This is a genomic window from Acinetobacter sp. ACZLY 512, assembly GCF_023614015.1.
GTDB classification, from domain to species: domain Bacteria; phylum Pseudomonadota; class Gammaproteobacteria; order Pseudomonadales; family Moraxellaceae; genus Acinetobacter; species Acinetobacter soli.
Genome location: NZ_JAKIVI010000011.1, coordinates 1 through 115,343, shown reverse-complemented (window position 1 = coordinate 115,343; position 115,343 = coordinate 1). Strand labels below are relative to the sequence as shown.

Genomic DNA, 115,343 nt, shown 5'->3' with positions numbered 1-115,343 from the left:
CACTCATTATGGATCGTGCTGCCAATATGCCAGCAAAAGCAACGTTCTTTAGTTTACAACTTAGCCTAGTGGTTTTTATGGGTTTTGTTTATTCAGCACTTGGTTTAACGCTGGCCCAACATATTGGGTATACCGCTGTAGTAATTTTAACCTTTGTGGCTGCTTTAGGTGTTGCAGTATTGGCATGGAAAATATTGCCATCTGATGCTGAATATCCAGCACATTAGTTCTCAAGATTCATCTCATTATATATTTTTATTTAGGAATTAGGCGGTATCATGACACATTTGACCACGATTAAAGATCAAGATCGTAAGCTTGATATTATGGATCATGTGAATCAAGACCATCGTAAAGAGCTGCTAATCATTGCTCAAAACTATGGTAAAAACAATGATATTCATGATGCTATAATTTCCGATATTTATGAAGAAGGTATTTTGTTACAGACTCAAGTTCCATCTGTATCCATGAAACAAGATTTGTTTATTCATTTTGAATTAAAAGGCGATTTAGAAGAGCAGATTTTATATTTGGCTTATAATTCATTTGCCAAACAAAAAATTGAGTTCAGTCATAATGCCAAACAGTTTTTTGAAGTAGTGGACAAGTCACAAGTCAGTCCAAATATCACACGTCTTACCATTAAAAGCCAAAGACCATTGCCAAATTATTATGCTGGTTATGCTTATGGTTTTATTTTAAAAATATTAGAAAAAGCTCCTTTAGTTCAACCGAATAACTCCAATAAAAGCGGAACATTAAAAAATTTACTCGATCGGGGTTTCTTATGGTTAATGAAGCATTTATCGACACAAAAGCGTCAAAAACTCATTGAAAGTATGAATAAAGATGTTCGTCTTTATACTTTAAGAAAAGCCTTTGCTGACAGTTCAAATCATGAGGATTTACATTTTGGCTATATCGACATCTTTACACATGGTTCGAGTCCAGGAAGTCAATGGGTACAACAACTGAGTGCAGGCGCTTTAATTTCGAGTCGCACCGAAACCGACGACAAGCACGAGCATTTACATGAGGGACAAGCCGTTCTAATTGCAGATGAAACTGCATTTCCAGCGCTTGCCGGGATTTTAGATTTTTGGAAAAACCCGATTGCACCGATTGTCATTTTACTCAGTGCTGATGCTGCAGATTTTACTTATTTTGATGATTTTTGCTTTCCCCAAAATAGTAATATTCAAAAAATTACTGGATCTGTACATGAGCAAGGTAGTCAAACCGTGGAGCTGTTAAAAAAATTTACCCAGTTAGATCAGGTTTGGGGTGCTTTAGAAAATAATGCCGCAAAACAGATTCGACATTATTTCCGTAATGAACGCAAACTGTCAGGAAAAAATAATCACATTAAAGGGTATTGGCGATTAGATCAAAAACACTAATCGGGTATGAAATCACGACAGATTTTTCTAAAATTTTAAGACTTAAATGCGATGAATATTTTAAAAGACATCTCCCTACCTGTATTAAAACTGGCTCTGCCCTTAATTTTGATCCAGATTTGTCAAGCTTCTTTGGGTGTGATCAATACCATGGTGGCAGGCCGTTATTATTATATTGATCTGGCTGGCATTGGTTTGGGCAGTAATATTTGGACGCCTGTATTTATATTATTTACAGGGATTTTATATGTGCTTGTTCCCAAAATTTCCGCCATGCAACAAGGAGCTAAACACGAGATTACCGTACTGATACAACAAGGTAAAAAAGTAGCATTATTACTGTCAATTTTTGGTTTTGTGTTGATTCAACTGTTGGCATTTTTATGTCCTTGGTTAATTGAAAATCCGCAAGTGGCAAGCATTGCTCAGCAATATTTACATTTTGTGGCTTTTGGTGTGCCTGGATTGGTATATATGACCTTATTTAGATTCATCAGTGAAGGTCATAGCTTGCTTAAACCCATTATGCTGACTTACCTCTTTCTACTGATCTGCGATGCTTCTCTTTGTTATGTCTTGGTCAATGGTATTGGTTTTATTCCCGAAATGGGCGGAGCAGGCACAGGGCTTGCTACTGCCATCAGTGCTTATATTGCTTGTTTTTGTATGTATAAATTAGTGGCAAGAGCAGTTCCTGAACTGAAAACAAAACATATCGAAGTCAATATTCAACAAAGTTTGGAATTGCTCAAGCAAGGTTTACCTATTGGTATCACCTTGGTCCTACAAATTCTAGCTTTGGCAACACTGGCATTTTTTGCATCACAGCTTGGGGCAAAGGCGATTGCAGCACACCAGATTGTAATTAATATTGCCATGCTGATTATCATGATTCCAATTGGGATTAGTAGCGCAACGACCATTCGTGTGGCATATTTTTCGACAACCCATAATGACCAGTCCAAGATTGCTACCAGTGGTGCTGTAGTGGTCATTACTCTGATTTATGGCGTATTGATTGCTGGACTTTTAATGACTTTTGCAATCCCATTAACAGGTTTATTTAGTAAAGATTCTGAAGTATTAAATATTGCCACTGGCTTAATGTCTTTTGTGGCAGTTTTCCTAGTTTTTGATGCGATCCAAACAGTTGCATCTGGTGTACTACGTGGTTTGCAACAGTTTATGCAACCACTTTTTGTAATTCTGTTTTGTTATTGGGTGGTGATTATTCCATTGAGTTATTTGATGGGCGTGCGTGGTTGGCTTCAGGAGAGTGCGAATGTAAATATAATCTGGCTGGTACTGACCTGTGGAATCAGTTTGGCAGCAATATTATTGGTGATTCAAAGTTATCGTTATTTAAAGAAAAATGAATTACCAGTTGGTGAGAGCATTTAACCTGATTGAGTCTAAAAAATAAAATGGATCGGGATCGGTTTTTACAGCTTTGTGGTGAAAGTGCTTAAAACACCAAGGCACTTTTTATTTTACTTTTTATTGATAATGAGTATTATTCTTAGTTTTATTATATTTATCTGTGGGGGTAACATGCGTACAAAACAATTTGCTTTGAGTTTGCTGGCCATGGCGATATCGGGTTGCCTGTATGCAAATGATCAGACCGACTCAAACAGCACGGCAACTGAAAACGCATCTAAAAAAGATGTGGTGGCGCTCAATAAAATTGTCATGACCGCCACCCGAACACCCAAAAGTATTGCCGAAATTGCAGGAACTGTGCAGACCATTCAGGGAAGTGAAATTACACAACAAGCTGGAGCGGGGCGTAAGGTGGCCGATGTTCTGGCTCAATTGGTACCATCGCTGGCACCGAGTAGCGGGACCTCCAGTAACTATGGTCAGACCATGCGTGGTCGAACCATTCTGGTGATGATTGATGGGGTACCTCAAACGGGTTCTCGTGATGCCGCGCGACAGCTCAACAGCATTAGTCCAGAATTAATCGATCATATCGAAGTGGTATCTGGAGCCACCAGTATTTATGGTTCAGGTGCGACAGGTGGCATCATTAATATTATTACCAAGCGTGCCAATCCAGATCAGCCACTTAGTTTGAGTACCAAGGTTGGCATCACATCGGCCGATAATTTCCGTGCAGATGGGCTCGCCTATGAAATCGGTCAAACTGCTGCATTTAGTCAGGACAACATAAACGGATTTTTAGGCGCCAACTTTACCAGCCGTGGCGCGCAGTTTGACGGTCGTGGCAACCGGATCTCTTTAAGTCCATGGCAAGGCAGCACCATGGATACCGATACCCTAGACATCAATGGACGTATTGGCTTTAACGTGTCAGATACTCAGACACTCAGCCTTGGTGCTCAGTATTACAAAGATCGACAAGACACCAAGTATGGCCCAGACTACACCAAAACCAGTGCCGACTATTATGTGCCTATTAAAGGCTGGAATGTACCCTATCAACCTTTTACAGAGCGTTATGGTGTAAACACCCAGTATCAAAATACAGATATATTCGGTCAAATCCTGAATATTGATGCGTATTACCGTAAAGAGAAATTACGCTTTGTGCCTTATGCCGGAGCTTTAGTCACCAATGGTGCAACGGTTAGACAAAGTGAATCTGACAACGATTTTTATGGCCTGCGTTCGACCTTACAATCGAAATTTAATCTTCTTGATCGCAATTTGGGTCTGACTTACGGCATCGATTACGATCATGAAAATGATCGCCAGTGGGCGGATCAATACATCGCGTCGGATAATGGTTTGACTTATACCGCGACAGGCGCTGTTCAAAGTCAGGGGCCAGATACAAAAATTGATAGTATTGGTTCATTTGTTCAAGCAGATTATGAACTGACCGATCGGTTGAATCTTCAGGGTGGTGTACGTTATCAATACATTCAGGCAAAAACAGATGCCTATGTACCAGTACGTGAAAGCAAAGAGATTGCAGCTGGCAGTACCGATGCCGATAAGTTTTTATTCAATTTGGGTGCGGTATATAAACTGAACGATGCACAGCAGCTTTATGCAAACTTTTCACAGGGCTTTAGCTACCCAGATGTACAGCGTATGCTCCGAGATGTTTCGACGTATAACATTACCACCGCGAATTTGCAGCCGATTACGGTAAATAACTACGAGCTCGGGTGGCGCCTAGAACAAAATCAAGGGTTAAATGTCAGTTTGACCGGTTTTTACAATACCTCGGATAAAACCGTGCAATTTAGTAACCGAGCCGCGCGTGTTGTCGATACCGATCAACGTGTTTATGGCGCTGAAACAACCTTAAGTTATCCATTTTTGCAGCAATTTAAAGTTGGTGGAACGCTCGCTTACACGCGCGGTCAGTATAAAGATGAATCTGGTGCATGGCATGAGTTAAACGCCTATCAGGTCGCACCTGTAAAAGGAACTGTATTTGGTGAATGGGATCAAGACGGTTATGGTGTGCGTGTGCAGGCTTTGGCCATTAAAGGCAGCAATAAAGCCTACAAAGACGATCTAGCTTTCGCTGCAAAAGGCTTTAAAGATGATAACAACGCGGCTGACATTTCGGGCTATACCACTATGGATGTTTTGGCACATTTTCCAGCACTCAAAGGTCGTGTAGATTTTGGGGTGTATAATGTCTGGAATCGCCAGTATAAAACCGTATTTGCCCAACAAGCAGCAATAACCAATACAAATGCCTATCTAGATATTCCAGCTCAAGGCAGAACCTATGCATTAAGCTATACCATTAATTATTAAGTTTGATCATTTTAAATTTTACTAGCCGATAAATACATATTTGTCGGCTGATTTAATAGCACTTTTTTTATTCATAATATTTATTCTTTATTAATCAAAATAACAGAAAATTAAAAAAATAATAGATAGGCTAATGAATAAATCCTGCAATGATTATCACATTTTGATTTTTATAAAAACAAATGCGTTGGCTAAGATAAAAATAAAATTGATGGATGCTCATATGACACATTTTTATCACCCAACGGTCAATACACAGCTGCAACATCGCCCCCAGATCACGACTTCGCAATTGTTTCGGGTATGGGGTGATGCGGTTTCCACACGCTACGATACGCTCGCAAGCCAGTTTCGTCCTCTATTTGAACAAATTAAACAACATGCATTGCAACGTGAACAGCGTCATGAACTTCCGATTGAACAAATCCAGTGGCTCAAAGACAGTGGATTTACACGCCTACGTTTACCAAAGGCGTATGGTGGATATGAGGCCACATTGCCTGAATTGTTTGCCTTATTGATTGAACTGGCCGAAGCAGACTCGAATTTACCTCAAATTTTGCGGATTCATTTTGGCTTTACTGAAAATGTTTTGGTGTCTCAAGATCCGGTATTCCAGCAACGCTGGCTTGAGCGTCTGGCGCGTGGCGACACAATAGGCAGTGCATGGTCGGAAGGCGGTACAGAATCAATTCACGCCTTTAAAACGCATTTATCGACCGATGAAAGTGGCAAGATTCGCCTGAATGGAGAAAAGTACTATACCACCGGCAGTTTATATGCCAATTGGGTTGAAGTGGGGGTGACCGATCTTCACGGAGAATCCTCAAACGTGATCGTGCCGCGGCATGCACAGGGCGTCGAGATTTTAGACGACTGGAATGGATTCGGTCAGCAACTCACCGCCAGTGGCACAGCACGCTTTACTGATGTACTGGTCGATCCAAGCGAATTTCTGCCAGAAGGAACTCGCTTTAAATATTCTGCTGCGTTTTACCAGTTGATTCAATTGGCGATTATTACAGGCTTAACCCGTGCAGCAACCTACGATGTATCTACGGCTGTTGCCAAGCGTACGCGGAATTACTCACATGCCAATACACCTTTGGTACAAAATGATCCTCAAATTTTGCAGGTGGTCGGTCAAATCCGCACCGCAGCATACACCGCCGGTGTGTTGGTTGAAAAAGTTGCACAAAGCCTCGAGCGTACCTATTCGGCTGCGCTCGACTCACATAGTGTATCTGAAGCGGATCTCAACGCGCTGGCAGAGCTGGAAAGTGCCCAAGCTCAGGGCGTCATTACCCAATTGGCACTAGATGCTTCGACCTTACTCTTTGACGCCTTAGGTGCATCTGCGGCAGATAAAAAATATGGCTTCGACCGCTATTGGCGCAATATTCGAACCTTGGCATCGCACAATCCGCGTGTATTTAAAGCACGAATTATTGGTGATTTTAGTGTGAATGGAACTTTACCGCCCTATCAGTGGCGTATAGGAGATACCTCAAAGATCGAGACTCAAGCAGAACAGAGTACCTTAAAAAATGCCTCATCTGCGTCACTCACTCCAACCTAAACTGTCTGCTATGTAAAAGCCCTTATGCTTTAAACCACCAGACACCCATAAAAATATAAAGATAACCGCTATGACAAAACAGATTAGTTTTAATGCATTCGAGATGAACTGCATCGCGCATCAGTCGCCAGGGCTGTGGCGACATCCCAAAGACCGCTCAACAGAATACAAAGCACTTGAGTACTGGACGGATCTGGCAAAAATTTTGGAAAAAGGCTGTTTCGACGGAATTTTTATTGCAGATGTGCTGGGGATTTATGATGTGTATCATCATAGTGCCGAACATGCACTCAAAGGTGCCGTACAAGTACCGGTCAATGATCCGTTACAGATTGTGCCAGCAATGGCGGCCGTGACTCAGCATCTGGGATTTGGCTTGACCACCTCTATTTCATTTGAGCATCCGTATCCATTTGCGCGGCGTATCAGTACGCTGGATCATCTGACCAGAGGCCGCCTTGGATGGAATATTGTCACGTCTTACCTAGACAGCGGATCTAAAAATCTGGGACAAAAAGGTCAGGTCAATCATGACAACCGTTACGATATTGCCGATGAATATCTGGAAGTGCTGTACAAGCTTTGGGAAGGATCTTGGCAAAATGATGCTGTACTCCGAGACAAAGTAAACGGTATTTTTGCCGATCCTGCAAAAGTTCATGCAATTGCGCATGAAGGCAAATACTTTAGTGTGCCCGGCATACACTTGTGTGAACCTTCACCGCAGCGAACGCCAGTTTTATATCAGGCTGGCGCTTCACCGCGAGGGCAAAAATTTGCCAGTCAAAATGCAGAATGTGTGTTTATTGCAGCACCGTCTAAAATTGCGGCTAAAAAAGTTGTCCAGTCGATTCGTCAGAAACTCAAAGAAGAAGGACGTGATCCTTACTCCGTTAAAATATACACGTTATTGTCGATTGTAACGGCAGAGACAGACCATGAAGCACAGCAAAAATTCAAGGAGTATCAATCTTATGGCAGTTATGACGGTGCCTTAACTTTACTGTCCGGATGGTCTGGCGTCGACTTTTCACAATACCGTCCTACCGATCAAGTCGAATATATCAAAACCAATGCCATTCAGTCCTTACTCGATGCCTATGTCAATGCAGATCCAGAGCGTGTCTGGACCATTGAAGAAATCGCGCACTGGAACAGTCTGGGCGGAAATGGCCCCGTTTTGGTCGGAGGGGCTGAAACGGTTGCAGATCACTTGCAAGCGTGGATCGAGGAAACTGATATTGACGGCTTTAACTTGGCTTATATATTGGCGCACCAGACCTTTATCGATGTTGTGGATTTTATTGTGCCCGAGCTACAAAAACGCGGTGTTTATAAAACAGAGTACACTACCGGAACCTTGCGTGAGAAGTTATTTGGTCAGGGGCCTTATTTAAGCGAGCAACATAAGGGCGCAAGCTATCGACAACTTAAACGTGTAACATATGCCCAGGCGATTTAAATAGAGATTCAAATTAAATAAAAAAAGAGGGTAACCTCTTTTTTTATTTTTTAAACTTTTATTTTAAGGCTCTTGCTATTCATTTCAAAAATAATGAAATATAAAAATCAGATGAGGTTTTCAATTTTAGTTGGTTCATTTTAATTCGATATCGCTCTTATATTAAGCCTTTCCAAATCAGGCACTTTTAAAAATGAGTAATTATAATCATCAAACTATTGCAGCGTATGAAATAAGAAGTGCGAAAGATGTCTCGCAACTGGTTTCTCAACATGCAGGTCAGGGTAAAAGTAATCATGTGATCTGGCTGGCGCTAATAGGGGTGTTTATAGATGCCTACGATCTCACCACATTATCGTTTGGTATCGATCAGGTGGTGAGTGAGTTTTCGCTAACGCCTATCATGACCGGTGTGGTTGCCTCTGCCATCATCTGTGGGACTATTGTGGGCAATATTATTGGTGGGTGGCTCACCGATAAAATTGGTCGTTACCGTGTGTTTATGGCCGATATGGTGTTGTTTGTGATTGCCGCGATAGTGGCGGGGCTGGCCCCCAATGTCTGGGTGCTGATTGCGGCACGTTTTGTCATGGGAATTAGTGTCGGTATCGATTTACCTGTGGCGATGTCATATTTGTCTGAATTTTCAAAATTTGAAGGCAAAAGCAACAAGGCGGCGCGTTTGGCAGCATGGTGCCCAATGTGGTACGCCGCTTCTTCGGTGTGTTTTGCTGTGGTGTTGGCACTTTATTTTTTACTTCCACCTGAGCACAGTAACTGGCTTTGGCGTGCATCTCTGATTTTTGGCGCAGTGCCTGCGCTGTTGATTATTTTTGTACGTGGAAAATATCTGACCGAATCACCGATCTGGCTGGCCAATCAGGGTGACCTCCAAGGTGCAGCAAAAATATTACGCCAATCCTATGCGCTCAATGCCAAGGTCGCAGATGACATTATTCCGCAACAAGTGGGTCAGCAGCATCAGGCAAAAAAACTGAGTTTCAAAGTTTTGTTTCACTCTGAATATCTTTCCCGTACGGTCGTTTCCTTAGTGATTCATGTTTCGGTTGCATTTCAATACACCACCATTGCGTTCTTTTTACCGTCAATTCTGACACGGTTTTTCCACACCGATACACTCACCACCATTACCACCACACTTGGGCTTAACTTGATTTTTGCCTTTACAGGCGGGCTGTTGGGTGTATATGTGGCCAGCCGGTTTTCATCACGGCATGTGCTGCTTGCTGGATTCGGGCTACAGTTTGTGGCGCTGGTTGCACTGGCATGGATTGGAGAACCACAGCATCCATTTTTAATTTATACCGCCGTTATTTTACTGGGTGCCTGGTTATTTGCCGAAGGCTTTGGGCCAGGGGCCCAAATGATGGTTTATCCAACCATGGCGTATCCTGCAGAAATTCGTGGCATTGGGGTCGGGTTTAACCGAGCAGTCACTGGTGTCGCACAAGCCATTGCCATGTTTGTATTGCCCATTTGGATGGCACGTTACCAGACGGATGTATTTTTCATTATTTCATTTTTTGCGGTGGTGCCTTTGGTGATGATTGGTTTGATGATTAAATATGAACCTACTCGGCATGATGTCGATGCATATCCGCACGCAGCAAAGCAAAAAACAGCACTCAGTACGGATGTCGTGGTCGATTAATATAGAATGGCGACACGCTCAATCATCAGCTTGCAGCCTGAAATACATACTGGTTAAGCTGGTATTGAGTACACGATAATGCTGAACCTCAACTAATTTTATACATTTTGTCTTTGAATGTTACGCCGTTATACGATTTGTAAGATCAGAATAAATTACTTTAGAAATCATCTGCGTGACCGTAATTTAAATGGACACGCATTTTTTTTAGAAATGCGCTCAAAATTGAAACTTCAAAAATAGAGGGTAGATTCATGGCATATGCAACGGTTAATCCCTACACGGGCGAAAAAGTAAAAGAATTCCCGACTGCAACTGAAAAAGAGGTACATGCAGCAATTGATGCAGCTTATACCGCGTATTTAGATTGGAAAGAAACTTCGTTTGAAACACGTGCTAACGTATTAAATCAGGCGGCCAGTATTTTACGCCGCGACAATGAGAAGTATGCAAAATTTTTAACGCTCGAAATGGGAAAACTATTTAAAGAAGCATTAGGCGAAGTCGAGATTTGTGCACAAATTTTTGAATATTACGCCAAACATGCCGAAAAGTTTTTATCGCCGACGCCACTCACCACTGAAAATACCGACATCGATGCCAAAATTTACTATGAGCCACAGGGTATTGTGATGGCGGTAGAACCTTGGAATTTTCCGTTTTACCAGATTGCCCGTATCTTGAGTGCGCAGCTTGCCGCTGGAAATACTGTACTGCTCAAGCATGCCTCGATTGTGCCGCAAAGTGCAAATGCATTTGAAGAACTGATGCTTGAAGCAGGTTTGCCTAAGGGTGCTTTTAAAAACCTATATTTGAGTCATGAACATATCCCTCTGATTTTAAATGATCATCGGGTGTGTGGCGTGGCACTGACAGGTTCTGAGGGTGCCGGCGCTGAGGTGGCTGCACATGCGGGCAAGGCATTGAAAAAATCGACGCTTGAACTAGGGGGGGCCGATGCATTGATCGTGCTTGAAGATGCAGACCTAGAAAAAGCGGCTGAACTTGCAGTCAGTGGCCGCCATAGCAATGCTGGTCAGGTATGTACCGCATCAAAACGTTTTATTGTGGTCGATCAAGTCTATGATCGATTTGTCGAGCTTTACAAACAAGGCGTGGCAAAGCTTAAAGCGGGTGACCCGATGGACCCGGAAACCACTTTGGCACCTTTATGTTCTCAAGAGGCCGCCGACAACTTGAAAAAACAAGTCGAAAAAGCCAAAGCAGCAGGTGCTAAAGTTGAAGCAATCGGTGCGCCGGTGCCAGAGCAAGGTGCATTCTTCCAACCCTTGCTTATGACGGATATCAGTGATGATAACGACGCACGATACTGGGAGTTTTTCGGGCCAGTCACACAGCTATATCGTGCCAAAGATGAGGACGATGCTATCCGTATCGCCAATGATTCACCGTTTGGTTTGGGCGGCTCAGTGTATACAGCCGATCATCAACGCGGTGTCGAAGTGGCCAAAAAAATCCATACCGGTATGGTTTACATCAATAGCCCAACCACGTCGCAGGCCGACTTGCCATTTGGTGGTGTAGGTCGTTCAGGCTATGGTCGCGAACTGATTGATTTGGGTCTAAAAGAATTTGTAAACCACAAATTAATTGCAGTGACCGATATCGATGCCAAGATTTAACCGAAGTGATGCGAACTTCTAAATAAATCGTCTCAATAAAAACACCAGATCAGCGATGATCTGGTGTTTTTTTATTGGATTGGTATCTTTAACGAGCTGCTTTATTGCAAGCGGCCAGTTCGGGTGATTGAGCATTCCACACTTTTCCAGCCGAGTTTTTATAGTAACTAATTTTTCCTACCCGCATCACTAAACTTTGGCACGAGTCGAGCGATAGCTCATCGCCCCAAGGGCCAGACATGCTGCATGATTTTCCGTTACATTTCCAGACCACATTAGGCCCGCTTTCAATGGGTACGGTCACTGTACCTTTATAGGTTGAGCCAGCAGACCAAGTGGTGTTGGCAGCCAATGCATGTTGGGTGCCGAACAACACTGCACAGCAGAGGAGGAATTTTTTCATTGCTATTCTTCTTTTGGTTGTTATATCGACCAATATAGGTTTTTGCGTCGAATCAAGTCAATGTCGTCCGTAACACAGATTGAATGACGCCAGATAAAGTGAACACACGATAAAAGCGTCCGTTGCGTCCAGATTTAAATGGGTTTTTTTGTCAGTTAAGAGGTAGATCGACTCAAAATCATTTGATCGTATTTAACACAAATTAAACACTTTTACTGAAAGATAGCATCTTTATTTACGCTTATGGATGACGCCATGTCCAGTTTCAAGTTGAATGCGCTTTGCCTCTCGATTTTGTCTTGTTCCGTGCTGTTTACAGGATGTAATGATCATGATACCGATACCACATCGGATGCTATCACGCAGCCGCCCAAAGGTTTGGGCTATGAAGATACTGCACCTGTTTCGTCGAATCTTAATGCAGTGGTCGACTCTTGGGCGACTAACCAGCGAGGCGATGCGCGTTATGCCACAGTTGAAACCAATGCGGGCGTTCGAGTTTTAAGTGGTTATCTTGATGTCTGGACACCTTCGAGTTTATTGGTCGATGCAGGCGTATCTGCTGAAGCACGAGACGGATTTCCAGCGGTGAAAGCCTCAAACTGGACCGGAATTCCGGGTGATAGTACAGATGGAACCAAAAAAAATGCAGAAGTACTTAATTACAATATCAATTATTCCGTACAAACCACACATAATCGTAGCGCAGAAGATGCTGTGCGTGCCTATCTCGATGATCGACGAGGTAAAAGCTATAGCGTGACCACTGGTCTTGGCGCGCTGACAGATCCATGGCGCAAACTGACTGGGCAAACCACCACCATCAATGCTGTACCCGCTGATGCACAGCAGGTGAAATATGACGACCAAGGCAATAACTCGGGCCTAACAACCGCCCAAGGCAATCTCGATTTTGGTCAGGTGGTCGAGTTTATTCAGGCCATGGGGACCAACGCATCGACAGAGCCAGCCAAGCGATTTTATAAATATGCACGTCCGTATCGTTGGAGCCGCGATGTCATCGTGGTGCCTAGTTTAGAATCGGCCAAGAGCACTACACCCAATACCGATGGCGGTTTTCCAAGTGGTCATACCGCCGAAGCGGGTCGAAATGCCATTGCAATGGCATATCTGGTGCCACAGCGCTATCAGGAGCTGATCGCACGCGGAATGGATTTGGGCGATTCGCGTATTATTGCGGGGATGCACTCGGCACTTGATGTAGTCGGTGGGCGTATTCAGTCTATTGCTGCTGATGTCGCAAATCTCAATGCCATGACGCCTGAAAAGCGCCAACAGGCCTATCAGCAGGCACAAACCCAGTTGATGAAAGCCACCAATACTACAAATTTTGAAGCCTTTTATGCTGTAGCAAAAACACCTTACGATCAAAACGATCGGTTCGCAGATCTAAACACATTAAAAGATAAAGTCAGCCTGTGGATGACGTATGGATTTAATCAAATTGCAGATAAAACTCGTGTTGCAAATGTACCTAAAGGTGCAGAAGTCTTACTCGAAACCCGCTTTCCTTACTTAACCGCCAACCAGCGCCGTGTGGTCTTAAAATCGACCGCAATTGCATCAGGTTATCCTGTGATGGATGATGCCGAAGGTTATGGGCGCTTAAATCTGTTTAAAGCAGGTGCAGGTTATGGCAATTTTAATGGTGATGTAACACTGACCATGGATGCCGCATTGGGTGGCTTTAACCAGTCTGATCAATGGAGCAATGATATTTCTGGAGCCGGAAAACTCACCAAACTGGGAACAGGCGCACTCGGCTTAAATGGCAACAATACATTTACGGGCGGTATAGATATTACTCAAGGTACGATTCGTTTATTGTCTGAACATGCAGCAGGGCAAGGCGATGTGTATGTACGCGCTAATAGCAATTTAAATATCAATACCACAACCACTTTACGCCTCAAGAGCAATTTTACACAGCTTGCTAGCTCAACGCTTCTGGTTGATTTTAAATCTGCAATGCAACCTACCGTACAAATTGACCAGACTGCCAGCTTAAATGGCCTGTTAAACATTCGTACCAGCAGCACTTTGCCGGCAGGAACCTACACCGTACTGACGGCCAAAAAGCTACAGGGAAGCTATCAAAAAGTGACTTTAAATGGGCAGGACATTACGCCGATTTATCAAGACAATTCGCTTCGCTTTAAAATATCGTAACTGATAGGTGCGTACACAGCTGGTCGGTCATACAGGCAAACCAGCTATGTATTACAGAATCAGATTCAGCGCAATTCCCCACATGATAAATCCAATAACAAGATCAAGTACTTTCCATGCATGTGGACGGTTAAACACAGGTGATACAAGCCGCGCACCATAACCGAGTAAAAAGAAAAAAGACCAAGATGCCAGTATGCATCCGGCAGCGAACAGATAATTTTGAGGTGAAAACTGAACAGAAATTGAGCCGACCAAAACTACTGTATCCAAGTACACATGTGGATTGAGCCAAGTGAGTGCCAGACAGATCCCGATTACAGGCAATAGCTGGTGATTTTCCAGATCACTCGGGCGTAATACCGATGACTGCAATGCTGCGTAAAAATGCTTTATGCCATATAAGAATAAAAAGAGCGCACCGAAATACTGGGCACAGATTAATAAAGCTGGAAACTGAATGATTATTTTTGAAAATCCAGTAACGCCCAGATAAATCAAAACAGAGTCAGACAACGCACACACCAGACACACCCAAAATACATGCTGACGTTTAAGCCCTTGTTTGAGCACGAAGGCATTTTGAGCACCAATGGCGACAATAAGCGACAGCCCTACGGCAAAGCCAGAAAAAAAAGCGTTCATAGTGACTCGATCATAAACAAAATAAAAGTAACCCCGAGCCACGTCAGCGTGTGCCTTTAACCGGAATCCAACGTCATCAATGGTAGATGGTTTTTCTAATCAAAGTCAGTAATACTAAGAAGATATCGAGATAACTAAAAAAAATTTAGGTGATTATGTTAGACAGTAAGCAATGCGATGCATTTATGGCTGTTGCGGAATACGGTAGTTTTGATTTGGCAGGCGATACGTTATGTATTACGCCTTCAGCGGTTACGCTGCGCGTACAAGCACTGGAAAAACAACTCGGACAATTGCTTTTGATTCGGGCACGCCCATGCACACTGACGCCAGCAGGTCAGCAACTGTTTGAGCATTTACAGCATACACGTCGTCTGGAGCAGAATTTAATGCATACGCTGGCTGGCCCGCAAAAGGCCAGTTTTTTTCAAGCCGTCATTGCTACCAACGCCGATTCGCTTTCGACATGGTTATTGCCTGCATTACATGCGGTGCTTATTCAAGAAAAAATACTGCTACAACTGCGGGTTGATGATCAGTCACACACCTATTCATGGCTACAAAAAGGCATTGTCAGTGGCTGTATTTCGGTGGAAAGTAACCCCATGAAAGGCTGTCAGGCCCAGTATCTTGGCAAAATGAAATATCAGTTAGTCGCGACTCAGGCCTTTACGCAGCAATGGTTTGCACACGGAATCAATCGCACACAACTACGCAGTGCACCGGCCATTATTTTTAATGAGAAAGATCATATTCATTTTAGTGTATTAGAAAGCCAGTTTGGGCTACCGCAAGGCAGTTATCCGTGTCATGTCATTCCTTCATCTGAGTCTTATTTTACCGCAGTGCAACTGGGCATGGGGTATGGCATTGTGCCCGAATTCCAGCTTAAAGCCGCCCAGCAACCGCTGATCAATCTGATGCCTAATTACAGCATCGAGATTCCGTTATATTGGCATCACTGGTCACAACAATCACAACCGTTACAGCGTTTAACTGAGCATATGCTGCATCATGCACGGCATTTTCTGGTGTAAATCTCGACAGGTTTAAATCCACACGCATTTATTTGTTGCAGTCATGGCTACGTTCAATCTCAAAAGCCATTATAATGAGCCGCTTATACGTTCCGTATTGGTTTATCTCATGTCCAAAGCACCATCTGAAAAAAAAATATCCAATAACATTTCGGATCTGATTTATGCTCAATTAAAACAAGATATTTTTAGCTTTGTACTCAAACCCGGTCAGCGTTTTACAGAAACCGATCTGGCCGAGCGTTATGCCGCAAGTCGTACCCCGATCCGACAGGCATTGTATCGTCTGGAGCAGGAAGGTTTTGTGCATGTGCATTTTCGAAGTGGATGGGAAATTCGTCCACTCGAATTTAGGTATTACCAAGAACTTTTTGATTTACGCATGATTTTAGAAAAAGAAGCAGTCAAACGTCTGTGTGCACTCGAACAGCCGCAAGAGTTACCCGCATTGCAAGCCTTACAGGCCATGTGGCTGATTCCTCCCGAACGCTATTTAAAAGACACTGCCGCGTTGATCTTACAAAGTGAAGACTTTCACTGTGCTTTAGTACGTGCTGCCGGTAATCAGCAAATTGCCAAGATTCATCAGGAGGCCAGTGAAAAAATTCGTATTGTACTGAGTCTGGGGGCCATGAAGGCATTAGATGTTGCGCATGCATACGAAGATCATGGTGCGATTTTACGGTGTATCTTAAATAAAGATGCCGAACAGGCCATTCACTTGGCCGAGCACCATGTGCTTGAGAGCATCAACGAAGTAAAAAATATTACTTTGCAAATGCTCAGTGTCATTCACTGATTTCCCGGCGTCTTGGCATGACGATTTTGTGGGTGCCCACATAGGCTTGCTGAAACGGTAAATCATAAACCTGAGCCAAAAAATCAGCCTCAGCGGCCTGTGCTTTGTCTTGTGCGCGAATAATCTGGCTGTCTTTAATAAAGAAAAACTCATCTGCATATAAAAATGCAAGATTCGGATCATGCATAATGGCCACAATGGTATAGCCTCGACGCGACAACTCGTGCAGTTTTTGCATGAGAAAAGCCTGATAGTACACATCCAGATGATTGGTGGGTTCATCGAGTAAAATGACTTTGGGGTTTTGCGTCAAGATGCGTGCAATCATGACCAGTTGGCGCTCACCGCCCGATAGCGTGGTGTAATCGCGATCTTGTAAATGCTCAATTTCCAGCATGCGAAGGGCTTCATAGGCTTGGTCGCGATCGATTTGTGAAGGTGCATAACCCGAAAAAGCAGCACGACCAGTCAGTACCACATCTAATACTTTAAAATTAAAAATACTACGATGGCTTTGTGCAAGAAAACCCAGTTGCATTGCCCGCTGTTTTCCTTTGAGCTTTGCCAAGGGCTGACCATCAAATAAAATTTGACCTGACTGAAGTGGATAAATACCGGCCATCAGATTAAATAGTGTCGATTTACCACTTCCGTTTCGACCAAGTAGTACAGAAAAACAGTTGGACTGGAATTCGAGCTGAATGTCGTGCAGCACCGTTTTTTTCTGGTAGGCAAAATTGACTTGTTGAATTGAAATTGTACTCATAACCATCAAGCCCAGTTCATGCGATAACGACGAATAAGATATAAAAACAAGGGAGCACCGAGCAGCATCGTAAAAATTCCGATTGGAATTTCAAAGGTTGAAAATGTCCGAGACAGATTATCGATAATCAACAAAAATGATCCACCCAAAAAAATGTTCGCTGGAACAGTTTTGGCATTATCTGGCCCAATCAGCATACGCACGACATGCGGTACAAAGAGTCCGTAAAGACTAATAATGCCGGCAACTGCCACAGAGGATGAGGTGGCTAGGGTCACAAATAACACCAACAAAAACTGATCTCGCCTTGGGTCGACGCCAACCGCTTGGGCTTCAAGTTGACCCAGTGCCAGCAAATTCAGCCGCCAGCGCATGCCATACATACCCAGTAAAGACAGGGCAATGGGTAAAACAGCCTGTTCGACTTTGTCCCATGTGGCTTGATGCAAATTGCCCATAGTCCATTGTACAATTGCCTGTAATTTATAAGGATCGCTCAAGTACTGCACAATACTGAGTCCTGCGATAAACAGCCCAGAAACAATCATGCCGGAAAGCAAAATCACCACCACCGAACTTTTTTCATAGCGTTGCTGGGCAAAACCATAGGTCATACATACGGCTAAAATACCAAATAAAAATGCAGATACCTGAACCGGGAGCCAGCCAGTGAGCAGTGCAAGCGCAGCACCTAAAGCCGCGCCAGACGAAATACCCAAAACATAAGAATCTACCAATGGATTTCGAAACAAGGCTTGCAGGGTATTACCCGACGATGCCAGTGCAGCGCCAACTAAAAAGGTAAGAAAGACCCGTGGCATTCGAACATTTACAATAATGTTTTGCATGAGTTCTAGTCGCGCGAGTTCAATATTGCTCAAATGGTTGGGCGTGCTAAAAAAGGCATAAAGTGCATAGCTAAAATCACGTAGACCAAATTGTTCAGATGGCCCAATCAACAAAGAAAATATAATCAGCGGAACAGGGAGCAGATAAATCAAAACAGAAACAGAAGACTTCACTGATTATTCCTTGGATTGAGCCATGTGGATGAGTTGGGTGGCATGCGTTGCCCCATAAAATTCACTTAAAATCCGCTGCATATCATGCGCTGCATCTTGATGCACATCGACTGAACCAGATAACCAGTGTTGTAACTGATTGGCAGCCAACAGAATTTTGGGTGTATGCGGATTAAACAAAAACGCAGGACGCAAGCTATACACCTGCCGTTGCCGAACGGCACTTAAGGTGCTTAGTTCTGGGCGCTCATAAATCTGCTCAGGACGACTGTTCCACAGTAAAATCACATCCGGATTCCACTCCAGAAGTTTCTCTGGATTGACATTGGGTTGATCAATTGAAGTGGTGACCACATTACGTGCCCCGGCAAGTGTCATGACAGTATTGGGCATAGAGTCGATGCCCGAGGTCGAGAAAATCCGCCCTCCAGACCAGCCGTAGTACACGGTTTTTTGCTGCGTTGTATTGTGTTTTTTGGCATTCATCGCGGCAATTTCAGCATCAATAAATTGAAGTAATTGCTGAGCACGCTTGGTGCGTCCTGTCAGGGTGCCTAAATCATGTAATTCTTTTCGGGTTTGTTGCAGATTTTCCGACATCACGGCATATACCGGAATCTGCATTTTTTGTAATACCTTGATCACGTCGGTCTGACCAGCATTGACCACGACCAGATCGGGCTGTAGTGCAACCACACTTTCAATATTGGTCGAGGCTTCCCAGTTACTTGGCGTTGCAATTTGTTTTTGGGCAATACGTCGATCTAAAATGGAATAAGCACGATACAGATCCGGCGCGCTGTAGATTTTGGCAGGAATGCCCACCAGTGCCGAACCTGCACCCAGCATATACAAATCATCGACGCTGGCCTCAAACAGGCACACAATTCGCTGTGCTGGCTTTTGCAATTGAACTCTATTGCCGTATCGGTCTGTCACATCTATTTGAACTGTATTTGCCTGATCTGACGGTACATGTACAGGCGTACAGGCAGCGCATACCAATCCCATAAACGTCAGTAAAAAAATGCATCGGAATAAACCAAAAAATTCAGCGGTCATAGTTTAGGCATCGCGCTCGGGCAGCAGATTGGAAAAAATACGTCAAACGACTTATACAAACTTGTGTACAAGATGGTATTTTATTGTAATTTATCGTAATTGCAACTGTTGGATCACCAAAATGAAACTGCGTAGCAGGCACTTTTTATATTCATTTGCACCATTTTTTTGTGTGCTACACACGGGGTATGCGCAAGAAACCGCGGTATTGCAGACGCTTCAGGTCATGGCACAATCGGAAGATCATTCTTATTTAAATACGCTTAGCTCTGAGGCCACAAAGTCGGGAACCGACCCATTTCAAACTCCGCAGAATGTTCAGGTGGTGAATCAGGCGATGCTCCGAGACAGCAATGCACAGCGTGTTGGGGATGTGATTGGCTTGGTCAGTGGTGTGAGTTTACTCAACCCTTTAGGAGGGCTTTGGGACAATTATTCGTTTCGTGGTTTCAATACCGATCAGACCATTGGTGCTGCTGCGTTACGAAATGGAGTCAATGCGTATCTGGGGCTGAATGCTGCGCATGATTTGATTAATATTGAGCGAATCGAATTTTTAAAAGGGCCAGAAGCTGCACTTTATGGTGCGGGTGATCCGGGCGGAACCATCAATATTGTGACCAAAAAACCGCAATTTCATCCAGAGTATAGTATCGAGCTTCGGGGTGGCTCCTATGATCAGTACCGTACCGCAATCGATGCTAGCAATGCGTTAACCGACACTGTGGCGTATCGTATTGGGGTGGCATATGAAAACAACCACAGCTTTCGAGATGAAGTGAAAAACAATCGATTGTTCGTAGCACCTCAACTGACTTGGCAACCTAATGATGCGACGCAACTTGACTATGACAGCGAATATACAGTCATCAACAGCCTGTTCGATCGGGGAGTGACCGCTGTGAACCAGCAGTTGGGGAAAATTCCCAATACACGTTTTTTGGGTGAAAAAGACGATGGTCTGATGACCATGAATGATTATTTGCAGCAGCTTAGACTTCGCCACCAATGGGCCAATAACTGGACCAGTACCAGCACCATTAACTACAAAGACAACACTTGGCGTGGATTTTCGTCTGAAGCTTATCAACTTTTAAATGCGCAGGGTGATCTCAATCGTGAGCGACGCTATCGTATCTACGACACCACCAGTTATCTGTTTAATCATGATGTACAAGGCGAGCTAGAAACAGCACAAGCCAAGCACCGCTGGTCGATTGGACTAAGCTATAGCGATTTGACCATTCAAAACCATTTGCTGCGTTATCGCAAAAAAGGATCGACCGAGAGTCTGATCAATATTTACCATCCTCAATACGGGATTAATTTACCGGCGGTGTCGAGTGTTTACAACACACATGAGCGTCAAAATAATGTGGTACTGAGCTTAAGTGATGCGATTGAGTTTTCACCTAAGTGGACTTTATTGCTTGCGAGTCGTTTCGACTATTATCAACAACGTTATAAAGAGGTTGTGGCGCAGACATCGGGTCAGCAACGCTTTACTCAGTGGAGCCCGAAAGCTGCACTGAATTATCGAGTGGACGATGCCACTTCAGTATTTGTGAGTGCAGGGCAATCCTTTCACTTAAATTCTGGCTTAGATATCCAGCAACAACCGTTTGCACCCGAAAAAGCATGGACCTATGAACTTGGCATGAAAAAAAGTGTCTTTGATGATCGCCTAATGTCATCATGGTCTATTTTTCAAATCAAGAAGCAAAATGTTCTCACCACCAATCCTGTTGACTCTTCGTACATGATCACTGCTGCTGAGGAAAGCAGTCGCGGTATCGAATGGGACTTCACCGCTCAGCCCATCGATGCACTCAACCTAAAACTGGCCTATGCCTATATTGATGCTAAGGTATCAAAAACTGAGGCGGCTTCGGGCATTCAAAAGGGCAGTGCGCTACTCAATAGCCCGAAACATAATGCCAGCCTGATGATGATGTATGATCTTTGGCAGTCTGGTGAGCAAAAAGTTGCTGTAGGCAGCAATATTCAATATCTGTCAAAGCGCTCAGGCAATGTATATGACAATGGTTTTAATCTTCCAGCTTATACTTTGGTGCATTTAAACGCTGCCTATCAGCTGACGCCTCAGCTCAGTTTTCAGTTCAGCTTGAAGAATCTGTTTAATCAAGCGTATTATGTGTCTAGTTTAAAAGACGAATGGGTGACGCCGGGCAATCCGCGCGAAATGTTTGTAACGCTCAATTATCGTTTTCAATAAGATGAAAATAATATGCGATGATTACATTTCGCTGCATAAAATTAAGTTTGAATTAAGTTCCGGGCACTAATCTTCTTATCAAGCCTAGCAGCTTATGCCAATCTCCAATCGGCATCTTGAAATACCCTTCGCCACACCCTCAGATGTGGCTTTTTTTTGCCTGAAAATTAAGGCATGCACACTCATAATGCAGTTAAACAGCCGACATTGCCACAATCTGATGCAGCGCAGGGCAGAATGGGCCTTTAATCTTGCGTTTCATTATGATTTTTTGCAATTTTACATTGGCATAGTGTTTGCTTAATTTAATTGAGAGTAGAAGCTGTCAACATATAAAAAACGAGTATGTGGGTCATTGCTCTAAGCGTTAGCTTGAAAAAGGCGTGACGTTTAGTGTGACTCAATACTTGACTATCATTTTAGCGTATTGGGTCATGTCATTAAAATTTACTTGAATATGAGTGATAAAAATGAACAGTCGACATTACCCAAAAGCTGAATTTTCAATGCAGGAACTACAAAAAGAATCACGGATGGGCAGTATAGGCACCGAAACCCAACGTGAAATCCGAATGATCGATTTAAGTGACTTTGAGCAGCGCAAATACGAAATTGCCGATCAGCTCTGGTCTGCTGCAATCGAAATCGGTTTTTTTCAGGTGTATAACCATGGAATTTCAAGCCGAGATATCGACCATGCCTTTAAAATGGCCGAGCAATTTTTTGCCTTACCGCGAGATATCAAAGCACAGTATCCCTTAACTCGTAATGCCGGATGGGAAAGCAAAGCACAAATTCGGCCCTCTACACAAACGCCCGATCAGAAAGAGTCCTATCAAATTACCCGGCCACGCATGCAACAGCTTTGGCCAACCGAACAAGAACTTCCACACTTTAAAACCGATATGCTCGATTTTGAACAAAAGTGCTGGTCGGTAGGAATGAAAATTTTATCCTGCTTTGCCTATAAACTCGGTTTTGCAGAAGATTTTTTTACACAGGCACATGATCCTTCGCAGTCAAGTTATCAAAGTACCTTACGCATGCTGCACTATTATGCGGTCGATCCTGCGCTTAAAGAAGAACTAGGATTATGGCGTGCAGGCGCACACACCGATTTTGACTGTTTAACTTTATTGTTTCAGCAAGAAGGCCAAGGGGGCTTGCAGGTGTGTCCGGGCAAAGAAATGGACGAGCAGGAGTGGACCTCGATTGAGCCATGTAAAGATGTTATTACCTGCAACATTGGCGATATGCTCACCCGCTGGAGTGATGATTTATTGCCATCTAATTTCCATCGTGTCAAAAATCCAGCCGATGATGAATACCAAGGCGCTCGCTATAGCCTTGCATTTTTCTGTCAAGCCAATGAGGATGTGCTGATTCAAAGCCCTCAAGGCAAGTATCCCGACATTACCGCCAAAGATTATTTAGCACAGCGTGTCAGTGCCAATTTTTCTGGAAAATATTGATTTCATTTACAAGTCATTTTTTTTGACAAGACAGTCATCAAAATCGAGGCTGTTTTGTCATTAAATCACTCAAATTTAAAGCAAAAATCACATAATTATCATTGTCAGAACACGCGTTAAATTGATAGCATCGAATGGATTCTTGATTGCTAAAAAGTGGCGCAAATGTCTTCAGGACAACAAGTCTTAATAAAACTCAGAAAAATGATTATTGCTGGCGAACTTGCAGGCGGGAGTCGGATTGCTGAAATTCCAACGGCTGAACTACTAGGTGTATCGCGTCAGCCAGTGCGTATGGCTTTTCGACTGCTCGAACAAGAAGGACTCTTGATCAAGAATCCTACGCGTGGTTATCTGGTACGTGAAATTTCTGATCAGTTGATTCAAGATGCGATTGAAGTGCGTGGTGTGCTTGAAGGTTTGGCAGCCAAAACCTTGGCAGAAAAAGGCTTAAACGATGAGCAGAAAAGCACACTTAAAAGCTGTATTGAAGAAATCGAAAAGCTTTTTGCAGCGCACAGCAGTTTCGGCGACGCAGAGATAGAAACCTATGATCATTTTAATGCGATTTTTCATGACACGATTCTTCAAGGGGCAAAAAATATTGCCCTGATGCAGGCGCTCGCTAAGAATAATCAACTACCGTTTGCGTCAGCGCAAGCCATTACCTTCGATTCATCTCAGGCGCTTTCAGAATATCGCCGTTTGCATTACGCACATTTGCAGCATTGCTCCATTTACGATGCGCTGTTGCATCGACAAGCGGGGCGTGCTGAAAACCTGATGCGCGAACATAGCAGTGTTGCCATTTTGGGTGAGACCATTCGGCATCTGATTGCAGATTAAAAAACTCCTATACATGGGCTTAAGATGTATAGGAGAAAACCTTTTATCCAAGCTCAATCACTAAGGTCTCTGACTTGGCTCTTGAGCAGCATGGCGTAAAATACTGATTTGACGCATGCTCTTCATCTGTCATAAACACATCGCGATGCTCTGGAATGCCAGCAAGTACACGGGTCATACAGGTTCCGCATACGCCTTGTTCACATGAAATAGGCACATCAAAACCATGCGCAAGCAGTGCTTGGGTTGCTGTTTGATTGGCCGGAACCTCAATCGTTTGGCCGGAACCGAGAACTTCAATTCGAAAAGACCGGTTACTGGTTTGATCGACTGGTGCAGCAGCAAAATGTTCCTGATGCAATTGCGCATTTGACCAACCCGCCTCAACGGCTGCATCCATCACAAACTGCATAAAACCTGTCGGGCCACAAACATAGAGATGATGGTCTGTACTGGCATCGGCTAATACCTGCGCCATATTGCACGCCGTTTCAGGTTGATCTTGAATATGTAAATGAAGATGATCTGGAAAATGCGTGGTTAAATTGCCATAAAATGCAATCATTTCGTGGCGCCGCACAAAATAATGCAGCTCAAATGGAATCTGATCACGCTTTAATTGATAGGCCATCGATAAGATCGGTGTGATGCCAATTCCCCCTGCAAATAACATGGCGCGGCCAGTTTGCGGATGCAGCTCAAATAAATTACGTGGTGGACTAATCTGTAAACGATCACCTTCGCTATAGTCCAGATGCATACAGCGCGAACCGCCACGTGAATGTTCATCGTGTAACACGCCAATCACGTAACGATGTCTTTCACTGCTACAGTTTGAAAGTGAGTATTGGCGAGTGAAGCCGTTTTTTAAATGCACATCGATATGCGCACCTGCCGAAAAAGCCGGAAGCGAATCGCCTTGTGTCGAAATCAGTTCAAAAGCACGAATATGTGCAGTGAGCTGATGAATTTTATCAATGATCACGTCCATGTCATGCTGCCTTATATCACGCGAATATTGGGAAACTGGCGATCTTGAAGATCTGGCGGTGGCGTTGTTTCTTTGGCTAGCAGACGCTCAATAATTTTTCGTGATTGAACACCACCCGCATCGATATTCAACATTAATAATTTTCTGTGCGGATTGTTCAAAATGTTTTGTTGCTGTTGTTCCAGCATTTGCAAATCTTCGGTAAAGATTTTGCCTTGACCTTCACGAATTTGATCGGTCAATTCATGATTTTCGGGCTGAAAGTGACGTGCCATTCCCCAAAAATACCAATGCGAGGTTTCAGTTTCAGGCGTAATAAAGTCGACCACAATCGCCGAGACTTTCTTGTCTGTAGGTGCATGATATCCGCCATAACCTGCATGCGCCACGCCCACCTCAATATGCACATTACTTGGTGCATAAAAATGGCAGCGCTGCCAGCGATCAACCGGAATATCATCGGCCAAATGGTTGCCACGCAATGCCATTTTCCAAAACGGTGGGGCAATCACATTTTCCATATAACGTTCAGTAATCACATGATCGCCGTCGACCTTGGTCACAGGCAAAGCTTCGTCAATTTCTTTTTGACCAATACTACTCGAATGTACGTAGGTTTCGTGGGTGAGATCCATCAGATTATCAATCATTAATCGATAATCACACTGAATATGAAATAGACCTCCGCCATAGCCCCATTCGGGATGATCGGCCCATTCAAGTTCTGGAAGCGTGCTCTCGTCTGCCAACGCAATATCGCCTGGCCAAACCCAGATAAAACCGTATTTTTCCACAGCAGCATAGGCTTTATTGCACGGAAAACCAGTCACGCGTTGTGCTGGCATTGCGACGGTTTTTCCATCGCAGCCCATGACCAAGCCGTGATAACCACAAACCAGATGACCATCTTCGACATAACCGAGTGACAGCGGTGCGCCGCGATGCGGACAGAAATCTTCTACAGCAGCCACTTTATTTTCTTTGGCACGATAAAAGACGATTTTTTCACCACAAATAGTTCGACCTAATGGCTTGTCCTGAAGATCTTCTGGACGGCAGGCGACGTACCATGCATTTTTTATAAACATTTGTGACAGCTCCTTATCACTTATTGGATCCAATTTAATTGAGTTTTGACTATTCGTCAATTTAGATTTTTCTTTAGAACAAAATTAAATTTGTATGTTTTTTACATAGTTCAGTAATTATTTCATAATATTCATTATTTTTTTATTTAAATGAGATAGGTTTAATCCACATTTAAGTCATAAATAAAAAATCTCATAGATCGAATTGGAAAAGCAATATTGGATCCATATTTGAGGAAATGAAGTTATTTAACTGAACCTGAAGCTTCGCTTGAGAAAAATAAATTAAATGTACGATCATCAATTTATTTGTACGTTTATCGAACAATAAAATCTGGAAATTATTGCTTTGATCAATCGAGTTGATCACTATTTAATATGAGCAGGACGCTCCAGAGACCTGAACACTACCGTTATTTATTTTTAGTTATTTAATTCCTTTTAGGCAATTATGGATATGGATATGCATAATCACCCGGCATTTATACTGTTAAATGTGGCGTGTATCGCTGTCCAGACATGGAGATACCCACATGCAACGCGACGTACTCAGCGAAATTAATCAAAACCCCATGAGCCGCTATCAGTGGTTTGTGATTGGGATCTGTATTTGTTTGAATATCATTGATGGCTTTGATGTGATGGTGATGGCCTTTACCGCACCGTCAGTTTCTGCTGAGTGGTCACTTTCAGGTGCGCAAATCGGAATGTTACTCAGCGCTGGCCTGTTCGGTATGGCCGCAGGCTCCATCTTTTTAGCGCCATTGGCAGATAAAATTGGTCGCCGTTTTCTGATTCTGATTTGTTTGGGGATTTCCGGCCTTAGTATGTTGGCATGTGCCTTTGTGACCAGTCATGGCATGTTGGCTGCATTGCGCTTTATTACGGGTATTGGTGTGGGTGGTATCTTGGCCAGTAGTAACGTATTGGCGAGCGAGTATGCCAATCTAAGATGGCGTAGCCTTGCAGTGAGCCTGATGTCAACAGGTTATGGTATTGGCGCAACTCTGGGTGGTGTATTGTCTTTGGCCTTTGTTGAACACTTAGGCTGGCGCTCGATTTTCTTGGCAGGTGGCGTGACAACACTGCTGATGTTGCTGGTGAGTTATTGGGTATTGCCAGATTCGCTGGATTATTTATTGGCTAAAAAACCAAAACAAGCACTCGAAAAAATCAATGCTGTCATGCAGCGTATGGGGTTAGTTCGCTTAGACACCTTGCCAATCTACGATAAAAATGGCACCAAAGAAGCAGGTGATATTGCAAAACTGTTTCAGGGTAAACAAGGCTTTTTAACCTTATGCCTTTGGTTTTCATTCTTCTTGGTGATGTTCGGATTCTATTTTGTCATGAGCTGGACACCAAAGATTTTGATCAGCATGGGAATGTCACCAGATCAAGGCGTGAGTACGGGTATTTTAATCAGTATTGGTGGAATTTTTGGTGCGGCAATTATTGGCTTACTGGCCTCACGTGTCAAAATTTTCTATGCGCTCAGTGTATTTTTAGGTTTAACCGCTGCATGTGTCTGGCTCTTTGTGGCAGTCTCATCGCAAGTCAGCATTGCACTGGTGGTCGGGCTGTTGCTTGGCACACTCATTAATGGCTGCGTGGCAGGCTTGTATTCAATTTCGCCAACCATTTACGATGCCAATATTCGTAGTCGTGGAGTGGGCTACGCAATTGGATTTGGCCGAATTGGTGCCATTATATCGCCAACGGTTGCAGGTATGTTTTTAGACAAGGGTTTGGCACCTGCAACTTTATATGCCTATTACGGTATCGTATTTGTTTTGGCAATCTTCCTGATTTTAAGTCTAGGTAAGGCATTTTATCGTCAGCACGATCAAGATACAGATGTAAAACCTGTTAAATCATTGGCTTGAGTAGTTAATGGTTCGTATCATTCTTGAATGCTGGCTTTACTGAGTTCACTCATGAGTACAATTTAAGGAATGCTTACTGCTTTAAAAAAGATCCTGCTTAAGCAGGATCTTTTGATTTTAAGCGTTACTGGTGTTGGCAAGTTCAGTCTGCCACGCATCGTATTGATAGACCCAGTCGGCGTTACCTTGCTGCTTCATCCATTGATTGCCACGAGATCCGAGTTGAATTTTAGCGGTGCGCTCTTGTCGAGTGAGTTCATAAACTTGAAGTGCCCGTTCAACATCTGCGTGAGAGCTGACCGATGCAAGGCAGCGTCCAAGTACTACCGCATCTTCAATTGCCATACCGGCACCTTGTGCCATAAATGGAAGCATTGGATGACAGGCATCACCCAATAGCGTTACACAACCGACAGACCAATTTTGTAGTGGATCACGTTCATAAAGCGCACTTTTTAGGGTCGTGTCACAGGCATCAAGCAGGGCACGTGCATCCGCATGAAAATCTTTATAAAATGCGCGCAATTCATTTACGTCACCTTCACTGGTCCATGATTCTTCTGTCCAGCTCTCTTGCCCGGTAGTCGCAAAAATAAAGGTGTCTTTACCTTGATTGAGTGGGAACGTCACAATCTGCTGCTGAGGGACTGGGCCCCACCATTTGGTAAACGCATCGATTTCGGGTACATGTTGTACTCTTTCTGTCGGTACAACAGAGCGAAAAGACACAATTCCGGTAAAGCGTGGAGATTCTTCGCCAAATAAAGCACTACGCACACGTGAATGGATACCATCTGCACCAATCACCACATCAAACTGTTGTTGGGTACCATCTTCAAAACTTAAATCAATGCCGGATGCATGCTGCTCTAAATGACACAGACGTTTGGAAAACTGAATGTGTTCGATAGGAAATAATTCGGCCAAAGCGTGAATAATATCTGCACGGTGGATGGTGACCTGTGGTGCACCATAGTGTTGTTCAGCCACTTGGCTCATACCTAAGCGAGAGGTTTCAAGGCTCGTATCCCAATCACGGCTGATTCGATAAGTCGGCATGGCTCCTAATTTACGAATGGTCTGGCCAGCACCTAAGCCATCCAGTGCTTTAACCACATTTGGGGTGAGATTAATGTCTGCTCCCACACGTGAAAATGTAGCAGCTTGTTCAAAGACCGTGACCTTGTGGCCCGCCTTACTTAAGGCAATTGCGGCAGCCAAACCGCCAACACCACCGCCAACGATTGCAATTCGTAATGTGTCCATACCTGTATTCTCGTTTTATTTTACCTAAAAGATCGAGTTATTGTTTGTTTTGAATATAAAACAAAGTTAAATATATAAAACAATCTATATCATCAAGCTGAACTTGAGCAATGTCAAGTCATTCGTTTGAGAGAAAATCATGTTGATTTTTTAAGGTACAGATAAAGTGGGAGAAATCATCAAAAATAATGCAAGACTAAAGATGAGTGGTCGGCAATCCATTGCCCATAACACTAATAAATAAATTTTGAAATTTTTTCAGCAGTTTCAATGACCTGTTTGGATATATCTTGCTTAAATGTTGTTTCGTCATAGGTGCTGATCGGGCAGCTAACAGACAACACCGCCACCATTTCTTTTGAAGACTGACGATAAATCGGTGCTGCACATGCTGCCATGTCATGGTTGTAATGACCCCAGCTCACCATCGATGCCTGAGTTTTCACAAAGTTTAAACGCAGTAGCAGTTCTTTTAGATTTTTTGGGGTCAGTTCGGAAAAAGTATCCCATTCATCAAACTTACGGTAGCGCTGACGAATTTCTGTTTCGGGTAAATTTGATAACAGTAATTGACCAATGACGGTGGCGTGAGCTGGCCAGCGCGTACCCAAACTAATGGTACTGGTGAATGGGCCGGTCGACTGAATATTATTTACAAAGACGATATGCGTACCTTCTAAAATAGAAAGATGTACTGCAATTTTGGTTTGATCGCGTAAATCTTTCATCAAAGGTGTCGATAAATCGAGCAGTGACAGCTTTGACAAACTGTTAAAACCTAGCTCCATGACTTTGGAATCTAGCGCATAGGTTTTCTGCGATGCTTTGCGCAAAAATCCACAGGATTCTAAGGTGTAAATCAAACGAAATGCACTAGAACGATTCACATCTAAAATTTCGGCAATTTCAGAAATGGTCATTTCCTGTGCTTCTTGATTGAACGCCTGCAAGATGGCTAAACCGCGTACAAGCCCTGGAACCAAATAGCGATCGTCATTTTTGCTCGCCTCGACGTCTACGACATCTTCTTCTACAACTATGCTCATTCGATAAAAATTCCTAGAAATAAAAGGGGGAATGATTTTGGTGCAATGTGCTTTATTTTGATTCTATTGTAATGATAAAGAATACTTAAAACAATGTTTATATATAAAACTAAATTTAATTGATAAAACGTAATAAAATATTTAAAAATAATTAAGATTATGAAATATATAAATTTTTATTTATTGACATAAAATCAATTTGAGGATTATTCTTTGCATATGTTTTGGAAATAAACAAATGTTTTGTATATAAAACAATATCGAGGGCTCAAACGATGAGTTGGATTTCAGTTTGTGGCATTGATGATGTCTCGGAAGATGAACCAAAAGCAGTTGAAGTAAACGACAAAAAAATTGGTGTATTCGTTATCGATGAGCAGTACTTCGCAATCGAAAATGTGTGTCCACATGCGTTTGCGTTGCTCACAGAAGGCTTTATTGAAGATCAAACCGTAGAGTGTCCATTGCACGAAGCGATTTTTGATATTCAAACCGGTGAACTAAAAAGCGGACCAGGATGTCGTGATCTGTGTACTTATCCCGTGCGCGTGGACGGGCAACAGATCCAGATTCAACTGTAATAGCAAGCAAGGAAATTTGCCGTGAAACAATTTAACGAAAAACTGGCCAATTGGATTAACGCCACACCTTCACTGGAAGCTGGTATCAACAATATCCAGATTCCGGGTCAAGTAGAGCATTTGGTTTGGCAAACCCGTTATAAATCACCCACTGCATATGAACAGGATTTTGTTAAACACCTGATCCAGGCTTTTGCTTCTGGGGTTACAGAGCTAAATGATCTGGTTGCAGCGCTAAATCAGCAAGGTTTTCGTCGCGAATCTGGTGAAGTTTGGACCATGCAGAGCTTTAGCGAAGAAATGCAGCGTTTGGGTTATTGAGATCAGGGAAGAAAAGACATGAATGCAATCTATCAACAAGCTTCAAGTACAGAAGACTATCTTGAACTGGGTTTACGTGATCAATGGTATCCCGTTCTGGCCAGTTGGGAAGTCAATGCAAATCCGGTTGGAATCACTCGTTTAGGTGAAAATATTGTGGTGTGGCGTGATCATGACGGTCAATTGCATGCACTTGAAGACCGCTGTCCGCACCGTGGCGCTCGTTTGTCGTTAGGTTGGAATCTTGGAAACCGAGTTGCCTGCTGGTATCACGGTGTAGAAGTGAATGGCAAGGGGATGGTTGAAGATGTACCTGCTGTACATGAATGTCCACTTAAAGGCGCTGAATGTGTAAAAAGCTATCCAGTGATAGAAAAGCACGATGCCATCTTTATTTGGTTTGGTCTGGATCCGAACGAACCACCAGCGGAACTAGCTTTCCCGGAGCAATTGGCCAGTGAAGAATGGAGTTCATTTTTGTGTCAGGCCGACTGGAAGGTCAATCATCAGTATGCAATTGATAACGTAATGGATCCTATGCATGGAACGTATCTGCACTGTACCTCGCATTCTATGGCAGAAGGTGAGCGTACAGCCGAGATGAAGCATCGCAATACCGAACATGGCTTTATTTTCGAAAAAGAAGGTCAAACTGGGGTGAACTTCGACTGGGTCGAATATGGCCAAACTGGAACCAGCTGGTTACGTTTATCGATCCCGTATCGCAAAGAATTTGGTCCGGGTGGAGTGTTCTGGATTGTCGGCTTTGCCACGCCTATCGATGCCAATAATACGCGCGTGTTTTTCTGGCGCTGCCGTCAGGTGTCTGGCTGGCAACGCCACGTATGGCGGTTCTTGTATCGCAATCATCTTGAAAAACTCCACTGGGATGTACTGGAGCAAGATCGCATCATTTTGGAAAATCTTGCGCCAAATGCACGTTCAAAAGAGTTTTTGTATCAACACGATGTGGGCTTATCGCGCTTACGCCGTCTGATGAAAAAAGATGCCGAAAAGCAGCTGAAAAAAATCGCGTTGCTGGATACCTCGGCGCTGGCACAAACGCCTTAAGGATTGGTTATGTCTTCTCATACATTACTGCAAGGTAAAAAAATCATTGTGACCGGAGCGGCACGTGGCTTGGGGCTTGGCTTTGCACAAGCTATCGCACAAGCGGGCGCGCAGGTTGTGATGGCAGATATTCTAGATGAACTGGTTCACCAAGAAGCCGCTGACTTGAACCAGCAGGGCCTAACCGTTTATTCAACTGCACTCGATTTGTCACAGCCTGAATCTGTACATCAGTGTGCTGAGTTTGCCATTCAAAAAATGGGCGGGCTGGATGGTTTGGTCAATTGTGCTGCACTGGCAACCGGAGTCGGTGGTCAAGATTTAATGGAATATGATCCTGTGCTATGGGATCGGGTCATGACCATTAATGTAAAAGGCACATGGCTGATGGTGCAGGCATGCGTGCCATATTTGAAGCAATCCGGTAGCGCAAAAATCGTCAATATCGCCTCGGATACCGCATTGTGGGGAGCACCTCGATTGATGGCTTATGTGGCCAGTAAAGGGGCCATTCTTTCCATGACGCGTTCAATGGCGCGAGAGTTAGGCGAATTTGAGATTTGCGTCAACACCATTTCACCGGGCCTAACCTTGGTGGAAGCAACTGAATATGTACCGCAAGAACGTCACAATCTTTATGTCACTGGACGCGCAATCCAGCGTCAGCAGCATCCGCAAGACTTAAACGGCACTGCAATTTATTTATTGTCCGATCTGGCTTCATTTGTGACGGGACAGAATATTCCGGTCAATGGTGGCTTTGTCTTTAATTAGGAGCGTTATGCATGATCAAGGGAATCGAAATTTTAAAATTTGGTGTAGAAGACAGGGCTCAAACCACAAAGTTTCTGCGTGATTTCGGGTTGTCTCAGCATACATCTGATCTGGACAATACTGAACTCTTTCAAACACAAAACGGCAGCAAACTTTATATATTTGATCTCGCCGATTCACGTTTACCTGCTGCAATTGAAGCGGGTTCCACCTTACGTGAAGTGACATGGGGGGTAAGCGAAGACACTGACTTGAATCACTTTGCGCTGTGTTTAAAAGACGTCGACGGTTTTGAGCAAGGTGAAGGTTATGTTCAGTGCCGCGATCCAAATGGTATGACCATCGTATTTCAGCGTTCAATCACGCACGATGTACCTGAACAAAAAACAGAAGGTATCAATCAATACGGCAATATCCAGCGCATTAATGCCGCCAGTCCCGTATATGAAAAAGGTGAGCCGATTGCCATAGGTCATGTGGTGTTCTTTACACCTGATTTAGCAAAGACCGAAGATTTTTATAAAGAAAAATTGGGCTTTTACCTATCCGATGCTTATGTCAATCGTGGGGCATTTCTGCGCTGTCGTGGCGAAGGCTATCACCATGATCTGTTCTTGTTGTCCGTTCCAAATAAACCTGCGGGCCTAAATCATGTGGCTTTTGTGGTACGTGATATCCATGAGGTGATTGGCGGTGGTCTACACATGAATCGTTCGCAGTGGTCCACCTTCATCGGGCCGGGGCGTCATCCAATTTCTTCGGCGTACTTCTGGTATGTGAATTCTCCATTGGGCGGTGCATTTGAGTATTACACCAACGACGATTATCTCACTGAGGCATGGCAACCACGTTTTGAAGAACATCGTCTGGAGCTTTTTACTGAGTGGGCGATTGAAGGTGGGCTTGATCATGATACGCGTCGTCAGGTGAAACCTGTATCGCATTAAAAAAGGATTAAAGGAGAGAGGACATGGAGAGAATCGTAGTGGTAGGAGCAGGGCAGGCAGCAGGTTGGGCTGTAAGCACGCTTAGACAAGAAGGCTTTACTGGCGAAATTCATGTGGTTTCAGACGAAAACCAGATTTTTTATGAGCGTCCACCACTATCAAAGCAAGTGCTGTCGAAAGAAGCTACTTACGACAGTCTAAATTTATTTTCTCCTGAACAAATTGATGCTTTCTCGATCCATCTACACAAACCTGACCGTGCTACACAAATTGATCGTGTGAGTCAGCAAGTCACTTTGGAAAGTGGCAAAGTCCTTGCCTATGACAAATTACTGATTGCCACTGGGAGCCGTGCACGAGTTCCAGCCAATACATGGAAAGATATACCAAATGTTGTGACATTACGAGATGTCCAAGATTGCGAGCGTTTAGCAAAACTACTCGATACAGCACAGTCTGTGGCGATTGTGGGTGGTGGATGGATCGGGCTTGAAATTGCGGCAACCGCACGTAAACAGGGCAAAACTGTAGATGTATTTGAATATGCTGAACGTCTATGTGCCCGTAGCGTTAGTCCAGAAGTGTCTAAGTTTTTGTATGACATTCACACCGCACAGGGCACACATATTCACTTAAACAGTAAAAACTTGCATTTGATCGAAGCCTCTAACGGAAACGTTAATTTGCTCAATCATCCTGAACCATCGCGTTGTTACGACTGCGTGGTGGTCGGAGCAGGTGCCGAAATTGCCAAAGAGTTGGGCGTTCATGCTGGCTTAGAGGTAAAAGACGGCATAGTGGTGAATCGTTTCGGACAAACTTCCGATGCAAATATTTATGCTGCCGGCGATGTCGCGATTCATCCGGTCTTGGGGTATTGCATCCAGTCTTGGGCCAATGCACAAAATCAGGCAATCGCGGCAGCAAAATCCATGATGGGTGTGGCAACGGAATATGCCGACATTCCATGGTTATGGTCCGATCAGTATCACTTCAATATTCAAATTTTGGGCACCTATCAACCCGAGTTAAATCCGAGCTTGGTGGTGCGTCAATGTAGTGATACCCAGATCAGTTATTTGTATCTGGATGCACAGCAGCGCTTGATCAACATGATTGCAGTCAACGACGCCAAGCTGGTCAAGCTGGCCAAGCGTTGGATTCAAAATGGCACCGTACTCGATCCAGCGCAACTGACAAATCCAGAATTTAATGTCATGAAGCTTAAACCTTAATAAGGCTTCACGACGTCTAGCCAGATCAATCATTTTCAGATCTTTAGCCAAATCGAAGGAACGCTTGCATGTTAAATGATGTAGATGAAAAAAAAGGATTCAAACACTGGATACCTGCATTTGTATTGATGGCCTGTGTGGTACTGGCATTCTTTGACAAGATTAGTATTGCCGTGCTGTTTTCAGATCCGCACTTTCAAGATGCCATGGGGATTGCACAGGATAAAGCAAAACTGGGTTGGTTAATGACCAGCTTTTTATTGGCCTACGGATTCTCATCGATTTTCTTAAGTTTTCTCGGAGATATATTTAATCCGAAAAAGATGCTGTTTTGGAGCGTCACTTCTTGGGGTGTGCTGATGTTTATCATGGGTTTTACCACCCATTATGGCACCATGCTGTTGTTACGAGTTCTGCTAGGTATTGCAGAAGGTCCGTTGTTTGCTTTGGCCTATGCAATTGTCAAACAAACCTATACAGATCGTCAGCAAGCGCGTGCATCGACCATGTTTTTGCTGGGAACACCGATTGGCGCTTTTCTAGGCTTCCCAATTACCGCAGCCGTTTTGGCCAAGCATGACTGGCACACCACCTTTTTTGTAATGGCTGGCTTAACCCTGATTGTCATGCTGTTGGTGTTGGTGGGGCTACGCAATCTTAATTTACGTAAGTCGATCGAACTCGAAGGGACCGGTAAACGTGTCAATTTTCAGGGACACCTCAAAAATACCAAAGTGTTACTAAAAAACGGCGCTTTTTGGTTGGTGTGTTTGTTCAATATCGCCCTCATGACCTATTTGTGGGGACTCAATAGCTGGGTGCCGTCTTACTTAATTCAAGACAAGGGATTCAATCTCAAAGAGTTCGGTTTTTATTCGAGCTTACCATTTATAGCTATGCTAATTGGTGAAATTGTCGGTGCGATATTTTCAGACAAATTGGGGAAGCGTGCTGTTCAGGTCTTTGGTGGGTTACTAATAGCCGGAATTTCGCTTTACGTCATGGTGCTGATGACCAGTCCACTTCTCATTATTGCGGCCATGTCGGTCAGTTCAATGGCATGGGGTTTTGGCGTAGCGGCTATTTTTGCCCTGCTGGCGCGTGTCACGACTGCCGATGTAGGTGCAACCGCAGGGGGAATATTTAATGGTTTGGCAAATTTTGCCAGTGCGGCCGCTCCAGTTCTGATTGGCATGATTGTGATGCAAACAGGCAGTTTTAACTTGGGAATCACGTTCTTGGCCGTGGTGGCAATTGTGGGATCGTTCTTTCTTACCCCATTACTCAAACGTTACTAATTCATTTTCAATTTTAAGTAGGAGTCAGTCATGAGTACTCAACAATTTGAATCATGGAATCAACCAGAAGGAACCAGTTTAGAAGAATGGTTAACTACCCGTATCGCCCGATTCGAGACACGTGAATACGATTTCGACGCGCTCAAGTTTCAGGCCGATTATGACCCGAAATACCGCCGTGCACAGATGCGTTACATGGGGTCTGGTGCAACAGGCGTAGGGCAAGATAGCAATACCGTTCCTGCAGAAAACTTTACCTTTTCGACCATGGTCTTGCCGCCACAATGTGAAGGGCCATTGCACATTCATCACGATGTGGAAGAAGTGTTCTTTATGTTGCGTGGTGAAATTGACCTGTTTATCGAGCATAACGGTGAAAAATTTAGTACGCGTTTAAAAGAACGTGATCTGATTTCGATTCCACCAGGAATTTACCGAGGTCTGTTTAATCCGGGTCAAGACGATGCCTTGATGTGTGTGATGCTCGGTGCGGGTAAGCCGACGATTCCGAATTATCCGCCTGAACATCCGTTGTCTCAAATTAAACGTAACTAAGTGCAGATATAGCGCGCAGCTACATCAATCTTCAAAACGGGAACTCGACGCACTCCTTGGCGTGCAAAAGTTCCCTATATCGGGAAATCATGATGACACTTGTCGAAAAATTACAGCATTTTCCAGTTCAGATGCTTGAGGTTTCTGGTGCTACACAAGCCTATCGTGAGTCTGGCTCAGGTGAACAGGTGCTGGTGCTATTACATGGCATCAGCTCAGGTTCGGGGTCTTGGGTGCAGCAATTGGAAATACTGGGTCATCATTTTCGCGTTATTGCATGGGATGCACCGGGGTATGGATTATCAGATCCTTTAAACACGGCCGAGCCCAAAGCAACAGATTATGCCGAGCGTTTAAAAGCACTTCTGGATGGTCTGAACATCGATACAGCGATTGTGGTTGGCCACTCGCTTGGTGCATTGCAGGCCTGTGCATTTGCCCAGTGTTATCCCGATCGTGTGGAACAACTCATTATTGCAAATGTGGCGCAGGGTTATGAGCGTTACAGCGCCGAACAACAGGCTGATGTATATCACAAACGGCCAAAATTATTGGTCGAGCTAGGTCAAACAGGATTGGCTCAGACACGTGGGCCGCATCTCACTTTTTTAAAAACGCCAGTGATTCTAGAGTTGATTGAACAGGTCATGCAGAACCTGCACCTCGAAGGATTCACACACGCATCTTATTTATTGGCATATGACGAAATTCGAAATTACTTAAACGGTTTAAAGGTGCCTTGCACCGTGATTGCGGGTCAATGCGACAGCATTACACCTGCTGAAGCAATCAAAAAGCTGGCACAAGAAATTCAATGTCGAAACTACATCGAGATTCAAGCGGCAGGGCATTTGAGCTATGTCGATCAGGTTGAATCATTTAACCAAATTGTTTTGTCCGTCAAGCAGCATATTAACGAGAGATAATCTATGAGCTTCCAAGTTGAAGGAAAAGTAGCAGTAGTCACAGGTGGCTCTTCTGGTATCGGATTGGCTGCAGTGGAAATTTTAGTTGCAGAAGGTGCCAAAGTGGCATGGTGTGGGCGTGATCAAGTACGTTTAGACAACTCAAAACAATACATTTTAGAGAAGTTTCCAAGCGCACAAATTTACACACAAAATTGTAATGTTTTAGACAAACACGATGTTCAACAGTTTGCGCAAACGGTACATCGTGAACTGGGCAATGTCGACATGCTGATCAATAATGCGGGTCAGGGGCGCGTCTCGAGTTTTGAAGATACTCAAGATGAAGACTGGATGAAAGAAATCGAGTTGAAATACTTTAGTGTACTGCATCCCGTACGCGCTTTTTTAGACGATCTTAAACGCTCGGAAATCGGTTCAATTACCAATGTGAATTCTTTACTGGCGTTACAGCCTGAACCTCACATGATCGCAACCTCATCTGCACGCGCAGCTCTGCTTAATTTAACCCATTCGTTGGCACATGAATTTAATCAGTTTAAGGTGCGGGTCAATTCAATTTTACTGGGCATGGTCGAATCGGCGCAGTGGAAGCGTCGTTATGCCAACCGTTCAGATCAAGAACAATCTTGGGAAGAGTGGACTGCCAATATTGCCAAAAAACGCGGAATTCCAATGCAGCGCTTGGGTAAACCTGAGGAGCCTGCTCGCGCACTGGTATTTCTTGCATCGCCGTTAGCGTCTTATACCACAGGTTCAACAATTGATGTTTCTGGCGGATTTAACAAGCATTTATAAGGTGAATGCAATGAAGCAATTAATGATGATTGGATTTGGTGCAATGGCTTCTGAGGTTTATGCGCACTTGCCCCATGATTTAGCGCTGAAATGGATTGTGGTTCCTGAGGGAAGTATTGACAGTGTTAAACAAAAAGTCAGTGCCGATATTCAGGTGATTTCCGATATCGATCAGTGTGAAGGCACGCCAGATTATGTGATTGAAGTGGCCGGTCAGGCAGCGGTAAAAGAACATGCCAAGAAAGTCTTGCAGCATGGTTGGACCATTGGACTCATTTCTGTGGGTACCTTGGCCGACAGCGTATTTTTTACAGAGTTGCAGCAAACAGCCGAAAAAAATGGTGCGCATCTGCATTTGCTTGCAGGTGCAATTGCAGGTATCGATGGCATAGCCGCGGCCAAAGAAGGTGGGCTTGAACAGGTCACCTATAAAGGCTGCAAAAGCCCGAATAGCTGGCGAGGGAGTTATGCAGAACAACTGATTGATCTCGATCAGGTTCAGGCACCCACAGTGTTTTATCGCGGAAGCGCACGTGAGGCAGCACTCAAATTTCCGGCCAATGCGAATGTGGCCGCAACCATTGCACTGGCAGGTGTAGGGATGGACCAGACCCAAGTCGAACTCATGGTCGATCCGGCAATTCAACAAAACAAACACACCATCGTGGCACAGGGCCGATTCGGGCAAATGACCGTTGAAATGATTGGAGTGCCGCTGGCATCAAATCCAAAAACCTCAACACTGGCTGCTTTGAGTGTCATTCGTGCATGCCGTAACAGTGTTGAAGCTATTCAGATTTAAAAGGAGCTCAAAATGGTCAAGGAACTTTATATTGCAGGTGAATGGCGTTTGGGCCGAGGTAAAGTGATTCAAAGCATCTTTCCGGCAGATAATTCGGTAAATGCAGAAATCTCGACGGCAAGTCCTGAAGATATTGAAGAAGCGATTGTTAAAGCTGATCAGGCATGGCGGTCACCTGAGTGGCGTGAGCGAATGCCGCATGAGCGTGCCAAAGTGCTGTACAAGGTTGCCGAGCTGATTGAGGCACGTGCCGAAGAGTTATCGAAGCTGCAAACTCGCGATAACGGTAAACCTTTAGCCGAAACCAAAGCGCTGGTCATGAGCGCCGCTGCTACAGCCCGCTATGTTGCGGCTGCCTGCGAAACCATGAATGATGACATGACCACGCAGCGTGCCGCAGACTTTATGACTTTTAGTGTGCATGAGCCTGTTGGTGTGGTGGCTGCAATTACGCCTTGGAATTCTCCGATCGCGAGTGAAGTACAAAAACTTGCACCAGCTTTGGCAGGCGGTAATGCAGTGGTTTTAAAACCCGCTGAAGCCACCTCATTAATTGCATTGGAGCTCGCCAAAATATTTGAAGAGGCGGGTTTGCCTAAGGGTTTGCTGAGTGTCTTGGTCGGCAAAGGATCTGTGGTTGGCGACGCGATCGTGAAGCATCCACTGGTACGTAAAATCTCATTTACTGGGGGAACCAGCACAGGTCGTCATTTAGCGCATATTGCAGCCGATAAACTAATCACCACATCGCTTGAATTAGGTGGCAAATCACCTACGATTGTCTTGCCAGATGCCGACATCGAACTTGCAGCCAAAGGTATTGCTTACGGTATTTTCAGCTCTGCGGGTCAAGCCTGTATTGCGGGTTCACGTTTATTTATTCATAGCAGCATTTACGATCAATTTTTAAAGCGTCTGGTCGAAATCACCAAAGGCCTTCGCGTAGGTCATCCTGAGCAGAACAATGTACATATGGGATCACTCATTAACGCAGCGCATCTGGCATCGGTAGACCGTTATGTACAACTTGCCATTCAAGAAGGCGGCGAGATTGTCACGGGTGGTCATGCACTTACCGAAGGCGATTTTGCAAAGGGCAGCTTCTATTTGCCGACTATTATCACTGGCCTAAAAAATCATGCACAGGTCTGTCAAGAAGAAATTTTCGGGCCAGTGCTGGTAGTAATGAAATACGACAATGAAGCGGATTTGCTTGAACAAGCCAACGACAGCTGCTTTGGATTGGCCGCAGGCATCTGGACAGAAAACTACCGTAAAGCATGGCGTATGGCTCGCGCACTTGAAGTAGGAACGGTTTGGATCAACACCTACAAAAAGTTTTCTATTTCAGCGCCGTTTGGTGGATTTAAAGACAGCGGAATCGGTCGTGAAAAAGGACGCCAAGGCATTTTGTCTTATATGCAGCAAAAAAGTATTTATATGGGGCTAAATGAACAGCCAAACCCGTGGGCAGATTAAGCCAATTTTAGCCAAGATATTTATTTAACAAAATTTTATACAAAATTCAGAGGAAGATGTTCATGACAGAACGTGTCAATGTTGGAGAGGCAATTGCCCGTTTACTTGAAGCACATGCGGTGAATAGTATCTATGGCGTGATTTCTATTCATAACTTACCAATCGCCGATGCGGTAGGGCGCCGTGAAAAAATCCGCTTTGTTGCGGCACGTGGTGAGGCAGGTGCAGTGACCATGGCCGATGCACATGCTCGTTTTAAAGGCTTAGGCGTTGCACTAACCAGTACAGGCGCAGGTGCTGGTAATGCCGTAGGGTCATTAATTGAAGCCATGAATGCAGGTAGTCCGGTACTCCATCTAACTGGACAGGTTGAACGAGAATATCTTGATCGTGATGCCAGCTTTATTCATGAAACCAAAGATCAATTAACTTTTTTACGTGCTTCAAGCAAAGCGGCATTTCGTATCACCAGCCCAGATCATGCCGTTGGTATCATCCGTGAAGCCATTCGCGTGGCAACCACAGTCCCAATGGGGCCAGTAAGTGTGGAGTTACCCATTGATGTGCAGGCAGCTGAAATCGATTTACCTCACGATTTGTCACCTGTACAGCCACTACAGCTTCCACAGGTCGATGAAAGCCATGTCGACTATTTGGTGAGCCAGTTGCAAAGCGCGAAACGCGCCGTGTTCTGGGTCGGTGGAGGTGCACTCGATTGTGTAGACGAAATAAAAGCGATTGCAGATTTGGGGATTCCCGTGGTGTCATCAACGCATGGACGTGGCATTTTACCCGATGCCCATCCACGCAGTTTGGGGGCATTTCATAATTCGGCGCATGTAGAAGCACTTTTAAAAGCGGCTGATTTAGTCGTGGTAGTGGGTTCGCGCCTTCGCAGTAATGAAACCAAAACCTATTCTGTTGAATTTCCGGCCAATCTCATTCAAATCGATGCCAATCCAGTCGCACAGCAGCGCAACTATAAAGTTAATCGGTTTATTTGTGCAGATGCCAAAGATATTTTGGCCCGTGCATTGAGTAAATTATCGAGTATTTCAAAAGTCGATCCTGACTATGATCAAGCCATTGCGGCAGCTAAAGCCTCAGCAGTTGAAACACTTCGCAAACAGCTCGACCAGTATGCTTTGATTTGCGATCACTTACGCGAGGCGCTCCCAGAAGATGGTATTTTCGTACGTGACATTACCATGTCGGGCAGCACGTGGGGCAGCCGTTTATTTCCGGTTCAAGCACCTAACCGCAATATTCACTCGCTTGCCGGTGCGATCGGGCTTGGGCTTGCACATGCGATAGGTTCAAGTATCGCCAACCCAGATAAAAAAGTCGTGGGGTTGGTCGGTGATGGTGGCCTAATGCTTGGAATTGGTGAAATTGCGACCATGGCGCAAGAAAAAACAGATCTAGTGCTGATGATCATGAATGATGGCGGTTATGGCGTGATGCGAGGCATCCAAAATAACTACTTTGGTGGGCGTCAGTACTTTAATGAACTCCATACACCAGACTATCAAAAGTTAGGTGAATCTATGGGGGTAAAAAGCTGGAAAGTTTCCAGTGCCGATGAATTTAAAATTGCAATCAAACAAGCCATTGAGTTTAAAGGACCAGCCGTAATTGAGCTCGATATGCACGCAATTGGTCCACTCAATTTTGCAGGCCCGCCGCAGAAAAAACTCTACTAAGACATTTTTACAACCTGATAACTGATTGGTCATTTTGCTGCTCAGGCAGCAAAGTGATCTTAACTAAAAAATGATAATGGGTCATGGGGAGGGTGTTAAGGAAAGACACGTCCCCATAATAAAAGGCACAAATTTTTTTTAGTTAAAAATTAAATTAAACAATGTTTTGTATGTAAAACAAAATGTGCCTGTGCTCGACACAGCATCAGTAATAAGGATTTTGGTGATGAAAAAAAATATGATTCGCATGTTAAGTTTAGCAGTATGTTGTCTTGGGGGACACACAGCCACATGGGCAGCGGATTCTCCATTGGAGTGGAAAAGCGATGATGGTACTGCTTCATTTAAGGTGGGCGGCGTGATTCGTGTTCAGCAACGCTATGAAAGCTGGAAAGAAAGTCAAAATCGAGGTTTTGGTAAAGCAGATTTTGATGTATTTCGCCTAGATTTAAAGGGAACCTACGATAACTTTTATTTAAATTCGAGCTTTCTACTGCAAGATCAAGAATTTACATCAATCGAAAAAGCCTATATTGGCTATAAATTTAATAGCAACAATAGCGTAGAGGCAGGATTGGTCTATAAACCCTTCGCGATTTATCCGTACCCGCAAAACGGCTGGACGTATCATATTCCTTTCTTTTTAGGCTATGGCAATAATATTGCGCCGGGCCTCAATTGGAACTACACCGATAAAGACTGGGACATCAAACTCGGCTATTACCCGGAAATGCTAAAGACCAATATGCGTTACTCGCCGGAAAGTGGCACTTATGATGACTTGAAAAATACCTTTCCAAATCAGCGTGCCTATCAAAATGAAAAACGTAATCAGGTGAATGCGCGATTCGTTAAAAAGTTTGACACCCCAGTAGGCAAGCAGGAAGTAGGGCTTTCAGGCGCGGTTTCTCAACTTCATAATAAAGTGACCGATGATGATGGCAAATACTATGCATTAGGGCTACATGCCAATACCAATATGAATCGCTGGAATGTGCAAGGATCTGTGATTCACTATAAATACGATGCAAAAAATCCGGATGGCGTCAGTAATGACATGACTTTAATGGGAACGAACGGCCTGACACCATCTTATTTTATTGCCTCTGAAGGGACTGTATCGAGCTTTAATGTGGCTTATACCTTACCCGTTCAAGACCTGTGGAAACTCAAGGCAATTAAATTTTACAACGATTATAGTTATTTCGATAAAGAACGCAGTGACTGGTCTGCCTCTCAGCTCAACACCACGGGCATGATGCTGATTGCATCACCGTTTCTGGTTTGGGTGGATTATACATGGGGCAAAAATGCCAATTTTATTGGTGGATCGACCAATAGCACTGGCTATACTTCTGCAAGCTCACAAAATAGTGACAAATGGTTGTACCGGATCAACTTAAATTTCGGATTCAATTTTTAAATAGAAAATCTGATCTAAAGTTTATAGCCACAAAACCATTAAGCCCGGGTTTGTGGTTTTTTTATCGTTGAAGTTAGGCTGTTGTATATAAAATCAACTATACTAACGAGGTAATTTTCTTTATGTCGCGTTATGGCTGTCCATCATTCTTCTCCTCGTTTTTGGCGTGATTTTTTTGTTTTATTGCATCGTTACGCCGGGCTTTTTATTGCGCCGTTTATATTTATCGCTGCCCTAACAGGGCTGCTTTACGTACTCACACCGCAGCTAGAGCAGTATGTCTATCGAGAGGTACTATATAGCCAACCCGACGGCCATCGTGCCGGCACGCTCACCCAGCAAATTCAGGTGGCTCAGGCGCAACTGCCACCCACCGCACAAATCGTTGCAGTACGTCCTGCGCCGACACCTCACGATACCACTCGCGTAATGTACAGCGATCAAACTCGCCAGATCAATAATCAGGCCGTCTTTGTCGATCCGAATACTTTAGCCGTAAAAGGTGAGCTAGGCGTGTATGGCACCAGTGGGATTTTACCATTGCGTACACAGCTCGATCGTTTGCATCGAGATCTTTTGCTTGGCGAGTGGGGACGTATTTATAGTGAGTTGGCCGCGAGTTGGATGGGGCTTTTGGCCTTGTCGGGCCTTTATCACTGGATGATTCGTCGTAAAAATACTTCAGGTGTTGTTTCTGGTACACGTGCTCAATTACTCAAATGGCACCGCTGGATTGGACTAATTTTATTGCCATTGCTGCTATTTTTTTCGATTACTGGTCTGACGTGGTCAAACTGGGCAGGCTCTAATATTTTAAGCTTGCGTCAGGCTTTGGGCTGGCAAACGCCCAGCTTAAATACAGCATTGTCAGGGCAAACAGCTACCGATGCACATGCGGCACATCATGAACACCACCAAGGTATGGTCATGCAAATGCACAGTATGATCAGTGCGCATGATTTTGAGCTCGCATTAAAATTGGCACGAAACGAAGGGATTAGCGCAAATAAAATTCAAATTCGTCCACCTGCGGCGCCTAATCAAGCATGGATAGTGGAAGAAATTGATCGTGGCTGGCCAACTCAGGTCGATAGCGTAGCGATTGATTTACAGCAGCAGCGTGTAATTGATCATGTTGACTTCGAGCGGTTTCCACTGGTGGCCAAATTAACCCGATGGGGAGTAGATGCCCACATGGGGGTGTTGTTTGGCTGGCCCAATCAATTGCTCTTGGTGCTCTTTGCACTGGGTTTATGTGCTGCGATTTTGATGGCCTATCGCGCATGGTGGAAAACATCAAACTTTAAGCAAAGCACGATTATGTTTTCCCAACACAGCCTCACGATTTGGCAAAAGGGTAGTATGAGTCAGCGCATTGGCTTGATACTCCTTTTGGGAGTAACCAGTTTGTGTTTGCCTATTTTTGGTCTGAGTATTCTGGTCGCGCTTGTGCTGATTCTGCTGCGCCGGCAACGTCTTTAAATCGATTTGAGCATATGCAGGGTGTCGTAATCCTGTATCCATTCGCGCCGAATTAAATGAAAGCCCTGTTGCTGCCAAAAGTATTCGGCTACTGGTAAAAATGGATGGGTATGCAGATAAAAATGTCTGATATTTTGGGTGCGCGCATATTCAAAAAGCGCCTGACATAATCTGCTTGCCAATCCTTGCCGACGATAGTGAGGCTCAACAAATAGTTTGACCACTTCTACACATGGGCTGGGTAACTCAAGATCAAATCGGGCATCATAGCTTCGATAAGCCACCATTGCCACGATGGACTCGCCGTCTTTTATGATGAAGCAGGCACCCATCGGGCTTACCACATAAGTTTCATCAAAATGGGTGAGATCATGTGGTAAACTGGTTTGATAAACCTCAGGAAACAATAACTGTCGGGTTCGAATGGCAAAAGCTTGTGCTGCTTGTAGGTTGTCTTGATCTAGCAAGCGTGGGGTAAGTGAGGAAGTCATGAATCAGCTCAAACTCAGATTTTTTATAAATGAATTAAAGATCCATTTAGCAACACAGACCTTAATTTCTTGCATTTTACCCATAACATTGCCGAATACCTAATCGAAATAAAAATATTCAAACATAAAAAAAGTGACCCAATTGGGCCACTCTAGTCATCAATAAGGCTTAAAACTTCCACTGCATAGAAAGTGAAGCGTTAATTGGATCGCCCGGTTGAATCCACATTTCACTGTAGCTCTCGACATAGTATGTTTTGTCAAATACGTTATTTAAATTGAACTGATAACGGAATTGATCATTTGGTGCGTAGTAGGCATTCAAATTCATGATGGTATACGCCGGTAACTTTAGATTGCCTTGATCATTTTGGGTACCGTTTCGTTGCCCCACATAGACGATATTGCCACCTATACCAGCTTTACGCTGACCATCATCAACCAATAAATAGTCCAGACTCAGATTGGCATTGTGTTTTGGAATACTATTTAAACGCGTACCTTTGGCAATATTGGTGTCTTTAGTAATAATGGCATCCGTATAGGTATAATTGGCCAGAACGTTAAGTTTTGACCACAATTGTGTTTGCGCCGTTAATTCCATACCTTGGCTACGTGCTTCACCTGCTGCGTATTGATAGCTCGGATCATTCGGGTCGATGGTTAAGGCATTACGCTTGTTCATATGAAACAGAGCAGCACTCAAGAGGCTTATATCGTTGGGTTGAAATTTAGTTCCAATTTCATAACCTTCACCTTTCTCTGGTGCAAATACGTTGCCGCTGACATCGGTACCCGTATTTAGTGCAAATGACCGGCCATAGTTGCTATAAAATGATAAATGATCATTAAATTTATAATTTAAGCCAAAACGCGGTGATACCTCATTAAATGTTTTTGAGGAGTAAATGCCGCCCACATAGTTATCGAGGCTTTGTTTAATGCGATCAACACGACCGCCCAATAGCACACTCCAGTGATCATTGAAGAACATTTGATCTTGTAAATTCAATGATGCATAGTCTTGCACTTCGTGAGTATCAGTAAATAATCCCATTTCTTTCGGGTAGTTACCGTATTGCGGAACGTTTACATTGATCTGATTCACACAATAGCGTTTTGGATTACTGTATCCACCATTAACACGCCCCGGACGACCATTGTCGCAACGAAGCTGACTTTGATTGAATACCAGTGTGCCAAGCTCTGCACCAACTAAAACTTCGTGTTTTGCCCATGAACTGTCAATTTTTCCAAGTAGTTCAGTTTGGGCCAAGCGGTCGGCGGTGTAGGTATAACGCTGGCGGCGCTGACGATTTAATGTTTGGGCATCCGCTTCAAAACTGCGCGGCTCGTTAGAGCTTCCAGCAATCTTACCTTGCTTGTAACTGATGGCACTGTTGAGTGTCCAGTCATCATTGAAGCTATGCGCGAGATGTAACTGATAAAACTGATCGCTGACCTTATTTTCATCTGCTGAAGGTTCACCTGTAAAGGTTTTACGATCCATTAAAATCTGACCTTTATAAGCACTAATACCACGATCAAATATGCCTTTTTGGCGCGTGATTTCACTATCAAAATTGAGCTGGGTTTGATCGGAAATTTTCCAGCTTAATTGAGGTGAAAAGAACCAGCGGTCACTGTTGACGTAATCACGAAAGCTTTGATTATCTTCATGTGCAACGGCCAATCGATAAGCGACCTGATCATTAATCGGTGCCGTATATTCAAAACTGCCGCGATATTTTTCTTCTGTATTGGCTCTCAGGTTAATTTCACCTTGTGGTTGCCACTGTGGTTTTTTGGTAGTGATATTGATTAATCCTCCCATTTCGCCGCGACCATACAGCGCAGCAGCAGGGCCTTTTAAAATATCGATGGAGGCAATATTGACCAGATCGCGCGGCGCGCTCAAACCACGGTTCACACTTAAGCCATTTCGAATAATAGTGGCGCTCACGTTTGGGTCGGTGGTGAAACCTCGAATAGAATAATTATCCCAGAATCCACCGCCGTAATTGTTTTGCGCATAAACGCCCGTCACCAGCTGAATCGCTTCATCGATGCGCTGAACATCTTGTTGCTTCAAAATTTCCTCAGATAAGAAACTGCGACTAAATGGCACATCTACAATATCATGCGCAAATTTAGTTGTTGCCGAGGTTTTCTTTTCGGTTTCCTGTTCGGTAGCAGCTTGCAAAGTAATAGTGGAGAGAACGTTACTCGATTTATCGTCGGCCCAAACTAATCCTGGAAAAAAAGAAAGCCCCAAAACAGACGAAATTAAATAAGATGTGCGTTGCATAAAACGGCTCAATCGTAGAGACAAAATTTAATATTTGTAATACTATAACATTACGGATTTAAGTTTTACAGTCATTATGTCTCACCTTAAAACATTCTCTCGATTACAATCTATCGATGCCCTACGAGGGCTTGTCATGGTGATCATGTTACTCGATCATGTTCGGGAAACATTTTATCTAAATAAACAAGTCACTGATCCGATGAACATTTTAGAGACTGAGCCAGCCTTATTTGGAAGTCGTGCTTTGGCGCACATTTGTGCGCCAGTTTTCGTTTTGCTTACCGGACTTTCAGCCTATCTGTATCAAATGAAAAACACGGTAGCCAGTACACGCAGTTTTTTACTTAAACGTGGCTTGTTTTTGATCGTGTTAGAGCTCACCTTGGTCAATTTTGCATGGACTGCCAAATTCCCACCCGATGTCATTTATTTACAAGTGATTTGGGCGATTGGTATCAGCATGGTGGTGTTGGCCTTATGCGTAGGTCTGCCTAGAAAAGTTTTACTTGCAACCGGATTATTGATCATTTTTGGACATAATCTACTAGACACAATGACTTTTAGGGGCATTTTGGGTTTAGAGCAGCTCTGGTATGTGTTACATGAGCGTAGCTGGATAGAGTTCGACGCTATTAAAATTCGGACCTCTTACCCGGTTTTACCATGGTTTGGCGTGATTTTTGTCGGCTATGCGTTGGGCTACTTCTTTGAACAACACTTTAGTCCAGCTCAGCGTCAACGTTATTTACTCGGCCTTGGCTTAGGTAGTATTACCTTATTTGTGCTGTTGCGCTTGATCAATGTGTATGGTGATCAGCCTTGGGTTGATTATGATTCATCTCTCATGACGTTCATGAGCTTTATGAATCTGACCAAGTATCCGCCTTCTTTATTTTTTATTCTGTTCAATGCTGGAATAGGGCTGATGATATTGGCGGTATTTGAGCGTCTGAATCACTGGAAAGGTCTTAAACCTTTAGTAGTACTGGGTTCAGTACCAATGTTTTTTTACCTGATTCATTTGTATGTACTTAAACTATTCTACGTGGTGTGCGTGAGCATATTCGGTTATACAGATGGCAATTATTTTGCGGTAGATTCCATGCGTAGTGTTTGGGGGATTACTGCATTACTGACCGTGATGCTCTATCCTGTTGTAGCGTGGTTCTCGGCATTTAAACATCAAAACAAACAAATCACTTGGCTAAAGTATTTTTAACTGGCTAGGCGTGTGCCCTTGTTTACCACTTAATAAGTGAACTTATAGGGCACCATATTTTTGCCACGTTTCGCCATTATGCAGTGAATCGTAATAACCCTTTAAGTAGTCCAATTCATAGTATTGAACTGCAGCCAATATAATAAAAGACATCAATAAAATGGTTTTTAAGGCATTCAGTTTTTTTGGTTCATTTGATAAAGCGGGTAGTCCAAAAAGCGTTAACGCAATGGCAGGCAATAGCGCGACTGCTTTTAAATGACTCAAAAAACCTAAACCATGAGTATAAAGTAAGACCGCAACCAGCACGATCAGGCCAAAGCCAGCCAGATTACGCGTATGCTCAGAGGGGCGCAGAGCCATCACTGACTGCACAAATAAAATTACACTCGCAAAAAAGTAAAAGGTCGTTCCACCAATAATAGCCGTATAAGTGGCATTGAGCACACAATACATGCCGATTACGACCAGTACGAGCACATATAAAGTCGAGTAAATTTTATGTGACGTTTCTCTTGTATTGGCCATAAAAAAAGAATTCTCCATTACATGTAAACGTGAATTTAGCATACGAATTTTGACAGCTCATATCTACTTATGAGATGTAAGAAATGTATGTTTATGCTGCTTTATTTTTGATTTGAGTAAATCTCGTTGTGATAAGCCAATTGCGAGTGAAATCATGAGGCAGGCGCCACCACTCACTAATGTAGCGGGTACAACCGTCCATAATCGTGCAAAGAGACTGGCCTGAAAGGCACCGATCTGATTACCTGATGTGACGACAATTCCATTCAAGGCAGCGACACGCCCAAGGAGTGATTTACACGGAAGTAACTGCAACAATGTCTGGCGGATAATCATGCTCATGCTATCAAATGCACCCAGTCCAATTAAAAGCACAAAGGACAACACCAATGAGCGTGAGCAGGCAAAAGTCACAGCACACAGACCAAAGCCGAGCGTTGCAACCAGCATATTACGCCATGCATGTTGTGTCAGATCATAGCGCATCAGCGCAAAGGTCATACACAATGTGCCAATAGCAGGCGCAGCACGTAACAGCCCCAGACCAGAAGCGCCACTTTTTAAAATTTCCTCAGCAAAAATAGGCAGTAATGTGAGTAAAGCACCAAATAGTACCGTACTTAAATCAAGCAGCATGGACCAAAAAATCATGCGATTGTTTAGCATAAATTGAATCGCTTGCTGCATACTTTGAATCATGGGCTGTCGTGCCACAGCAGGAAAGCATCGTGGACCAATCATGGCCACAGCACCGCTACCAACACACAGCAACAGTAAGGCTAAGCTCAGTGTAATGTAAATGCCAAACTGTCCCATCATCACGCCCGCAAGAAGCGGCCCAAGCATGGCGCCAATTTGCCAAATCAATGCTGTCCATGTATTGGCATTGCTGTAAATTTTCTCAGGAACCAAAAAAGGTCGTAAAGAGTTAAATGAGGGGCTATAAATGCCTCTTAACAGCCCTAAAACAAAAATACAGCCATAAACGCCAAGTAAAAAAAGAGGAAGCTCTATACTCTGTTGGGCGTGTAGAAAAAATAGCAGTGCCAAACATGCCGGAATAGGACAGGTCAGGGCAAAGCCCCATTTTAAAATGGTCTGCCGGTTGAAATAATCGGCGATATAACCGCCCCACAACGACAAGACAATAAAAGGAACGAGTTCGACTAGACCGATCAGACCAAGCATGAGCGGGTTTTTCGTGATTTGATAGAGCGAATAAGCGACGACGACTTCTTGAATTAAAATGGCTAAGGTTAGACACAACTGATTCAGGCTGAGCAGCGAAAAATCTCTGTAGCGCAGTGCAGCAAAAAAATCAGAAGATGATGACATGATAAATACAGCACATTAATCAATGAAGGAGAGGAGATAAAAAAGGATGAGCCATTGCTCATCCTTTTTTTGAATCTTTAAAAATTACTTCGATTGTGATGCAGCAAGCTTAGCAAAGTCTGCTGGTGTCAGCGGTGTATAGTGCAAACCTAAAGTCTGGCTGGTGTACTGACGTACTTGGTCAAGCAATACTGGATCTTCGCTTAACTTCTGTTTGTACGATTTTACCATCTCGTGCAGTTTTGGATTCCACTCACCTTCAACTTGTTGTGGGAAGGCTTTTTCAAGCAAACTCAACATGATGTAAGGAGAAGTTGAAGCACCCGGAGACGCACCCATCAATGCGGTGACCGAACGATCTTTAGATACAAACACTTCAGTACCAAATTGAAGCTTGGCTGGTTTGCCTTCTTCTTTTTTGATGACCTGAACACGTTGACCACCTTGGTTCAAGCGCCAGTCTTCGCGTTTTGCATTTGGATAGTACTTTTTCAATTCGTTAAAACGGTCTTCATCGGTCATCATGACTTGGCTCACCAAGTATTTCACCAAATCAAGATTTTCCATACCAACAGCAGTCATTGGCAATACGTTGTTTTTATTGGTCGATGCCAATAAATCAAACTGAGAACCTTCTTTTAAGAATTTATTCGAGTAAGTCGCAAATGGTCCGAATAACACATATTTTTTACCGTCGATATAACGTGTATCAATATGTGGAACAGACATTGGCGGCGCACCTAGATCAGCACGACCATACAATTTTGCTGTATGTTCTGCGGCAATTTTAGGATTGTCCGTCATTAAGAATACGCCACCTACAGGGAAGCCAGCATATTGCTTCGATTCTGGTAAACCAGTCATTTGCAGCAATTTAACGCTTGCACCACCCGCACCGATAAAGACAAAACGTGTTTTTACATGATCGGCTTGGCCAGTTTTCATATTTTTAAATGAAACAGTCCAGGTTTTGTCGTCATTTTGGCTGATGCCAGTCACTTCGGTAGAAGTAGAAAGCTTGAAGTTTTGATGCTTGTTGAGGTTATCTACCAGTTGCGTGGTGATCGCACCATAGTTTACATCAGAACCAATTTCCATACGTGTTGCTGCCACTTTTTGTGCAGGATCACGGCCTTCCATGGTGAGCGGTGCCCATTGTTTGATCTGGTTTGCATCTTCAGTCATCTGCATACCGTAGAACAATGGATTTTTAATCATTGCTGCATAACGCTTTTCAAGGAACGCAACGTTGTCACCCCATACAAAAGCATGGTGCGGAACTGGATTGATAAAAGTAGATGGCTTGCCAAGTACGTTTTGTTTCACTTGATAGGCCCAGAACTGTTTTGAAATTTCAAATTGTTCTGCAACTTTTACAGCTTTAGAAATGTCCATCTTACCGTCTTTTTCTTCGGTATAGTTCATTTCCATGAAGCCAGAGTGGCCCGTACCCGCGTTGTTGAATCCGTTTGAACTTTCCTGAGCAACTTTGTCTAGGCGTTCGTACATACGAACTTGCCAGTTCGGTTCAAGCTCAGTCAAATAGGTTCCAAGCGTGGCACTCATGATACCACCACCTACCAGAACCACATCTACAACAGGCTCACTAGCAGCGGTTTGAATTTTTTTGGAAGCAATTGGCCTAAAAAGGAAGGCGATCGCTGCAATTAAAAGAACAACAATCAATACCAAAAGGTATCGTAGAAACTTTTTCATGCGATAAAGGACCTTGGGGTAGGTGATTAGCATCGCGTAAAGGCGAAATAAAGAAAAATACTAAATCAAGAGAGAAATCGACTCTGGAAATGATGGCAAATTTAAGTTCAGAGAGAGGGAGTAAAATGTCTTAATCCATACAGCAAATGAATCAATTCACTTTTTAAATTTGACCATACATTTCCATCGGAGGCGTATTATAGATGAATTGTGTATTGACAATATAATTTTTATTTGAAATGTTGAAATTAGTTTAATAAATATTAGTTATATTGTTAAATAAATTTTATAAATTCAACTGCTTATAATTTTTTTAACATTTGGTAAAATGCTTAAATTTATTCAAAAACAGATAAAAAAAGCATCACATCACATATAAAGTGAATTGTAAATAATCAAATAGAGACCTCAAAAATACCTAAAAAGAAAAAAATGTACGCTAGATAGTCAAATATGACGATATTCGAACACGATACAAAATGCATCGTGTTCGAAAACAACTTGAAAAAATTAGCGTTACGATGCGCGATAATACGGAGCAGTAGAACGCGGGAGTGGGGCATGACCACGGATTTGATCGGCAATTTTTTCTGCCATCATAATGGTGGTGGCATTCAGATTGCCTGTAATAATCAGCGGCATGATTGAGGCATCTACAACACGCAAACCTTGCATGCCGTGCACGCGTCCCTGATGGTCCACCACAGCCATTTCATCTTCACCCATTTTACAGCTGCACGATGGATGATAAGCCGTTTCACCATGATTACGAACAAAATCGTCGAGTTGTGCATCTGTCGAAAGCTGATTACCAGGACTAATTTCTTCACCACGATAAGGATCTAGCGCAGGCTGATGCATGATTTCACGGGTAATACGAATGGCAGCGCGGAACTCTTGCCAGTCCTGCTCAGTCGACATGTAGTTAAACAAAATGCTTGGATGCTCAAACGGATCTTTCGATTTGAGTTTGATATGCCCACGTGATGGAGATCGCATTGAACCGACATGTGCTTGAAAACCATGTTCTTTTACTGCATTACTACCGTTATAGTTAATGGCAACAGGCAAGAAGTGATACTGAATGTTTGGCCATTCAAACTCGTCAGACGAACGAATAAAGCCACCTGCTTCAAACTGATTGCTGGCACCAATGCCTTTGCCTAAAAATAGCCATTCTGCACCGATTGCTGGCTGGTTATACCATTGCAGTGCAGGGTAAAGTGACGCAGGTTGTTTGCACTTGTACTGTAAATACATTTCCAAGTGATCTTGTAAATTTTCACCTACACCTGGCAAATCATGAACCACATCAATGTCCATCGATTTTAAAAAGGTGCTTTGACCCACGCCTGAGCGCTGCAAAATTTGCGGTGAAGCAATCGCACCAGCACATAACAGCACTTCTTTATTGGCAAGGACTTTTTTCAGATCGTTTTTGTTGGCGCCTTGAATATATTCCACACCAATGGCCTGTTTGCCATTAAACAAGATCTTATTGGTCATGGCATGCGTAACAATGGTCAGATTCGGTCGGCCTTTGGCCATATCCAGATAGCCACGTGCCGTACTCGAGCGGCGACCGTTTTTGGTGACGGTACGATCCATCGGGCCGAAGCCTTCTTGCTGATAGCCGTTTAAATCGTCTGTGCGTGGATAACCAGCCTGAACACCAGCCTCAATCATGGCATGAAACAAGACATTGTTGTCTGCTTTAGGCGTTGCAACACTAACCGGTCCGCTATCGCCATGATAATCGTTGCCACCGATATCGCGCGTTTCTGCTTTTTTGTAATAAGGTAGACAGTCGGCGTAGGTCCAGTTTTCTAAACCCTTAAGCTTGGCCCAGCCATCGAGATCCATTGCATTACCGCGAATGTAACACATGCCGTTAATCAGTGATGAGCCACCCAGTCCTTTACCACGACCGCATTCCATACGGCGGTTATTCATATGCGGTTCAGGCTCGGTGAGGTAAGCCCAGTTGTAGCGTCGGCCTTGAAGCGGAAAGGCGAGTGCCGCTGGCATTTGCGTACGAAAATCCAGACGGTAATCGGGGCCGCCAGCCTCTAAAAGTAATACCGATGTATTGGCATCTTCAGTTAAACGCGCGGCCAGCACATTACCTGCAGAGCCTGCGCCAATAATAATATAATCGTAAGATTGAGTCGTCATTGCTATTCCTTAATATTGTATGCGTCACGCTGTGATAGCAGCAGTGACATCAGATTTATGAGGAAACTTTAAAAAGGGCGTCGCGTGTTTTAGAACACGCTCTGGTAATCGCCCATTTCGACTTGAATCGATTTTGATCGGGTATAGTGGTTGAGCGTCGAGATACCATTTTCACGCCCTACGCCCGATTCTTTATAACCACCGACTGGCATTTCGGCTGGGGATTCTCCCCACGTATTAATCCAGCAGATACCGGCTTCCAGTTGGTGAATAATGCGATGTGCCAAGGAAATATCCTGAGTGACCACACCTGCTGCCAAACCAAAAACAGTACTGTTGGCGCGTTGAACGGCTTCTTCAATTGTCGCATAAGTCAAGATACTCATGACGGGCCCAAATATTTCTTCTTGTACGATTTTCATATCATCTGTACAGTCGGTAAATACAGTTGGCTCTACAAAAGCACCGTCTTTAAGCGCTGCTTGCGTGGCGCGCTGTCCGCCAATGAGTACTTTTGCACCTTGTTCCTTACCGGAAGCAATATAAGACAACACCTTGTCCATATGTGCAAAACTCACCATTGGACCAAAATTCGTATCATCGTGCTGCGGATCACCCATTCGAATGCGTTTTACACGCTCAACCACAGCGGCTTCAAAGGCTGATTTAAGCTGTTCAGGAATAAAAACACGCGTACCGTTGGTACAGACTTGGCCTGAGCTGAAAAAGTTGGCCATAACGGCAATATCAGCAGCGCGATCAAGCTGGGCATCATCACAAATAATCAGCGGTGACTTTCCACCGAGTTCCATAGTCACGTCTTTGAGGGTTGAGCCTGCGGCACTGGCCATAACTTTTTTGCCAGTTTCCACGCCACCGGTAAATGAAATCTTTTCAATCACAGGATGCTCGGTCAGGTAAGGGCCGATATCGCGTCCTGAGCCTTGTACGACGTTAAAAACACCAGCAGGTAAACCAGCTTCGGTATAAATTTCTGCAAGTTTAAATGCAGTAAGTGGTGTGACTTCACTTGGTTTAAAAATCATGGCATTGCCTGCGGCCAAGGCAGGGGCAGATTTCCATAAAGCAATCTGGATTGGATAGTTCCACGCACCAATTCCAGCCACTACGCCCAATGGCTCACGGCGGGTATAAAAAAAGCTGCTTTCACGTAAAGGAACCTGTTCACCTTGAATGGCAGTGGCCAATCCAGCGTAATATTCAAGGACATCGGCACCTGTGACAATATCGACGCTGCGTGTTTCGCTCAAGGCTTTGCCGGTATCTAATGTTTCAAGTGCAGCAAGCTCGTCATTGCGTTCACGTAAAATATCGACTGCGCGACGTAAAATACGAGAACGTTCCATGGCAGTCTTAGCAGCCCATTCTTTTTGGCCTTGCAGTGCACTTTTTACAGCGGCATCGATATCTTCTTTTGAGGCTTGCTGAATCGTGGCAATCACTTCACCTGTTGCAGGGTTGATACTGTCAAAGGTTTTGCCGCTGGTTGCATCAACATATTGTCCATGAATGTATAAACGATGAAGTTGAACATCACTCATTTTGTCTCTCCTGCCTAATTTGCTTTACCAGCCGTAGCTGAGTCTCGACATAGTCATATGCAATGGTTCGAGCAAGTGCACTGTCAAATTCAGTGTCTCCACTTAAACTGCCACGTAACCAGAGTCCGTCAATCAATGCGGCCAAACCGCGTGCTGCAATGCTGGCCTGATCCTTGGGCATTAACTCCAGAAAATGAAACTTCAGATTGGAGTAAAGCCGCTGGTCATTGATGCGCTGTAATCGGCTGAGTTCCGGCATGTGCATACTTGCAGACCAGAAATCAAGCCAGATACGCATTGCTCTTTGATTGACCTGACTAATATCAAAGTTTGAATCAATAATCGCTTTAATCATATTCTCGGGTTGTAACTCATTTACTTCAGCTTTGTACTGCGCCGTTTTACGACGTAGTACATTGAGCATCTCTAGCATACAAGCGTTAATGAGACCCTGTTTGTCGCCAAAGTAATGACTGACGATACCCACCGAGAGTTGGGCTTTTTTCGCAATTTGAGCCATGGTGGTGTTGGATAACCCCACTTCAAAAATCACGTCATATGCGGCGTTTACAATTTCTTCACGACGCACGTGCTCGGGTTTTACTCTGCGTTTGTTCATGTATATCCTTAAAAATATAAGGTTTTGCTTCAATAAATGATCTACAGAACATGATAGCACCTTTTTATGATACTTTTAATTGATTGAACGTTCAATCAATTAAAAGTATCATTATGCAAATTTCCGTTATTTCTATGAATGCACGGAAATTTAAAAGTCGCCAGCATTTAGCAAACTCGTGGGATGGAATTTCATGAGAGATGCGCGCCAGCAGTATCAATAATGACGAATCACATCCGTGCAAGGAGCAATGTTATGTGGTCAAAACGTAACACACAAAACGTCATCTTACCGATTCGCCTGAATCCTTTCGTTTTTTGGAGTTCGGCAATCAGTATCAGTCTTTTCGGCTTGTTGTTTGTGCTATTTCCTAGTGCCAGCCAAAATGGACTGACGTGGATTCAACAGCAGGTAAACCAGTTATTTGGCTGGTATTACGTGCTGGTGGTGGTACTTTCTTTAGGTTTTGTTGCTTGGCTGGCTTTTTCCAAAGTCGGGCAAATTCCTTTAGGTAAAGCACATGACCGTCCTGAATTTGGCTATCTGGCATGGACATCTATGCTTTTTTCTGCCGGAATCGGGATCGCATTACTGTATTACGGCGTGGCTGAGCCCGTCGATCATTTTTTGCGACCTCCTGAAGGGCAAGGCGGCACCGTTGAAGCCGCTCAAAATGCCATGATGTATAGCTTCTTGCACTGGGGTATACATGGCTGGGTGCTGTATGCGTTGGTAGGTGTCACACTGGGTTATTTTGCCTTCAGGCGTGATTTGCCTCTGGCATTACGTTCGGCACTGTATCCTATTTTTGGCGAACGAATTCATGGCTTGATTGGTCATATGGTCGATGGTTTTGGTATTTTGGCCACGATCATTTCTTTGGTGACCAATCTGGGGATTGGTGCGCTGGTTTTAGTGTCAGGAATTTGCTACTTGTTTCCGATGATTCCAAACTCCAGCCTAACGCTCATTACCACAGTTGTTTTAATGATGGTGGTGGCCACCATGACCACCGTGGTTGGTATTGAAAAAGGTTTAGCGTGGTTGTCACGAGTGAATCTGCGCTTGCTTTATCTGCTTTTAGCTTTTGTGTTTTTTACCGGACCAACCAATCATTTGTTAAATGGGCTGGTGCAAAATACTGGAGATTACTTAAGTCACTTCGTGCAAAAAAGTTTTGATCTGTATTTGTATGACAAAAAAGCCACAGGCTGGCTGGCATCGTGGACGATTTTTTACTGGGCATGGTGGATTGCTTGGGCGCCGTTTGTGGGCATGTTTATTGCCCGTATTTCAAAGGGGCGTACCATTCGGGAAGTGGTTTTGGGTGTATGCCTCATTCCGTTAGGTTTTACACTGGCGTGGATTTCGATTTTTGGCAACACGGCAATTGATTTAATTTTAAATCAAGGTCAGGGTATTTTGGGAACTTTGGTACTCAAAGATCCAGCCATGTCTTTGTTTAAGTTACTTGAATATTTGCCTTTTCATCCGTATGTGGCTGGAATTGTTGTGGTGATTTGTTTCGTTTTATTTTTAACCCCAGTGGGCTCTGGTACACTTATGATAGCCAACTTGTCATCTCAAGGTGGCACAAGCGATAGTGATTCACCGGTTTGGTTACGCATTTTTTGGTCCGTCACGATCACCATCGTGAGTATCGGACTATTACTCGCGGGCAGCTTTAGTGCCATGCAAAGTGCGGTGGTGTTATGTGGTTTACCATTTTCCGTGATTTTAATGCTTTATATGTATGGGCTTGCGAAAGCATTAAAGCAAGAAGAAACACACAAACTGCACGCTGAGGCACAGATGACCCAAACGCGAGCATCTGTACAACCAGCCAAAGAAACCAGCTCCGTGTAATTGTAGATGGCAATGTTTTATTCCTGACCGGTTCAGGCAAAAACAACAGTGTAGTTTAGTCAATCCTTGAGCAGCTCATGCAGGTGCTGAAGGATTGGCTTTTGTCTTTTTCTTTTATTTTCTTGAGGATTGTATGGCAACAGATAATCCAAGAGCAGTTGATGATCAAACGACTCATCCGAAAGATCGTTTAAATCGTGTGGTCTTTTACGTTTCTGCGCTTATTATTTTAATATTTTCTTTAACGACGATTTTATTCAATGAGTTTGCCAATCACATCCTGAGTGCTGTGCTTGGCTGGGTGAGTGCCACTTTTAGTTGGTACTACCTGCTTGCTGCAACGCTGTATATGGTGTTTGTGATATTTATTGCCTGTTCGCGCTACGGCAATATCAAGTTGGGGCCCAAACACTCCAAACCAGAGTTTAGTCTATTAAGCTGGTCAGCCATGCTGTTCTCGGCAGGGATCGGCATCGATTTGATGTTTTTCTCGGTGGCAGAGCCATTGTCTCATTATATGAACCCACCTGTAGGGCAGGGCCAGACCTATGAAGCAGCACGTCAGGCGATGGTCTGGACACTGTTTCACTATGGACTCACTGGCTGGTGTATGTATGCACTGGTCGGAATGGCTCTAGGTTATTTTAGTTATCGTTATAATTTGCCACTTACGATTCGTTCAGCGTTATATCCTATTTTTGGGAAAAAAATTAATGGACCCATTGGCCATAGTGTCGATACTGCGGCCGTAATCGGGACCATTTTCGGGATTGCCACCACCTGTGGTATTGGGGTGGTGCAGCTCAATTATGGCTTGCATGTGTTGTTTGATTTACCTGAAAACTTATGGGTTCAAACCGCATTAATTTTGGTGGCAGTCATTATCACCATTATTTCGGTAACGTCTGGTGTCAATAAGGGCTTACGGATTTTATCGGAAGTCAATATTTATGTGTCTGTTGGCCTGATGCTGTTTATCTTGTTTTTAGGCAATACTGAGTTCTTATTAAATGCACTGGTACAAAATGTGGGGGACTATTTAAGTCGTTTTCCTACCTTGGCACTGGAAACCTTTGCATTTACTCAACCGAAAGAATGGATGAACAACTGGACGCTGTTTTTCTGGGCGTGGTGGGTGGCATGGTCTCCTTTTGTGGGGCTATTTTTGGCACGTATTTCACGTGGACGAACCATTCGCGAGTTTGTCAGTGGGACTTTGATTATTCCATTATTATTTACCCTGACTTGGCTGTCTATTTTCGGAAACAGCGCACTCCATAATGTCATTTTCGATGGCAATATTGCACTGGCGCAAACCGTTTTAGTCAATCCTGCGCATGGCTTTTACGACTTGCTTGCACAATATCCGTGGTTTCCTTTTATTGCGGGTGTCGCTACCATTACCGGCTTGCTCTTTTATGTCACATCGGCAGATTCAGGTGCACTGGTTTTGGGGAACTTTACCACTCAATTTACCAACATCGATCATGATGCACCGCGCTGGCTCAGTGTTTTTTGGGCGGTGGCGATTGGTTTGCTCACGCTTGCAATGCTCATGACCAACGGGATTACCGCACTGCAAAACGCCACCATTATTATGGGCTTGCCTTTTAGTTTTGTGATGTTCTTGGTGATGGCAGGTTTGTACAAGTCGCTGCGGCTAGAAGATTACCGGCAGGCCAGTGCCAGTCTCAATGCAGCCCCAGTGGTGGGGAATGTGGACATTCTGAACTGGAAAAAGCGTTTGTCACGCGTGATGCATCATCCGGGAACTTCAGAAACCAAGCGTATGCTGAACGAAATCTGTAAACCTGCGGTTCAGGCAGTTGCCGATGAGCTTGAGAAGCGTGCAGTCACTGTCGATGTGCAGGAGGTTGAACTTGAAGAAGATCCAGAGCTTTATCATTTGGATATCACGATTCACCTTGAAGAGGAACAAAACTTTATTTACCAGATCTGGCCTGTCCGTTATATTGCGCCCAACTTTAGTGAACGCGGTAAACGTGGCAAACAGTTCTATTATCGTTTAGAGACCTATCTATATGAAGGATCTCAAGGAAACGACCTTGTAGGTTATACCAAGGAACAGGTGATTAATGACATTCTGGATCGTTACGAGCGCCATATGACATTCTTGCATATCAATCGTATCAGTCCGGGGAACCGACCACTATTTCCAGACCCTAAAGCCTAAGGGGAGCCGTTGAATGTTGACGCCGTATATTCATTCCTTTGCCTTGTTTTTTTCGTTGCTCAATCCATTTTTGATGAGCATTTACATGATCGGTATGATCCGAAATTCTGAAGCAAAGGTCTTTAATAGAGCATTGATACAAGGTTGTATGATTGCATTTATTGTCTTTGTTTTATTTGCTTGGGGTGGCGAAACCATCTTTAGCAAATATTTGAATGTACGTTTTGAAGCATTCCAGATTTTTGGTGGGCTTATCTTTTTGGTGATTGGTTATCGCTATGTGTTTCAGGGTGCAGATACCATTGGTGAAATGCGTGGTGCGCCTGAACATCTGGCTGGCACCATTGCAATGCCGTTTATGATTGGCCCGGGTACGATCAGTGCGGCTGTAGTGACCGGAATCGGACTTCCTATTGGTGGTGCGGCGCTGATTATTGCTTTAACACTGACCGTGACCTGTAGTTTGCTCATTTTAATGAAATTTGCACACGATCATCTACGCTATAAACATGCCAAATATATCGATCGTTATGTAGATATTGTCGGGCGTTTATCTGCGTTACTGATTGGTACCATCGCGATTGATATGATGATTACCGGAATCACGGGGGTAGTCAAAGACATACCGCTGGGTTAACTGACTTTAAGCAAATAGAAAACGGGAGCGATATGCTCCCGTTTTTTATTGATTAGGATGTATTTCAAATTGTCGCCATGGTCTGTTTTATACAAGCGCTGTATATGAGGTGAAATGTACATATCTGAAATTCATACACAGATAAGCTTTTGCCGAAATGGACATGGTTATCTAGAGTAAATTGTTTCATAATGAAAGCCATAACGTTTTCCCGTGTAGAGCGAAAGAACACTATGTCTCCATTAGATCAAATTACACAAACTTCTGAAGAACAATCTGAATTGACTATGTCGGTCTTAATGACCCCAGATATGGCTAACTTTTCAGGAAATGTCCATGGGGGAACCATCTTAAAATTGCTCGATCAGGTGGCTTACGCCTGTGCAAGCCGCTACTCGGGTAGCTATGTGGTTACGCTGTCGGTCGATAAAGTCACCTTTAAAGAGCCAATTTATGTGGGTGAACTGGTGACTTTTCTGGCCAGTGTGAACCATGTGGGTAAAACCTCGATGGAAATCGGGATTCGTGTAGAAGCACAACATATTCAAAAGCGTACAGTACGCCATACCAATAGCTGCTATTTCACCATGGTGGCAGTCGATGAAAATGGCAAACCCAAAGCCGTGCCAGCCTTAAAGCTCGATACCGAGTGGAAACGCTGTCGTTTTGAGGCAGCAGAGCAGCGTAAACAACGCCGTTTACAAGACAATTCTGGCCCGTCTTGCAGCCTATTTAAAACGAGTCAGCAGGCATAAAGCGCTATGGCTGAGTAGTGGTCTGGTTGTTAGGTCACATAAAAAAGAGCTAAACCGCAGCAAGAGGTTAGCTCTTTTTTGTTGCAATCAAGATATGCTAATCAATTCAATTGAATGAGCGGCTTGATTGTTTAGCTGATGATTATTGAGCAGGCTGAGCCGGTTGGATTGGTGCATTACCTGATTCAGCTGCATTTTCAGTGCTAGGTTGTGCCGCAGCTGGTTGTTGTGTTGCAGCCGAGGTTTTCGAAGAGGTTGCATCAGGTAATTCTTGAGTTGACACTACAACTTTTTCATCTGCTTTAGTTTGATGTTTATCGTGAGCTGAAGCAGCAAACGTAGTAGTTGCAGCAGTCAGAGCAAATGTTGTTGCAAGTAAAGTTTTTACAAGTTTCATAGGAGGCATCCTTTGGTAATTTAAAATACACTATGACCATCGCAGCCTATAGTTTAAGTTTGGCTGTCGACTTGTTGATCATGCTAAAAGCCAAATCTGCATCTGACAATCAATCCAACAAAGTGAAACAGACTGGATTACACAGCGTTCATACATATAAATCCTGTGTATGTTTCATGTAAAAAAAACAGAAAAAAATCGCCAAAAACTGTTTGAAGATATTTCTTTTTGGTTATTTTTTAATCTTTATATTTACCAAAGCAAAACATGTCACTGTGGGCTGAGCCTACAGTCAAAATTGTTTTTCCCATTAGATATAATTATCTTAATCTTTTTATCCATTTAAATAAGTGATGAAAGTCGCATAGATCTTGCCATTTGGTAAGGCTATAGCAACTTTTACGCTAATTCAAATCATGATCATTTCTATTCTTTCGAAGACAGCAGCAATATATGAAATACGTTAGACTATAACTTTTAGTGAGTGCGTATTCGACGTGAAACTGGTCATTCCTCAAGCGGTTCCGACACATATTATTTCTGGTTTTCTCGGTGCTGGAAAAACGACCTTGCTTCAGCAGCTTTTGCTACAAAAACCCAAGCATGAAGTGTGGGCGGTATTGATGAATGAATTTGGGCAGATTGGTATCGATCAGCAAATACTTCCCAATGAATCTGGCTATGAAGTGAAAGAATTGCTCGGTGGTTGCATGTGTTGTAGTAGTCAGCTGCCCTTACACATCGCACTTGCCCGGTTGCTCAGCGAAACGAAACCTGATCGATTGTTTATTGAACCGACAGGACTTGGACATCCTGCTCAGTTACTTGAACAACTTTCAGAACCGCATTGGCACAGCAGTATTCAAATGCGTGCGTTGATCACAGTAGTTGATGGCAGTCGATTACACGACCAAGCTTGGGTCGAGCAACATTTATATCAAGATCAACTCAAAGCTGCACAATTGATGGTGGTGTCACATCATGATCAGATGACCCATGCCGATGAGCAAGCATTAGAGCAGCTTCAGCAAGAGTATGCACCTTATGCCCAAGCATGGTTTGAGGTATCCAATGGAACACTGGCTTTGGCTGCAATTGATCGGCCCTCACTGGCTACGGTAAAACGCATGCAACCACTTCTGGTACAACAGCAGCGTAATATCGAGATCAAGCAGACGCCACAAGAGATTAAACAATTGCCGTATCATTATGTTGAAAGTAATGGAGAATATAGCGTGGCTGGCTGGAAGTTTTCACGTCACTGGCAATTTGATTTTGATGATTTATTTGATTTGCTGAGTAGCATAGAGAGCTGGTTAAGAATCAAAGCGATTTTTCATACCAACCAAGGCTGGATCACCTTTAATTTCAATCCAGCACAGCTCAATTACAAAACAGGGCAGGCCAATACAGACAATCGTATTGAGATCATTACTCCATTGTCACAAGACTGGCTCGCCTTTGAACAAGCCTTGCTGGCTTGCCGCTGTAATGAAGATGATCAGGAATAACGCAGATCTGTGCTATTTCTGATCATGAGTTCAGTTAGAAAACTTCTTGTTAGTGCTTTTGCTCAAGCATGGCCTTGGCTTGAGCATGATCGATGTCTTTTTCCCAATGCGCAATGACAACAGTTGCAACACAGTTGCCAATCAGGTTGGTGCATGCACGAACAATCCCGATAAACCAGTCAACCGATAACAACAGCACCAGACCAATGGCAGGTAAACTTGGAATAACGGATAAGGTGGCGGCTAAAATCACCAATGCTGATCCAGGAATGCCGTGTGCACCTTTTGACGTAACCAGTGACACCAGCAAAATCATAATCAGATCATGCATAGACAGATCAATATTACAGGCCTGCGCAATAAAAATAACACCTAAGGTCAGATAAATAGAGAAACCATCCAGATTAAATGAATATCCGGTTGGAATAACTAAACCGACCGTAGAGTCTTTAATCCCTAATTGTTTCAGCTTTTTCATGATTTGCGGAAGTACCGAATCTGAGGAGGCTGTACCGAGTACAATCGAAAGTTCTGCTTTAAAATAGTTCAAAAATTTGAAAATATTAAGGCCAGTGAATTTTAAAATTCCACCGAGAATAATCACCACAAATGCAATACATGTGGCATAGAATAAAAGCACCAAGTAGCCCAGTTGAATCAAAGAGTCGATACCAAACTTGGCCGTGGTGTAGGCCACAGAACCCAATACCCCAATTGGCGCCAATCGGATAATCAGTCCCATCATTTTAAAGAAAATTTCTGAAAATGCTTCCAGTGCCTGCCGAACAATTTCTGCTAGATGGCGCGGAACCAGTAACATCCCGACGCCAAACAAGATTGCAATTAGGAGGACCTGTAAAATATCGCCGTTTGCAAAAGCACCAAAAAGGGTTTTAGGAATGATGTGTAAAATGAAGTCTGAACCTGAACTCATTTCATGGGCACGTTCGGTATAAACCGTTAAATCTTTGCCGTCGAGTTTGGACAGATCAATATTCATTCCTGCGCCAGGTTTAAAGATATAAGCAATTGCAATGCCTAAAATTAGTGCAATTGTGGTGACAATTTCAAAATACAGGATCGTTTTTGCACCAACTTTACCCATTTTTTTAATGTCATTTGCACCATAAATGCCAAGCACCACCACACAAAAAACAATCGGTGCAATTAACATTTTAATCAGTGAAATAAAGCCATCACCTAAGGGCTTTAAATTTAAAGAAAAATCATGAAAGCTGACACCAATTAAAATACCTAACACCAGCGCGATGATGACTTGCAGGAACAAGTTAGACTTCAGTTTTTGCCACATTTTCTGTTCATCAATCCAATAAGACTGGTCAGACCAGTGCAAGAAACTCGCCAACTTTGATATTTGCCTGAAATTTTTTGGGGTGCTGATCCTTTCTGAAGTTGAGCAGCGTAAGGGCAGGATAGAAATATCAGCCTATATATAGGTCAGTCATCAAAAATCGAGTATGCTAGGCGCCATTCTGGAGGACGGTTTTTTATGGCGCTTAAAGCTACTATTTATAAAGCAGATTTAAATATTGCAGATATGGATAGCCACCATTATGCAGACTATCAACTCACCTTGGCTATGCATCCGTCTGAGACGATTGAGCGTTTGATGGTGCGTATTTTAGCTTTTGCTCGTTTTGCAGATGAACAGTTGCAATTTACCAAAGATCTATTTGAAACTGACGAACCGGCGCTATGGCAAAAAGATTTGACTGGGCAACTTGAACAGTGGATCGAATTGGGGCAACCCTCTGAAGATAAATTAAAAAAAGCCAGTGCGCGTTGTAAGCGGGTTGCGGTCGTAACTTATGGTCAGCAGGTCGACGAGTGGTGGAAACGTAACAGTAAAGTGAAAACATTGAGTAATGTCGAGGTTTGGCAATTGGCACCCGAAACAACGGCCCAAATTCAAAACTTATGTGAACGCACCATGCAACTGCAACTCAATGTCATGGATGGTGAATGGACTTTACTGAATGACCATGAACAGGTTGAGATTTCGTGGACAAAATTGCAATAATGCACCAAGGCTGCTGTCTGAAAGATGGTTTAAAGTATAAATAGGTATCGAAATGAACGAATTAGAAATTATTGATTTAAAAGTGGGCGAAGGTAAAGAGGCTGTGAAAGGTGCTTTGATTACGACCCATTACACGGGTTGGCTTGAAGATGGTACCAAGTTTGATTCATCGATTGATCGTGGTAATTACTTCGAATGTGTCATTGGTACTGGTCGTGTGATCAAGGGATGGGATCAAGGGATTATCGGCATGAAAGTTGGCGGTAAGCGCAAGCTGAACGTGCCTGCACATTTAGCTTATGGTGAGCGCAAAATGGGTAACATCATTCCTGCTAACTCCAATTTGATTTTTGAAATTGAACTATTTGATGTCAAAACACGAGACTAGAGAAGAAAAAAAGCCCGTTTCGGGCTTTTTATTTGTTTATTGAATGAATATGATTTTAATATTCGATTATAATAATATGTAAAATTCTTATAATATGATACTTTGTTATTATAAATTTGCTATGTTTCTGTTTTATTAATTTAAAATTAATCTTTTATTAAAATGTCAAGCGGTTAAATTTAAATAACCATAGTGAATTAGTCGAATATGTTCATCATAAATATTTAATTAACTTCCAAAATTTTTAAGAATTTTTTCAGTTTGTTGCGGTATAACGTAAACTATCTAATCGTCTGATCGCTTTAGTTAATCATCAAATAAAAGTATTTTTAAATGCTTTAAATTGATTGTAAAAGGTATTCAGAAAATATTTTTTTGAAAAGATGGTATATATGCTTACTCGCTTTCTTCTGAAACAACTCGCATTCAGTGTATCCATTGTCTTAAGTACGACAGTCGCAATTGCACATGCTGAGAATCTAGCTTCAAACACTGAAAATCCTGTGGTGAAAGAGATTCCGCTTGTGACCAATCCGCATACTGGTGAAGAAGCTGAAGAAGCACCTAAAATTGATGTGTCTACGCTGACCATCATTGGTTATCATGAAATTACCTCTAAAGAAGCGATTATTCCAGATTACGCCGTAACACCACAGCGCTTTGAAATGCACTTGGATTGGCTGGTCAAAAATGGTTATCACTTTATTAGTGTTGATCAATTAATTAAAGCCAATGAAGGCAAATTAAAATTACCGCCAAAACCGGTTTTACTGACCATCGATGATGGCTATCAATCATTTTATGACTATGCGTACCCGATTTTAAAGGCACGTAAAATTCCAGCCGTACTTGCCGTGGTAGGTAAATGGCTGAACGTCAAGCCAAATCAAATGGTACAGTTTGGTGACGACAAGCTTGCGCGAAACAAGTTATTAACTTGGGCTGAAATCAAGGAAATGCAAGACAGTGGCATTGTCGAAATTGGCAGCCATAGCTTTGACTTGCACCATGGGGTGATGGGTAATCCACAAGGCAACTCAGAACCTGCGGCAACTACTCGTATTTACGATCCTAAAACCAAAACGTATGAATCAGACAGTGCTTATGAAAAACGTATCACCAATGATTTAAAGAAAAATATTGAAACGTTTAAAGAGAATGGTATTCGTGCGCCACGTGTAATGGTCTGGCCGTATGGACGCTATAATCTGGAAACGGTGCGTATTGCCAAAAAACTGGGTATGCCAATTACCATTACTCTAGATGATGGTCCAGATCATGTGACCAAATCGCTCGGGCATTTAAACCGAATTTTAGTGATGAAAGGCGAAAGTACAGACGATCTGGCACAAGACATTATTAACCGTCAAATGAATTTGACCGATAATAATCGTCCGCAAAAAATCATGCATGTCGATCTGGACTATATTTATGATAAAAATCCAGAACAAGTTGAGCGTAACTTAGGTCATTTGCTCGATCGAATTCGAGAAATGGGAGTTAATACGGTTTACTTACAGGCCTTTTCAGACCCAGATGCCAATGGCTCTGCCGACATGGTGTACTTTCCAAACCGCTATCTTCCAATGCGAGCTGATTTGTTCAACCGCGTCGCTTGGCAAATTTCGACACGTACCAGTGTGAATCGTGTATATGCGTGGATGCCATTAATGGCGTGGGAATTGCCAAAATCGAATCCGGTTTCCAAAAAGCTGGTGGTTACTCAGCAGCCAAAAAGCTCCGATCATTTAAACATGGGTTATATCCGTTTAAGTCCGTATTCGCCTGAAGCGCGTAAAGTGATTGAAGGCATTTACACAGATTTAGCCAAGTCATCTACGTTTGATGGTATACTGTTCCACGACGATACAACGCTATCGGATTACGAAGATGCCAGTCCAGACGCGTTAAAGGCCTATGCCAAAGCGGGTTTGCCGACTGATCTTGAAAAGATCCGCAACAACGACGCGCTATTATCGAAATGGACTGATTTTAAAATCAAAACCATCGATAATTTTGCGATGAAACTGGTTTCAGACGTTCGTTACTATCAACCTTTCTTGATGACTGCCCGTAACTTGTATGCGCAAGTTGCTCTGTCTCCTTATGCCGAAAACTGGTATTCACAGTCGTTGGAGCAGTCACTCAAGCGTTACGATTTTACTGCGATTATGGCCATGCCTTATATGGAGCAGGCTGAAGATCCGACCAAGTTTTATCAAGACATTGTAAAACGTGTCAAACAGTACCCAAATGGTATCAAGAAAACAGTGTTTGAATTACAAGCAACCAACTGGCGAACCAATCAGCCTGTTCCTTCACAGGAAATGGCAGATACCATTCGCTCGCTTTACCAGCAGGGTGCCATGCACGTGGGGTATTACCCAGATGATCCGTTTAAAGATCATCCTGACACCAAAACCATGCACGACGTATTTGCGACTAAACCGTCCAAGTTAGTCCCGTAACAGGAATTGACCATGTCAACGACTTTACATCATTTGTGGCAGACAGCGCTGAATTTTGTATTCTATTATCCGCTGTTTATGTCCTATTTATGGATGATGGGTGCGCTCATATTTTATTGGAAAGAGCGCAAAGATCCTCCATATCAACAGCCAAAAGCATTGGAATCTTATCCAATGGTGGCTGTGCTTGTCCCTTGTTTTAACGAGGGCGATAATGCTGAGGAAACCATTACCCATGCACTTGGACTGGATTATCCAAATTTTGAGGTAATTGCCATTAATGATGGTAGCTCGGACAATACTGCTGAGGTACTGAATCGTCTGGCTGAACAACATGAAAAACTGCGTGTGGTTCATTTGGCTCAAAACCAAGGCAAGGCCATGGCGTTACAAGCGGGTAGCTTGCTGACGGAAGCCGAAATTCTAATTGGAATCGACGGTGATGCCTTACTGGACTCACATGCGGCAAGCTGGATGGTGCGTCATTTCCAGCAAGACCCAACCGTAGCAGCCGTCACGGGAAATCCACGTATTCGAACACGCTCGACCTTGCTTGGCCGTATTCAGGTGGGAGAGTTTTCTTCGATTGTGGGCATGATCAAACGTGCGCAGCGTAGCTTCGGGCGCTTATTTACAGTATCTGGCGTGATCACGGCATTTCGTAAATCTGCGGTACATGAAGTGAATTACTGGTCACCCAACATGCTGACCGAAGACATCGATATCACTTGGAAATTGCAGCGTGCAGGTTGGGATATACGTTTTGAACCGAATGCACTGGTATGGATTTTAATGCCAGAAACCTTTACCGGGCTTTGGAAGCAGCGTTTACGCTGGGCCATGGGCGGTGCACAGGTTTTGCTTAAAAATCTGGATGTATTCTTTAAACCTAAACTCAATTTTTTATGGCCGCTGATGTTTGAGCTTTGCCTGACATTGGTCTGGTCATACTTGATGTTGCTGTTGGCGATCTTGTGGGTGGTGCATTTTGTGTTCCCGCTAGGTCAGCTATCAGGAATCAGCTCTCCATTCTTGCCGTATGGAAGTGGAATTTTGCTTGGGGCAACCTGTCTGATTCAATTTGCGCTGAGCAAATGGATGGACAGTCGCTATGAGCCAAACTTAGGCAGAAATTATTACTGGATGATTTGGTACCCGTTTGTATTTTGGTTGATTACCATTACCGCTACAATTGTGGCCTTTCCAAAAGTCCTGCGTCGTGGAAGTGAAAAACGTGCGCGATGGGTTAGCCCTGACCGTGGTATTCGTATACAAGATTAAGCATATTGCTGAGTAGATGTTCATGAAATCAAATAATTTGATTATCGATTTGCGTCGCCAACTGCCTTGGCATAAACGTTATGTTTCAACGACTACGACTGCCATGATGTGGGCAGGTTGGTTGTTGTTGTGGCGTCCGTTTTTGTTGGTTTGGTTGTTGGTCGAGTTACAAAAAACTCATTTGGTGCACCGTGTCTTTAGTGCAATGAGTGTTGGGGTTGAGCACGGTATTACATCATTGATTGTATGCTGTATAGCGCTGTTACTGTGGAGTAATTTTATTCCAGCAAAAAGTGTAAAAAAGACCAAACAGAAAGAAATTGACGATTATGCGCGTTATTTTGAGTTGACCCAGCATGAAATTCAGCAAGGTAGAGCTCAAAAAGTAGCGGTGATTCATCATGATGAAACTGGACGGATCACACATATTGAGTGATCTGAGCCGAGCCGTTCAGTAGAATTATTCATATCATTATGCCAGTTTACCCCCGTGAGCTGGCATTCATGTTCTTGACATATCAAAATCATCCTGCATGTGTGCAACAGTATCGCTAACGTTCATCAATGCGGCATTGTGCTGACAGACGAATCGGAAAAGAGACCCACCTTATGCAACACTCAAGCAAATTAAATGCTGTGGAAAGTATTCGCGGTTTAGCCTGTCTGGCCGTGGTATTTTCGCACTTAAGCTTGAGTTTTTATCCGTATTTACATCATTTTGACGACCATGATCAGGCCACAAATGCGCTGGTCTATTGGATTCATCATTCACCGTTTACGTTTTGGTATTCGGGAACTGCGGCGGTTTATGTTTTTTTCGTGCTGAGCGGATTTATCTTATCTTATGTGATTGGCAATAGCCGCGCACCGAAGCAAAAAATTAAATCAATGCTCATCAAGCGTTATCCACGACTGGCCATTCCGGCACTCATTTCATGTATTTTACTCTGGGCTGCGCTGTATTTTAGTGATATTGATAGCTCGCAAGTACAGTACTGGCTACAAGTACTGGCTCAGCAAAACTCAAGTTTTGGGCAGGCTATATACGAAGGCACGATCGGTTCGTTTTTATTCGCTGAATCAAGTGTCAATTGGGTACTTTGGACCATGCAAGTTGAGTTGATTGGGTCTGTGGTTTTGTTTGCCTTGTTGTACCTTAAACAATATAGCTCAGGGTTGTTTTTGACCCTTGTACTGATGTTTCCTCTGAGCTTTGCACTGTTTAAAAATATGGATTTGTACTTGGGATTAATCAGCTTTCTTTTAGGATCGCTTATTTTTTTCTATGGGCGCCGTATTGCTTCAAATGCATGGGCAGGGCTACTTCTGGCTTTAGGGTTGTACCTTGCTGGGGCGCATAACTCCAGCTTGGCTTATCAGGGAATTTATCAATTTTTAGGCGATAAAACCTACGATTACTGTAATTTTCTTTCAGGCAGTCTGATTGTGTACAGCATTTTAATGAGTCCGCTATTGTCTCGTATGCTGGATCGGCCAGTCTTTGTTTATTTAGGCAAATTATCATTTTCGGTATATTTATTACATCTGATGTTACTCTATATCGTTTGTTTACCTGTCTTTAATTACTGTGTACAACATGGTTTTAATTACGACAGTGCATTCATGGTGGCGTCTTTGGTTTTTTTAGTTGCGATACTGATTTGCTCTGATATATACAGTCGCGTGGTAGATCGTTTTGCAATTTTTATCAGTAATAAACTAGCGCAATATTGGGCAGGCGCTTAACGACAAGCCATTCGAATGTGTAAGTTGGTGGCTGTTTTTTTCTTTATGGGTGTGGGTGACGATAATGTCTACTCTTGAAATTGTTGCTGTCTTGATCAGTGTGATTGGCGTGACACTGACTGTTTTACGTAACATGTGGTGCTGGTGGTTCAACTTTATTGCATTTTTGCTTTATGGTTATTTGTTTTATACCTATAAGCTGTATGGTGAAACGATTCTTCAAGCGTTCTTTGTGGTGGTCAATTTTTATGGCTTCTACTATTGGCTTAAAGGGAAGCAGACCGATCACGATATTCGCATCGAACCACTTGCGCCGCAAACAGCATTATTTCAAATGTTAATAGCAGCAGTAGCTGGCTTAAGTTTTGGTCTAATATTAAAACATTTTACCGATGCTGCAGTGCCGATGTTAGACGCTCAGTTGGCTGCATTTAGTTTGCTGGCCACCTACTGGACTAGTCGTAAACATATTGCCACCTGGATGTTGTGGGTGGTGGTTGATATTGTTTATGTGGGGATGTTTATTTATAAAGCGCTGTTTCTTACTGCGGTGCTTTATGCTGCTTTTGTGGGACTCGCTGCTTTTGGTTGGTGGCAATGGGAGCGCGTAAAAAGTAAACAAGATGTGGCCAGATCTGCATGACAATTTTGGATTTAGAAGCATACAAGATGCAGCAATTTGAACACATGGCCGAAAAAATCATTAAAAATCCTGGGTATTATTTGGATTTTGATTCGGTTGCAGATTTTTATAAGGCTGTGTGGCTCAACGATTTCCCGCAGGGGACTACTTTTTCAGCGACAGGCTTAGATGATGGCGCTGAGTGTTTTTATGCTGTCATTCAATATAAGCAGAAAAAGATCAATATCAGCATTGATCACGATCGTTATCATGTAGATTATCTAAAAAAAGATTTGATCTAGAAGATAATTGGCAGAGCTTTTTTATTCATATTTAATGTAATAAAAATATAACTTCTGTGGGTACAAAAAATAGCAAAAAGCTTGTGAATACGCGGAGTTGCTAAATTTCAAGCGAGAAACTACTTCAATTGGTTAAATAATCTGCAAACAAATTTATACCAAATAAATTTGTGATTGATTTCATAAAACTGTGATGTACTGTTAAGATAATAGCGAAACAACAAATAAACATCACACTCAACCATGAGGTATAAATGCCAGTCAAACTTATCGCAGTCGATATGGATGGAACCTTTTTAAATTCAGAGAAGAAATACAACAAAGCGCGCTTTTTAAAGCAATACACGCAGCTCAAACAACGCGGAATCAAGTTCGTTGCTGCCAGTGGCAACCCGCTCTATACCCTTCAAGCTTACTTTCCCGAAATCGCACATGAAATCGCTTTTGTTGCTGAAAATGGCGTGTATGTGACCGATCAAAATCAAGAAATTCATTATAGTGCATACGCACCTGACACTTTAGAGCGCATGGTGCGTGATTTAGAATCTGAGTACGGCAGTAGCGTGATTTTATGTGCTAAATCTTGCGCTTATGTTCGCTCGGATGTATCGCAAAAAATACTGGATAAATTAAATATCTACTTCAAAAGTATTCAGCAGGTCGATAGTCTCCTCGATGTTAAGGAGCCAATTGGTAAAGTCACGCTGACCACTGTTGAGCACGATTTTGAGAGCATGGAGCAGTATTTAAACCAGCAAGATTATGTGCAAAATCAGCTGACCAAAGCAGTCTCAAGCGGTTTTGGATTTATTGACTTGATTATCCCAAACAAGCACAAAGCATTTGGTCTATCATTTTTGCAAAAAAAATGGGGCATTGCTGATGATGCCATGCTGACCATTGGCGATAACAACAACGACATCGAGATGGTTCAAAAAGCGGGGTACGGCTTTGCCATGCAAAATGCAATTCCTGCGCTAAAAAAAGTAGCCAAATTTCATGCTCGAAGCAACGAAGAAGAAGGCGTGCTCGATGTTATTGATCTGGTGCTGCAATCGAAAGGGTTTTCTGAAGATCTTTTTTGTGAACCCGAGGCGATGTCTTAATGCAGCCAATTTTGCCACTAGCGCAGCGGGGAGAAGCGATACTTAAACTCAAAGCAGCAGCAGTTGCAGAGTCTGAGTTTAATTCTTCATGGCTACTGCATTTGGCAGAAGCACTGCAAGCGACGATGCTGGCCAGAAACGGCGTCGGCATTGCTGCACCTCAGGTTTATGTGTCGAAGCGCGTCATTATTGTGGCTTCTCGCCCAAATCCGCGCTATCCCGATGCACCCGAAATGCAGCCCGTGGTCATGATCAACCCTGAGATTTATGCACAATCTGAACACCTTTGTTTGGGTGAAGAGGGCTGCTTAAGCGTACCCGATCAACGTGCACAAGTTGCCCGTGCAGAGCAGATTCAACTTCGTTATTTTACTTTACAAGGCCAGCTTATAGAGGCGACGTATACAGGTTTTATTGCGCGCATCGTTCAGCATGAGATTGATCATCTGGATGGAATTTTATTTGTCGATCGTGTTACGAGCAGTGATTAAATTCTGATCTTCCATCATTTCATAACTTTTGAATTGTTGTGGGGTAATACCCAAATGGCGTTTAAACATGGCACTAAATGCACTCGGGCTACTATAACCCAGCGCTTCGGCAATACTTGACATAGATTGACCATCTGCGATTTTACTCAATGCCAGTGCAATATGCATTTGCTGTATCCAGCCACGATATGATAACCCTGTCTGTTTTTTGAATAGACGCATAAGTGTGCGCGAGCTGGTTCCCATTTCGTCTGCCCAAGTGTTTAAATCTTTCGTATGCTGGGGTAATTGCATCATCAGCTCACATATACGGCTTAAACGTTTATCTTTGGGCCATGGAATTTGAATAGGGAGCGAGTTTGCGGTTTGAATCTCATCGAAAATCAAAATTTCCAGTGCATTTAATAAAGCTTCTGCATGAGTTTGGTTGGCTACAGATTCAGCTTCCAACAGATTTAACCGAATCAATAATTCGTGGAGCAAATCGCTGACTCGGATTAAAAAACATGAATTCCCCATTACTGCCGCAGCTTGTGCATCAATGAGAGCGGTATTGAGTTTAACCTGACTCAAACAAACCATACTGTGTTCTACACGTGCTGGAATCCAGACAGCGCATTTGGGCGGTACGATCCACACCTGATCATTACACAATACCTGAATGGTGCCGTGTGAAGCATACAGGAGCTGCGCACGTAAGTGCATGTGCGGATACGACACTTCTTTATAAGAGCGCTCGGCATATAAGCCAATCACCAGTTTATTAGATTTCATACTTAATGTTTAAGATGTCACTTAGACAACAATTATTGGAAGATAAACGTCTAAATGACAAATTACAATAGTTGTTCTGCTTCTGTTTTTGGAGTTTTTAAGGATGACGTCTTCTGTACAGTTGAAAGACACACCCAATTTAAATACCGCACCGATACAACCACAAAAAATGATCATTCACATTGTGGGTGCCGTGGCGATTGCCCATTTGCTCAACGACTTGATTCAAGCTGTTTTACCTGCAATCTATCCAATGCTCAAGGCCAATTTTGCCCTGAGTTTTGCACAAGTTGGGCTGATTTCGTTTGTTTATCAAATTACGGGTTCGTTGCTGCAACCTTGGGTTGGACTGTACACCGATAAACATCCTAAACCCTACTTACTCCCGATCGGGGCTGGCGTGACCTTAAGTGGTGTATTATTGTTGGCATTTTCACCGAATTTTATGGTGTTACTACTTGCTGCTGCATTGATTGGCGTGGGCTCTGCAACTTTTCATCCTGAAGCATCGCGTGTGGCTCGTCTTGCATCGGGTGGCCGATTTGGTACAGCACAATCGACTTTTCAGGTGGGCGGAAATTCAGGAACGGCAATCGGGCCAGTTTTGGCAGCTTTAATTATTGTGCCTTTTGGTCAGCATGCACTGGCATGGTTAGTGGCTTTAAGTATTTTGTCGATTTGTATTTTATCTCGGGTGAGCCGCTGGTCTATCGAGCATGCCAAATCTAAAGTGGCGACCAAAACCAATAGCACTCTTCACAAATTACATGGGCGTCAGCTTTTTATGGCGATTGGTACGGTGTGCATACTGATGTTTGCCAAGTTTACGTATATTGCCAGTATTAGTAATTATTTTACTTTTTATCTTATTCATAAATTTCAAATCAGTTTACCAACTGCGCAGCTCCATTTGTTTGCTTTTCTGGCTGCTGTAGCAGTGGGAACTTTCGCCGGCGGACCGATTGGAGACAAAATTGGCCGTAATGCTGTCATTTGGGTGTCTTTTGTGGGGATGGCACCTTTTGCATTGATCATGCCTTATGCCGATTTATTTTGGACTACTGTACTTTCAATTCTTGCAGGGCTCATACTCTCATCTGCTTTTGCCGCCATGGTGGTCTATGCACAAGAGGCAGTTCCGGGGCGTGTGGGCATGATTTCAGGTTTAATGTTTGGTTTGATGTTTGGTGTGAGCGGAATTGCAGCCGCAGGGCTAGGATATTTAGCCGATATAAACGGGATTGAATGGGTATTTAAACTGTGCTCATTTATGCCGCTATTGGGGCTAGCAGCATTTTTCTTGCCTAAAACCAGATAAGACTTGATTCGCTGAGCACCCTTTATTGTTTTGAACAATAAAGGGTGCCACGATAAAAGCTTAATTTTGCACACCAAATTTAAAGACGGTTTTGCTTTGAAAGCTTTGATGCGGATCTAGACGCGTCGAAGGAAAATGTGCTTGATTCGGACTATCCGGATAATGCTGTGTTTCGAGTGCAACAGCATCTCCTTGTCGGTACAGGACGCCGTTCGCGCCTGCAATTTGACCTAGCAAGTGATTGGCAGTGTACATCTGAATACTGGGTTCGGTCGTTAGAATTTCTAAAGTCCGTTTAGATTGAGGGTCGAAGACAAATGCTGCACGTTGTAACTTATCTTGACCTGAATTGATGATCCATGTTTGATCATAGCCATAACCAAACGCCAATTGCTGGTTATTTTGTCGAATATCTTTCACAATGGCTTTGGGTTGTCTGAAATCGAAAGGAGTGCCTGCTACACTTTTAATCTCGCCAGTGGGTAAAGAGTTTTTGTCGGTTTGCAAAATGCGATCAGCATTGAGTTGTACGATATGATTCATCACACCATAAGGGCTATTTTGCGCGCCCGACAGATTAAAATAACTGTGATTGGTTAAGTTAATCACAGTCGGTTTATCTGTTTTCGCTTTATATTCAATTGTAAAGGCGTTGTCATCCGACAAACTATAAATAACTTCTACATCAAGTTTCCCCGGAAATCCCTGATCTCCATCTGGACTGGTCAGTTTTAACGAAGCTTTGACTTCTTTGCCTTTAGAAATAAGCGGTTGCACCTGCCATACGCGTTTATCGTAGCCCAAGCCTGCACTATGTAGAGTATTGGAACCATTATTCTTTTCTAAATGATACGTTTTGCCGTCTAAGGTAAACGAACCATGCCCAATACGGTTGGCATAACGTCCAATTAACGAACCAAAGTGAATGCCTTGTTCAGTATCAACCACTTCATAACCATGTAAGTTATCAAACCCTAATACAATATTGTCTTTTTTGCCTTGAGCATCGGGTGTCATGATGTGAGTAATGACGCCACCAAAGCTGATAAACGATACCGATGTACCTCGATCATTCTGCATGGTATATAATTGGACAGCTTGTCCATCTTTTGTCGTACCATAGGGCTGCTGTGTTAATGTGGCTGCAAAGGTCGTTGAAGCAAACAACAGACTGAACAGATTCAAATAAGCTAATTTTTTTAAAATCACTCGATGTTCCTCTTTTAGATATATTTTTTAAATCAATTTTAGGTGTCAATAATAGCCACGGGTTTTGTAAGATATTCTTATTGGATCAATCCTGTATCAATATAAAAACTGATCAACATATGTTGAAACGCGATTCTAGCATTCCAATTATTTGTGATTTCCTATTCTTTTGTCATGAATGTAATGATAACTCCCATCTTTGCCGAATTTTTGAATAAATAATTGATAATGGTTATTGTTAATTTTTGTATTATTAATATAATCGGTTCTTATTTCAAGGAAGAATCCTCTTGTTTAAAGTCAGTTTTCAGTATCTTTGTCTCCTATCTGTCGGCATGTATAGTTATACCCATGCTCAAGATCAAATTAATCAATTGCCTGTCATTATGTTGCAGTCACAAAGTGATCAAGCACATGCATATCATGTAAAAACATCTGATTCTGCAACTCGAACCGATACTCCACTCAAGGATACACCTCAGTCGGTCAGTGTCATTAGTGCTGCTATATTAAAAGATTTGGCGCCATCACGACTCACAGAGGCGCTTGATGTGGTCGGCGTAGGGCGTGGCAATAATTTTGGAGGACAAGGACTGACCACCTACACCGTACGCGGTTTTACCAGTGGTGAATATTTTCGTAATGGTTTTCCAATTAATCGCGGCTATCCAAACGCGCCTAACCCATATAACGTAGAGCGAATTGATGTGCTCAGAGGTCCTGCATCCAGTTTGTATGGACGAACTGACCCCGGGGGAACATTTAATATAACGAGTAAAACACCTAATACAGAATACACAACAATTCTAGGTGCGGGTTTAGACAGTGAAGGTTTGTATCAGGCTACACTTGATACGACTGGCGCAATGAATACAGATAAGACGCTGACCTATCGTTTAAATATTGCAGGTGAAAACGGTGAGACGTATCGTGATCATGTAAAATCCAAGCGTTTTAGTATTGCACCAGTACTTCAGTGGACACCATCTGACTATACCAAGCTCACATTTGAAGCCGACATATTACGTAATCGTCATCCGCTAGATCGTGGCTTTACCCGATATCCAAATCAGCAAACCACGTATTTTGATTCCAAAGAATATTGGTGGGAATCTGGCAAGCAACGTAATTTACTTTACAACAATAATGATATGTTACAACTCAGACTGGAGCATCAACTCAATGATGACTGGACGCTAAATGTAGGCGGACAATATCTAAATGGTGAGTTATATGGCTATGCGGTTGAAGCCAGCGGGCTCAAAGCAAATACCAATGGTCAGGTGATCAAGCGTAACTATAACTGGAGAAGATTAGACTGGATTGATAAAAATATTCAGGCAAATGTGCAAGGAAAATTTAATTTATTTAACATGCAGCATACGCTGGTCACTGGCGTTGAGGCTGAACAGTACGATTATAAATCTTATATCATTCGTTCATCGGGCAATAATTTTGATCTTGATATTACAAATCCAATTTATGGCGCATCGTTGCCTGCTTTAGACAGCCCAGCACTTGATGATCGCGAGAAATTACGTAGCCTTGCCTATTTTGCACAAGATCAGATTGATTTGAATGACAGACTCAAAACATTGATTGGTATGAGATATGAGCACTATCAGCATGAATATACAAATCATTTAAATCAAAGCCAGTGGTCCAAAGATTTTAATGCACTGGTACCACGTATCGGATTGGTATATTCATTGACAGATCAATGGAATGTATATGGCAATATCAGTCAGTCATTCAAACCGAATACTGGTTCAGACCGTTTCGGACAAGGTTTTGATCCAGAGAAAGGTATGTCTTATGAAATTGGTTCGAAGTTACAATTATTAGATGATCGTTTGGCATTCGATAGTGCTATTTTCTTTGTTAAAAAGAAAAATGTACTGACACCAGATCCAGTGAATATCAATAAATCAGTGGCAGCGGGCGAGGTACAAAGTCAAGGTTTTGAGCTCAATCTGAGTGGTCATATCACACCACAATGGAAAGCGATTGCCAATTATACTTATTCAGATACTGAAGTGGTGAAAGACAATATTTTATTGAAAGGAACGCGTCTGGCGAATATTCCTAAGAATACGCTGAATCTATTGACTGTTTACGACTTTGATTCAGGCATCTTGAATGGTTTAGGGCTTGGAATTAATCAACGCTATATTTCAGATCGTAAAGGTCAGACATCGAACACAACTTATAATATGAAAGCATATGCTGTGACAGATTTAATCGCTTACTACAACGTATCAAAAGCACTGCGTTTAAATGCTAGCGTGAAAAATATTTTCGATAAAAAATATGATGATAGTGCCTTTAATGCTTATGTATATCCAGGCCAAACACGTTTGTTGCAGGTCGGATTAAATTATCAGTTTTAACTCAATCCCGCATTTATCATCAGGCGCAGCATTCAGGCTGCGCTTTTTTTTAATCCATGTAGAGCAATCAGTATATCTGCGAAGAACGCTCGTGCTTGATTGTCGCGCTGATTCAAGTTTGAGGTATAATAGAGGATTGAGTAACGCTATGGGCATAATTTATGAAATCTGAAGTTTATCAGGGCAAAATCAAGCAATACGACGCCACCAAAGGCTATGGTTTTATTGGCGGCCTAGAGCAAGATGTCTTTTTTCATATTTCAGACTTTCCACTTGAAGACGGTGAGCCTAAGCGCAATGAACGTGTGAAATTTATGGTGGTTGAAAATAACGGTAAGTTTAAAGCGGTTAAAATTCAGCGTGTGGTCGATCAGTCTGCAAAAGCCAAAAAATCACGTGCAGTGGAAAATAACACGACGATTACGTCGGCTTTACTCTCAAATTTTAAAAATAAATGATTTAAAAAAAATCCCTCGTTGAAGAGGGATTTTTTACTTTAGTTAATCGAATCATCTAGATTTGGTGCTAACCAACGTTTCGCTTCATCCAGTGTCCAGTCTTTACGTTTGGCGTAGTCTTCAAGCTGATCCTGAGAAATCTTACCGACATTAAAGTATTCAGATTGCGGCAAGCTATAATAAAAGCCGCTGACACTTGAAGGTGGCCACATGGCAAAACTGCTGGTCAGATAGGTTCCAATCTTATCTGTTGAACCTAACCAGTCAAACAACACTGCTTTTTCCGAATGCTCTGGGCACGCAGGGTAACCGGGTGCAGGTCGAATTCCGACATACTTTTCCTTAATTAAGGCATCGTTGTCGAGATTTTCATCTGGCTGATAGCCCCAATATTCTTTACGAATCCGTTCGTGCAAATGTTCGGCAAAGGCTTCGGCAAAACGATCTCCCAAGGACTGAACCAGAATTGCAGAATAGTCATCTCCTTTGGCTTTATATTCATTTGCGAGTTCTTCTGCACCAAAAATCGAGACGGTAAATCCACCTAGGTAATCGGTATGTTGCTCGGCTGGGCTAATAAAATCTGCAAGTGACAAGTTTGGTTTACCTGTCACTTTATCGGACTGCTGACGCAAATGCTCAAAGCGATGTGTGGCGTTACCTTGCATATCGTAAACAGAAACCGTGTCATCTCCCGTTCGTTTGGCAGGGTATAACGCAAATACAGCTCGGGCATCAAAGCGCTTATTTTCAATAATATCTTCAAGCATCGCCTGAGCTTGATTATATAAATCAGTCGCGGCTTCTCCCACCACATCATCGGTTAGAATTTTTGGAAATTTTCCGGTCAAGCTCCACGAGATAAAAAACGGAGTCCAATCGAAATATGGCACCAGTTTTTCAAGCGGATACTGGGTAATGACCTTTTCGCCAAGCAGATTTGGTTTAGGTGGTACGTAGGCATTCCAGTCAATGTTAAAGCCATTTTTTACTGCTTCTAAATAGCTAAGCTTGGCGGCTTTTGGCTGCTTGTTGGCGAGACGCTCACGAATTTTGGCGTATTCGGCACGTTGTTCTTCAATAAATGCACCGCGCATTTCTTTGGAAAGCAGGGTGGTGGCGACACCCACAGCACGTGAGGCATCTGCGACATAAATCACGGCGTCATTTTGATACTGTGGTTCAATTTTGACTGCGGTATGCGCTTTTGAAGTGGTTGCTCCACCAATGAGAAGGGGAATGCTAAAGCCTTTACGCTGCATTTCTTTGGCTACAAACACCATCTCATCTAGGCTCGGCGTAATCAGTCCAGACAGGCCAATAATGTCACACTTTTCATCGATCGCAGTTTGCAAAATTTTCTCGGCGGGCACCATCACGCCCAAATCGACAATATCGTAACCATTACACCCCAACACCACGCCCACAATATTCTTGCCAATATCATGAACATCACCTTTTACCGTGGCCATGAGTACTTTGCCTTTGGTTTGTCCCTCTGCTTTTTCCGCTTCGATGTACGGATTCAGCCATGCCACCGCCTGCTTCATTACACGGGCCGATTTAACCACCTGCGGCAAAAACATTTTTCCAGAACCAAACAGATCACCCACCACGTTCATACCATCCATCAGCGGGCCTTCAATGACATCCAGCGGGCGTTTAGACTTCAGGCGTGCTTCTTCGGTATCTTGATCAATAAAGGTAGTAATGCCTTTGACCAAGGCATATTCCAGACGTTTTTCGACCGGTTGATTTCGCCATTCCAAATTTTCGGCTTCTTTGACCTTACCGCCTTGGCTGCGAAATTTCTCAGCCACTTCAAGCAATTTTTCGGTAGCATTTTGGCCTGATTCACCTTGGTTTTGATTCAGGATTACATCTTCAACAGCGTCTTTTAATTCTTTTGGAATGTCGTCATAAATGGCCATTTGGCCCGCATTGACAATCCCCATGGTCATGCCTTGCTTGATGGCATGATATAAAAATACTGAATGAATGGCTTCACGGACGGGTTCATTGCCACGAAAAGAGAAGGAGACGTTAGATACGCCGCCAGAAATCATGGCATGAGGTAAATTCTGTTTGATCCAGCCAGTTGCTTCAATAAAGTCAACCGCATAATTATTGTGTTCTTCAATACCGGTTGCGACCGCAAACACGTTTGGATCAAAAATGATATCTTCAGCTGGATAGCCGACTTCATTCACCAAAATATCATAGGAGCGTTTACAGATTTCGCGCTTACGTTCAGCGGTATCGGCCTGACCGACTTCGTCAAACGCCATCACAATGACAGCCGCGCCATATTGACGGCACAGACGCGCTTTTTCTACAAACTCATCATAGCCTTCTTTAAGCGAAATGGAGTTGACGACAGGCTTACCCTGAACACATTTTAAGCCCGCTTCAATAATTTCCCACTTCGATGAGTCAATCATGATGGGCACACGAGAGATTTCAGGCTCAGAGGCCACTAGATTCAAAAAATGCACCATGGCATTTTGAGAGTCGAGCATGCCTTCGTCCATATTGATGTCGATGATTTGAGCGCCTGCTTCAACTTGTTGCTGTGCAACTTCCAATGCCTCGGCAAATTGTTCTTCACGGATTAAACGCAAAAACTTTTTCGAACCCGTGACATTGGTACGTTCACCGACATTCACAAACAATGAATCGTCATAGATATTAAATGGCTCTAAACCACTTAAACGACAAGCAGGAACTGTTTTAGGCACTGAACGTGGCTGAATATCTTTTACAGCGTTGTAGATTGCACGGATGTGATCTGGCGTTGTACCACAGCAACCACCGGTAATATTAATCAAACCGCTTTCGGCAAACTCTTTTAAGAAAGCCGCTGTTTGTTCTGGCGTTTCATCGTATTCACCAAATGCATTCGGCAATCCGGCATTTGGGTGCGCTGAAACAAAAGTATCGGCGACATCGGAAATGGTTTTAACATGCGGACGCATGGCATCTGCACCGAGTGCACAGTTAAAGCCAATCGAAAGTAAATCGCCGTGGCGTACAGAGTTCCAAAATGCCTCAGCCGTCTGACCAGTGAGAGTACGGCCTGATGCATCGGTAATGGTGCCTGAGATCATGAGGGGCAGTTCACGACCGATCTGCTTAAAGACTTCCTTAACCGCAAAAATTGCCGCTTTACAGTTTAAGGTATCGAAAACGGTCTCGATAAGAATGATATCCGAGCCACCTTCAATCAAGGCATGTGTGGCTTCAATATAGTTGTTTTTAAGTTCATCGAAGGTGACGTTACGAAATGCAGGATTATTGACATCGGGAGAAATGGAACAGGTACGTGATGTCGGGCCCAATACCCCTGCAACAAAGCGCGGTTTATCTGGGGTACTGTATTTCTCACACGCGGCTTTTGCCAAACGTGCTGCTTCGCGGTTAATCTCGGGAACCAATTCTTCCATATGGTAATCCGACATCGACACGCGAGTACCATTAAAGCTATTGGTTTCGATAATATCGGCACCCGCTTCAAGATACGCTTCATGAATACCTTGTATAATTTGAGGCTGGGTTAACACCAGCAGATCGTTATTGCCCTTGAGGTCATGTGCCCAGTCTGCAAAACGCTCACCACGATAATCTGCTTCTTCAAGCTTATGGCGTTGAATCATGGTACCCATCGCACCATCAATAATGAGAATGCGCTTGGCAAGCAGCTCTTTGAGGGTGGCTAGCGTCGACATGGAGAACCCCTAACGATTTAAAAATGCGCATTATTGTAACAGAAGCCATGGTATTTGATGTCATTTTCATCAAGAACTGATGCGATCAAAAAATGCGATGAGTCATTTTTTACTTTAAGCGCTGAAAATTTCATCAAAGTGAAATAATTAACTTTCAAAATGCTTAAACAGGCAGCAGCTTAGCGCTTCATTTAAGTTAAGTGTCATTTTTTTCGGCAATTATGACAAATTAAATTATAAGCCTGTCATAAACTTATTAAAACTATTAAGTTTTTGAAATATAAAAATATAATTTTATTTTGCGTTAAAAAAATAGCGCAATTTAGGCGAAAAATGAAGTTAATTGAGCAAAAATTGACTTCATTAGGGCGTCGTTTGTCATATAATTGTCATAATTTAATTTAAGAATAAGGGGATTTTATTGATCCCCTTGAACCGTCTGCATGAATTCAAATCTTCCCCCTGTTTCGGATTCAAAGCCTGTGGAACCTTCACATGCGAAATCGACGAATGTACACGTACCGACACCGAAGTTCTTTATGCCGGTGTTTCTTACGGTCATCGTTGCGACTCTGATTTATATTGGATTTCAGGTCAATGCTGATTTAGCGCATGTTCCACCTTTAAATTTGTATTCTATTATTCTCCTTTCAACGGCATTGTTTATTGCCTTGGGATTTGAATTTGTAAATGGTTTCCATGACACAGCCAATGCTGTGGCGACGGTCATTTACACCAACGCCTTACCTGCACCTGTTGCAGTGATGTGGGCGGGCTTTTGTAACTTTCTCGGCGTGATGGTGGCCAGCGGTGCAGTTGCCTACGGTATTATTGCGTTACTTCCTGTTGAACTGATTATGAATGTCAGCAGTGGTGCCGGATTTGCCATGGTGTTCGCGCTCCTAATCGCAGCGATTATCTGGAACTTAGGCACATGGTTTTTGGGTATCCCAGCATCAAGTTCGCATACCTTGATTGGTTCGATTTTAGGTGTGGGCATCATGAACCACATTTTAAATGCATCGACGGGTACCAGCGGTATCGATATGGATCAGGTGATCAAGGTCGGTAAAGCGTTACTCTTTTCTCCTTTAATCGGTTTTGCATTTGCTGCGATCTTATTTTTGCTGGTGAAAAAGGTATTCCGCCGTCAGCTTGAATTGTTCCAGCCACCAGAAGGCAACAAGCCACCACCACCATTGATTCGTGCAATTTTGATCTTTACCTGTACAGGTGTAAGTTTTGCACACGGATCAAACGATGGTCAGAAAGGTATGGGCTTGATTATGCTGATCCTGATTGGCTTGGTTCCTTTGGCGTATTCGCTCAATAAAAACTTAGATGCACAGTATCTTAAATCGTTTGAGCAACTTTCAGGTGAAACGGCAATTGTCTTGCATGCCAACCAAAATGAAATGCAAGATGAAAAGGCGCGTGTTGTACTAACCAAGTTTATCCAGACCAAAGAGCAAACCCCTGAAGTTTTACCGGCATTGGCCAGCATTACAGATCACTTGGGTGAGCGCGTAGGACAGTATGGCGACTTAAAAGATATTCCAGAGCAGGCAGTCAGCGAAATTCGTAATGATATGTACTTGAGCACCACAACGTTTAAACGTTTGGAAAAAGCTGAAGCACTTCCTGCAATGACCCCTCAGCAACAAGATACCTTAAAAGAATATCGTAGCAACCTTGATGGCTTTTTACAGTATATTCCTAACTGGGTGAAGGTTGCGGTTGCCTTGGCACTTGGCTTGGGCACGATGGTAGGCTGGAAGCGTATTGTGGTGACTGTGGGTGAGCGTATTGGTAAAAACCACATGACCTATGGTCAAGGCATGTCTGCTGAACTCGTTGCCATGAGCACCATTGCAGCAGCAGATGGTCTAGGTATGCCAGTTTCGACCACACACGTCTTGAACAGTGCAGTTGCAGGGACCATGGTGGCGAACAAATCTGGTTTGAACTTTGCAACAGTAAAAACCATTATTTCGGCATGGATCTTTACCTTGCCAGCAACAATCTGTTTATCCGGTGGTTTATACTGGGTGTTCTTACAGTTTGTTGGTTAAACTGCTATTCTAAAAAAGGTCACATGGGTGGCCTTTTTTTATGTCGCAATATTTCTATTTTTCGCTCAAACACGTATAAGTTTAAAGCAGATAATCAATAAGCTTTACAGGGTTTTGCCGTCATGATGTCATCTCTTGCATCTGCGTTACAACATGATCAGTTAATCAATGCATTAAAACACTATCAAGAAATCTTTTGGTATCCACCTGAAACTAAGGATTGTGAGCACGGTCTAAATGGGGTTGGTCTTCGCCGTGCCGATATTGAAGATACCGAACAGCGTCTAACACGCTTCGCACCTTATCTGGCTAAGGTGTTTACTGAGCTCGAAGCTTCACATGGGCGGATTGAATCTGAGATGGTGTCTATCCCTAACATGCAAAAACATGCCTGTGCTACGCTCAATTTACCTACCACAGGGCAATGGTGGTTAAAAAAAGACAGTCACTTACCCATTTCAGGTTCGATTAAAGCACGAGGTGGGATATATGAGGTATTGGCACATGCTGAAAAGTTAGCGCTTGAGGCAGGATTACTTCAGCCAGATGATGACTATACAATCTTAGATTCAGCACCTTTTCGTCAATTTTTTGCGCAGCATCAAATTGCTGTAGGATCTACAGGAAATTTAGGTTTATCGATAGGCATCATGAGTGCCAAACTTGGCTTTCGTGTGAGCGTACATATGTCAGCCGATGCTCGGCAGTGGAAAAAAGACAAATTACGTTCGCTGGGTGTCAATGTGGTGGAATATGCCAGTGACTACGGCGTGGCGGTCGAACAAGGCCGAAAAGCCGCCGAAAACGATCCTTTATGTTTTTTTATAGATGATGAAAATTCGAAAACCCTGTTTCTGGGCTACGCTGTTGCAGGCTTGCGTTTAAAACAGCAACTCAACGATCATCAAATCAAGGTAGATGCGGCGCATCCATTATTTGTTTATTTGCCTTGCGGCGTAGGCGGTGGCCCAGGAGGCGTCAGTTTTGGTTTAAAGCATGCTTTTGGTGAGCATGTGCATTGTATTTTTGCAGAACCGACGCATTCTCCGTGTATGCTCTTGGGTGTTTATACCGGATTACATGACCAGATTTCAGTACAAGATATTGGCCTAGATAATCATACTGCGGCAGATGGACTGGCGGTAGGGCGCGCCTCTGGCTTTGTCGGTCGCGCCATGCAAGATCTGATCGATGCCTATGTGACGGTCTCGGATGCACAATTATTTCAGTTTATTCAACTGCTCAATCAAACTGAGAATATTCAGCTTGAGCCTTCAGCGATAGCAGGCTTACTCGGAATTGGGCATGTACTGCAAAATCAGGATTATCAGCGAGTACAACAGTTAAGTGACTCGCAGTTGAAAAATGCCACGCATCTCATTTGGGCCACTGGTGGTGGCATGGTCCCTCCCGATGAAATGGCCAAGTACCTGAGTATGCATAGCTAAGAAAAAGCCTGTCAGTTTGACAGGCTTTTTCTTATTTTTTGAGCCAGTGCAGAGGCAGTTTATCCGAGGCAAAGCCATAAAGCGCCGCAAAAGGTAGCGCAGTACGTGCCAGATATGCAACACGCCACAAACCCCCATGATTAGCGCCTTCCATCATCAGCTCAAGTGGATGATCAATGGAAGTGTGCGGATTCGCTGCACATTCATCATTGCGTAAATCGTGTACCCAAAGCGCAGCCATAATGGCATTGGTGGTTTCAGGTGCAAAGGCTTCAACATCAAACAATGAAGCACCATTAAACGCAGCTTTGAGGATTGGATTTTTGGTGACAGAGTGTGTGGTGGTTGAGGGTGCAATATTGATGCTCACGCGTTGACCATTTTGGTGAGCCAAAATAGCACGCCACTGTTGAATACGTTTTGCCAGCGCATAATTTGGGCCTTGCTCGAGCACTAGACAGTCTGCCACACCATAGTGTTTATCATTATCTGAGCGAATCAGTGCTTGTTCACTGGATTGAAAAAAGTGTTTCAAGGTCAGCGTCTTAATACCTGCCGTCAAGACTTTTTGTAAGTTTGAGCGTTGCTCTGCTTTTTGATGTGCTGCTTCGACCACTTCTTTAGGAACAGCATAGATGTCGGTTGGCGTACACATAAACATAAGTGAGCTATCTGGTTTGTGTTCACTCACTAGGCTCATGATCGTGTCCATGGCCATAGACACCCGCACATGTTTTTCGCCGTCTAGATAGGCAATCGCAGCCAAATCGAGTGAAGATTTAAATTGATTTAACCACGTGACCACTTCGGGTAACTGGGTAAGTAGATTTGCGCCAAGTTTATGTTTTAAATCAGCAGAGGATACGCCAGCATCCAGATTTTCTACACAAGGTGCTATCAGCTTGGCATTGCCTTTACGCACGGTATTCAGAATTTTTTCCCATACTTTTGGATTGGGCAGATCGACGGCCACGATATTGGCTCGCCATTTTGATAACCAAGTGAGCGGGCCCGCTTCTGAGGCTGCGCCAAACAGCACCATGGTACGGTCAGATAAATCAAACCATTCAGGGTGACTGCTGGCCAGTCTTAACGCTTTTGCATGGCTTGGTTCAATAATGCCGCGCGTTTCCCAGTCTTGAATCTGAGTAAGTAAAGCTTGTCCCGTCAGCTTTTTACCGCCATAAGGCACGTACCATTCAGGATCATCCTGACTTTCACCTTTGATGGTCACGCTATGAAGTGGAGACACGTTTGCCACATTCATGACATCTTTGAGCAGGTATTTAATGCCATCGCGGTAAAATACAAAGCTGTGGTGCGCTTTGTGTAAACCTTGCTGGGCAATGGTCACGCTCTGATGTCGGGTACGAATGCCATGCTCGACCAACGCTCGAAAATACACCGGATACTGCTTGCGCCATTGTTTTTCGTTGAGCGCCTGCTGAGAGAGCTTGTTATCGACAATCGATAATGCTTCTGAAATGATCGCTTTGCCTGTATGAGATGTACTCGGCTTTTGCGTGGTTTCGAGCAGGGGAAATTGTAATCCGTCTAATGAATTGGACATGCAGAAAGTCTCACGATGTATTTTTAATCAATAGCATTTTGCCATTATCTACCGTATATACCTGCAAAGAGTGGCAATAACTACCAAATTTGAAATGAATCGTTAAATTTAATTTTGATCATGTGAAGTCAGTTGGACTTTATGCGTGCTTTGTAAAACGCTTGGCTTTATTACGTTATCGCCTCATAGTGAGGCGATAATGCGTTAAACCCATTCATCAGTACATTGCGTTTAAAAAGGCAGTTGGGTGAGTTTGTTTAAAAAGTGCTGAATCAGGCGTGGTTCTAATATAATCGTCATGACCACACCATAGGCTGCTCCCCAAAGGTGTGCACTGTGATTGATGTTGGTATTGCCACGTTTGCCAGACCAAATGCTATATGCGACATACAATATGGCAAAGATAATCGCTGGAACCGGGATGAAAAAAACAAAAATCAGTTTCCACGGTTCAAACAAAATATAGGCAAACAATACCGCTGAGACAGCCCCTGATGCACCTAAACTGGCCCAATGCGTATCGTTTTTATGTTTGAGATAGCTGGGCAAAATAGCAATAATTAATCCGCCCAAATAAAACAACACAAAGCCTAAATCAAAGAAATACTGTCTATAGAAGCTTTCGATAATGCTGCCAAAAAAGAACAGCGTAATCATATTAAAAAGCAAATGCGTGCCATCGGCATGCACAAAACCATGGGTGATGAAACGATCAATCTGACCGCGTTGCATAGCGGGTGGCCAAAAAATCAGACGATTCATGACATTTTGGTTAGAAAAAGCCAACAGTGAAACGATCACGGTAATAATGATCAGGGTAATCGTATGATTAAACGGTAAATGCAGCATAAGATGAGAAAAAAGTTTTATTTGATGTCCATCATGCCATTTTTTGAGCATGAATAAATACCAAAAGTAAAACAAATCCGACAAATTTGGTTGATTTTTTTTAAATCCCCCGCATCTTCAGTTAATATAAGCACTTCAGCTTGAGGATGATTGATATGTCGACTGAGAACACCAACACTGCCGTTGCAGATGAAATTCCAAATCTTTTAATTACACCGACTGCACAAGAGTATTTAAAGGATTTATTGGAAAAGCAAAACACTCCGGGTATTGGCGTTCGTATCTTTGTTGAAAACCCGGGTACGCCACGTGCAGAATGCTGTATGGCCTATAGTGCACCGGATGAAGTGGTTGCCACCGATTACAAACAAGAATATCCAGATTTTCCAGCATATGTAGACGGACCATCTATTCCGTACCTGCTTGATGCTGTGATTGATTACAACAAAGATCGTTTTGGTGGCCAGTTAACATTCCGTGCGCCAAATTCTAAAGTGCCACGTGTTGGACCAGATGCATCGATTGAAGAACGTATTACCTATGTACTCCAGTCTGAGATCAATCCGGGCTTAGCAGGTCATGGTGGTAACTGTGCACTCGTCGAAGTACAAGACGATGCAGAGCACGGCTTAACAGCTGTACTTAAATTTGGTGGTGGCTGCCAAGGTTGTTCTGCAATTGATGTAACTTTGAAACAAGGTGTCGAGACGACTTTACGCCAGCATATTCCTGAGCTTCAGCGCGTTGTGGATCAAACCGACCACACCCAAGCAGAAGGCGCTTACTTCAAATAACTTTTGATAAATTCGCTGTAATGAAAACCCCTGAGTTTCGGCTCAGGGGTTTTTTAGTTTTTAATATTGATAATTATTATCAATATTGTTTGTAATTTGATTTCTTTTTGCTAGAATTGTCACGCAATTTAAGCTTGATTTAATATTTGTAACAAAGGGGATGTCAATGTGTAAGCCGTTATTTCGTACAGTTTTATCCGCAGCCATACTCAGTAGTATGTTCTCAGTGGCTTATGCAAAAGATACGCAGCAAGATGATCAATCTAACCCAGATGCAACCAAACTTGAGAAAATCGTTTTAACGGCAGAAGAGCAGATCAAGCAATCATTGGGTGTGTCTGTGATTACCGCAGACGATTTGGAACGTATGCCGGTGGTCAATGATGTATCTGAATATATTCGTAAAATGCCCGGGGTAAACCTGACTGGAAATAGTTCAACGGGTCAGCGTGGCAATAACCGTCAGATCGATATTCGGGGAATGGGGCCTGAAAATACCTTGATATTAATTGATGGTAAACCAGTCACTTCACGTAATTCAGTGCGTTATGGATGGCGTGGCGAGCGCGATACACGCGGTGATTCAAACTGGGTACCTGCCGATGCAATCGAATCGATTGAAGTAATTCGAGGGCCAGCCGCAGCACGCTATGGCAATGGCGCAATGGGAGGCGTGGTCAATATTAAAACCAAAAAAATTACGAATGAAACGCATGGTTCTGTCGAACTGTTCAGCAATCAGCCTGAAAACAGTAAAGAAGGTGCAACCAATCGTGTGAGTGTTAATTTAAGCGGTCCGATTATCCAAGATGTGCTGTCTTATCGTATTTATGGGAACTTCAATAAAACGGATAATGATGCAGCGGATATTAATCCACTTACCCCAAGTGGTACGCGAGCTGCTGGTCGTGAAGGGGTAGAAAATAAAGATCTGAGCGCTCGATTTGCATGGCAGGCAACCGATCGTCAAACGCTGTTATTTGATTTGGCTTCGAGTCGTCAGGGCAATTTATTTGCTGGTGATTCACAAAATAGTAATGTGGATCCGATCGCAAATGAAATTCTCTCGCAACTGATTGGTAAAGAAACCAATACCATGTGGAAAGACAGCTATGCCATGACCCATGAAGGCAAGTGGGACTGGGGCGATAGCCGTATTATTGCGCAGTTTGATCGAACCAAAAATAAGCGCTTTGTGGAAGGGACTGCGGGTGCATCAGAGGGTCGAATCAACAGTTTGGATAATCGTACCACGTCGACATTAGATACACTGCGCTTAAATGGTGAGGTGAATATTCCACTCGACTTCTATGTGCCTCAAAATTTAACTGTGGGTACAGAATGGGTTGAAGATCGATTTAAAGACCCAGGAAATACTACACAAGGAACGGGATCTTATGCGAATTCATTGACTACTGGCGATCGCAGTAAAATGAATTCACGTATTGCATCGGCATATGTAGAAGATAACCTTAAAATGACCGACAGTACCGACTTTGTTTTGGGCTTGCGCTTTGATGATCACAATAAATCTGGCTCAAACTGGAGCCCAAGCTTAAATATCACACAGCGTTTAGGCGATTACTTCACGCTCAAAGGCGGTATTGCCCGTGCCTATAAAGCACCAAACTTGTATCAAAATGCAGAAGGTTATTTGCTTGCAACTAAGGGGAATGGTTGTCCGATTGGGCTAACGCAATGTGTCCTTCAAGGTAATGACGATTTAAAACCTGAAACATCCGTCAATAAAGAGATTGGCATTCAATTCCAAAAAGATAATGTCAATGCCAGCTTGGCTTGGTTCCGTAACGACTATAAAGATAAAATTTCTTCAGGAACCGAAGTGTCACAGCAGGTTGTCATTGGAGCTACCACGTACAATGTTTTGCAGTGGACCAATATTCCTAAAGCATTGGTTCAAGGGCTTGAAGGCAGTGTGACGCTAGATTGGGGAGATATCAGCTGGACCAATAATTTTACCTACATGATGGATTCGGTGAACAAAGAAACTGGCAATCCGCTGTCGGTGATTCCAAATTACACCATCAACTCGATTTTTAATTATAAGATCACCGATAAAGCCGATGTTAACTTTGTCTATACGCAATATGGTCGTCAGAAACCCCGTCAATATGTCGAAACCAATATTGATAATACAGCTGGTTTAGTGACCGAAAGTATCAAAAGTTATGGCATCGCCGGAATTAACATGGGCTATAAATTTACTGATCAGTTCAGTGGTCGTGTGGGGATCAGTAATGTATTTGACGAAGAAAAACTTCGCGATCTTTCAGTGAGTCAAAGTTATAACGAGCCAGGACGAGCGTACTACGCCAGCTTGAAATATCAATTTTAATAAAAAAAGCCGCATTAGCGGCTTTTTTTTATAGCTTTAACAGTTGTTGTGTTTCAGCTGCGTAATAAAACTTTTCTAAGTAATGTCGTGCTCGTGTCGCCAAGTATTGTGTTTCGAGCATTTGACTCAAAATAGGTTTTAAGAGCGCACTTAACTCATGTTCAATCAGCGGTTCATGGATGTTCAGATCTTGAAGCAATTGATCAAAGGTACGTTCCTGATTACGTGCATACCACGCGTAAATACCATCATGCACTTGCTGTTTTAAGTAATCGGTCTGCCGAAGATGTTGCCAGATTTCATGCCCCATCGACACGGTATTGGGTAAATCTTCAACTTCAATATAGTGGCGTAAAACACTCAGCGGTTGGAGTTTGATTTTGTGCCATAAATTGGCCTGAAAATGATAGAGCTTATCATCGCTAAAATGCTGATTGAGCACACTTTCACTGAGCTGGCTCAGCTTGGAAATATTCTTGTGCAAGTAATTTGAGACAGTTGCATCTAGGTTTGAATCGGTGACCGATTCAAGTACCGATTTGCCCATTTTCATGAACCGTCCTACACCCGGCACTTTTTTGGCCATGAGTGAATTGTCCATGTAATCTTGTATCGCATGTTGAATCAACTGGCTCACCATAGCCGAAAACGCGGGATTGTTGGTGACCCGTTTGATTAATGCTTTGCGGTGGTCACTTTTACTGGCGATGTATTGTGCGATACGATCGATGGTGAGCACTGGAATCACATCTTGAATCAGCGTTTGATCATTGAGCGGGTGAATCAGAGCAAAACGAATATGCTCTGCAATTTGATCAATCAAAAACGCCGTTGCAGGGGTATTTAAAATTTGTTTTTCAATCAACTGCTGAATCTGTTCAAATGACCAGATGTGCTGAAGCTGCTGTTGTTTGAACCAATGATAGAAGCTTGAAAACTCTGCTTGAATGGTCTCGGGTGCAGAAAACTCGTGTTGTAAAAATGCCAGATGTGCGTCGATCAATTGTTCAATCACTGGGTGTTTTTGCATGTTCAGCTTAATTTGAAAAGAATGCCTTCATACTAAAAGATATCCGCACAATTTGAAATGACCCTTTTTATGGAATATGGCAAATGATTTATCTATTTCAAATACACAAATTAAAATATCAACCATATAAAAAGTAATTTAAATTCATTTGTTTAGAACTATATTGATTGCAAAATAGCAATATATAAATTTGTTGTAAGAGTTGAGATTTTGTCAGTGACTTTCTATAAGGAGCTGATTAAACTTATCTAAATTTTTAGTTGGATGGTAGAACAAAATGTTAACCGCACAAGAAGCATTGGATCGTCTAAAAGCTGGAAATCAGAGATTTATGAAAGGTGAAACCACCAATCATACTCTCGTGAGCCATCAAGAGCGTGCAGAAATGGCAGAAGGTCAAAACCCTTTTGCGATTATTTTAGGCTGTTCAGATTCACGTGTACCGGCTGAAATGGTTTTCGACCAAGGCTTAGGTGATTTGTTCGTGATTCGTGTGGCAGGTAACGTTGTTGCACCATCGCAAGTAGGTAGTGTTGAATTTGCTGCTGAACGATATGATTGTGCAGTGGTTGTGGTACTGGGTCATAGTCATTGCGGTGCGATACAAGCTACTGTAGATACTTTGCTCAATCCAGAAAATCCACCTTCTGACAACTTGATGTCTATTGTGAATCGTGTACGCCCATCAGTTGAAATTTTGCTGCAAACTGATTTAAAACACGATCACAATAAACTTTGTATGCATGCCATTCGTTCAAATGTATTTGCATCGGTCAATCAATTAAGACACGGTTCTGCTGTACTTGAAAGCTTGATTGCCAAAGGCAAAATGATTGTCGTGGGTGCAGAATACTCACTTGAGACAGGTGAAGTTAATTTTTTTGATTTCTAAGTCCTGATACGTCGGCAGACGGTTGGGCAAAAGGCGTCTTATAAGGCGCCTTTTACGTATGGATATGCCGTTTTGAGTAAAATAGACTGCGCTTTGGCATTTGGATGAATCTGATCTTTTTGCATTAACGTTTTATTGCCCGCAACCCCTTCAAGAAAAAATGGCAAAAGTTTGACCTTATACTTTTGACTGACCACTTTATAATTATTTTCAAATGCCTGACTGTATGCAGTGCCGTAATTCGGTGGAATTTTCATTCCAAATAAAACAACTTTGGCTTGAGCAGCTTGACCTTGCTGAACCAGTTTTTCAAGATTCGCACGAATCAACTGAGGGGGTTGGCCGCGAAGTGCATCGTTGCCACCAAGCTCAACAATCATAACTTGCGGTTTGTAGGTTTGCAGCAATTTGGGTAGTCGTGCGAGTGCGCCGCTGGTGGTTTCTCCACTCACACTGGCGTTAATGACTTTATGCTGTTTAGGATCGTCCTGATCGAGACGCTTTTGTAAAAGTGCAACCCAGCCCTGTTCAGGATTGATGCCATAACCTGCACTCAAACTATCACCGACCACTAAAATCGTTTTAGCTGAAACCGCAAATGGCATGATGCTAAATGAACCAATAATTAACCATTTTGTCCATTTTCCGTTTAAAAACATGTTATACAGTTGCATAGTAAGTCGTCGATGCTTTCACCAGAGGGGATACTGACCATCATGCCACAACCAATAATTTCTGCCCATCACCTGACACAATCTGTGCAATTTAATAACAATCAGTTAACGATTTTAGATCAGATCAATTTGGAAGTTTTTGCTGGGGAACAGGTAGCAATTACAGGTCGTTCTGGCTCTGGAAAATCTACTTTATTGGGAGTGCTGGCAACCCTAGATAGACCTTCTTCGGGTGAGCTATGGGTGTGTGGTGAGGCAGTACATGGGATGTCGGAAGAGCAGCGTGCGACTTTAAGATTAGAGCATATTGGCTTTGTTTTTCAGTCTTTTCAGCTTCTGCCTCATTTGAGCGCACTTGAAAATGTGATGCTACCGCTACGCTTACAAACATCATTTCACTTTAAAGATGCCGAGATGAAAGCACGAGAATGGCTTGCACGCGTGGGGCTTGAGCGTCAAGTTGAGCAAACACCTAAAGTTCTTTCTGGCGGGGAACAGCAGCGCGTTGCCATTGCACGTGCACTCATCGCCGAGCCAAAACTGGTATTTGCCGATGAACCTACAGGCAATCTAGATGGCCAAACCGCAAAAGAGATTGAACGTTTATTGTTTAAACTGAATCAGGAGCTCGGGACTACATTGGTGTTGGTGACGCACGATCAAAAACTGGCCAGTCAATGTCAGCGGCATTTTAATCTGGTCGATGGACGTATCAATGAAGAACTGGCAAAGGTGGAGCATGTATGAGTTCACTTTTAAAACCGTTATTGTTGCAAAGTTTACGAACGGGCGGGCTTTATTTATTGATCATTGCCTTATCGTTGGCGATCAGCGCAACCACTGCTTTAAAATTTAGTAACAATCAGGTCAAACAAGCCGTCAATCTACAAGCTGCGCAAATGCTGGCGGCCGATCTGGTGCTTTCCGATCAAGACCCTTTATCAAACCAGTGGTCACAGCGTGCGACACAAGATGGACTCAAACAATCGCGTGTCACGCTGTTTAGTTCAATGGCACGCACCGAGCAAAACTTTGTGATGGTCAATGTAAAAGCAATTGATTCGGCCTTTCCATTACGAGGTGAACTGCGTATTCAGCCGGCACAAAAAACGCCAGCAATAGGGGAGATCTGGCTGAGCACACGGGCTATGGAATTGCTGAAAGTGAAGCTGAACGACACGGTTTATATTGCCGATGGTCAATTCCGTGTGGCAGGCGTCATTGCGCATGATTCCAATCAGGAGCTGGGTTTTTCCGGTTTTTCTCCGACGGTGATCATCAATCAGAATGATGTCGCGAAAACCAATGCCATTCAGGTGGGTAGTCGGATCGAATACCGGTTGCTCCTTGCAGGCCGCCCACATCAGACCAAACGCTTTGCAGATGAATTTAAGCATCTGCAACAAACGGACAGCAGCAGTGCACAGCAAGCAGATTCTGAAAGTGCAACCACCTTGCGCCTACGTGATGCCACGCAAGGTAATACTCGTTTGGTCAAACCGATTGAAAATCTAGACACCTTTTTGCAACTGGCAAATATTTTAACCATTTTACTCTGCGGGATTGCCATTGCCCTGACCAGTCAGCGCTATGTACAGCAAAACCAAGACCACATCGCGTTGATTCGATGCTTGGGTGCCAGCAAGGCACAGGTTTTATGGGCTTATATAGGGCTGCTCGCGATTGTAAGCTTCATTTCAATTGTACTGGGCAGTGCAATAGGTGTCGGTTTGGGCTTTGGACTACTGCAACTCATGCTCCAGTTAATGCCGCAGTTACAACTGAATTTTTCAGTCTGGGATATCTGGATTGGCCCACTACCAACGGCCATCTTTACCAGCGTGGTGGTTTTGTTCGGATTTATCTTACCGAGTGTGTGGGAGCTGTTAAATACGCCGCCAATTCGGGTGATTCGTCAGGAAGTTCGGTCTAAACGCTCACTGGCGCTAATGTTTCTTGCCGGTATCATTAGTCTAATTGTGTTCAGTCTGGTTTTGAGTGATAACCTTCAACTGAGCGCACTTATGCTCGCTGCGATTTTACTCTTAAGTTTGTTGCTGTATGGGGTGGTCTGGAGTGTACTTAAGTTCATCAAAGGCCTTAAAAATGGACTTTCAGCCTATGTGCGCTTACCGCATCAGAGTGCGATCCAAATTACGGCTTTGGCGTTAGGAATCAGTCTGATTACGGTGCTGAGTGTCTTACGGGTCGATTTGCTTGAGCGCTGGCAAGAACAATTGCCTGAAGGGACGCCTAATCAATTTGTCTATGGTTTACCGCCATTCGACATGCCGCAGCTACAACAGCAATTAACCCAAAACGGTTGGAAAAGCACGCCGCTATACCCGAATATCCGTGGTCGACTGGTGGCTAAAAACGATCGCGCCTTTACGCCCGAACAAGTCAAACAAAACAATGCACTGCGCCGTGAACTGAATTTAACTCAATCACGCACATTCCCAGACGATAATAAAATTGTTTCAGGGGTAACGCGCTTTAATCAAGTCAATCAAGTGTCGGTAGAGGCTAAACTGGCCGAAGAGTTGGGGATTAAAATTGGCGATAAACTGACTTTTCAATTGCCTGAAGGTCCGTTGTCTGCCCGAGTGATTAACTTAAGAACCGTGGAGTGGGAAAGTTTCAGTCCGAATTTCTTCTTTATTTTCTCACCATCGACCATCGATGAGAATTCAGGCAGTTATTTAGGGAGTTTTTATGTTCCCCCGCAAGACAAAGCCAAACTGGTGGGGCTTATTCAGCAATTTAGCAATACCGTCTTTATCGATGTCAGCTTGATCTTGGAAGAAGTAAAACGACTGGTCGGTGTTTTGGTGCAAATTATTACTGTACTTGCCGTATTGGTCGGTATTTCGGGCTTATTGGTGTTAATTGCGTGTTTGAATCTTTTAATGGATGAGCGGCGTCAGGAAGTGGCTGTGTTACGTTCGTTTGGTATTGCCAAAACCAAACTCAAACAATTGCTGATGCTTGAAGTCGGATTAATGGGTTTGTTGTCTGGGATTGTGGCATGTTTATTTGCAGAAGTGATTAGTGCGGTTGCCAGTTACAAGATGAACATTGCAGTTCAGTGGCATCCTGAAATCTGGTTGATTTTACCACTCACAATGATGGTGGTCTGTGCCCTGATTGGGCGTTATCGCCTCAGTTATTTATGTGACATTCCGCCATTACAAAGTCTAAGAGAGCTGAATCAATCTTGATTCAATGGGCCAGCTTATAGATTAAGCTGGCTTTTCATTTGCATCAGAATGTGTTGCCACAGCTCTAAAATAGGCGCCAACAAACTGACACAGTATTGATAAGCTAAATAGCACAATACACTCCCCGTGGCTAAGCCGACAAGTTTTGCCACTGTGCTCACGGCGAAGCGCTGCCCCACATACCAGATCAGTGCCAGTAATGCGCCCATGAGCATCCCCCCAATGTGCGCAGCGTTATTGATGCCAGTTGCCATGAAACCAAAGGCCAAGTTTATCGCCATAATGATCAATAACGCTTTTTTGTCGAGAATAAAACGTTGCCTCGGCAATGCAGGTAATATTGCCAGTATTGTGAGTGCGCCGCCAAGCCCCATCACCGCGCCAGAGGCACCGGCTCCCACATGGGGCAGTAAACTTGGATCAAAGTTTTCAAGTAGTGCATAACTGTCACGAATGGCGATATAACCACTGAGCAGACTCCCGGCCAGGCCGGCCAGAATATACAGGCCCAGATAATACCCGCGTCCGAGTAGTTGTTCGGCAATGTTGCCAAACACATATAATGCCCACATGTTTAGCATGAGATGAATCAAGCCAAAATGAAAAAACATGCTGGTAAACAGACGAGCCGGTTGCTCAAGATAGGTGAGCGGCGCAAAATCGGCTCCCCAGTAAATGGCATCGGCTGTGGTCGGGTTACTGGCATCTACGCCATGCATGATCTGCCAGACAAATAAACCCACGTTTATAGTGATCAGTACAGCTGTAATCCACCAACTGTAGAGGTCAAGTTTACGATTCATCTGAGGTGGTCTTAGATCAGTCATGCTATGCTTTTGTAATCATTCAATAAGAGCGATAAAGTAGCTTAGCATGAAACTACAAACTCTCTGGAGAAAAGCGCTGACATGAAACGTTTTTTTGTACGTGTTATTTTGGCACTTGTCAGTGTTGTACTTCTGGTTCAACTTTGGATTTTTGCAAGTTTAGTATGGTGGCGCACGCAGCCCGTCAATACCAGCATGTTTATGCGCATTGCATCGTGGTCAGAGCCCTCTAAACCGCTTCAACATCATTGGCGTGACTACGATAATATTAGTAATAATTTCAAGCGAGCAGTAGTGGCTGCCGAAGATGGCAAGTTTTTGCAGCATCATGGTTTCGACTGGGATGGTATTCAGTACGCTTTAGAAAAAAATGAAAAATCAGGTGAAGTGGTCAATGGTGGATCGACTATCTCGCAGCAGTTGGCCAAGAATCTATTTTTATTCAATCAGCGTTCTTTTTTGCGCAAGGGCCAAGAAGCGATTGCGACTTGGATGATGGAGCGAATGTGGTCGAAGCAGCGTATTTTAGAAGTGTATATGAACTCGGTTGAATTTGGTGAACATATTTATGGTGTAGAGGCGGCATCTCAATATTACTTTAACCGCAGTGCTAAAAACTTAAGCCGAGAACAAGCTGCGTTTTTAGCTGCCTTACTACCCAATCCAAAGTACTATCAAAACAATCGAAACGACGCCAAATTTCGTTTTAAACAGCGCTTTACACTAAAATATATGCGCTACAGTCAAATTCCTTAAGAATTGAGATGTGTATTGAATATAAAAAACGTACTTTTAGTGCGTTTTTTTATGTAATTGAAATAATTTTGAAGCATACTAATTCAATCACGAAGCTTTTGTAGATAGGGTTGGCGCATGAATACTGCGATAACAACGACACCAGTAGAATATACTTACAACGATCGATATATTAATCGTGAATTATCCATTTTAGATTTTCATCTTCGGGTTTTAGAGCAGGCGGTTGATCCGCTCCATCCCTTGCTCGAGCGCATGAATTTTTTACTGATTTTTTCGCGAAATCTTGACGAGTTTTTTGAAATTCGTGTGGCCGGTATTTTAGAGCAGCTAGATTTGGGTAACGAAAGCCGAAGCCCTGATGGTCTCACGCCTAAACAGGTACTCGAGCAAATTTCACAAACAGCACATGCCGCGATTGAGCGTCAATACCGTATCTTAAATGAAGAAATATTGCCAAAACTACGTGACGAAGATATCTGTTTCTTGCGCCGTGGCGAACTTACCCCTGCACAATCGGCATGGGTGAAAAAATATTTTCAAGAGCAGGTTGCGCCAGTACTCACCCCAATCAGCTTAGACCCTGCACATCCATTTCCGCGTTTGGTCAATAAAAGCCTTAACTTTGTAATTACGCTCGAAGGTAAAGACGCCTTTGGCCGTCAAATTGACTTAGCAGTTGTACCGGCGCCGCGTTCACTACCGCGTGTAGTTCGTTTACCCGACGAGCTTACAGGAGGTAAAGAACATCATGTGATGTTGTCTGCTATTATCCATGAACATGTGTCTGATCTGTTTCCGGGCATGACCGCAACGGGCTGTTATCAATTCCGTGTCACACGAAATGCAGATTTGGCACTCAATGAAGATGTTGAAGATTTGGCTAAAGCACTAAAAGGTGAGCTGAGTTCCCGCCGCTTTGGTCGAGCCGTACGTTTAGAAGTAACAGAAAACTGTCCAAAACATATTTATAACTACCTGCTCGAAGAATTTGATCTGGATGAAGATCAGCTTTATAAGGTGGAAGGTCCAGTCAATTTGGCCCGTTTATTGTCAAACTTCAAACGTCCACATTTGCGTTATGACTCGCACACACCTGTTATTCCAAAGGTGCTTAAAAAGTCTGAGAATGTTTTTGCTGCCATGCAAAAACAGGACATTTTACTGCATCATCCGTTTGAATCGTTTGCACCTGTAATTAATTTATTGCGTGAAGCTGCGCGTGATCCACAGGTTTTGGCAATTAAGCAAACCCTTTATCGTAGTGGCCCCGATTCAGAAATTGTCCAAGTGCTGGTTGAAGCAGCACGTAACGGTAAAGAAGTAACAGCAGTGATCGAATTGCGTGCGCGCTTTGACGAAGAGTCAAATATTGCGGTGGCAAATGTGTTGCAAGAAGCCGGTGCAGTGGTGGTATATGGCATTGTTGGTTATAAAACCCATGCCAAAATGATTCTGGTGGTACGCCGTGAAAATAACAAGCTGGTACGTTATGTGCACTTAGGCACGGGGAACTACCATGCTGGTAATGCACGGATTTATACCGACTATGGCCTCATGACCACAGATAAAGAGTTGTGTGAGGATGTACATCGCATTTTTCAGGAACTCACTGGTATGGGTAAAATGGCCAAACTGAAAAAGTTGTTGCATGCACCTTTTACCTTACACGCTCAACTCCTCAATTATATTGACGATGAAATTGCCAATGCCAAGGCAGGTAAGCCGGCGCAGATTATTGTCAAGGTCAATGCACTGACCGAAATGCAGCTGATCAATAAATTGTATGAAGCATCACAAGCAGGCGTACAGATCGATTTAATTATTCGTTCGATTTGCTGTTTACGTCCAGGTTTACCGGGGCTGTCGGAAAATATCCGTGTACGTTCAATTGTAGGCCGTTTCCTTGAGCATACCCGCGTGTATTACTTTAGCAACAATGGTGATGCCAGAATTTACTGTTCAAGTGCAGACTGGATGGATCGTAATTTATTTAATCGTGTTGAAGCATGTTTCCCGATTGAAGACCCTGCCCTGAAAAAGCGAATTTATCAGCAAGGTCTGGTGAATTACCTCAAAGATAATCAGCAAGCATGGTTACTTCAAGGAGATGGGACATGGATACGCGTACAAGCAAAAGAAGGGGAAGAACTGCATAATGCCCAACAAACCCTGATTTCACTATTTGCTTAATTAATCTCTCATAAAAAAAAGGAGCCTTAAACGGGCTCCTTTTTTATTTTAACTGGGTGTATTAATCGCTTAATGACGATGTGATACGTTTTAAGATATCTAAAATCACATCAAATTCGCTTTGAAGCGGTGTGCTCTTACGTGTAATCAATGCAAGAACACGACTTGGTGCATTTTCAATTTCTTTCACCATCAAGTCATCGTTAAACTTGAGCATATGCGTATTGATTGCAATTTCTGGCAATAACGTAAAGCCAAGATTTGAAGACACCATTTCTACGAGTGTAGGAAGTGAACTGGCTTTTAAGCGATTGTCATTTTTACGTTCACCAACCGGACAAGCACTGAGTGCATGATCACGTAAGCAATGACCTTCTTCGAGCAGCATCAAACGTGATAAATCGAGGTCATCGAGAGACTGCGCCGAAGATGCATGCTTATCGTGTTTGTTGCAGACCAAGAACAGGTTTTCTTTGGCAATATCGACAACTTTGAGTCCACGCGTATCGAACGGTAGTGCCAGCACCACCATGTCCAAATTGCCGTGTTCAAGACGTTCAACAATTTTTTCACTTTGTGCTTCGTGCAGATGCAACTGAATTTTTGGCAGTTGCTTATGCACTTCTTCAAGTAGTTGCGTCAAGATAAAAGGTGCAATCGTTGGAATAATACCAAGATGAAGATCACCGGTCAGCGGTTCACTCATTTCACGGCTCAGTCGCATCAGATCTTGAGCATCTGCTAACAGGACTCGGGCGCGTGCAACGACTTGTTCCCCTAAAGGTGTTAAACGCACGTTTTGACGATCTCGTTCAACCAGTACGCCACCAAGCAAGCGTTCTAATTCCATGATGCCGCCAGACAGTGTCGATTGAGTGACAAACGAGCGGCGTGCTGCTTCAGTGAAGTGCAATGTTTCCGACAGTGTTACTAAATATGACAGCTGTCTTAGGGAGGGTAATGCAGCCATAATGTCCTAATGCTTATGATCTAAAGTGATTCGCAATTAAATGACTAAGCTGAGGGATAAAATGGGGCGGAATATCGTGTCCCATTCCATCAATTAATTCAAACTTAGCGCCTTTAATTGCTTTTGCAACAGCCTTACCATGACTAGGAGGTAACAACCGATCTTTCGAGCCGTGTACCACAAGGGTGGGCTGAGTAATCTGTTTGTCTAGTTGTAGTAAGGACCCCGTACATAATATTGCTAAAAACTGTTGAAGTACACCCGCAGGGTGATAACTTCGTTGATACAGTTTACGCGCAGTCTGTATTGCTTCGACCTGATTCACATATCCCGGTGATCCAATAATTTCGAATAATCTCAGACTATGATTAATAATACCATCTTCATCGGTGCTTTTGGGCTTACCAATTAGACTAAATAGTTGTTTTGGAAATGGAGGCGGTAATAGAGGCTGATTATTGCTGGTAAACATCAGGACCAACTTTTCAACTTTCTCAGGATATTTGGCAGATAAAATCTGTGCAATCATGCCACCCATTGATGCGCCGACCACGTGCACCCGATCTAGATGCATGGCTTCGATCAGCAGGGCAACATCTTCAGCCATATCATATAAAGTATAAGGTGCACCTTGATTTTCAAGCCCGAGTGCAAAACGTCCCATGAGCTTAAGGGTGTTTAGCCGTTTGCCTTTATTGCGAATTTTAGAGGACAGACCAATATCTCGGTTGTCAAAGCGAATCACGTAAAAGCCCTGATCGATAAGGGATTTGCAGAAAAAATCGGGCCAGAATAGCATCTGGGCGCCTAAGCCCATGATTAATAATAGGGGAGGGTGAGCCGGATTACCACCCACCTCAACATGCAATTCCAAGTCGTTACTGAGTTTGACTTTGGTTTCATGCATAAAGGCGGTATACGGCGAAGCGCTAAACTGCAAAGCACGATTCATGTTTATTTCCGTAAAGAAAGGACATTCCCCTGAATGCCCTGATAATAAAAATCTAAGCCTGTGCAGGCATTAAGTCAGGTACCAATTTGGTTAAGCTTAGGCGTTGTTTACCAGCAGTTGCTCCAAGCAGAACAAAACCACGTAACGTTTCTGAGCTATCCACCGCTTTAGCGAGCATACCGTCTTCAAAGGTTTCAGTTTCCCAATTCACGTCTACGTCGACTGGCGCAGGTAAAACGGTTAGCGGTGCAGCTGGTGTTTTCACCGCCACAGGCATGGCTGGATAATGCACTTGCGTGGTCTCGCCGTTGAGGGTTTTGGCCAGTGCGCGTGCTTGTTGCATAATCGGCATGACATAAGGCAAGAGCGTCCCATTGACCTCAGCACAGTCTCCAATGGCATAAATATCCGTTTGATTGGTCTCAAGCAAACTGTTGGTCAAGATACCGCGGCTAGTGTTGACTCCGGCTTGTTTGGCTAAATCGATATTGGGCTGTAAACCAATTGCGGAAAGTACAACGTCGGCAAGCAACGTTTGTCCATTGGCGAGAGTTACCATATAGTCTTGATTGTCATTCGTTTTTGAAACTTTCTCAACGGTGGTCGAAAGAACAAACTGAATACCGCTCGTTTCAAGCTTACTCTGAAATGCTTCAGCTACATGTGCAGGTAACAAACGGCCCAATGGACGTGCAGAAAGGTCAATCACGGTAACGTGATGCCCCGTATGCTGTAAGTCATTGGCAAACTCACAGCCAATGAGTCCTGCACCTAAAATGACCACACGTTTATCATCACGCTCTGCAAGGCGTTCTCTAAAAGCCCGGTAATCAATCAATGAATTGACCACATGAATATCATCGCTTGCATCACCACCAATCGCCAGACGGATTGGATTGGCACCTACGGCTAAGATCAGTTTGGAATAGGGTTGTTGGCGTGTTTGTCCGTTGTGTTCTAAAGTCAGTTCATGTTGATCTGGATCTATGGCTGTTACAACGGTATCAGACAAAATGTCCATCGAAAGCTGAGCACTCATTTTCGCTGCATCACCTAACGGAATTTGCTCAGGTGCCTTGTTACCTGCTAAGGCATTCGATAAGGTTGGTTTGGCGTAATTGACTGCATCATCCGCACTAATCATGACCAATGCCTGTTCAGGATTTAACTTGCGAAACTCACGAGCAAGGGTATAACCCGCCATGCCTGATCCAATGATGACGATAGGATGCATTCTTTTTCTCCAAAACTTAATAAAACAGATTCAATCAAAAAGACCATGTAAACGGACATGGTCTTTTAAAATAAATAATCAAACTTCGATCATTTCAAAATCGGCTTTTGAAACGCCGCAGTCTGGGCAGGTCCAGTCGTCAGGAATGTCATCCCACTTGGTTCCTGGTGCAATGCCGTCTTGTGGCCAGCCTTCAGCTTCGTCGTAAATCCACCCACAAACGATGCATTGATATTTTTTCATTTGATTCTCCAACCTGATAAGTTCGCGTCAGCTGCCTTTCAGTAAAACAATTCCATATGATCTAATCATGACTTTGAATATAAACATTACCGGTGTTCATATTGGCTTAGATTCTTGCGCAGTTCGACATCTAAGTAAAGTGAATACACGAGTTTAATCTTTCATAATAAAAGTAAAATGGCTGATCAGGACAAAACTGATGTTATTTGGGCAATTCCACCTTTTATCAGGCGGATTTGTTTGGTTTTTATTCGTTACGTTTGTCTATTTCTTTAGCGTAAAGACTGAAAATACTCGTTTTTAATATGTTCAATGAGCGTGTTGAGTTTCGCTGGATGTTCTAAACGATGATGTCCGCCTTCAATGGCATCGACCAACATATAATCTTCGAGCAAATTTTTAATTTCATACATGTCGAGCGTTTCATCTCCAAGCTCTAAATAGGCAATTTTGGGGTTGTCGTTATCGAGTTCTTGTAGAGCCAGCGCTGGATAATCTTCACGAAAGCTCGGCGCAATGCTCGGATTGGCCACAATTGCAGGAAGCTTAAACTGCGAAGACAGTTTTAAGGCCCAGTAGCCGCCCAAATTGTGTCCGACCAATACGTCAGGCTTGATGGTCAGCACAATGTTCTGATAAAAGTCCGCAACAGTTTCATAGTTCAGGTTACGGTAGTCAATCGTAATACAGAACTTATTGTCGCTTTGAATGGCATGGAATTTTGTCGATTCACGCGAAGAATCTAGGCCATGCATAAATAAAATTTTTAAACGCGGTAACATCATTATGATTATATAGACTCATGCTAACGAAAGAGATTTCAAGGCATTGGATCTATCCAGACCTGATCGAATAATCATTAGTTTACCGAGTGATGTTTCAAATTTATCTTAGCGTTTGGTCTAAGATTTACGCGATTTTTCAACAAAAATGTAAGCGAAAATAACTTTTTTCATGTGCGGGCGTAAAGAAGACATACGAAATTGTAACGAGTTCTGTTAAGCTATACGACTTCATTTTTTTATCTTATCGAGGCAGAGATGACGCAACCAAACGTTCAATCGACTTCCGAACCTATTATTTCCGAAAACGATTTAATTGCACAGCGTCATGCCAAGTTAAAACAGATTCAAGACAATGCCAAGGCATCTGGCAAAAGTGTCTGGCCAAATACTTTCAAACGTGAGCACTATGCGGCTGACTTGCAAGAACAGTTTAAGGATTTAGACAAAGCGCAGATTGAAGGCGCCGAAAAGACCTACGTTAAACTTGCGGGTCGTGTCATGCTTAATCGTGGCTCGTTCATGGTGATTCAGGACATGACGGGTCGTATCCAGCTTTATGTCGACCGCAAAGGCTTGCCGCAAGAAACCTTAGATACCATTAAGAGCAACCTTGATCTTGGCGATATTATTGCAGCCGAAGGTTATATTGGTCGTTCTGGTAAAGGTGATTTATATGTACACCTTGAAGGTTTTGAGCTATTGACCAAATCACTTCGTCCGTTACCAGACAAATTTCACGGTCTGACCGATACAGAAGCGAAATATCGCAAGCGTTATCTCGACCTGATTGTCAATGAAGAAACGCGTAAGACCTTTGAAATCCGTGCCAAAGTGGTTGCAGGCATTCGTGCCTTCTTAACCAATGAGCGTTTTATGGAAGTCGAAACGCCAATGATGCATGTAATTCCGGGTGGCGCTTCAGCACAACCTTTTGTTACGCATCACAATGCACTCGATATGGAGCTTTATTTACGTATTGCACCAGAGCTGTATTTAAAACGTTTGGTGGTGGGTGGATTCGAGCGTGTGTTTGAAATTAACCGTAACTTCCGTAACGAAGGAGTTTCGACGCGTCATAATCCTGAATTTACCATGATCGAGTTTTATCAGGCTTATGCAGATTATAAAGACCTGATGCAATTAACCGAAAACATGCTGGAAAAACTGGCGCTGGATATTTTGGGTAGCACCGATGTGCCGTATGGCGAAGAAGTGTTTAGCTTTAAAGGTCCATTTAAAAAGATTTCAATGTTTGATGCGATTTTGGAGCACAATCCACAATTCACAGCTGCAAATGTTGGGGATCGCGAGTTCTTGGCTCAGTTTGTAAAAGACGAGTTAAAAGAACAGGTGAAGCCAAGTTTTGGTTTAGGTAAATTGCAAACGATTGTGTTTGAAGAAACAGTGGAAACACAGTTGCGTCAGCCAACCTTTATTACCGAATATCCAGCTGAAACGTCGCCTTTGGCTCGTCGTAATGATGATAATCCGCATATTACAGACCGCTTCGAGTTCTTTATCGGGGGGCGTGAGCTGGCGAATGGTTTCTCTGAGTTAAATGATCCAATTGATCAGGCAGAGCGTTTCTTGGCACAAGTTGCAGAAAAAGACGCGGGTGATGATGAAGCTATGCATTACGATGCAGACTTTATTGAAGCACTTGAATATGGTTTACCGCCAACCGCAGGTCAGGGAATCGGTATTGATCGTTTGGTGATGTTGTTTGCCAATGCACCAAGTATCCGTGACGTCTTATTGTTCCCGCATATGCGCCGTAAAGATGCCTAAGAGTTTTTCTGCGTAGCAAAAAAAAGAGTTTCTTTGTAGAAACTCTTTTTTTTTCAACTTATTTTTTCATGGCTTGCATATAGCGTTCATTCACTTTATTCCAGTTCACCACAGACCAAAACGCTTTAATATAGTCGGCACGTCGGTTTTGGTATTTCAAGTAATAGGCATGTTCCCATACGTCAAGTCCCAATAAAGGTTGACCCTTGGTTTCGGCCAGATCCATCAATGGATTGTCCTGATTTGGTGTCGATGTAATCGCCAGCTTTCCTTCTGGGGTCACAATCAGCCATGCCCAGCCTGATCCAAAACGTCCGGTTGCAGCTTCATTGAATTTTTGTTTGAAGGCATCCATAGAGCCAAAATCTTGGGTGATCTGTTTGGTTAAAGCTGCACTGGATTGTCCTGTTTTATTGGCAGGTGCAAGGCTTTCCCAAAAAAAGGTGTGGTTAAAATGTCCGCCACCATTATTACGTACCGCCGTATTGTATTTTGAAATCTGCTTTTGTAACTGAACCGGATCCATCTTATCCAGTTCTGGGTAGGTTTTGATTTGAGCATTTAAGTTGTCTACATACGCTTTATGGTGCTTGCCGTAATGTAGCTCCATGGTTTGCTGATCAATAGCAGGTTGTAGCGCATTGGTCGCATATGGCAAAGGTGCTTGTTTGAATTCTGCCCAAGCAGAAACACTCATGACTGAACCAGCAATAACTAAAAGTGTTGTTTTCAATGTATTTTTCATGAACGGTGAAATCCTTGAATGATCTTGTTTTCACTTTGCATATTAGCGGGTTTGAAAAATGAAATGATTATTGGTTACATTTATACAGCAAAGATTTCAGCTAAAATTAAGCTTATGATCAATTTAAATCTGGCGCTGTATCTTTTGTGTGACGCTGCATAAATATTGTGTAGCTCGGGGTTTTATTTTTTAAACCAATCACCATGATCTCGAGCATAATTTTTGTTGTCATAACTTCTCGTTTAAAGCTGAAATATGTCTCATGCTGATATGCTTATCAATAAAATCGGGTAGGCAGCAGAATAGGGCTACGGCATAATAGGTTTTTTTAATCTGCATAGTGGTTTAAGCTCAAAATTGCATGTTGTATATGATGAATTTAGATATGTTTATGAAAAAACATGCAAAGCAAAAGCTTTTTACATCACTATAATGAATATCTATTCCCAGATCTAGCATAAAGCCAATCTGGTTGGTTCTGTTGATATTTATAAACTGGAGTTGTTATGGCACTCGTTCCTCCATATGGTGGCGCAAGTAGTGGCGAAAAACTACTATGCGACGTGATGAATAAATCGGACTGGAAAGGTGGTGCTCATGACTGAAGATAGATTAACCCATCTCAAGCAGCTTGAAGCTGAAAGTATTCATATTATTCGCGAAGTTGCTGCCGAATTTGAAAATCCGGTAATGCTTTACTCGATTGGTAAAGACTCTGCGGTAATGCTGCATCTGGCGCTCAAAGCTTTTTACCCTGCAAAATTACCGTTTCCGCTATTGCATGTCGATACTGGCTGGAAATTCAAAGACATGATCGCGTTTCGTGACAACATGGCCAAAACACATGGCTTTGATTTGATCGTGCATCAAAACAAGGAAGGCCGTGAAGCGGGAATCAATCCGTTCGATCAGGGCAGCTCGAAATATACCGATATCATGAAAACCCAAGCCTTAAAGCAAGCGCTGGATAAATATCAGTTCGATGCTGCTTTTGGTGGTGCGCGTCGCGACGAAGAAAAATCACGTGCTAAAGAGCGTGTCTATTCGTTCCGTGACAGCAAACATCGTTGGGATCCAAAAAATCAGCGTCCAGAACTATGGAACTTATACAACGGTAAAGTGAACAAGGGCGAAAGTATTCGTGTGTTCCCGTTATCGAACTGGACCGAGCTAGACATTTGGCAATACATTTACCTCGAAAATATCGACATCGTGCCACTTTATTTCTCGGCAGTTCGTCCTGTGGTTGAACGCAGTGGCACACTGATTATGGTAGACGATGAACGTATGCGTCTGAAAGAAGGTGAAGTTCCGCAAATGAAATCTGTGCGTTTCCGTACGCTGGGTTGTTACCCGCTTACAGGCGCGGTTGAGTCTGAGGCAGACACATTGCCTGAGATTATCCAAGAGATGCTTTTGGCCACCAGTTCGGAGCGTCAGGGTCGTATGATCGACCATGATGAAGCCGGCTCGATGGAAAAGAAAAAGCAGGAAGGTTATTTCTAAGCGTTGCTAAGCAACTAGATTTCAGAATGTGTGGAGTTTGAGCAATGTCTCATCAATCAGATCTTATTAGCCAAGATATTCTGGCTTATTTAAAGCAACACGAACAAAAAGATTTATTGCGTTTTTTAACCTGCGGTAACGTCGATGACGGTAAAAGTACCCTCATTGGCCGTTTGCTTTACGATTCAAAATTGATCTATGAAGATCAATTACAAGCAGTAACCCGCGACAGTAAGAAAGTGGGAACCACCGGTGATGCGCCAGATTTGGCTTTGCTAGTAGATGGTTTGCAGGCCGAGCGTGAGCAGGGAATTACCATTGATGTCGCGTACCGTTATTTCTCGACAGAAAAACGTAAGTTCATCATTGCAGATACCCCAGGGCACGAGCAATATACACGTAACATGGCAACAGGTGCATCGACAGCCGATCTTGCGATTATCTTGATTGATGCGCGTTATGGTGTACAAACCCAGACACGTCGTCATAGTTTTATTGCAAGCCTTTTGGGGATTCGCAATATTATTGTGGCTATCAACAAAATGGATTTGGTCGAGTTTTCTGAAGCACGCTTCAATGAAATTCAAGTGGAATACGATGCTTTCGTCAATCAACTTGGCAATCGTTGTCCTGAAAATATCCAGTTTGTTCCGATCTCGGCATTAAACGGAGATAACGTAGTCAATCCATCGGCCAGCACACCGTGGTACAACGGCCAAACCTTGATGAGCATTCTTGAATCGGTCGAAATCAAGCGTGAGTCGAACAAGCATGAGTTCCGTTTCCCAGTGCAATATGTGAACCGTCCAAACCTCGATTTCCGTGGCTTTGCTGGTACTATCGCGTTAGGCGAAATTAATGTAGGCGATGAAATTGTTGCTTTGCCATCGGGTAAAAAATCCAGTGTCAAAGAAATTGTGACCTTTGATGGTAACCTCGACAGAGCTTTTGCTGGTCAGGCGGTCACATTAACACTCAACGATGAAATCGATATTTCACGTGGCAATGTGTTGGTTCGTGCAGGCGAACAGCCACTTATTTCACGTAGCGTGCGCGCATCACTGGTATGGATGAATGAACATCCACTGGTGAAAGGTAAGTTATACAATGTAAAAATTGGTACGCAAACCGTTCCTGCAAAAGTCACCGCGATTAATTATCGTGTGAATGTGAATACTCTTGAGCATTCTCAGGTCGATGAGCTTGAACTGAACGGGATTGCCGATGTAACAGTCGAGTTTGATGCGGCTGTGGTGTTTGATCGTTACCAAGACTCGCGTTATACCGGTTCGTTTATTTTTATCGACCGATTAAGTAACGTCACCGTAGGTGCGGGTATGGTCGAAGCAGCGGTCGAGTGGACTGCACACAGTACACCAGTGACTGCCGAAGACCGAGCTGCGCGTTTAGGGCAAAAGCCTGCTGTGATCGGCATTGATACTTCTGTACTTTCGCAATCTCAGGCACTTGAAAGCTTGCTGATTCAACAAGGTGTGGTGGCAATTGCCAAGCCTGATTTAACGGCTGAGCAGATTGGCTTGTTACGTGAAACGGGTGTTATTGTATTGACAAATGTCAGTGACGCCACTGACACCGATGTTAGTGCAACCTCACTTGATGAAGTTGTCGACCAAGTGGTTGAGCGAGTTCGTTTGTAATTTAAAACGCATAAAAAAAACCTCCTGATCAGGAGGTTTTTTTATGGAGCCAGATCAAATTAAACCAGACTCACCAGTGGAAATACACCAAATACCAAAGCACTACCTAAAAGTACACAGCAAGTCACAAATGCCCATTTCAAAGTGAATTTCTGATGATCTGCAAACTCAACTGCAGCCAGACCACAAAGAAGATAGGTAGACGGAACCAGCGGAGAAAGTAAGTGGATTGGTTGTCCAACAATTGATGCACGGGCAATTTCAACTGGCGTAATGCCGTAGTGGCCTGCAGCTTCTGCCAAAATTGGAAGAACACCAAAATAGAAGGCATCGTTAGACATAAAGAAAGTTAATGGCATACTGAGTACGGCTGTAATCGGTGCCATATAAGGCCCCATGCTGTCTGGAATAATAGCAACAAAGCCTTTAGACATTGCTTCAACCATGCCTGTACCAGTTAAAATACCGGTAAAAACACCTGCTGCAAAAATTACCCCGACAACCGCCAATACGCTATCTGCGTGCATCGCGATACGTTTTTTCTGCATTTGAAGATCAGGATAGTTGACCACAAGCGCAATACAGAAACCGAGCATGAACAGAATAGCCATAGGTAAAATGCCTTTGACCAATGCTGCCATTAAAACTATCGTTAAAATTCCGTTAAACCAGCGAAGATGTGGACGCTGTGCTTCTGGGTCTTTTGAAATGGTCAGATTGTCTGCGTGACTGATATCACCCATTTCAATTACACCCAAACGTTTACGTTCATATTTGCCATACATATAGGCCAATACAAATAACCATGCTGCTGCTATGACCATCGATGGGATCATTGGAATAAAGACAGCACTTGCATCGACTTGCAAGGCACTGGCAGCACGTGCTGTTGGGCCGCCCCATGGTGTAAGATTCATCACACCACTACAAAGCAGCATTAAGCACGTCATTACCAGTGGATTCATGCCAATACGTTTATAAAGAGGCATCATGGCCGCAACACAAATCATATAGGTGGTCGATCCATCACCATCTAGAGAAACGGTCAAGGTCAGAAAAACAGTACCAAGCGTGATTTTAAGCGGATCGCCCTTTACTTTTTTGAGAATCCACTTGATTGAAGGGTCAAACAAACCTGAATCGATCATCAATGCAAAATACATGATGGCAAAAAGTAACATCACACCAGTGGGTGCGAGCTTTTTGATACCATCTAGCATGGTTTCGCCTAATTTGGTAATTTCAATGTGGCTTAAACTATCAAAATGAAAGCCCAGCCCCCAACCGATGAGTGCGAACAAAACAGGAATGAGAATAAGTGCAACCATTGCACTGAGGCGTTTTGTCATGATCAAGTACATAAAACACATGATCATGCTGAGGTAATCCCCCCTAAAAATAAAAGGATGTAAAAGTAGAATTTTCTTTTAAGATAGAATCAGGAGATTCTGCATGAAAACCTCTAAATTTACTGACAGCCAAATCATGTCCA

Annotated in this window: 95 protein-coding genes (1 of these 95 running past the window's edge); 61 read left to right on the top strand and 34 right to left on the bottom strand. The window is 43.3% G+C overall.

Translation table 11 applies throughout. The features are described 5' to 3' along the window. From L2096_RS12740 to L2096_RS12705, 8 genes are all read left to right on the top strand, one after another. Window positions 1-227 carry the 3' portion of an MFS transporter gene (locus L2096_RS12740; protein ID WP_250365567.1) on the top strand. It extends 997 nt beyond the left edge of the window, so only the last 227 of its 1,224 coding nucleotides appear in the window; its start codon lies off the left edge, out of view; its stop codon occupies window positions 225-227. Between the two features lie 51 nt (window positions 228-278). Next, window positions 279-1,403, top strand: a complete 1,125-nt coding sequence (locus L2096_RS12735) for a siderophore-interacting protein (RefSeq protein ID WP_250365566.1) — start codon at window positions 279-281, stop codon at window positions 1,401-1,403. A 51-nt stretch (window positions 1,404-1,454) separates the two neighbouring features. Continuing rightward, a complete protein-coding gene (locus tag L2096_RS12730; RefSeq protein ID WP_250365565.1) occupies window positions 1,455-2,804 on the top strand; it encodes an MATE family efflux transporter in 1,350 nt (449 codons plus the stop codon). 150 nt (window positions 2,805-2,954) lie between these two features. Continuing rightward, window positions 2,955-5,147: a TonB-dependent receptor gene (locus L2096_RS12725; RefSeq protein ID WP_250365564.1), complete on the top strand. Its 2,193-nt coding sequence runs from the start codon at window positions 2,955-2,957 to the stop codon at window positions 5,145-5,147. 223 nt (window positions 5,148-5,370) lie between these two features. Further along, a complete protein-coding gene (locus L2096_RS12720) occupies window positions 5,371-6,726 on the top strand; it encodes an acyl-CoA dehydrogenase family protein (protein ID WP_250365563.1) in 1,356 nt (451 codons plus the stop codon). Window positions 6,727-6,796: 70 nt separating this feature from the next. Continuing rightward, window positions 6,797-8,188, top strand: a complete 1,392-nt coding sequence (locus L2096_RS12715; protein ID WP_250365562.1) for an LLM class flavin-dependent oxidoreductase — start codon at window positions 6,797-6,799, stop codon at window positions 8,186-8,188. Window positions 8,189-8,381: 193 nt separating this feature from the next. Beyond that, window positions 8,382-9,860: an MFS transporter gene (locus L2096_RS12710; protein WP_250365561.1), complete on the top strand. Its 1,479-nt coding sequence runs from the start codon at window positions 8,382-8,384 to the stop codon at window positions 9,858-9,860. Window positions 9,861-10,114: 254 nt separating this feature from the next. Further along, window positions 10,115-11,503, top strand: coding sequence for an NAD-dependent succinate-semialdehyde dehydrogenase (locus L2096_RS12705; RefSeq protein ID WP_004945998.1), 1,389 nt, complete (start codon window positions 10,115-10,117; stop codon window positions 11,501-11,503). Window positions 11,504-11,591: 88 nt separating this feature from the next. Here L2096_RS12705 and L2096_RS12700 read toward each other — a convergent pair whose 3' ends face one another. Further along, window positions 11,592-11,906, bottom strand: coding sequence for a DUF8200 family protein (locus L2096_RS12700; protein ID WP_004935835.1), 315 nt, complete (start codon window positions 11,904-11,906; stop codon window positions 11,592-11,594). 255 nt (window positions 11,907-12,161) lie between these two features. Here L2096_RS12700 and L2096_RS12695 point away from each other — a divergent pair, with 255 nt between their 5' ends. Then, the gene (locus L2096_RS12695; protein WP_250365560.1) at window positions 12,162-14,096 is read left to right on the top strand and encodes an acid phosphatase; all 1,935 of its coding nucleotides are present in this window, start codon (window positions 12,162-12,164) and stop codon (window positions 14,094-14,096) included. A gap of 51 nt (window positions 14,097-14,147) precedes the next feature. On the opposite strand, the gene L2096_RS12690 is transcribed toward L2096_RS12695, so the two are convergent. Next, entirely contained in the window at window positions 14,148-14,741 is a 594-nt protein-coding gene (locus tag L2096_RS12690; RefSeq protein WP_250365559.1) for a LysE/ArgO family amino acid transporter, read from the bottom strand. A gap of 155 nt (window positions 14,742-14,896) precedes the next feature. Here L2096_RS12690 and L2096_RS12685 point away from each other — a divergent pair, with 155 nt between their 5' ends. Further along, the gene (locus tag L2096_RS12685; protein WP_250365558.1) at window positions 14,897-15,778 is read left to right on the top strand and encodes a LysR family transcriptional regulator ArgP; all 882 of its coding nucleotides are present in this window, start codon (window positions 14,897-14,899) and stop codon (window positions 15,776-15,778) included. A 109-nt stretch (window positions 15,779-15,887) separates the two neighbouring features. Beyond that, entirely contained in the window at window positions 15,888-16,577 is a 690-nt protein-coding gene (locus L2096_RS12680) for a GntR family transcriptional regulator (RefSeq protein ID WP_039909863.1), read from the top strand. Here L2096_RS12680 and L2096_RS12675 read toward each other — a convergent pair. Genes L2096_RS12675 through L2096_RS12665 form a run of 3 tightly spaced genes read right to left on the bottom strand, consistent with a single transcriptional unit; the run spans window position 16,567 to window position 19,427 of the window. Next, a complete protein-coding gene (locus L2096_RS12675) occupies window positions 16,567-17,343 on the bottom strand; it encodes an ABC transporter ATP-binding protein (protein WP_228205181.1) in 777 nt (258 codons plus the stop codon). The genes L2096_RS12680 and L2096_RS12675 overlap by 11 nt on opposite strands. A gap of 5 nt (window positions 17,344-17,348) precedes the next feature. Further along, window positions 17,349-18,365 carry a FecCD family ABC transporter permease gene (locus tag L2096_RS12670; RefSeq protein ID WP_004935853.1) on the bottom strand — a complete coding sequence of 339 codons (1,017 nt, stop codon included), beginning with the start codon at window positions 18,363-18,365 and terminating at the stop codon, window positions 17,349-17,351. 3 nt (window positions 18,366-18,368) lie between these two features. Next, window positions 18,369-19,427, bottom strand: coding sequence for an ABC transporter substrate-binding protein (locus tag L2096_RS12665; protein WP_250365557.1), 1,059 nt, complete (start codon window positions 19,425-19,427; stop codon window positions 18,369-18,371). Between the two features lie 121 nt (window positions 19,428-19,548). On the opposite strand from L2096_RS12665, the gene L2096_RS12660 reads away from it, so the two are divergent. The 3 genes from L2096_RS12660 (at window position 19,549) to L2096_RS12650 (ending at window position 23,981) form a co-directional block, all read left to right on the top strand. Continuing rightward, on the top strand, window positions 19,549-21,663 hold the full coding sequence (locus L2096_RS12660) for a TonB-dependent siderophore receptor (RefSeq protein WP_250365556.1): 2,115 nt from the start codon (window positions 19,549-19,551) through the stop codon (window positions 21,661-21,663). A 470-nt stretch (window positions 21,664-22,133) separates the two neighbouring features. Next, window positions 22,134-23,135: an isopenicillin N synthase family dioxygenase gene (locus L2096_RS12655; RefSeq protein ID WP_250365555.1), complete on the top strand. Its 1,002-nt coding sequence runs from the start codon at window positions 22,134-22,136 to the stop codon at window positions 23,133-23,135. A gap of 165 nt (window positions 23,136-23,300) precedes the next feature. After that, window positions 23,301-23,981, top strand: coding sequence for a GntR family transcriptional regulator (locus tag L2096_RS12650; protein WP_104124465.1), 681 nt, complete (start codon window positions 23,301-23,303; stop codon window positions 23,979-23,981). A 43-nt stretch (window positions 23,982-24,024) separates the two neighbouring features. Here the strand turns inward: L2096_RS12650 and L2096_RS12645 are convergent, their stop codons facing one another. Together L2096_RS12645 and L2096_RS12640 are read right to left on the bottom strand one after the other, a co-directional pair. Beyond that, window positions 24,025-24,972, bottom strand: a complete 948-nt coding sequence (locus L2096_RS12645; RefSeq protein WP_250365554.1) for a PDR/VanB family oxidoreductase — start codon at window positions 24,970-24,972, stop codon at window positions 24,025-24,027. 11 nt (window positions 24,973-24,983) lie between these two features. Next, window positions 24,984-26,060, bottom strand: coding sequence for an aromatic ring-hydroxylating dioxygenase subunit alpha (locus L2096_RS12640; RefSeq protein WP_151868439.1), 1,077 nt, complete (start codon window positions 26,058-26,060; stop codon window positions 24,984-24,986). Window positions 26,061-26,593: 533 nt separating this feature from the next. On the opposite strand from L2096_RS12640, the gene L2096_RS12635 reads away from it, so the two are divergent. Beyond that, window positions 26,594-27,946: an MFS transporter gene (locus tag L2096_RS12635; RefSeq protein ID WP_004946021.1), complete on the top strand. Its 1,353-nt coding sequence runs from the start codon at window positions 26,594-26,596 to the stop codon at window positions 27,944-27,946. A gap of 117 nt (window positions 27,947-28,063) precedes the next feature. On the opposite strand, the gene L2096_RS12630 is transcribed toward L2096_RS12635, so the two are convergent. Both L2096_RS12630 and L2096_RS12625 read right to left on the bottom strand, forming a co-directional pair. Beyond that, complete coding sequence (locus L2096_RS12630; RefSeq protein ID WP_250365553.1) at window positions 28,064-29,212, bottom strand: FAD-dependent monooxygenase; 1,149 nt, start codon at window positions 29,210-29,212, stop codon at window positions 28,064-28,066. 233 nt (window positions 29,213-29,445) lie between these two features. Beyond that, a complete protein-coding gene (locus L2096_RS12625) occupies window positions 29,446-30,258 on the bottom strand; it encodes an IclR family transcriptional regulator (protein ID WP_250365552.1) in 813 nt (270 codons plus the stop codon). A 275-nt stretch (window positions 30,259-30,533) separates the two neighbouring features. On the opposite strand from L2096_RS12625, the gene L2096_RS12620 reads away from it, so the two are divergent. From L2096_RS12620 to L2096_RS12550, 15 genes are all read left to right on the top strand, one after another. Further along, window positions 30,534-30,839 (top strand): non-heme iron oxygenase ferredoxin subunit, encoded by a 306-nt coding sequence (locus tag L2096_RS12620; RefSeq protein WP_004935872.1) that lies wholly within the window; start codon window positions 30,534-30,536, stop codon window positions 30,837-30,839. Between the two features lie 21 nt (window positions 30,840-30,860). Then, window positions 30,861-31,160, top strand: a complete 300-nt coding sequence (locus L2096_RS12615) for a recombinase-like helix-turn-helix domain-containing protein (protein ID WP_004935877.1) — start codon at window positions 30,861-30,863, stop codon at window positions 31,158-31,160. 18 nt (window positions 31,161-31,178) lie between these two features. Continuing rightward, on the top strand, window positions 31,179-32,231 hold the full coding sequence (locus L2096_RS12610) for a Rieske 2Fe-2S domain-containing protein (protein ID WP_004935879.1): 1,053 nt from the start codon (window positions 31,179-31,181) through the stop codon (window positions 32,229-32,231). 9 nt (window positions 32,232-32,240) lie between these two features. Next, window positions 32,241-33,005, top strand: coding sequence for an SDR family oxidoreductase (locus tag L2096_RS12605; RefSeq protein WP_004935881.1), 765 nt, complete (start codon window positions 32,241-32,243; stop codon window positions 33,003-33,005). 11 nt (window positions 33,006-33,016) lie between these two features. Then, a complete protein-coding gene (locus L2096_RS12600) occupies window positions 33,017-33,952 on the top strand; it encodes a VOC family protein (RefSeq protein ID WP_119026489.1) in 936 nt (311 codons plus the stop codon). A 23-nt stretch (window positions 33,953-33,975) separates the two neighbouring features. Further along, window positions 33,976-35,187: an NAD(P)/FAD-dependent oxidoreductase gene (locus tag L2096_RS12595; protein WP_250365551.1), complete on the top strand. Its 1,212-nt coding sequence runs from the start codon at window positions 33,976-33,978 to the stop codon at window positions 35,185-35,187. Window positions 35,188-35,255: 68 nt separating this feature from the next. Then, on the top strand, window positions 35,256-36,485 hold the full coding sequence (locus tag L2096_RS12590; RefSeq protein WP_004946034.1) for an MFS transporter: 1,230 nt from the start codon (window positions 35,256-35,258) through the stop codon (window positions 36,483-36,485). 30 nt (window positions 36,486-36,515) lie between these two features. Beyond that, entirely contained in the window at window positions 36,516-37,040 is a 525-nt protein-coding gene (locus L2096_RS12585; protein ID WP_004935895.1) for a cupin domain-containing protein, read from the top strand. A gap of 89 nt (window positions 37,041-37,129) precedes the next feature. Continuing rightward, the gene (locus tag L2096_RS12580; protein ID WP_250365550.1) at window positions 37,130-37,966 is read left to right on the top strand and encodes an alpha/beta fold hydrolase; all 837 of its coding nucleotides are present in this window, start codon (window positions 37,130-37,132) and stop codon (window positions 37,964-37,966) included. A gap of 3 nt (window positions 37,967-37,969) precedes the next feature. Next, window positions 37,970-38,764, top strand: coding sequence for an SDR family oxidoreductase (locus L2096_RS12575; protein WP_004946038.1), 795 nt, complete (start codon window positions 37,970-37,972; stop codon window positions 38,762-38,764). A 10-nt stretch (window positions 38,765-38,774) separates the two neighbouring features. Further along, window positions 38,775-39,566 carry an aspartate dehydrogenase gene (locus L2096_RS12570; RefSeq protein ID WP_004946040.1) on the top strand — a complete coding sequence of 264 codons (792 nt, stop codon included), beginning with the start codon at window positions 38,775-38,777 and terminating at the stop codon, window positions 39,564-39,566. Window positions 39,567-39,578: 12 nt separating this feature from the next. Continuing rightward, entirely contained in the window at window positions 39,579-41,045 is a 1,467-nt protein-coding gene (locus tag L2096_RS12565) for an aldehyde dehydrogenase (protein WP_119026492.1), read from the top strand. 62 nt (window positions 41,046-41,107) lie between these two features. Continuing rightward, window positions 41,108-42,748, top strand: coding sequence for a thiamine pyrophosphate-binding protein (locus L2096_RS12560; RefSeq protein WP_250365549.1), 1,641 nt, complete (start codon window positions 41,108-41,110; stop codon window positions 42,746-42,748). Window positions 42,749-42,974: 226 nt separating this feature from the next. Then, complete coding sequence (locus L2096_RS12555; RefSeq protein ID WP_119026494.1) at window positions 42,975-44,171, top strand: putative porin; 1,197 nt, start codon at window positions 42,975-42,977, stop codon at window positions 44,169-44,171. Between the two features lie 132 nt (window positions 44,172-44,303). After that, window positions 44,304-45,653, top strand: coding sequence for a PepSY-associated TM helix domain-containing protein (locus L2096_RS12550; protein ID WP_151868429.1), 1,350 nt, complete (start codon window positions 44,304-44,306; stop codon window positions 45,651-45,653). On the opposite strand, the gene L2096_RS12545 is transcribed toward L2096_RS12550, so the two are convergent. Then, window positions 45,650-46,144 carry a GNAT family N-acetyltransferase gene (locus tag L2096_RS12545; protein WP_250365548.1) on the bottom strand — a complete coding sequence of 165 codons (495 nt, stop codon included), beginning with the start codon at window positions 46,142-46,144 and terminating at the stop codon, window positions 45,650-45,652. The genes L2096_RS12550 and L2096_RS12545 overlap by 4 nt on opposite strands. A 169-nt stretch (window positions 46,145-46,313) precedes the next feature. Then, the gene (locus tag L2096_RS12540; protein WP_151809231.1) at window positions 46,314-48,452 is read right to left on the bottom strand and encodes a TonB-dependent siderophore receptor; all 2,139 of its coding nucleotides are present in this window, start codon (window positions 48,450-48,452) and stop codon (window positions 46,314-46,316) included. Window positions 48,453-48,528: 76 nt separating this feature from the next. Here L2096_RS12540 and L2096_RS12535 point away from each other — a divergent pair, with 76 nt between their 5' ends. Then, window positions 48,529-49,674, top strand: coding sequence for an acetyltransferase domain-containing protein (locus L2096_RS12535; protein ID WP_250365547.1), 1,146 nt, complete (start codon window positions 48,529-48,531; stop codon window positions 49,672-49,674). Window positions 49,675-49,716: 42 nt separating this feature from the next. On the opposite strand, the gene L2096_RS12530 is transcribed toward L2096_RS12535, so the two are convergent. From L2096_RS12530 to betI, 6 genes are all read right to left on the bottom strand, one after another. Further along, entirely contained in the window at window positions 49,717-50,202 is a 486-nt protein-coding gene (locus L2096_RS12530; RefSeq protein ID WP_004946059.1) for a hypothetical protein, read from the bottom strand. A gap of 63 nt (window positions 50,203-50,265) precedes the next feature. Further along, entirely contained in the window at window positions 50,266-51,537 is a 1,272-nt protein-coding gene (locus tag L2096_RS12525; protein WP_250365546.1) for an MFS transporter, read from the bottom strand. Window positions 51,538-51,621: 84 nt separating this feature from the next. Beyond that, window positions 51,622-53,253, bottom strand: a complete 1,632-nt coding sequence (gene mqo, locus L2096_RS12520; protein WP_004935935.1) for a malate dehydrogenase (quinone) — start codon at window positions 53,251-53,253, stop codon at window positions 51,622-51,624. 516 nt (window positions 53,254-53,769) lie between these two features. After that, the gene (gene betA, locus L2096_RS12515; RefSeq protein WP_250365545.1) at window positions 53,770-55,428 is read right to left on the bottom strand and encodes a choline dehydrogenase; all 1,659 of its coding nucleotides are present in this window, start codon (window positions 55,426-55,428) and stop codon (window positions 53,770-53,772) included. Between the two features lie 89 nt (window positions 55,429-55,517). After that, the gene (gene betB, locus L2096_RS12510) at window positions 55,518-56,990 is read right to left on the bottom strand and encodes a betaine-aldehyde dehydrogenase (protein ID WP_250365544.1); all 1,473 of its coding nucleotides are present in this window, start codon (window positions 56,988-56,990) and stop codon (window positions 55,518-55,520) included. Further along, window positions 56,983-57,609 carry a transcriptional regulator BetI gene (gene betI, locus L2096_RS12505; protein ID WP_004935942.1) on the bottom strand — a complete coding sequence of 209 codons (627 nt, stop codon included), beginning with the start codon at window positions 57,607-57,609 and terminating at the stop codon, window positions 56,983-56,985. Before betI ends, betB begins: the two co-directional genes overlap by 8 nt. A gap of 255 nt (window positions 57,610-57,864) precedes the next feature. On the opposite strand from betI, the gene L2096_RS12500 reads away from it, so the two are divergent. The 4 genes from L2096_RS12500 to L2096_RS12485 all read left to right on the top strand — a co-directional run bounded on the left by L2096_RS12500 (window position 57,865) and on the right by L2096_RS12485 (window position 63,061). After that, window positions 57,865-59,475 carry a BCCT family transporter gene (locus L2096_RS12500; protein ID WP_250365543.1) on the top strand — a complete coding sequence of 537 codons (1,611 nt, stop codon included), beginning with the start codon at window positions 57,865-57,867 and terminating at the stop codon, window positions 59,473-59,475. A gap of 133 nt (window positions 59,476-59,608) precedes the next feature. Then, a complete protein-coding gene (locus L2096_RS12495; protein ID WP_004935950.1) occupies window positions 59,609-61,669 on the top strand; it encodes a choline transporter in 2,061 nt (686 codons plus the stop codon). A gap of 13 nt (window positions 61,670-61,682) precedes the next feature. Continuing rightward, entirely contained in the window at window positions 61,683-62,306 is a 624-nt protein-coding gene (locus tag L2096_RS12490) for a MarC family protein (RefSeq protein ID WP_004935953.1), read from the top strand. Window positions 62,307-62,539: 233 nt separating this feature from the next. Continuing rightward, window positions 62,540-63,061 (top strand): acyl-CoA thioesterase, encoded by a 522-nt coding sequence (locus tag L2096_RS12485; RefSeq protein ID WP_004935959.1) that lies wholly within the window; start codon window positions 62,540-62,542, stop codon window positions 63,059-63,061. Window positions 63,062-63,203: 142 nt separating this feature from the next. Here the strand turns inward: L2096_RS12485 and L2096_RS12480 are convergent, their stop codons facing one another. Next, complete coding sequence (locus tag L2096_RS12480) at window positions 63,204-63,458, bottom strand: hypothetical protein (RefSeq protein ID WP_004935962.1); 255 nt, start codon at window positions 63,456-63,458, stop codon at window positions 63,204-63,206. A 497-nt stretch (window positions 63,459-63,955) separates the two neighbouring features. Here L2096_RS12480 and L2096_RS12475 point away from each other — a divergent pair, with 497 nt between their 5' ends. Then, on the top strand, window positions 63,956-64,969 hold the full coding sequence (locus tag L2096_RS12475) for a CobW family GTP-binding protein (protein WP_250365542.1): 1,014 nt from the start codon (window positions 63,956-63,958) through the stop codon (window positions 64,967-64,969). A gap of 49 nt (window positions 64,970-65,018) precedes the next feature. Here the strand turns inward: L2096_RS12475 and dctA are convergent, their stop codons facing one another. After that, entirely contained in the window at window positions 65,019-66,281 is a 1,263-nt protein-coding gene (gene dctA / locus L2096_RS12470; protein WP_151868421.1) for a C4-dicarboxylate transporter DctA, read from the bottom strand. 198 nt (window positions 66,282-66,479) lie between these two features. Here dctA and L2096_RS12465 point away from each other — a divergent pair, with 198 nt between their 5' ends. The 10 genes from L2096_RS12465 to def all read left to right on the top strand — a co-directional run bounded on the left by L2096_RS12465 (window position 66,480) and on the right by def (window position 75,414). Further along, window positions 66,480-67,010 (top strand): YaeQ family protein, encoded by a 531-nt coding sequence (locus L2096_RS12465; protein WP_004935969.1) that lies wholly within the window; start codon window positions 66,480-66,482, stop codon window positions 67,008-67,010. Between the two features lie 52 nt (window positions 67,011-67,062). Next, entirely contained in the window at window positions 67,063-67,398 is a 336-nt protein-coding gene (locus L2096_RS12460; RefSeq protein ID WP_004935971.1) for an FKBP-type peptidyl-prolyl cis-trans isomerase, read from the top strand. Window positions 67,399-67,790: 392 nt separating this feature from the next. Beyond that, entirely contained in the window at window positions 67,791-69,866 is a 2,076-nt protein-coding gene (pgaB, locus tag L2096_RS12455) for a poly-beta-1,6-N-acetyl-D-glucosamine N-deacetylase PgaB (RefSeq protein WP_040053970.1), read from the top strand. A 12-nt stretch (window positions 69,867-69,878) separates the two neighbouring features. Then, on the top strand, window positions 69,879-71,147 hold the full coding sequence (gene pgaC, locus L2096_RS12450) for a poly-beta-1,6-N-acetyl-D-glucosamine synthase (protein ID WP_004935977.1): 1,269 nt from the start codon (window positions 69,879-69,881) through the stop codon (window positions 71,145-71,147). 22 nt (window positions 71,148-71,169) lie between these two features. Continuing rightward, window positions 71,170-71,583, top strand: coding sequence for a poly-beta-1,6-N-acetyl-D-glucosamine biosynthesis protein PgaD (gene pgaD / locus L2096_RS12445; protein ID WP_004935979.1), 414 nt, complete (start codon window positions 71,170-71,172; stop codon window positions 71,581-71,583). Between the two features lie 173 nt (window positions 71,584-71,756). After that, window positions 71,757-72,893 carry an acyltransferase family protein gene (locus L2096_RS12440; protein ID WP_151794746.1) on the top strand — a complete coding sequence of 379 codons (1,137 nt, stop codon included), beginning with the start codon at window positions 71,757-71,759 and terminating at the stop codon, window positions 72,891-72,893. Between the two features lie 64 nt (window positions 72,894-72,957). Further along, the gene (gene pnuC, locus L2096_RS12435; RefSeq protein ID WP_004935986.1) at window positions 72,958-73,536 is read left to right on the top strand and encodes a nicotinamide riboside transporter PnuC; all 579 of its coding nucleotides are present in this window, start codon (window positions 72,958-72,960) and stop codon (window positions 73,534-73,536) included. Next, window positions 73,533-73,817: a hypothetical protein gene (locus L2096_RS12430; RefSeq protein WP_250365541.1), complete on the top strand. Its 285-nt coding sequence runs from the start codon at window positions 73,533-73,535 to the stop codon at window positions 73,815-73,817. The genes pnuC and L2096_RS12430 overlap by 4 nt, the downstream gene beginning before the upstream one ends. Window positions 73,818-74,071: 254 nt before the next feature. Next, the gene (locus L2096_RS12425; RefSeq protein WP_250365540.1) at window positions 74,072-74,923 is read left to right on the top strand and encodes a Cof-type HAD-IIB family hydrolase; all 852 of its coding nucleotides are present in this window, start codon (window positions 74,072-74,074) and stop codon (window positions 74,921-74,923) included. Beyond that, complete coding sequence (gene def, locus L2096_RS12420) at window positions 74,923-75,414, top strand: peptide deformylase (RefSeq protein WP_250365539.1); 492 nt, start codon at window positions 74,923-74,925, stop codon at window positions 75,412-75,414. The genes L2096_RS12425 and def overlap by 1 nt, the downstream gene beginning before the upstream one ends. Here def and L2096_RS12415 read toward each other — a convergent pair. Beyond that, entirely contained in the window at window positions 75,382-76,188 is an 807-nt protein-coding gene (locus L2096_RS12415) for an AraC family transcriptional regulator (protein ID WP_250365538.1), read from the bottom strand. The genes def and L2096_RS12415 overlap by 33 nt on opposite strands. 103 nt (window positions 76,189-76,291) lie before the next feature. Between L2096_RS12415 and L2096_RS12410 the strand changes: the two genes are divergently transcribed. Further along, entirely contained in the window at window positions 76,292-77,506 is a 1,215-nt protein-coding gene (locus L2096_RS12410; protein WP_151965331.1) for an MFS transporter, read from the top strand. A 60-nt stretch (window positions 77,507-77,566) separates the two neighbouring features. Here the strand turns inward: L2096_RS12410 and L2096_RS12405 are convergent, their stop codons facing one another. Beyond that, window positions 77,567-78,715, bottom strand: a complete 1,149-nt coding sequence (locus L2096_RS12405; RefSeq protein ID WP_502801297.1) for an aldose epimerase family protein — start codon at window positions 78,713-78,715, stop codon at window positions 77,567-77,569. A gap of 335 nt (window positions 78,716-79,050) precedes the next feature. On the opposite strand from L2096_RS12405, the gene L2096_RS12400 reads away from it, so the two are divergent. Both L2096_RS12400 and L2096_RS12395 read left to right on the top strand, forming a co-directional pair. After that, a complete protein-coding gene (locus L2096_RS12400; protein WP_250365537.1) occupies window positions 79,051-81,105 on the top strand; it encodes a TonB-dependent siderophore receptor in 2,055 nt (684 codons plus the stop codon). Between the two features lie 161 nt (window positions 81,106-81,266). After that, window positions 81,267-81,563: a cold shock domain-containing protein gene (locus tag L2096_RS12395; RefSeq protein WP_004936009.1), complete on the top strand. Its 297-nt coding sequence runs from the start codon at window positions 81,267-81,269 to the stop codon at window positions 81,561-81,563. A gap of 38 nt (window positions 81,564-81,601) precedes the next feature. On the opposite strand, the gene metH is transcribed toward L2096_RS12395, so the two are convergent. Beyond that, window positions 81,602-85,288: a methionine synthase gene (metH, locus tag L2096_RS12390; RefSeq protein WP_250365536.1), complete on the bottom strand. Its 3,687-nt coding sequence runs from the start codon at window positions 85,286-85,288 to the stop codon at window positions 81,602-81,604. Window positions 85,289-85,731: 443 nt separating this feature from the next. Here metH and L2096_RS12385 point away from each other — a divergent pair, with 443 nt between their 5' ends. Further along, window positions 85,732-87,360 (top strand): inorganic phosphate transporter, encoded by a 1,629-nt coding sequence (locus L2096_RS12385; protein WP_004936016.1) that lies wholly within the window; start codon window positions 85,732-85,734, stop codon window positions 87,358-87,360. A gap of 122 nt (window positions 87,361-87,482) precedes the next feature. Then, the gene (dsdA, locus tag L2096_RS12380; protein WP_250365535.1) at window positions 87,483-88,808 is read left to right on the top strand and encodes a D-serine ammonia-lyase; all 1,326 of its coding nucleotides are present in this window, start codon (window positions 87,483-87,485) and stop codon (window positions 88,806-88,808) included. Between the two features lie 31 nt (window positions 88,809-88,839). On the opposite strand, the gene L2096_RS12375 is transcribed toward dsdA, so the two are convergent. Both L2096_RS12375 and L2096_RS12370 read right to left on the bottom strand, forming a co-directional pair. Further along, entirely contained in the window at window positions 88,840-90,378 is a 1,539-nt protein-coding gene (locus L2096_RS12375) for a hypothetical protein (RefSeq protein ID WP_104124435.1), read from the bottom strand. A gap of 231 nt (window positions 90,379-90,609) precedes the next feature. Next, entirely contained in the window at window positions 90,610-91,227 is a 618-nt protein-coding gene (locus L2096_RS12370; protein ID WP_039910033.1) for a rhomboid family intramembrane serine protease, read from the bottom strand. Between the two features lie 155 nt (window positions 91,228-91,382). On the opposite strand from L2096_RS12370, the gene nfuA reads away from it, so the two are divergent. Both nfuA and L2096_RS12360 read left to right on the top strand, forming a co-directional pair. Continuing rightward, window positions 91,383-92,021 carry a Fe-S biogenesis protein NfuA gene (gene nfuA, locus L2096_RS12365; protein ID WP_004936028.1) on the top strand — a complete coding sequence of 213 codons (639 nt, stop codon included), beginning with the start codon at window positions 91,383-91,385 and terminating at the stop codon, window positions 92,019-92,021. A gap of 166 nt (window positions 92,022-92,187) precedes the next feature. Then, window positions 92,188-94,377 carry a TonB-dependent siderophore receptor gene (locus L2096_RS12360; protein WP_250365534.1) on the top strand — a complete coding sequence of 730 codons (2,190 nt, stop codon included), beginning with the start codon at window positions 92,188-92,190 and terminating at the stop codon, window positions 94,375-94,377. Window positions 94,378-94,405: 28 nt separating this feature from the next. Here the strand turns inward: L2096_RS12360 and L2096_RS12355 are convergent, their stop codons facing one another. Beyond that, complete coding sequence (locus L2096_RS12355) at window positions 94,406-95,407, bottom strand: hypothetical protein (RefSeq protein WP_004936031.1); 1,002 nt, start codon at window positions 95,405-95,407, stop codon at window positions 94,406-94,408. 277 nt (window positions 95,408-95,684) lie between these two features. On the opposite strand from L2096_RS12355, the gene L2096_RS12350 reads away from it, so the two are divergent. Then, window positions 95,685-96,299, top strand: a complete 615-nt coding sequence (locus L2096_RS12350) for a carbonic anhydrase (protein WP_004946131.1) — start codon at window positions 95,685-95,687, stop codon at window positions 96,297-96,299. A gap of 38 nt (window positions 96,300-96,337) precedes the next feature. Here L2096_RS12350 and L2096_RS12345 read toward each other — a convergent pair whose 3' ends face one another. Continuing rightward, on the bottom strand, window positions 96,338-96,967 hold the full coding sequence (locus L2096_RS12345; RefSeq protein WP_228146732.1) for an arylesterase: 630 nt from the start codon (window positions 96,965-96,967) through the stop codon (window positions 96,338-96,340). 48 nt (window positions 96,968-97,015) lie between these two features. Here L2096_RS12345 and L2096_RS12340 point away from each other — a divergent pair, with 48 nt between their 5' ends. Next, entirely contained in the window at window positions 97,016-97,720 is a 705-nt protein-coding gene (locus tag L2096_RS12340) for an ABC transporter ATP-binding protein (protein WP_250365533.1), read from the top strand. Next, on the top strand, window positions 97,717-100,194 hold the full coding sequence (locus tag L2096_RS12335) for an ABC transporter permease (protein WP_119690306.1): 2,478 nt from the start codon (window positions 97,717-97,719) through the stop codon (window positions 100,192-100,194). Before L2096_RS12340 ends, L2096_RS12335 begins: the two co-directional genes overlap by 4 nt. 14 nt (window positions 100,195-100,208) lie before the next feature. Here the strand turns inward: L2096_RS12335 and L2096_RS12330 are convergent, their stop codons facing one another. Next, window positions 100,209-101,021 (bottom strand): rhomboid family intramembrane serine protease, encoded by an 813-nt coding sequence (locus L2096_RS12330; RefSeq protein WP_250365532.1) that lies wholly within the window; start codon window positions 101,019-101,021, stop codon window positions 100,209-100,211. Between the two features lie 81 nt (window positions 101,022-101,102). Between L2096_RS12330 and mtgA the strand changes: the two genes are divergently transcribed. After that, the gene (mtgA, locus tag L2096_RS12325) at window positions 101,103-101,777 is read left to right on the top strand and encodes a monofunctional biosynthetic peptidoglycan transglycosylase (protein WP_004936051.1); all 675 of its coding nucleotides are present in this window, start codon (window positions 101,103-101,105) and stop codon (window positions 101,775-101,777) included. Window positions 101,778-101,894: 117 nt separating this feature from the next. After that, the gene (gene ppk1 / locus L2096_RS12320; protein ID WP_004936054.1) at window positions 101,895-103,970 is read left to right on the top strand and encodes a polyphosphate kinase 1; all 2,076 of its coding nucleotides are present in this window, start codon (window positions 101,895-101,897) and stop codon (window positions 103,968-103,970) included. A gap of 61 nt (window positions 103,971-104,031) precedes the next feature. Here ppk1 and oxyR read toward each other — a convergent pair whose 3' ends face one another. The 5 genes from oxyR to L2096_RS12295 form a co-directional block, all read right to left on the bottom strand. Further along, a complete protein-coding gene (gene oxyR / locus L2096_RS12315; protein WP_004936057.1) occupies window positions 104,032-104,940 on the bottom strand; it encodes a LysR family transcriptional regulator OxyR in 909 nt (302 codons plus the stop codon). Window positions 104,941-104,953: 13 nt separating this feature from the next. Next, complete coding sequence (gene estB / locus L2096_RS12310) at window positions 104,954-105,892, bottom strand: esterase EstB (protein WP_004936062.1); 939 nt, start codon at window positions 105,890-105,892, stop codon at window positions 104,954-104,956. 52 nt (window positions 105,893-105,944) lie between these two features. Next, on the bottom strand, window positions 105,945-107,126 hold the full coding sequence (gene rubB, locus L2096_RS12305) for a rubredoxin reductase RubB (protein ID WP_250365531.1): 1,182 nt from the start codon (window positions 107,124-107,126) through the stop codon (window positions 105,945-105,947). A 78-nt stretch (window positions 107,127-107,204) separates the two neighbouring features. Next, the gene (gene rubA, locus L2096_RS12300; protein WP_004946157.1) at window positions 107,205-107,369 is read right to left on the bottom strand and encodes a rubredoxin RubA; all 165 of its coding nucleotides are present in this window, start codon (window positions 107,367-107,369) and stop codon (window positions 107,205-107,207) included. Window positions 107,370-107,641: 272 nt separating this feature from the next. Continuing rightward, window positions 107,642-108,154 (bottom strand): YqiA/YcfP family alpha/beta fold hydrolase, encoded by a 513-nt coding sequence (locus tag L2096_RS12295; RefSeq protein ID WP_250365530.1) that lies wholly within the window; start codon window positions 108,152-108,154, stop codon window positions 107,642-107,644. 255 nt (window positions 108,155-108,409) lie between these two features. Between L2096_RS12295 and lysS the strand changes: the two genes are divergently transcribed. After that, window positions 108,410-109,942, top strand: a complete 1,533-nt coding sequence (lysS, locus tag L2096_RS12290; protein ID WP_250365529.1) for a lysine--tRNA ligase — start codon at window positions 108,410-108,412, stop codon at window positions 109,940-109,942. Window positions 109,943-110,000: 58 nt separating this feature from the next. Here lysS and L2096_RS12285 read toward each other — a convergent pair whose 3' ends face one another. Beyond that, window positions 110,001-110,687, bottom strand: a complete 687-nt coding sequence (locus L2096_RS12285) for a superoxide dismutase (protein WP_284444935.1) — start codon at window positions 110,685-110,687, stop codon at window positions 110,001-110,003. A gap of 597 nt (window positions 110,688-111,284) precedes the next feature. Here L2096_RS12285 and cysD point away from each other — a divergent pair. Together cysD and cysN are read left to right on the top strand one after the other, a co-directional pair. Beyond that, entirely contained in the window at window positions 111,285-112,193 is a 909-nt protein-coding gene (gene cysD / locus L2096_RS12280) for a sulfate adenylyltransferase subunit CysD (protein WP_004936081.1), read from the top strand. Window positions 112,194-112,237: 44 nt separating this feature from the next. Beyond that, window positions 112,238-113,851, top strand: a complete 1,614-nt coding sequence (gene cysN / locus L2096_RS12275; RefSeq protein ID WP_250365528.1) for a sulfate adenylyltransferase subunit CysN — start codon at window positions 112,238-112,240, stop codon at window positions 113,849-113,851. 59 nt (window positions 113,852-113,910) lie between these two features. Here cysN and L2096_RS12270 read toward each other — a convergent pair whose 3' ends face one another. Beyond that, window positions 113,911-115,227: a CitMHS family transporter gene (locus tag L2096_RS12270; protein WP_250365527.1), complete on the bottom strand. Its 1,317-nt coding sequence runs from the start codon at window positions 115,225-115,227 to the stop codon at window positions 113,911-113,913. Window positions 115,228-115,343: the final 116 nt, after the last annotated feature.

Bases quoted from the DNA above. Each gene is read 5' to 3' on its own strand.
- L2096_RS12735 (WP_250365566.1), top strand. From the start codon at position 279: ATGACACATTTGACCACGATTAAAGATCAAGATCGTAAGCTTGATATT.
- L2096_RS12730 (WP_250365565.1), top strand. From the start codon at position 1,455: ATGAATATTTTAAAAGACATCTCCCTACCTGTATTAAAACTGGCTCTG.
- L2096_RS12725 (WP_250365564.1), top strand. From the start codon at position 2,955: ATGCGTACAAAACAATTTGCTTTGAGTTTGCTGGCCATGGCGATATCG.
- L2096_RS12720 (WP_250365563.1), top strand. From the start codon at position 5,371: ATGACACATTTTTATCACCCAACGGTCAATACACAGCTGCAACATCGC.
- L2096_RS12715 (WP_250365562.1), top strand. From the start codon at position 6,797: ATGACAAAACAGATTAGTTTTAATGCATTCGAGATGAACTGCATCGCG.
- L2096_RS12710 (WP_250365561.1), top strand. From the start codon at position 8,382: ATGAGTAATTATAATCATCAAACTATTGCAGCGTATGAAATAAGAAGT.
- L2096_RS12705 (WP_004945998.1), top strand. From the start codon at position 10,115: ATGGCATATGCAACGGTTAATCCCTACACGGGCGAAAAAGTAAAAGAA.
- L2096_RS12700 (WP_004935835.1), bottom strand. From the start codon at position 11,906: ATGAAAAAATTCCTCCTCTGCTGTGCAGTGTTGTTCGGCACCCAACAT.
- L2096_RS12695 (WP_250365560.1), top strand. From the start codon at position 12,162: ATGTCCAGTTTCAAGTTGAATGCGCTTTGCCTCTCGATTTTGTCTTGT.
- L2096_RS12690 (WP_250365559.1), bottom strand. From the start codon at position 14,741: ATGAACGCTTTTTTTTCTGGCTTTGCCGTAGGGCTGTCGCTTATTGTC.
- L2096_RS12685 (WP_250365558.1), top strand. From the start codon at position 14,897: ATGTTAGACAGTAAGCAATGCGATGCATTTATGGCTGTTGCGGAATAC.
- L2096_RS12680 (WP_039909863.1), top strand. From the start codon at position 15,888: ATGTCCAAAGCACCATCTGAAAAAAAAATATCCAATAACATTTCGGAT.
- L2096_RS12675 (WP_228205181.1), bottom strand. From the start codon at position 17,343: ATGAGTACAATTTCAATTCAACAAGTCAATTTTGCCTACCAGAAAAAA.
- L2096_RS12665 (WP_250365557.1), bottom strand. From the start codon at position 19,427: ATGACCGCTGAATTTTTTGGTTTATTCCGATGCATTTTTTTACTGACG.
- L2096_RS12660 (WP_250365556.1), top strand. From the start codon at position 19,549: ATGAAACTGCGTAGCAGGCACTTTTTATATTCATTTGCACCATTTTTT.
- L2096_RS12655 (WP_250365555.1), top strand. From the start codon at position 22,134: ATGAACAGTCGACATTACCCAAAAGCTGAATTTTCAATGCAGGAACTA.
- L2096_RS12650 (WP_104124465.1), top strand. From the start codon at position 23,301: ATGTCTTCAGGACAACAAGTCTTAATAAAACTCAGAAAAATGATTATT.
- L2096_RS12645 (WP_250365554.1), bottom strand. From the start codon at position 24,972: ATGGACGTGATCATTGATAAAATTCATCAGCTCACTGCACATATTCGT.
- L2096_RS12640 (WP_151868439.1), bottom strand. From the start codon at position 26,060: ATGTTTATAAAAAATGCATGGTACGTCGCCTGCCGTCCAGAAGATCTT.
- L2096_RS12635 (WP_004946021.1), top strand. From the start codon at position 26,594: ATGCAACGCGACGTACTCAGCGAAATTAATCAAAACCCCATGAGCCGC.
- L2096_RS12630 (WP_250365553.1), bottom strand. From the start codon at position 29,212: ATGGACACATTACGAATTGCAATCGTTGGCGGTGGTGTTGGCGGTTTG.
- L2096_RS12625 (WP_250365552.1), bottom strand. From the start codon at position 30,258: ATGAGCATAGTTGTAGAAGAAGATGTCGTAGACGTCGAGGCGAGCAAA.
- L2096_RS12620 (WP_004935872.1), top strand. From the start codon at position 30,534: ATGAGTTGGATTTCAGTTTGTGGCATTGATGATGTCTCGGAAGATGAA.
- L2096_RS12610 (WP_004935879.1), top strand. From the start codon at position 31,179: ATGAATGCAATCTATCAACAAGCTTCAAGTACAGAAGACTATCTTGAA.
- L2096_RS12605 (WP_004935881.1), top strand. From the start codon at position 32,241: ATGTCTTCTCATACATTACTGCAAGGTAAAAAAATCATTGTGACCGGA.
- L2096_RS12600 (WP_119026489.1), top strand. From the start codon at position 33,017: ATGATCAAGGGAATCGAAATTTTAAAATTTGGTGTAGAAGACAGGGCT.
- L2096_RS12595 (WP_250365551.1), top strand. From the start codon at position 33,976: ATGGAGAGAATCGTAGTGGTAGGAGCAGGGCAGGCAGCAGGTTGGGCT.
- L2096_RS12590 (WP_004946034.1), top strand. From the start codon at position 35,256: ATGTTAAATGATGTAGATGAAAAAAAAGGATTCAAACACTGGATACCT.
- L2096_RS12585 (WP_004935895.1), top strand. From the start codon at position 36,516: ATGAGTACTCAACAATTTGAATCATGGAATCAACCAGAAGGAACCAGT.
- L2096_RS12580 (WP_250365550.1), top strand. From the start codon at position 37,130: ATGATGACACTTGTCGAAAAATTACAGCATTTTCCAGTTCAGATGCTT.
- L2096_RS12575 (WP_004946038.1), top strand. From the start codon at position 37,970: ATGAGCTTCCAAGTTGAAGGAAAAGTAGCAGTAGTCACAGGTGGCTCT.
- L2096_RS12570 (WP_004946040.1), top strand. From the start codon at position 38,775: ATGAAGCAATTAATGATGATTGGATTTGGTGCAATGGCTTCTGAGGTT.
- L2096_RS12565 (WP_119026492.1), top strand. From the start codon at position 39,579: ATGGTCAAGGAACTTTATATTGCAGGTGAATGGCGTTTGGGCCGAGGT.
- L2096_RS12560 (WP_250365549.1), top strand. From the start codon at position 41,108: ATGACAGAACGTGTCAATGTTGGAGAGGCAATTGCCCGTTTACTTGAA.
- L2096_RS12555 (WP_119026494.1), top strand. From the start codon at position 42,975: ATGAAAAAAAATATGATTCGCATGTTAAGTTTAGCAGTATGTTGTCTT.
- L2096_RS12550 (WP_151868429.1), top strand. From the start codon at position 44,304: ATGGCTGTCCATCATTCTTCTCCTCGTTTTTGGCGTGATTTTTTTGTT.
- L2096_RS12545 (WP_250365548.1), bottom strand. From the start codon at position 46,144: ATGACTTCCTCACTTACCCCACGCTTGCTAGATCAAGACAACCTACAA.
- L2096_RS12540 (WP_151809231.1), bottom strand. From the start codon at position 48,452: ATGCAACGCACATCTTATTTAATTTCGTCTGTTTTGGGGCTTTCTTTT.
- L2096_RS12535 (WP_250365547.1), top strand. From the start codon at position 48,529: ATGTCTCACCTTAAAACATTCTCTCGATTACAATCTATCGATGCCCTA.
- L2096_RS12530 (WP_004946059.1), bottom strand. From the start codon at position 50,202: ATGGCCAATACAAGAGAAACGTCACATAAAATTTACTCGACTTTATAT.
- L2096_RS12525 (WP_250365546.1), bottom strand. From the start codon at position 51,537: ATGTCATCATCTTCTGATTTTTTTGCTGCACTGCGCTACAGAGATTTT.
- mqo (WP_004935935.1), bottom strand. From the start codon at position 53,253: ATGAAAAAGTTTCTACGATACCTTTTGGTATTGATTGTTGTTCTTTTA.
- betA (WP_250365545.1), bottom strand. From the start codon at position 55,428: ATGACGACTCAATCTTACGATTATATTATTATTGGCGCAGGCTCTGCA.
- betB (WP_250365544.1), bottom strand. From the start codon at position 56,990: ATGAGTGATGTTCAACTTCATCGTTTATACATTCATGGACAATATGTT.
- betI (WP_004935942.1), bottom strand. From the start codon at position 57,609: ATGAACAAACGCAGAGTAAAACCCGAGCACGTGCGTCGTGAAGAAATT.
- L2096_RS12500 (WP_250365543.1), top strand. From the start codon at position 57,865: ATGTGGTCAAAACGTAACACACAAAACGTCATCTTACCGATTCGCCTG.
- L2096_RS12495 (WP_004935950.1), top strand. From the start codon at position 59,609: ATGGCAACAGATAATCCAAGAGCAGTTGATGATCAAACGACTCATCCG.
- L2096_RS12490 (WP_004935953.1), top strand. From the start codon at position 61,683: ATGTTGACGCCGTATATTCATTCCTTTGCCTTGTTTTTTTCGTTGCTC.
- L2096_RS12485 (WP_004935959.1), top strand. From the start codon at position 62,540: ATGTCTCCATTAGATCAAATTACACAAACTTCTGAAGAACAATCTGAA.
- L2096_RS12480 (WP_004935962.1), bottom strand. From the start codon at position 63,458: ATGAAACTTGTAAAAACTTTACTTGCAACAACATTTGCTCTGACTGCT.
- dctA (WP_151868421.1), bottom strand. From the start codon at position 66,281: ATGTGGCAAAAACTGAAGTCTAACTTGTTCCTGCAAGTCATCATCGCG.
- L2096_RS12465 (WP_004935969.1), top strand. From the start codon at position 66,480: ATGGCGCTTAAAGCTACTATTTATAAAGCAGATTTAAATATTGCAGAT.
- L2096_RS12460 (WP_004935971.1), top strand. From the start codon at position 67,063: ATGAACGAATTAGAAATTATTGATTTAAAAGTGGGCGAAGGTAAAGAG.
- pgaB (WP_040053970.1), top strand. From the start codon at position 67,791: ATGCTTACTCGCTTTCTTCTGAAACAACTCGCATTCAGTGTATCCATT.
- pgaC (WP_004935977.1), top strand. From the start codon at position 69,879: ATGTCAACGACTTTACATCATTTGTGGCAGACAGCGCTGAATTTTGTA.
- pgaD (WP_004935979.1), top strand. From the start codon at position 71,170: ATGAAATCAAATAATTTGATTATCGATTTGCGTCGCCAACTGCCTTGG.
- L2096_RS12440 (WP_151794746.1), top strand. From the start codon at position 71,757: ATGCAACACTCAAGCAAATTAAATGCTGTGGAAAGTATTCGCGGTTTA.
- pnuC (WP_004935986.1), top strand. From the start codon at position 72,958: ATGTCTACTCTTGAAATTGTTGCTGTCTTGATCAGTGTGATTGGCGTG.
- L2096_RS12430 (WP_250365541.1), top strand. From the start codon at position 73,533: ATGACAATTTTGGATTTAGAAGCATACAAGATGCAGCAATTTGAACAC.
- L2096_RS12425 (WP_250365540.1), top strand. From the start codon at position 74,072: ATGCCAGTCAAACTTATCGCAGTCGATATGGATGGAACCTTTTTAAAT.
- def (WP_250365539.1), top strand. From the start codon at position 74,923: ATGCAGCCAATTTTGCCACTAGCGCAGCGGGGAGAAGCGATACTTAAA.
- L2096_RS12415 (WP_250365538.1), bottom strand. From the start codon at position 76,188: ATGAAATCTAATAAACTGGTGATTGGCTTATATGCCGAGCGCTCTTAT.
- L2096_RS12410 (WP_151965331.1), top strand. From the start codon at position 76,292: ATGACGTCTTCTGTACAGTTGAAAGACACACCCAATTTAAATACCGCA.
- L2096_RS12400 (WP_250365537.1), top strand. From the start codon at position 79,051: ATGTATAGTTATACCCATGCTCAAGATCAAATTAATCAATTGCCTGTC.
- L2096_RS12395 (WP_004936009.1), top strand. From the start codon at position 81,267: ATGAAATCTGAAGTTTATCAGGGCAAAATCAAGCAATACGACGCCACC.
- metH (WP_250365536.1), bottom strand. From the start codon at position 85,288: ATGTCGACGCTAGCCACCCTCAAAGAGCTGCTTGCCAAGCGCATTCTC.
- L2096_RS12385 (WP_004936016.1), top strand. From the start codon at position 85,732: ATGAATTCAAATCTTCCCCCTGTTTCGGATTCAAAGCCTGTGGAACCT.
- dsdA (WP_250365535.1), top strand. From the start codon at position 87,483: ATGATGTCATCTCTTGCATCTGCGTTACAACATGATCAGTTAATCAAT.
- L2096_RS12375 (WP_104124435.1), bottom strand. From the start codon at position 90,378: ATGTCCAATTCATTAGACGGATTACAATTTCCCCTGCTCGAAACCACG.
- L2096_RS12370 (WP_039910033.1), bottom strand. From the start codon at position 91,227: ATGCTGCATTTACCGTTTAATCATACGATTACCCTGATCATTATTACC.
- nfuA (WP_004936028.1), top strand. From the start codon at position 91,383: ATGTCGACTGAGAACACCAACACTGCCGTTGCAGATGAAATTCCAAAT.
- L2096_RS12360 (WP_250365534.1), top strand. From the start codon at position 92,188: ATGTGTAAGCCGTTATTTCGTACAGTTTTATCCGCAGCCATACTCAGT.
- L2096_RS12355 (WP_004936031.1), bottom strand. From the start codon at position 95,407: ATGCAAAAACACCCAGTGATTGAACAATTGATCGACGCACATCTGGCA.
- L2096_RS12350 (WP_004946131.1), top strand. From the start codon at position 95,685: ATGTTAACCGCACAAGAAGCATTGGATCGTCTAAAAGCTGGAAATCAG.
- L2096_RS12340 (WP_250365533.1), top strand. From the start codon at position 97,016: ATGCCACAACCAATAATTTCTGCCCATCACCTGACACAATCTGTGCAA.
- L2096_RS12335 (WP_119690306.1), top strand. From the start codon at position 97,717: ATGAGTTCACTTTTAAAACCGTTATTGTTGCAAAGTTTACGAACGGGC.
- L2096_RS12330 (WP_250365532.1), bottom strand. From the start codon at position 101,021: ATGACTGATCTAAGACCACCTCAGATGAATCGTAAACTTGACCTCTAC.
- mtgA (WP_004936051.1), top strand. From the start codon at position 101,103: ATGAAACGTTTTTTTGTACGTGTTATTTTGGCACTTGTCAGTGTTGTA.
- ppk1 (WP_004936054.1), top strand. From the start codon at position 101,895: ATGAATACTGCGATAACAACGACACCAGTAGAATATACTTACAACGAT.
- oxyR (WP_004936057.1), bottom strand. From the start codon at position 104,940: ATGGCTGCATTACCCTCCCTAAGACAGCTGTCATATTTAGTAACACTG.
- estB (WP_004936062.1), bottom strand. From the start codon at position 105,892: ATGAATCGTGCTTTGCAGTTTAGCGCTTCGCCGTATACCGCCTTTATG.
- rubB (WP_250365531.1), bottom strand. From the start codon at position 107,126: ATGCATCCTATCGTCATCATTGGATCAGGCATGGCGGGTTATACCCTT.
- rubA (WP_004946157.1), bottom strand. From the start codon at position 107,369: ATGAAAAAATATCAATGCATCGTTTGTGGGTGGATTTACGACGAAGCT.
- L2096_RS12295 (WP_250365530.1), bottom strand. From the start codon at position 108,154: ATGATGTTACCGCGTTTAAAAATTTTATTTATGCATGGCCTAGATTCT.
- lysS (WP_250365529.1), top strand. From the start codon at position 108,410: ATGACGCAACCAAACGTTCAATCGACTTCCGAACCTATTATTTCCGAA.
- L2096_RS12285 (WP_284444935.1), bottom strand. From the start codon at position 110,687: ATGAAAAATACATTGAAAACAACACTTTTAGTTATTGCTGGTTCAGTC.
- cysD (WP_004936081.1), top strand. From the start codon at position 111,285: ATGACTGAAGATAGATTAACCCATCTCAAGCAGCTTGAAGCTGAAAGT.
- cysN (WP_250365528.1), top strand. From the start codon at position 112,238: ATGTCTCATCAATCAGATCTTATTAGCCAAGATATTCTGGCTTATTTA.
- L2096_RS12270 (WP_250365527.1), bottom strand. From the start codon at position 115,227: ATGATCATGTGTTTTATGTACTTGATCATGACAAAACGCCTCAGTGCA.